This window comes from Rhodomicrobium vannielii ATCC 17100 (genome assembly GCF_000166055.1).
Taxonomy (GTDB): Bacteria; Pseudomonadota; Alphaproteobacteria; order Rhizobiales; family Rhodomicrobiaceae; genus Rhodomicrobium; species Rhodomicrobium vannielii.
In genome coordinates, this window is sequence record NC_014664.1 from 2188243 (window position 1) to 2302468 (window position 114226).

Consider the following 114226-nt stretch of genomic DNA (forward strand, 5'->3'; position numbering starts at 1 on the left):
GCTCGCAACTCCGATTACACCTCGTCGTCCTACACCGACGCGGGTTATGCCGACCTCAAGATTGGTGGCAGCGTGCGGTTTGGCTTCGCGCTCATCGACAGCCTCTGGCTCAACACGAACTACACGCTCATGTCGGATGAAGTTTACGATGTGGCTGAAGGTTCGTCGCTCGCCGTGAAGCAGATCGAGGGCACGTCCGTTATTTCGTCGGTCGGCTACTCGCTGATCTACGATACCCGCAACAACCGCAAGAATCCGTCGCGAGGCTTCTACTTCTCCTTCGCGCAGGATGTGGCCGGTGTCGGCGGCGACGTGAACTACATCCGCTCCATCGCAGAAGGTCGTGGCTATTATCCGATCACGAAGCAGATCACCTTCGTCGGTCGCGCCATCGGCGGCAACATCAGCGGCTGGGACGATCAGAACGTCCGTATCGTCGACAGCTTCTTCAAGGGTGGCGAGACGGTCCGCGGCTTCGCGACGGCTGGCTTGGGACCGCGCGACAAGTATACCGACGACCCGGTCGGCGGTAAGAACTTCTGGGCAGCCACGGCTGAAGTCCGCTTCCCGCTGCCCTTCATTCCGGACGATCTCGGCTTCGGCGGTGCTGTGTTCGCGGATGTGGGCTCTGTCTGGGGGTCGGATGCTTCAAAGTACGCTCATCAGTACTGCACGAATGCAGGCAGCAGCACCGGACAATGCGCTCCGGGCAATATAGGAACGTTCGACTCCAACGACATCCGGGCATCGGTCGGCGCCTCGATCCTTTGGAACTCGCCGGTCGGTCCGCTCCGCGCAGACTTTGCCTACGCCTTGGCCAAAGCAAGCTACGACGAAACGCAGGTCTTCCGTTTCGGTGCGGCAACCAAGTTCTGATCGCGTCTTTCGGCCTCGCGCCTTGGAGTTTACGATCGCCTTCAACGATGCTAAGCGGGCACATGCTCGCTTAGCATTTTAATTTTTGGGCCAGCGTCACATGGATCATCCCGGCTTCTGGGCTCCCGCGGGGCCTCACACTCTCTTCGACCTCGTCGCTCATGCGGATGCGACGATTCCGGAAGCGTTCCTGTCTCTCGGCGGGCGTAAGATGGTGGCGATCAGAACGCTCGACGAAGCTGGCCCCGACGACGTTTCCTTCTTCGACAATCGCAAATATCTCGCGGCGCTCAAGGTCACCAGGGCAGGGGCGGTTTTCGTCTCCCAGGCATCGGCCACCCAACTGCCGGAGACATCAGTGCCGCTCGTCGCGCGCGATCCGTATCGCGCGTTCGCCCGCGCGCTGGAACTGTTCTTCCCCGATGCCGGCACCCCGAAAGTCGCTCCCGGCACTTCGCCTGTCGATGAAACCGCCCAAATCGAAGATGGCGTGATCATCGAGCCGGGCGCAGTGATCGGTGCGGGCGCATCCATCGGGCGGGGCACGCGCATCGCGGCCGGCGCGGTGATTGGTTACCGTGTCGCCATTGGCCGCGACGGCTTCATCGGTCCCGGTGCTTCAATCACGCACGCGCTCATCGGTAATCGCGTCATCATCCACGCGGGCGCTCGCGTCGGGCAGGACGGGTTCGGCTTTGCAATGGGCCCCGGCGGCCACTACAAGGTGCGGCAAGTTGGCCGCGTCATCATCCAGGACGATGTCGAGATTGGCGCGAATAGCACCATCGACCGCGGCGCGCTGAAGGATACGATAATCGGCGAGGGGACGAAGATCGACAATCTCGTTCAGATCGCCCATAACGTCGTTATCGGAAGGCATTGCGTTATTGCAGCACTGACAGGTATCTCGGGCAGTACCGTCCTGGAAGATTACGTGGCGATGGGCGGCCAGTGCGGAACCGTCGGGCACATCAGAATCGGAGCCGGTGCTCAAATCGGCGCGCAGAGCGGCGTTTCGTCCAGTATACCTCGCGGCGAACGATGGGGAGGCACTCCGGCCAAGCCCATGGCGGCATGGGCGCGTGAAGTGGCGCTATTGAAGCGTCTCGCTAAGCGCAAAGCCGCAGACAATCCGGGCGACACCAACGATTAGAAGTCATGAGCATGTCCAACACATCCGAGCCTCAACTGGAAAGCGAAACGCGGCAAGAGCGCAGGGAACTCGGCACGGCTGATATCACCCGCATTCTCAAGCTTTTGCCCCACCGCTACCCGTTCCTCCTTGTCGATCGGATTATCGAGATGGATGGCGACAGCTCCGCGATCGGCATCAAGAACGTGACGATCAACGAGCCGTTCTTTCAGGGGCACTTCCCGAATTTTCCGGTCATGCCGGGCGTCCTTCTCATTGAGGGCATGGCGCAAACGGCTGGCGCGCTTTGCATGGCGAGCCTTTCGAATTTCGAGCCTCAGCTCGTTTACTTCATGTCGATCGACCGCGCCCGTTTCCGTCGGCCCGTGCTGCCGGGCGATCAGGTGCACTTCCATATGACCAAGAAGCGGAATCGCGGGCGCGTCTGGCGGTTCGACGGCAAAGCCAGGGTGAACGGTCAGCTTGTGGCGGAAGCAGAGATCAGCGCCATGATCGTCGATGCGAACGACAACAAGGGCGCTTAGAGCGCGTAGGTCTGTCATGACACAGATGCTGGTGCATTCTTCGGCGGCGATCGATCCGCGCGCAACGCTCGAAGAGGGCGTCGAAATCGGACCGTTCGCGGTAATCGGGCCGAATGTCACGTTGCGCAAGAACGTCAAGGTCCATGCGCACGTCGTCATCACCGGCGCGACGGAAATCGGTGAAGGGTGCGAAATTCATCCCTTCGCGGTGCTTGGCGGTCCCCCGCAGGACGTGAAATACCAGGGCGAACGTAGCGAACTTTTCGTAGGCGCACACACGGTCGTTCGCGAGCATGTCACCATGAACGGCGGCACGGCCGGCGGCGGGCATGTGACGCGCGTTGGAAGCCATTGCCTCTTTCTCACCGGTAGCCACGTTGCGCACGATTGCCAGATTGGCGATCATGTCTTCCTCATCAACAACGCGACACTCGCTGGCCACGTCACGGTCGAAGACTACGCCATCCTCGGCGGGCTCTCGGCGGTTCACCAATGGGTTCGGGTCGGTGCCCACGGCTTTGTCGGCGGCATGTCGGGTGTGGAAGCGGACGTCATCCCGTTCGGCATAGTGCTAGGAAATCGCGCCGCACTAGCCGGGCTCAACATTGTCGGCTTGAAACGGCACGGCTTCGAGCGCGATCAGATCCACTCGCTGCGCAAGGCGTATCGGCTGCTCTTTTCGGCGGAAGGCACGCTGTCCGAGCGCCTCGACGATGTCGAGAAAATGTTTGCGGACGATCCCGCTGTGCAGCGCATCGTCTCGTTCATGCGGGCCAAGACGGATCGCTCGTTCTGCGTGCCACGCGCTCAGGCATGAACGTTCCTGCCGTGGCCGGGGAACCGGGAGCGAAGACCGGCGCGGCAGCAGGAGCTTCGCGCATCGGCATCGTCGCTGGAGGTGGCACCCTGCCGCTCGCCGTTGCCGAAGCGGCGGCCGCGCGTGGCGAGCGCCCCTACATCGTCGGCCTTCAGGGCAACGCATCCTCCACCATCGAAAGCTTTCCGCATAGCTATGCCGGAATCGGCCAGATCGGTCGCATTCTCGGTGCGCTCCGCCGCGAGGGGTGCGAGCGCGTCGTCTTCGTCGGCAGTTTGCGTCGTCCCAATCTCTTGCGCGTGAGGATCGACACCGGTTTCGTGCGTCATATGCCGGAGCTTCTGCGCATTCTTCGTGGCGGCGACGACTCCGTGTTGCGCGCGGTGGCGCGGTTTTTCGAGGCGCGCGGTTTCGAAGTTCTGGCGGCGCACGAGGTCGCGCCGCGCCTGCTTGCCCCCGCCGGTGTGTTCTCGGGAGCCGCGCCAGACGCCGAAGCGCTTGCCGATATCCGGCTCGCCTTCAATGTTGCCCGTGCGCTAGGCGAGTACGATATCGGGCAGGGCGCGGTCGTCGCGCGGGGGTATGTGCTTGCGGTGGAGGCGGCGGAGGGGACGGACGCCATGCTCTCGCGATGCCGCGATCTCAACCGCTGGGGCTTCAAGAACCGGCAAGGCGTGCTGGTGAAGATGCCCAAGCCAGGCCAGGATCTCCGCCTCGATATGCCTGCCATCGGGCCGCGCACGGTCGAACTTGCTGCCGAGGCCGGGCTCGCGGGGATCGCGGTCGCGGCCGGAGGCGTACTGCTGGCTGAGCAACAGGCCATCGTGGAAAAGGCCGATGCGCTCGGCCTGTTTCTTTATGGCGTCGATGGGGAAGAGTTGCGCGCGTGGCAGTAAAGCCCTGATGGGCGCCCATCAAACGAAATTCCCGATCGGTTGTTGACTCCGATCGGCCCCGCTCTAATCGGGATTTACGACAAACTCGCACTTGTATGGCTGCGCCTTCTGGATGCGATGTCGGTCGGCGGCGTTTGCGATTGTCGTTGAGCGCGCCCGCAAACGGCCAGCAGCCGAGCTTGCGGAGCATCCATCCCGTTCCGCGTCTGTTAATCGCTTCCGTCGATTGACCGTGACGACAGCGGCGCGTTGGCGTAGGACGTGGCCGTATAAGGGCGCATCGGCACGCCTGATGCCAGGGCCATCGGCTTTGCTCCGGTTCAATGCGCCCAGCGGCGGAATCCTGTCGCACAGGGCACGGCGATTTTGTTTCGGCCGGAGGTATGCACCCGCCGGCGGGTTTCGGGGGACAAACATGGGACGTTTCTGGATATTCATTGCGGCAGTTCTCGGAGCACTTTCGGTCGCCGCCGGAGCCATCGGCGCGCATGAGGTGACGGCCGATGCGTCGCGTCAGCCGTTCGCCACGGCCTCGCTCTATCACACGATGCATTCGCTCGCGCTGCTCGGCGTCGGCGTCGTTCTATTCATCTCGCAAGGCTGGCGCACGCATGTCGGCACGATTTTCCTGAACCTGGCCGCGCTCCTGTTCGTCGCCGGTATCATCCTCTTCTCGGGCGGCATTTATGCGCGTCATGCGGAGATTTTCGCGACGCCGTTTGGCGTGGTTCCCGCTGGCGGCGTAGCGCTCATCGGCGGCTGGCTGGCTCTCGCTATCGGCGCTCTCGGCCTGCGCCGCTAACATCGGCGGCACTGTCACGCGACACAAAGAAGCCGGTGCTCGGGCGACGACGAATCTCGTCGACGCCTGCTACCGGCTTGTTGCACGAAACCTTCCGCCGTCCGTGGTGCGCGGGGGCGCGCTCCCCTGCTCCTCGGCGCCTGCGGAAAACACTGGACGCTGTGTCACGCGGTGTTCACTCCATTCCGTTACGCAGCACTCGTTCTGAAATTGCGGCTCGACTGCGGCTGGAAGCGGCTGTCTGGAGCCTCTGATGACCCTGCCTTAGTGGGCGGTCATGCCGTTGGCGGCGGTCTTGCGGCGGCGGCCCCGCGCTTTCGGTGCGGCGGCGGCGAGGACGGCGGAGAGTTCGAGGGCGGCGGCCGGGATTTCGATGGGCGCACCCGAAACTTCGATCGCTTCAGCGACCGTGACCTCGATTTCAGCCGGAACCGCGATCACTTCAGCGGCGGTGACTTCGACGATGGCCGGAACTTCGACGGCGGCGACTGCGGCGACGGCTTCGACCTTCGCCTTCGGCTTGCGGCCACGACGTGCGGGCTGCTTCGGCTCGACGACAGTAGCGGCGGCGGCGGCGGCTGCGGCGGCGCGCTTCGCGGTGGCGGCGGCCTTCCGGGCGGCCTTGCGAACGCGGGCGATTTCAGCGTTGGCGAGACGGATCAGGGCGCGCAGTTCCTCGGAAATCGCGGCGTCGAGCGCGGCGACCGCGTCGGCGGCGTTGGCGAGATTGTGCGCGATGGTGTTGATCGCGACCGTGTTGGGAGAGAGAGAGGCCATGGTTTGTTGCTTTCGGTTTTGAACCGGCCCCCGCGGCCGGCTTCCCCTTTAGCAATCTATGGTTGTGTTTAATTTTACGTAAAAAAAGCGCGCATTAAATCAATGGGCTGGCATATATTTGCTCATTATACGGATCAGTTTGTGATCTAACCAACTGAATAACAAGAGAAAATATCACATGTCGCCGGCCTCATTAGGGTGCGGGCAAGCCATTGTCTAATAGGCGCTTTTTTCATTCGCCGATTCCGAATCACTTCAATTTGCGCGTTCTGCGTGTGATTTCGGGCGCAAAAAAAGCACCACGCAAATGCGTCGCGCTTGTCGATATCCCGTAATTTTGCCTCCTCGCCGCGCGAACAATTTGCGCACATCACGCGGCGGGCGCTTTCCGCGTTAAAGCCGCTTGAGAATTTCGGCCTTTTTCGCGGCGAATTCTTCCTCGGAGATGTAGCCCTTGTCGCGCAAGCTGCCGAGCTGTTCGAGAAGGGCAAGGCCCGCGCTCCGAAGCTCATTGGCCGAGGGCACCCCGGACGTCGTGACCGCAGCCGGTGACGCATGCTCGCCGCCGTGTGCCGACGCAGCGGGCGCATGCTGTCCGGTCGGGCCACCGACGCGCGGCAGGGTGTCGATCCGCACCGTGCCGTTCTGGCTCGAAAACGTCATGCTCTCGCCGCCGCCCTGCTGTTGGCCGAAGCCGTAAACCGAATAGCCCGTGGTGTCGTAAATCTCGACGCGGCCATTGCCGTAATCGATAGCGAGGCGATTGGAGTCTGGAAAATAGGCGTAGCGCGTCGTGTTCTGGCCGCCTGTGGAGGACGGATTGCCAAGCTCCGATGGCCACCAGCCGCCGGACGACGATTGGCCGAATCCGCCGCCGCCCTGATATTGCGACTGCCCGTAGCCGCCCGACTGTTGCTGCTGCTGGTTCGAATAGTTCTGGTTGGCGTAGGGCTGCTGCTGCGGCTGGGGCGCGAAAACGCCCGGCTGCGACATCAGGTTCGACAGGTCGTTGCAGAGGTTGTCGACCGTGATCTTCGCCGAGTTGTTGAACATGTCGCCTACCATGGTCATGCCGCCGCGCATCCACTGGCCGCCGCCGCCGAACTCGGAGAGGTTGAACTGTGCCATGCTTCCGCCGCCGCGAATGACAGCGTCAAACATGATCTTCACGGAGTCTATGGCGATCCGATAGCGGTCGGCGATGGCGGCGACGAGGCGCTCGCCCTCGGGCGTAAGGTTTGTCATTGCGGCGTCTCCCTTTAGCGCGTCCGCGCACGCATGTTATTTTAGCCCTGGATTATACAAGACTTGATCACGCTCTTCCCGCGCAAACGCTACAAAATGAACTTCGAAAGGTCCGCGTTCTTCGCGAGATCGCCCACCTGCGTCTTAACATACGTCGCGTCGATAACGAACTTCGTACGCGCCTTGTCGGCGGCCTCGAAGCTGATTTCATCCAGCACACGTTCCATGACAGTGGAAAGACGGCGCGCGCCGATATTTTCGACGTTCGCGTTCACTTCCACCGCCACATCGGCGATGGCGTCGATGGCGTCTTCGCTGAACTCAAGTTCCACGCCCTCGGTTGCCATCAGCGCGACAGATTGCTTGATGAGGCTCGATTTCGGCTCGCGCAGGATGCGGCGGAAATCGTCGCCCGTCAGCGCCTGAAGCTCGACGCGGATCGGCAGACGGCCCTGAAGCTCGGGCAGCATGTCCGACGGCTTCGCCACGTGGAACGCGCCCGACGCGATGAACAGGATGTGGTCGGTTTTCACCGGGCCGTATTTCGTGCTGACGGTCGTTCCCTCGATCAGCGGCAACAGGTCGCGCTGCACGCCTTCGCGGCTGACATCGGCGCCGAGCCGCTCCGAGCGCGCGGTGATCTTGTCGATCTCGTCGAGAAAGACGATGCCGTTTTCCTCAACCGCCGTGATCGCGTCCTGAACCACCGCCTCGTTGTCGAGCAGCTTGTCGCTCTCGTCGTTGATCAGCACCTCGTATGAATCGCGCACGGATAGACGGCGCGTCTTCGTGCGCTGGCCGAACGCTTTGCCGAGCACGTCGTTGAGGTTCATCATGCTGACGGACGAGCCGGGCATGCCGGGGATCTCGAAGCCACCCACCCCGCCGCCGGTATCGGCCACCTGAACCTCGATCTCCTTTTCGTCGAGTTCGCCGTCGCGCAGTTTCTTGCGAAACGCATCCTTCGTGGCGGGGCTGGCGTGCTGCCCGACGAGCGCCATCAAAACGCGTTCCTCCGCCAGAAGATGCGCCTTCGCGCGCACTTCCTTGCGTTTCGTCTCGCGGACGAGGCCGATCGCGCTTTCCACGAGGTCGCGGATGATCTGGTCGACGTCACGGCCGACATAGCCGACTTCGGTGAACTTCGTGGCCTCGACCTTCAGGAACGGCGCGTTGGCGAGCTTGGCGAGGCGGCGCGAAATCTCCGTCTTGCCGACGCCTGTCGGGCCGATCATGAGGATGTTCTTCGGCAGCACCTCTTCGCGCATGTCGTCCTTGAGCTGCTGTCGGCGCCAGCGATTGCGCAGCGCGATGGCTACGGCGCGTTTCGCGGCGTGCTGGCCGACGATGTGGCGGTCGAGTTCAGAGACGATTTCACGCGGGGAGAAATTGGCGTCAGTCATTGGACGGCAGGCTTTCGACGATGATGTTGTTGTTCGTGTAAACGCAGATGTCGGCGGCGATGGCCATGGCCTTGCGCGCGATGTCCTCCGCCGAAAGGTCGGTATCGAGGAGCGCGCGCGCGGCGGAGAGCGCATAATTGCCGCCGGAGCCGATGCCCATGATGGCGTGCTCGGGTTCGAGCACGTCGCCCGTGCCGGTAAGAACCAGCGTCGCGTTCTTGTCGGCGACGATCATCATCGCTTCGAGGCGGCGCAGATAGCGGTCGGTGCGCCAGTCCTTGGCGAGATCGACGCAGGCGCGAACGAGCTGGTCGGGATACATTTCGAGCTTGGATTCGAGGCGCTCGAACAGCGTGAAAGCGTCGGCGGTCGCGCCCGCGAAGCCGGAGATCACGTTGCCCTTGCCGAGCGTGCGGACCTTTTTCGCGTTGGCCTTGATAACGGTCTGGCCGAGAGACACCTGTCCGTCACCGGCGATGACCACCCGGCCGCCCTTGCGAACGGTAAGAATTGTGGTGCCGTGCCAGCCTGTGGGATCGTGAGGGGATTGCGCAAAATGCGTCATTTGTCGTACCTGCTTTATCGAGCGGATATGGCGCGCGGGTTTAAACCGTCAAGAAGCGGCTTCGCTTGCGCAGCCTGTAGAGGATCGAGACTGTGAGAAAAGCGCGGATCGAACGGAAGACGAAGGAAACCGGGATCGCTGTCGAGGTGAATCTGGACGGAACCGGCGCTTTTTCAATAGCGACGGGCGTCGGCTTCTTCGACCATATGCTGGAGCAGCTTTCAAAGCACTCCCGCATCGACATCGCGCTTTCGGCCGAGGGCGACCTCCACGTCGACCAGCACCACACGGTGGAAGATGTCGGCATTGCGCTCGGTCAGGCGATTGCTCAGGCGCTGGGCGACAAGCGCGGCATCGGCCGCTACGCACACGCCTATCTGCCGATGGACGAGACGCTGACGCGCGTCGCGCTTGATATCTCCGGCCGCCCTTATCTGATCTGGCGCGTGAAATTCCCGACCGAGAAGATCGGGCAAATGGACACGGAGCTTTTCCGCGAATTCTTTCAGGCGCTGGCGCAAAATGCCGGGATCACGCTTCACATCGAGACGCTCCACGGCGAGAATGCGCATCACATCGCCGAAAGCTGCTTCAAGGGCTTGGCGCGGGCGCTGCGTGAGGCCATCATGATCGACGAGGCCGCGCGCGGCGAAATTCCATCGACGAAAGGGCAGCTCGGCGGGTGACGCTTGGCTGGAACCGCCCATGATCATCTACACCGTGCACGAGCCGCCGCACGCCACCGGCAATGTCGAGGAGCGCTCCGAACGCATCGCCTTCGTGCGGGAGGGCTTCACGTTCTGGGGCTTCCTGTTCGGCCCGTTCTGGCTCCTCTGGAACCGCCTCTGGCTGGAAGCCATCGCCGTGGTGGCGCTGGCCGCCGGGCTTTACGCGGTTCTGATGCAGCTCGGCGTCGGCGAGCAGTCGGCCGGGGTCGTCAATCTGCTTGTGGCGCTCATCATCGGCTTCGAGGGCAACGACCTCATCCGCTGGCGGCTTCAGCGCAAGGGCTACACCTTCATTTCCTCCGTGGCCGGGCGCGACCGCGAGGAGTGCGAGCACCGCTTCTTCGCCGCGTGGATGCCGCCTGTCATGGCGGTCGGCGGCGGGAGAGCTTCTGGCGCCATGAGGGGCGACTGGCGAACGCCGCATTCCGTTGGCACCTGGCCGGAGGCGACAGCCTGACATGAGCGTCGCAATCGTAGACTACCAATCGGGAAACCTGCACTCAGCGGCCAAGGCGTTTGAACGCGCGGCGCGCGAAGGCGGCTTCGACACCGAAATCCGTGTGACATCCGATCCCGAGGCGGTTCGCCGCGCCGACCGCGTGGTGCTGCCCGGCGTCGGCGCGTTCGGCGACTGTTATCGCGGGCTGTCGGAAACGCCCGGCATGATCGAGTCGTTGAGAGAGGCCGTGTTCGAGCGCGGGCGGCCGTTCTTCGGCATCTGCGTCGGCATGCAGATGCTGGCGGATCGCGGGCTGGAACATGGCGAGCACCGGGGGCTTGGCTGGATCGGCGGCGAGGTGGATCTCATCGCGCCATCGGACCCGCGCCTCAAGATCCCGCATATGGGGTGGAACACGCTCGACATCGCGCGCCTGCATCCGCTGCTGGAAGGCATTCCCGGCGGCGATGAGGGCTGGCACGCCTATTTCGTCCACTCCTATCACTTCAAGCCGACGGACGCCGCGGACGTCGTGGCGCGCACGGATTACAGCGGGCCGATCACGGCGCTTGTTGCGCGCGACAACATCGCGGGCAGCCAGTTCCACCCGGAGAAAAGCCAGAAGCTCGGCCTCAGGCTGATTTCAAATTTCTTGCGGTGGCGGCCTTGAGGTGACGCGACGTCTTCCCGTTGCGGCTGAAGATGGCAGTGAGGATCTGGCTTTTCGACCGCGCGTCGGCGATCTGCGAGACCTTCTCGCCGCTGGCTTCGCTCGTGTTGAACGCGGCCTCTTCCTCGCCTGCCTCGCAGACAAGCACGCGATCCCGAAACGTCAGCTCCTGCATCAGCGCCGCGCGAATTTCCGACGCCGTCGCATCGGTGCGGATGAACCAGACGCCCGTCATCGGGTGTTCCCAATCCGTTGCGAGCCTTCGGATGCAGTCGGCCGCCTTGATGGCGCGCCTCTCCCGGTGAAACTCGCAGCAGATGAGATAACGGCGCATCGCACTCTCTTCGAATAACTCGGTTTGAACGGTGCCTCTCGGGCTGATACTAAAGGAAAGCCGAAGCGTCCGGTCAAAGAAAACAGCCTGCGCACGTGGTATTGTTCCACGTGTGTTTAATCCTGGGGACAACTTGAATGATTCTCTATCCCGCCATCGATCTCAAAGACGGGCAATGCGTACGCTTGAAACAGGGTCTGATGGATCAGGCCACGGTGTTCAACGACGACCCGGCGGATCAGGCGCGGCAGTTCCAGACGCAGGGCTTTTCCGCGTTGCATGTGGTGGACCTGAACGGCGCGTTTGAAGGCCGCTCGGTCAATGCCGACGCCGTGACGCACATTCTGGCGGCGGTCACGATCCCGGTGCAACTCGGCGGCGGCATCCGCACGCTCGAAGGTGTGGCGCACTGGATCGACCGGGGCGTGTCCCGCGTGATCCTCGGCACGGCGGCGGTGCGCGATCCCCATCTCGTGAAGGAGGCATGCGCGCGCTTTCCGGGAAAGATCGCGGTCGGCATCGATGCGAAGAATGGCCATGTGGCGGTGCAAGGCTGGGCGGAGACGTCCGATCTTTCAGCCGTGGATCTTGCCCGGCGCCTTGCCGATGTGGGCGTCGCCGCGATCATCTACACCGACATCGCGCGCGACGGTATGCTGACGGGCCTCAACCTTGATGCGACGGCCGAACTCGCCCGCGCCGTGCACATTCCGGTGATCGCGTCGGGCGGTCTGGCTGGCATAGCCGACATCGAAAAGCTGCTGTCCCCGGCCCACGCCATCATCGCGGGCGCTATCGCCGGGCGCGCGCTCTATGACGGGCGGCTGGACCCCAAGGCGGCGCTTGCCCTTATCGGCCGACAATCATGATGCCGATTGAGACGCAAGCTTCGCCTCATCTCGCGGGGTTATCTATCGTGGTGTCGGGTGCTTCTTATGCCCCGCTCCACCCTTGTTTTCGGCCACGCCAAGCCTTCTGCAACACATAATTGACGAAATCCGCCACTACCGGCAAAGGGAGTGGCAAGTTGATGCCTGCGAAAGGAAGAGCCTCCTTAATGGCAAAGCGACCGTTGCTTAGCAGCGATTGGGCGAGTCCCGCTGCCGTTGTCTTCCTTTTGCTTCTGTTTTTCGCCTTTGTTTCCATAGCCAGGGCGCGCGCGGAGGAGACGCCGCAAGGCAGCGTTGCCGCGTCCGACGCTCCGTCCGAGAAAAAAGCCGAAGAGAAAAAGCCTGAGGCTCATCAGCCTTCTGAGAAGGCCGAAACTCCTCAGTCCTCGGAAAAAAAAGCCGAAGCCACGCTTTCGCCGGAAAAAAAGGCCGAGGCCTCGTCCGACGCCAAGCCCGAGGCCGAAAAGCCGCAGCCGAAGGCGGCAGATGTCCCCGAAGCGAAGCGGCCTCCGCAGCCAAAGGCGGCCGATGCCCCCGAACCGAAGCGGCCGCCCCAGGCGAGCGCTTCCGGCAACGGCAAGACCGGTGATGCCAGAGAAACGCGTCCATCCGAAAAGGCCGTCGACAAGGCTCCCGCCGACCGTGCTCCAGAGAAGGCCGCCGATCAGCCGAAAGACCTGACGCCAAAGATCGATGGCGGCAATGGCGGACTCGCCGTGCGCGGCTCGACCATCAACGCGCTCTACCGCATCCATTGGATCGGCGCGCATATCGGCGATTTTCGCATTCGCTCATCGATCACGAACCGCCAGTATTCCTTGCAGGCCGACGCCAACATCAGCGTTTTCTTCGGCAGCGTGAGCTGGCAGGGCGTGACATCGAGTAGCGGCCTCATGACGGCCAACGGCCCCGTCCCGCAAAGCTACATGTTCCGCTACCAGACGGGCAATCGCGGCGAGACGGTGGAATTGCGCTTCCAGCAGAAGATGGTGCGCGACATTCTGATTAACCCGCCCGCGCGGCCGGGCGCTCGCAATGCACCGATCACGGCGGCTCATTTGCAGAATGTCGTCGATCCGCTGAGCGCGCTTGTGCTTCTTTCGCAGGCGCGGCTTGCGAAAAACGCGGGCGAAGGCGCCTGCAACAAGCGCCTGCCGATCTTCGACGGCAAGATCCGTTACGACCTCGTGCTGTCGCCGAAGGGGACGCGATCCGTCTCCGGGGCTGGCAAACTCAGTGGCACGGCCTATGTCTGCAACGTGCGCTATGTCCCGATCGCGGGCTATAAGCTGGGCAAAGCCGGGGGAAGCGATTATGCAACCGGAAATACGGGTATAGAAGTTTGGCTTGTACCGTTGCCGGAAGCAGGTTTAATAGTACCCTACTACGTGCATGTGCCGACCCCCGCAGGCACCGCTTCCCTGGTAACAGCGACATTCAACGTGGAAACGGCCGGGGGGCGTCACGCACTCGCCGAGTGAAGAGGGGACAAACACGGGCTACCATTCGCGACGATAGGCTGAGCTGCCAACGAAATCAGGGCCGGCTCGCTTTATTGCCGCAGGCGCACCTCTTCGCACACGCCTTGCGCCGAAGCCTGATACATAATCACCAACAGCGTGCGGTTTATCAGAAAGTCCGCTCATGAGCGCATCAACGCAGACGGCTTCCATCAAGCCATCCCAGTCCCGTCATGTTACGGCGGTGCTAGGTCCGACGAATACCGGCAAGACGCACCTCGCCATCGAGCGCATGCTCGGTCACGAGAGCGGATTGATTGGCCTGCCGCTCAGGCTTCTCGCGCGTGAAGTCTATGACAAGATCGTCGCGCAGATCGGTCCGCGAGACGTTGCGCTCATCACGGGCGAAGAGAAGATCAAGCCCGAACGCCCGCGCTATTACGTCTGCACTGTCGAAGCGATGCCGCGCGATGTGGAGGTGGACTTCCTCGCCGTCGACGAAATCCAGCTTGCTGCCGACCCAGACCGTGGCCACGTCTTCACCGACCGCCTGTTCCACTCGCGCGGGACGAGCGAGACGCTGCTGCTCGGCGCCGCGACGATGACGGACGCGATCCGCGAACTCATCCCCGGCGCGAACTTCATCGCACGACCGCGCCTGTCGAAGCTGACCTACTCCGGCCAGAAGAAGATCACGCGGCTGCAAAGCCGCTCCGCCATCGTGGCGTTTTCCGCGAACGACGTCTACGCCATCGCCGAGTTGATCCGCCGCCAACGCGGCGGCGCGGCCGTGGTGCTCGGCGCGCTCTCGCCCCGTACGCGCAACGCGCAGGTCGCGCTGTATCAGAATGGCGACGTGGATTTCATCGTCGCGACTGACGCCATCGGAATGGGCCTCAATCTCGACGTGGATCATGTCGCCTTTGCGGGCACCCGCAAGTTCGACGGGCGGAACCACCGGGACCTCACTCCCGCCGAGATCGCCCAGATCGCTGGTCGCGCCGGTCGCCACCTGAACGACGGCACCTTCGGCGTCACCGCCGATGTCGAGCCCTTCGATCAGGAAGTCGTCAACAAGCTCGAAAACCACGATTTCGAGCCGGCAAAGCTGCTCCAGTGGCGCAACACCCGCCTCGATTTCGACAGCGTGGACCGGCTGAAGGACAGCCTGCGCCAGTTGCCCGACCATCCACGCCTCACGCGCGTGCGCACCGCCGATGACGTCGAGGCTCTCGACCTCGCTGCAAGCGATCCGCGCATCGCCGAACTCGCGTCCGGTATCGGCTCGGTGAAGCGGCTTTGGGACGTTTGCCAGATACCGGATTACCGCAAGGTAGGCCCGAGCCAGCATGGCGAACTCGTCGCCACCCTCTACAAGCACATCATGACGGGCGAAGGCCACATCCCGGAAGATTGGTTCGCCCAGCAGGTCGAACAGGCCGACCGCACGGACGGCGACATCGATACGCTGTCGAACCGCATCGCGCATATCCGCACGTGGACGTTCGTCTCGAACCGCTCCGAGTGGCTCAATGATCCTGAGCAGTGGCAGGGCAAGACGCGCGAGATCGAGGATCGGCTCTCCGACGCCCTGCACGAGCAACTGACGCAACGCTTCGTCGACAAGCGCACGAGCGTGCTCATGAAGAGCATGCGCGACAAGGACAGCCTCTTCGCCGAGATCGAGAAGGATGGCCGCGTCGTCGTCGAGAAGCACTATGTTGGCAAGCTCGAAGGCTTCTGCTTCACGCCCGACCTCGAAGCCACATCTGGAATCAACGGCAAGGCCGCGCGCAACGCCGCCGCCAAGGTGCTGGTGCACGAACTCGCCGCCCGCGCGGACCGTCTCGCCGCCGCCCCGGATACCGGCTTCACGCTGACGCGCGAGGGGCGGATCGTCTGGGAAAATCAGGAGATCGGCAAGCTCGCCGCGAGCGACGATCCGCTGAAGCCGACTTTCGCGCTGAATTCGGACGAGCATCTCGCTGCCATCGACAAGGAAAATATCGGCAAGCGCGTCGAGACGTGGCTTCAGCACTATATCGAGGTGCGCCTCAAGCCGCTGGTCGAGATCGCGAAAGCCGAGGAAATCACCGGGCTTGCGCGAGGCATTGCGTTCCGGCTGCGCGAGAATTTCGGCATCCTGAAGCGCGACACCGTGGCCGAGGAGATAAAGACGCTCGACCAGGACGGCCGCGCCCAGCTTCGCAAATATGGCGTTCGCTTCGGCGCGCATCACATCTACTTCCCGCTGCTGCTGAAACCGGCGGCCGCCGACCTTCTGCTGCTGTTCTGGCTCCTGAAGAGCGGCGCTGAGCATAATCTCACGCCGGGTTCCATCGGGGATGCGCCGCGCCAGGGGTTGACCTCGGTGCCGAAGACAGCCGAGGTGCCGGAGGCGTTCTATCGCGCGGCCGGTTTCCAGGTGTGCGGACCTCGCGCCGTGCGCATCGACATGCTGGAGCGGCTCGCCGATATCGTCCGTCCGCTCACGACGTGGAAGCCAACCGACACCAACGCTGAGCCACCGGCTGGCGCGGCGGGCGGCGGAGCATTCCGTATCCGGCCCGAGATGATGTCCATCATGGGCTGTTCCGCCGAAGAGCTGGGCGCGATCCTCGAGTCGCTCGGCTTCCGCCGCGAAAGACGCCCGATCAAAAAGGCTCCGGCCGCCGAGATCGCGCAGACATCGACAGGCGTGGCTTCGCCGGACGAAGTTGCGACGGGCGCATCGAGCACTGTCGTGACGGAAGCCGCCGCAGAGGCGCCGGTTATCGAGACGGAAGGCGAAATCACGCCCGAAAGCGCGCCGCAGGCTTTCTCGCAGGCCGAGCATGAAGACGCCGCACCCGTCGAGCCGGCGCAGGAAGAAGCCGTTGAAGCGGCCGCCACTGAGGCGCAGGACGTGGCAGTATCGAACGCAGATGCTCCCGCATCTGTCTCCGCCGAGCCCGCCGCCGCTGACGATGCGGTGCCTGCCGAGCCGGAGTTTGAGGAAGTCTGGCGTTTCCGTCGGCCGAAGCCGAAATTCGAGCGTGGCGAAGGGCAGGGCGACCGCCGTTCGCAGCATCGCCGCCACGGCGCCGCTGGTCAGGGCGCCGCAGGTCAGGGCGAGCGCGGTGGTCAGCGACAGCCGGGAGAACGCGGGCCGCGTCCGCGCTCCGACAACGCGCCGCAACCGGCAATCGCCGTCGGCACGGACGCACCCGCCGGACAGCCCGAGGGCGCAGCCGCGAGCGGCGATCACGCGCCGCGTCGCGATTTCTCGCGGGACCGGAGCGGGCCGCGCGATCAGAACCGCGAACGGGGCGACCGCAATCGCCAGCCGCGTTCCGATGGCAACCGTGACCGCCCGCAAGGCGCGCGTCCGGGCGAGGCGCCTCGCGCCGACAATGCTGAACGCCGCACGGGTGGCGGCCAGCCGAACAGGCCACAACATCAACGGTCCGATCGGCCGAACGACCGCAATCGCGACTCGCTGCCCCCGCGTCCGCAGGGCAGACAGCAGATCGCGGCAAGCGCCGCGCCGAAGCGAGCGTCTGGCGGAGTCGATCCGGATTCACCCTTCGCCGCGCTGAGCAAGCTCAAGGAGCGCCTCGAAAAGCAGACTGAGGATCAGACCGCTTGACGGCATCGGATGAGCAGCGCCTCGACAAGTGGCTCTGGCACGCGCGGTTCGTGAAATCGCGCAGCCTTGCCGCGAAGCTGATCGAGGAAGGCTGCATCCGGGTCAACCGCCAGCGTGTCGTGAAAGCCGCGACCTGCATCAAGTGCGGCGACGTGCTGACGGCAAGCTTGTTCGGAGACGTGCGCGTCATCGAGATACGCGGAATCGGCGAGCGGCGTGGGCCTCCCGACGAAGCCGCCGCGCTCTATTGCGAGCGACTGGGCTCACCGCCATCAACTTCTCGGAACGGCGAAGGCGGCGAGTCGGACGCTTGAGCCTGAGCCTTTGGGGGCGAAGCAAATACCGGTTCCTTGTGGAGAGAACTGCAAGCGCCGCCGCGAAGGTTCCGCCCGACACTTCTCGACACATCCTGAAGCAAGGTAGAGCGTTGTCGCGTTTGCTGGAGTTCAAAGCGGCTCCGGGCTTTTGCTTGATGGCGTGTCGGCGACCTCTGCGGGTTGCATCATATTCGACAGACGTAGCATTGCGCCGCCTCAAATTCCGGCGTCGTCCGTAAGTCGGCGCTTAGCGATCTACTGGAACAACCATCATCACCTGCTCTATATCGTGTCGAAGGTAGATGGCGCGGCGCTCTGGGCCAACATGCACCTCCTGTTCTGGCTGTCGCTGATCCCCTTCGCGACCGCATGGATGGGCGAGAACCACTTCGAGAAACTTCCCACAGCCCTCTACGGCATCGCGCTGCTCATGCCCTCCATCGCCTATCATCCTCGAACGCGTGATTTTGCGGCTCGAAAAGAAGGATTCGACGCTGGCGCGCGCTCTCGGCCGCGACGTGAAAGGCAAGGCGTCCATGGCCGCCTCCGCTGCGGCGGTCGGAGTTGCGTTCCTTAGCCCGATGGTCGCTGGAGCGATCTACGTTACGATGGCGGTGCTCTGGCTCATCCCCGACCGACGTATCGTGCGCGCGCTTAGGGGAGGGCGGCGAGTGAGGCGGCGATGAACCGCCACGCGCTATCTCCCGCCCCGCCGCGCGACCTCGCGGCGCACCTCCGCCCATGCGCGCAGCCGCTCCTCGATCCGCACCTCGTAGCCGCGCCCGCCGGGGTGGTAGAATTCGGCGCGGTCGAGCCCGTCCGGGAAGTAGTTTTGCCCCGACACGCCCTCTTCCGTCGCGTGGTCGTAGACATAGCCCGCGCCGTAACCCTCGCTTTTCATGAGCTTCGTCGGCGCGTTGAGGATGTGCTTCGGCGGCGGCAGCGACCCGCTTTCCTTCGCGTAGCGCATCGCTGCGCCATAGGCCTTGTATGCCGCATTCGATTTCGGCGCGGTCGCGAGATAGACGACGCATTGCGCGAGCGCGAGTTCGCCCTCGGGGCTGCCGAGGAAGTCGTAGGCGTCCTTCGCGGCGTTCGCCTGCACGAGCGCGTTCGGATCGGCAAGCCCGATGTCCTCCACCGCCATGCGCACCATGCGTCGCGCGAGATAAAGCGGAGCCTCGCCGCCGTCGATCATGCGGCAGAACCAGTAGAGCGCCGCGTCCGGGTCGGAGCCGCGTACCGCCTTGTGCAGCGCGCTGATGAGGTCGTAATGGCCGTCGCGGTTCTTGTCGTAGAGCGGCGCGCGGCGCTGGACGATCTCGGTGAGTTCGGCGGTGTCGATGGGATGCGATGGATCGCGCCCGGTGGCGAATACGTCTTCCGTGAGGTTGAGCGCAGTGCGCCCGTCGCCGTCCGCCATGCCGATCAGCGCGCCGCGCGCGTCCGGCGTCAGCGGCAGCGTCTTGCCCAGCACGCTTTCCGCGCGTGCGAGAAGCTGTTCGATGTTGTCGTCCGTCAGCCGCCTGAAGACGAGCACCTTCGCGCGGGAGAGAAGCGCGCCGTTGAGTTCGAAGGACGGGTTCTCGGTCGTCGCGCCGATCAGGATGATGGTGCCGTCCTCGACGAAGGGCAGAAATGAATCCTGCTGCGAGCGGTTGAAGCGGTGGATTTCGTCCACGAACAGGATCGTGCCCTGACCGAAGCGCTGGCGATCCTTCGCGGCGTCGAACACCTTGCGCAGGTCGGCCACGCCCGAAAAGATCGCCGAAATCTGCTCGAAATGCGCGCCCGCGCCCTTTGCCATGAGCCGCGCGACGGTGGTCTTGCCGGTGCCGGGCGGTCCCCAGAAGATCATCGAGCGCGGAGCCTCGCCGTCCGCGATGCGCCGCAGCGGCCCGCCTTCGCCGAGGAGATGCTCCTGCCCGATCACGTCGCCGAGCGAGGCCGGCCGCAGCCGGTCGGGGAGCGGACGCGAGGCCAGCACGGCGGGCGACGGCGGCACGCTTTCGAACAGCGTCGCGCCTTCGGTCGGTGCGGATGAGGAGGAACGCGGTTTGGCCATGTCTGTCACCGGGTGGGAGTTCGGCTGAACTCGGTTCGCTCTGCGGGGTTCGCGTGCGCTTTTCTGAAGATGGCATTGGAACGCGGAGTTTGGAACGGCGCGTCTCTCGCGATCATCATCGCCGCGCGACGGTAGCCGCGTCAATGCGCGCCCGAAGTTTGACGCGCCAGCGCGGGCTGGAACGCCGTCTCTCATGCTGGCTCACGCATTCGGGGGCCATCGCCTGGCGACGGCCCCCGATCTCTGTGCCGGACGCGCTTTCATCACGCGAACCGGCATCCACTTCACTCGAAAAGCGCTCCTGTCGCTGGCGCGCAAACGTCCTCCCGCAGGCACGGCGCAAGACCGGCCTTTCGAGAGGCCACCAGCGAAAAGGCTGCCGCCGCATCCCAGTCGCGGGGATGCTCCCCGCTAAGCGGCAGTAGGAGGCTTTCGCATTCGGGAACGGCACTGTCGCACGGTTGCAAAGTGCCTTGTGCTTGTTGTTCAACCCGAACTGGAACCCATCTTGTGGCATCACCGCGAGCTTAACAAGACACCTGGTCGCCGCTGTCTACAAGCTGGGGAAAGGTGTCCGGCAATTGCTGCAACCTGTCCACAAGCGGGATGGTAGCGTCTCGCTTACGCTCTTATAGCGCCCTGTTATTACGAGGAATTTTAGACCGCCATGGGTCGCGTTTCGGGTTGCAGGAACGAGCGGCGAACGATGTGGAAAAATCAGCGCAAGCGCCTGGATGGCTTCGTCCGCCCACGAAGGGCCAAGAGGTACACGGAGAGATTGCAACCCGCGCCGTCGATGGGATGCGGCGCGGGACGCATAGCCGCTTACTTCGCGGCGGACGGCTTGAAATCGAGCGCGACGCCGTTCATGCAGTAACGCAGCCCCGCAGGACGCGGCCCGTCCGGGAAGACATGGCCGAGATGCGCGTCGCATCGCGCGCAACGCACTTCGGTGCGGTTCATCATGAAGGAATGATCCTGATGCGTCGTGATCGCTTCCTTTTCCACAGGCGCGGTGAAGCTCGGCCAGCCGGACCCGGAATCATACTTCGCGTCCGAGGCGAAAAGGGGCGCGCCGCAGCACACGCAGGCGAACACGCCCTCGCGCTTTTCGTCATTCAACGGGCTCGACGCCGCCCGCTCGGTGCCGTGTTGCCGCGTAACCTTGTATTGCTCGGGCGTCAGTTTTGCGCGCCACTCCGCATCGCTCTTTGTCATGCGCTCGGCCATTGATCCGACCTCCTCTCGCATTTTTCTTGAATGTGTTATGTGGAGGCCGCTAGCCTTTTTGAAGAGGGCGACCTTTCGAGGGGCCGCTCTTCCCTTTCACAACGCTGTCATTCCTGACCCGCCGAGATAATTCCCCAATGAAGATTTCCTCCAAGCCCCGCCTCCGTAGCATCGCGGCCGTGGCCGTGCTCGCAGGCCCGACGCCAGCCATGGGCGCCGGACCATCGCTCGATGGCGCGGGCCTGAGCCTCTTGTGGTGTCTGCCTTTCGCGGGCGTGCTCCTTTCGCTCGCGATCCTGCCCATGGTCGCATCGCACTTCTGGCATCGGCGGCAGGGACTGGTCGCGCTTGCGTGGGCTCTTCTTTTCCTCGTGCCATTCGCGAGTGTCTATGGTTCGTCCGCGTCGCTTCATCAGTTGCTCGATGTAGCGCTTCTTGAATACATTCCGTTCATCGTGCTGATCGGCTCGCTCTATACGATCGCGGGCGGCATCTGGCTTGGAGGCAGCCTCAGCGGTTCGCCCGGCCAGAACACGGCCATCATGGCCGCGGGAACCGGCCTCGCGAGCCTCGTCGGCACCACGGGCGCGGCGATGATCTTCATCCGCCCGTTGATGCGCGCAAATCGCAGCCGCACCCATCAGGCGCATCTCGTGATCTTCTTCATCTTCCTCGTCTGCAATGTCGGCGGGGCGCTGACGCCGCTCGGCGATCCGCCGCTGTTCCTCGGCTATCTGAAGGGCGTACCGTTTTCCTGGCCGTTCCTGCATTTGTGGCCGCATACGCTCTTGCTCGCGACCGTTCTTCTCGCCTGGTTCTACGTGCTCGACCGGCGCTATTACAAAACCGAGACGCCGCGGGAGCACAGGCTCGGCGGCGAGGGCCTGAAAATCTGGGGCATCGTGAACCTGCCGCTGATTGCGGGCGTGGTGTTTGCGGTTGCGGCAAGCGGCACGACCTTTATCGGCCCCGTCGATATCGCGGGTGTCGAAGTGCGCGGCGAAAGCCTCGTCCGCGATGCGGTGCTCGTCGTGCTTGCTGTGCTGTCCCTGGCGCTCACGCCGCTCAAGGCGCGTCGGCAGAACGAATTCAACTGGGCGCCCGTGCTCGAAGTGGCGAAGCTGTTCGCCGCGATCTTCGTAACCATCGTGCCCGCCATCGCCATCCTGAAAGCGGGCGAGCACGGCGCGGCCGCGCCACTGTTCGCGGCTCTCGGCAGCGCGGATGCACCGAATCACATCGCCTATTTCTGGCTGACCGGCCTGCTTTCGAGCTTCCTCGACAACGCGCCCTCCTATCTCGTCTTCTTCAACGCGGCGGGCGGCGACCCGGTGGCGCTCGCCGGTCCGCTCGCCTCGACGCTTGCCGCGATATCGGCGGGCGCGGTGTTCATGGGCGCGCTCACCTATATCGGCAACGCGCCGAACTTCATGGTGCGCGCCATCGCCGAGCATCAGGGAATCAAGATGCCGAGCTTCTTCGGCTTCATGCTGTGGTCGGGAGCCTTCATGATTCCGCCGCTCCTCTTGATAACGGCGGTATTCTTCGCCGGATAGTCGGCAGGCGGGGCGGGATGCGAGCGGCGCAGCATCGTTTTTCCTGCGGCCCCGCCCCCCCTCAAATCCGCTGGAACTGGCAATCCAGGCGCAATCGCGTCGAATTGCCTGAATTGATCGCTCATGAGGTCTTGCGCCTTGGCGGCGGCTGTGGCAGGTTCCCGCGCATCGCTGCAGTAGCTCAGTGGTAGAGCACTCCCTTGGTAAGGGAGAGGTCGAGAGTTCAATCCTCTCTTGCAGCACCATCCATCCCCCTGACATCACAGAGAAAAGCGCTTCTCCTAACGGGGAGTGTTTGTTCTCGGAGTGGAACGAACGGCACCAATTCCCCCAAAAATCCCCAATGAGTGGGGGAAATTGGGGGGAACGTGGGAATCGATTTACGGCTCGTTGTCGCCATCCGCCGGAGGGAACAGGCTTACGCCGCCCTCCAAGTCGCCAACCAAAATGCGCTGCGGCGGAAAATGAGCAAGGAATGCGTTTCCAGTCAGGAACGTTGCCCTGTCTGATGCCGCTTTCTCTCAATGACCCGACAAAGTGCCAAATCCCGGCAACTTTGGCTTTCGGCCTTGAGTTTCCTCTCGACCGTTCGAGAACGTGAACGTAGTCCACTCGACCGCGTTAAAATTGCCTCGTTCCGATGTTTCAGCCGATGGTGCGGCTTCGCGATTTGGAGCGCGATGGTTCTGCGCAGGGCCAAGGGACCTATGATTTCCACAGCGCAAGACCCAAGCTGCCGCCAGCCGCGCGGCTCGATCTTCTGGCCGAAATCGACGCCCGTATTCGCAGCCGTTTCCCGCGCGTGATCAACGCCGACATTATCGTCAACGAATTTGCGAGCGAAAGGGCGCTCGTTACTTCAGAAGGCGCCGTAACTTACAGCTTCAGCCCCCGCGGCGCTTGTCATCGCTCTCTCGGCGGAAGGCCCCGATGGGGCAGTTCAGCTTCACTCGGCGCTGGGCGGCTTCGGCGAGACGCGTCACAGTTCACGGCAGATGATCGCTCGCGCGGTCTCATAATTCTGGCCCGTCTATGCGATGAACGTCGAGATGGGTCGAGTGCGGCAAGACTCAGGTTAGCACATGTGGGCGGCTAAACCTCCACAACCGGACTTACAAACGGGGCGTAAACTTCGCCGAGATGCAGGGGCCGTTTGAGTCGATTAGTGGATGCAAGGCTCCATCTGACCCCTTCAGGACTGGGGATCAACAGAATCCCTTGGCATGACCGCTCTCCCAGACCGCGGACGGCCCGGATCGGCGGCGATGCTATTGCGCCGTGGCGGACCCCTTTTTAACGCCGATGTCAGCGAGTTGTCAGACAGCAAGGTGTATCAGATGAGGCGCGCTCAGCTCAGCGCTGTTGAGCGCATCCGCGATCCGGCGCAGACAGCAGCCGCATGTCGATCCGAGGGGGAGAGATGAGCCGCCTTCATACGCACACGGAAAACCACCTCGTCGAACGCATCGGCTGGCTAAGAGCGGCGGTTCTCGGGGCCAATGATGGGATCATCGCGACGGCAAGCTTGATCGTCGGCGTCGCCGCAGCGGCTGCGACCCAGCACGACGTCCTGATCGCGGGGGTCGCAGGACTGGTGGCTGGAGCCATGTCGATGGCCGCTGGCGAATATGTGTCCGTTAGCTCACAGGCTGACACTGAGCGGGCCGATCTGGCGCGCGAAGCCGCGGAATTGGGGGAGAACCCGGAGTCCGAACTCAAGGAGTTGTAAGAGATCTACGTCAAGCGCGGCGTCGATCAGGCGCTCGCCAGGCAGGTCGCGCAGCAATTGATGGCGAAGGATGCCCTGACCGCCCATGCGCGGGACGAGCTTGGAATTTCGGAGATCACCACCGCGCGGCCCGTGCAAGCCGCTCTCACTTCGGCGGCGATGTTTACAGTCGGCGCGGCGATGCCGTTGCTGATGGTGGTTCTATCTCCAGCCGATTTGCTTGTTCCCGTCGTGTCCGCCGCGTCACTCGGCTTTCTCGCTCTTTTGGGGGCGATGGGCGCGAAGGCCGGGGGCGCCGACATCTTGCGCGCCACGGCCCGCGTAACCTTTTGGGGCGCTTTGGCCTTGGCTTTGACCGCCGGGATCGGAAAGCTTTTCGGCACTGTCGTTTAAAAGCCGGTACACGTGATGTATTCGTCGTGTGCGGTTATTATATTTTCGGTAATGCGTAGTTTCCGAGTCTTGGCAGCGCATCGCATGTCTGCCAAAAATACTGAGAAACCAACGGGAGCAAGGCCATGATGACTGTTTCCAGCGTCGCAAAGATCAAAGTTTGGGATCCGCTTGTGCGGTTCGGCCATTGGGCGCTCGTCATCGCTTTCGCTATCGCCTATCTGAGCGGAGAGGGACATCACGACCCGGACGCTTTGCATGTGTGGGCGGGATATGCGATTGGAGCCATCGTCATTGTTCGCGTTTTGTGGGGCTTCATCGGCACGGAGCATGCCCGTTTCAGTGACTTTGTGACGTCACCGGTCAGCGCTCTGCGCTATCTGTTCGATGAAATTGGCGGCCGGGCGCGCCGGTACTTGGGCCATAGCCCCGCGGGCGGCGTGATGATTGTCGCTTTGCTACTCTCCCTCGGCTCGACCGTTTTGACCGGACTGCTTGATTATGGCGATCGCGGCAAGGGACCGTTTGCGCGGGGAGGAGTGGCCGCGATCACGCAAGCCTACGCCGACGAGCACAGGACCAAGCATAACGGCGAAGGCCACAAAGGTGAGAAGAAGGAGAGCGCGTTCAGCGAAGTGCACGAAACGCTCGCAAACATCACGCTGGCGCTTATCATTCTCCACATTCTTGGAGTTGCCTTTTCCAGCTATACCCAACGCGAGAATCTCGTAAGGGCGATGGTCACCGGCGAGAAGCGCGCGGACGGCTCATCGGTGTGACCGCGCGTCGCGCGCTGTAGCCGCTACAAAATCGCCCCATCTTTTGAAGGCGATGGAGTCAATCAGGTCGTTTTGCCGCCCAATCACACGATTGGACGGTTTTTTTCATGCGTCTCTCAAAGCAACCTTTCGATCAACACTATAAATCAGCGGCCGTTTCTTCGGCCTTCCTGTCAGCTGCCTGTCAGGCTTTAGCGGCTATGCTTGTGTCGCAAACGGACGTCAGCAAAGGAGGGATGTAGAATGACCGATTACAACGACGAGACCAAGGGCATGCTGTCACGCCGCCGCCTTCTTCAAGGCGGCGTCTACACCGCTGCGGCTGCTCTCGTAGTCAATGCTACTGCGGCCTTCGGGCAAAATTCGCCACCGATCCCCAAGAAGTCATCGCAAGTGCAGGCGGGCTATCAGTCGGCCGTGGACGTACACAAGTGTGCCACCTGTCAGCACTTCCAGGCGCCAAATGCGTGTGAAGTTGTGGAAGGCCCGATCGGCGAGGATGGGCGCTGCAAGCTTTATTACGGCCTGACGCCCGCTCTGCGAGACTCGTATCGAGACCGCGCATGGAGTTCTACAATACAAATATAGGTTGGATGGCGTCCGCGCCCAAGGGCAGCAGGCGATTGATCAAGTCGGCATCGCCTGCTCATAGATGTCCTCCTCCTGCGCATTGTGCAGCCTCACCAGCGCCTCGATGGACTCGATGATGCGCTGGGCATCGCGAACCAGATAGCGGTCGGCGTCCTCAGCGCGAAGCCCGGTCGAAAGGCGCAAGAGAAGGCGAGCGAGGTGGTCGATTTCGCGGTGGGCACGGCTCATGGCGGCAAGCGCCGAAGGATCGGTCAGTTGGGCCGAAAGCCTCGGATAGACGGAGGCTTCGTCCCTGCGTTCGTGCACGACGACGGATCGCTGTACGAGGGCGTTGGCTTCCGTGATGAGCGAGATCGCGCGCTCACCGCTCGCGTCGTCCAAAGCGTCGGTGATCTCACGCAGGCGATTAAGGCCCTGATCCAACGTATCGTGTTCTTCCCGCAGGGCCTCCGGCGATATGGCGAGACTTCGCGGCGAGGTTCGCTCGCCGGAAAAAAGCGCCCTGAGTGCGTTCAGAATGACCAGAACGTCAATGCCCTCTTGCGTGATTGCCGCCGCGACAGGGGTCAACGCACCGAATGCGGCCGCGACCATGGCGACGCCGGACAGCGCCATGCCCGCAACGATGCTCTGGCGTGCGATGCTCCGCGTGCGCCGAGCGATTTTCACGGCGTCCGCGACTCGGTCGAGGCGATCGACCAGGATCACGACCTCGGCGGCTTCCGAGGAAGCCGTAGCGCCGCGCGCGCCCATCGCTACGCCGACGCCCGCCGCCGCAAGCGCAGGCGCATCGTTGATGCCGTCGCCGACCATCATGGCCGGGTGCTGGCGCTGCTCGTTCGCTACGGCCTCGACCTTCTCCGAGGGCGAGCGCTCCGACAGAACCGCATCGAGATCCAGGGCGGCGGCCATCGTCTCGGCGGCTTCCGCGCGGTCGCCTGTGACCATGACCATGCGCGAAACGCCCGCGGCGCGAAGCGCCTGAAGCGCGCGCGGTGTCTCTCTGCGCAGCTCGTCCGCCAGCAGGAGCGCGCCGATTACGCGATCGTCTTTCGAGACAAACACGCAGAGCGCCGCACGCCAGGAGGCACGCCGTGAAACTCTGGTCGCCCATTCTTCCTGCCGCCGATTGCCATAAACGAGGGTGGCCGATCCAGCTCTGACCGTCTTGTCGCCTATCGTGCCTTCGACGCCGGAACCGAGGGTTTCCCGAACGGATTGCGGGATTTCCAGACCCAGGCCTCGTGCACGGGCCGCGGAGACAATCGCCGCCGCCACGGTATGCTGGGACGCTTGTTCCAGAGACGCCGCAAGCCGCAGAACCTCATCCGCCGTCTCGCCGGGCGCTGTCTCCACCGCGACGAGCCGGGCACCGCCCACCGTAAGCGTTCCCGTCTTGTCGAACAGCACGGTATGGACCCGCGCGAGCGCCTCGATCGGACCGCCGCCCTTCATGAGAATGCCCTGTTTCGCGGCGCGGGAGACACCGGCGATGAACGCAACAGGGGCCGCCAGGATAAGCGGACACGGCGTCGATGCGACAAGTACGGCGAGCCCGCGAAGCGCATCCCCGGAAACGAGCCAAGCGCCCCCCGCGAGCACGAGCGTGACGGGCAGGAGAAGCAGCGCGTATCTGTCCGCCATGCGGATAAAGGGTGCCTTGGCCGTTTGCGCCGCCGTGACAAGCCGCACAATCCCGGCATAGGTGCTTTCGACTGCGGTGGCGGTGGTCCGCATCTCGAAAGTCTCGCCTGCATTCACTGCGCCGCTTCGCACGCCTTCGCCGGCGCTTCGGATTACGGGGATCGGCTCGCCCGTGAGCGCCGATTCATCGAGGGATGCGACGGGGGATAGAAGAATGCCGTCAACGGGGACTATCTCTCCCGCCTTGACGAGCACGACATCATCCTGCCGGATATCCTCGGCCAGAATTTCCTCGACTGTCTGATCTCGCCTCCGGTGCGCAATGCGCGGAGCGCGGCCTACCAAGGCTTTCAACTCGCGCTCGGCCCGCGCCACCGCGAAATCTTCCAGCACAGTGCCACCGGCATACATCACCGCGACCACGACCGCGACAAGGTTTGCGCCAAGGACCAGCGCCGCAGCCATGGAAATGAGCGCCACCGCGTCGACGCCCATGCGACCGGCAAGGAGGTCGCGGGCGATGGAGACGCCAAGCGCCGCGATCACGGGCGCGGCACCGACGCCCCAGATCCAGTTCGCGGCGAAATCGGCGCCTTTTAACGACGCGACAATACCCGCCGCCAGCGCGGCAATAGCCCACAAGATAAGCGCGCGTCGAAGAAATCGTTCGCTCATCATCATGCGGCTGCCTCCTTGCGGCTTTCGCGTTTCCTTCCGATCAGTCGGCTGTCATGGTGTCAAAGGACACTTCCACCATGAGCCTTTCGGCGAAATAAGTCATAACCATCAAACCGGGCTCGCAGCCGCGCCGCTGCGGTCCAACAAGGAGAGAGGGTAGTCATTTCTAATCGTCATCTTCGCCCTCCCTTCCGCTTCGGTGACAGCGGACACAGTTTTCGAAGTCTCGGATGCCTTCGTGCAAATGCTTTGCCCGCATGTCGTCCGGCCGATGCTCGTGGCACCCGTAGCAGGTATAGCGCTTGTAATCATTTTTGGCGTGACAGGTCACGCATGCAGGATTGTGATTGCCGTGGCGCTCGGCAAAATCGAGCAGGTTGGTGTCCTGACCGTCCCAAACCACCGTTCGACCGGAGCGATGAAAGTTCACCTCGAACGGCCCAGATCGTCTGGGGACGGCTTCCTTTGCTGCACCGTGGTTGGAACGCACATAATCCGGCCCGAAAGCCTCGTGGTGGATGTCTTCTCCCGGAACGCCCCAATCACTCAAGGATGTGAGCAGGCGCGCCATGCCCAGGATCGCCCTTGGCCGTCGACGTCGCGCGATCGATGAAGAGATCGGCATCGTGCTGGTCCTCGCGGATGAAGGCGGCGACCCGCAGAAGCTCATCGTCCCGGATCATATCGGGGGAGTAGCCATGCGGCTCCGCGCGCAGCAGCTTCATAATCGCGTCGACGCTCATTTCGCGCGCGTTGCGGACGCCTGTGAGCGCGCTCGCTCTCGCGCGGTGCTCGCGGCAAGGCCGCGTAAAACAAAGCGCGCCTACCGAGGCAGAATGCCTTTTGTGAACAGCGCGATGCAGGCGCGCAGATGGCGCTTGCGGTCTCCGCTGTCGGGCCAGTCCGGGGCACCGAGCGGAGGCAGGGCGACGGCGCGGAACATCAGGTCCATGAGCGCCAGAGCGGCGTCGTCCGCATTGTCGAAGGCAACCCGTCCTTTTTCTTTCTGCTTCTCTAGCCACGCGGCAAGTTCCCGCCGAGACCAGTTTCCGCCACGCTCGCATAGGAGGTTCCCAAGCTCGGGATAGTGCTGCGCTTCTACCAGAACGAAGCGGATCAGCGCTTTTCTCTCGCGGTCCGCTTCCTCGTCGATATCCACGAGAAAAATGCGAGCGAGCGCCTCCTCGATAGGCAGGTCGTCATAGTCGCCCGGAAGGGCGAGCATCTCCTGCCGGTGATCGTCGATGATCGTGGCGAACACGTCGATCTTGGCTGGAAACAGCCGGTAGAGCGTAGTTTTTGAGATGCGGCAGCGGGCGACGATGTCCTCCATCGTCGTGCGGCCATAACCCTTTTCGTAAAAGATTTCGCGGGCCTGTCGCGCGATGAACAACGCCTGCTCGGCGTCGGACATGCGCTTCGGCCGCCCCCGTCCTCGCTGTTGCGCGGATGCCCCGCATACAAACCTTTCGCGACCCTTAACGGTTGACATCAAAGCTCTCATAAAAATATAGGTACGACATCGTATCGTAATAATAGAACGAGTCAGCCTCGTGACCAATCGCTTCCTGTCCTACATCGACGCATCCCTTTTTCATCCTCGCCGGGACCGTATCCGCCGCCTGAAGCTCGCGACAGGGCTCATCGTCGCGGGCCTGCTGTCCGCATGTAATAACCAGGAGGGCGGAGGAGGCGGATGGCCGCCAAAGGGCCCGATGGTCAAACCGCAGGTCAGCGTGGTGACCCTGCGCCCGCAGTCGGTGTCCATCACGGCCGAGCTTCCGGGACGCACGGCGGCTTCCCTCGTCGCCGAGGTGCGCCCACAGGTCGGCGGCATCATTCAGAAGCGCCTGTTCCAGGAAGGGAGCGAGGTCAATGAGGGCGATGCCCTCTATCAGATCGATCCCGCACCCTATCAGGCGACCCATGACAGCGCCGTCGCCGCCTTGCAGAAGGCCGAGGCGGCTGTGCCGAGCGCACAGGCGAAGGTCGACCGATATAAAAACCTCGTCACGCAGAACGCCGTCAGCAAGCAGGATTACGACGACGCCATCGCCACGGTTGCTCAGGCGAAGGCCGAAGTGGCGTCCGCGAAGGCGTCGCTCGACACCGCGAAGATCAATCTTGCTTACACGACGATCCGCGCACCGATCAGCGGCCGCACCAACAAGTCGTCGCTGACGCCGGGCGCTCTCGTCACCGCGAGCCAGACGACGGTCCTTACCACCATCCGCAAGCTCGACCCGGTTTATGTCGATGTCACGCAGTCGAGCACAAACCTGCTCAATCTCCGGCAAGCCATCGACGCAGGCCGCATCAAGATCGCCGGCACGAATGTGAATGTGCGCCTGAAGCTCGAAAACGGCACGATCTACCCGCTCAACGGAAAGCTGGCATTCGCGGAATCCGCCGTGAGCGAAACCACGGGCACGTTCACGGTGCGGGCCGAGTTCCCCAATCCCGACCGCATTCTCATGCCGGGCATGTATGTGCGCGCGCTCGTCGAGGAAGGCGTCGCGCCGAACAGCTTTCTGGTGCCGCAGCGGGCCGTGTCCCGCAATACGAAGGGCGAACCGACTGCGCTGTTCGTCAATCGCGAGGCCAAGGTCGACGAACGCGTACTGACGATTGGGCAGAGCGTCGGCAACAACTGGCTTGCCACCTCGGGCGTTTCGGACGGCGACCGCATCCTCGTCGAAGGCTCGCAGCTCGTGCGGCTCGGGCAGGACGTGGATGCTGCCGAAGTCGTCATCGACGAGACGACGGGCGAGGTGCGGGAAAGAAAGCAGGGGGCCTTGCCGGGAGAGCAGAAGTTCGCCCGCGCCGATGAGATCGGCGAGTCTATCTCCTCCGTGAAGAACTGAGGCGATCATGTCCGGCTTTTTCATCAACCGCCCCAATTTCGCGTGGGTCATCGCAATCGTCATCAGCCTTGGCGGCCTTTTGGCGCTGAACTCGCTTCCGATTTCCCAATATCCCCAAATCGCGCCGACATCGGTCAGGATCACCGCCAACTATCCCGGCGCGGACGCCCAGACCGTCGAGAATTCGGTCACCAAGGTGATCGAACAGGGCATGACAGGGATCGATAATCTCGACTACATGACCGCGACGTCAACTTCGAGCGGCTCGGCTTCCATAGCGCTGACCTTTACTGCCGCGGCCGATCCCGACGTGGCGCAGATGCAGGTGCAGAACAAGCTGCAACTCGTCACATCGAAGCTGCCGCAGATCGTGCAGAACACCGGTATTGCCGTCACGAAGTCGTCCGACGCCTTCCTTATGGTCATCGGCTTCGTTTCGACTGACGGCAAGATGAACGCCACAGATCTGGCGGACTTCGTCTACAGCACGCTGAACGACACGCTGAAACGTGTTCCGGGCGTCGGCGCGACGCAATTGTTCGGCTCGAACTACGCCATGCGCATCTGGCTCGACCCGGACAAGCTCGCCAAATATGCGCTGATGCCGGGCGACATCGCCGCAGCTATCGAGGCGCAGAACGCGCAGGTTTCGGCGGGGCAGCTCGGCGCGATCCCGGCGCGTACGGGCCAGCAGCTCAACGCCACCGTCACGATGCGGAGCCGCCTGCAAACGCCCGAGCAGTTCCGCAACATCATCCTGAAAAGCGATTCGTCGGGATCGCTTGTGCGGCTTAACGATGTCGCCCATGTCGAACTTGGCGCGGAAAGCTACACGACGAGTTCGCGCTACAACGGCATGCCCGCGGCTGGGCTCGCGGTCAACCTCGCAACGGGAGCAAACGCCATCAGCACGGCGGAAGCCGTCGAGCAGAGCATCGAACGGCTGTCCCCCTCGTTTCCGCAAGGCGTGAAGGTCGTGTATCCTTACGACACCACCCCGTTCGTACGGATCTCGATCCAGGAAGTCGTCAAGACGCTGGCCGAAGCGATCGTTCTCGTCTTTGTCGTCATGCTGGTGTTCCTTCAGAACATCCGCGCGACGCTGATCCCGACGCTCGCCGTGCCGGTGGTTCTACTCGGCACGTTCGGGGTTCTCGGCGTCTTCGGCTATTCGATCAACACGCTGACCATGTTCGCCATGGTGCTCGCCATCGGCCTTCTCGTGGACGACGCCATCGTCGTCGTGGAGAATGTCGAGCGCGTGATGCGAGAGGAAGGGTTGCCGCCGAAGGAGGCGACCCGGAAATCCATGCAGGAAATCACGGGCGCGCTGATCGGCATCGCAACCGTTTTGTCCGCCGTGTTCGTGCCGATGGCGTTCTTCGGCGGGTCGGTCGGCGTGATCTACCGGCAGTTCGCGGTGACCATCGTTTCGGCGATGATCCTGTCCGTTCTGGTGGCGCTGATCCTCACTCCGGCTCTTTGTGCCACAATCCTCCGACCGACGACCGGCGCCCAGACGTCACGCGGTCCGTTCGGATGGTTCAACATCGCCTTCAACAGGAGCGCGACCGCTTACCGGAGCGGAGCGGCTGGCGTAGTCCGGCGAGGACGGCGTTTTCTGTTCGTTTTCGGAGCCATGATCCTCGTCATGGGCTTCCTGTTCACGCGGCTGCCGGGCTCGTTCCTACCGATGGAGGATCAGGGCATCCTCCTCACCAGCGTGCAACTCCCGGTCGGCGCGACGCAGGATCGGACGGAACGCGTCCTGAAAGATGTCACCGACCACTACCTCAACGCGGAAAAGGACGCCGTAGAAGGTGTGATGAGCGTCGTCGGCTTCGGTTTCGGCGGCGAGGGGCAAAATGTCGGCATCGCCTTCGTCCGGCTCAAGGATTTCGAGAAGCGCAAAACGAAAGAGCTTTCGGCCGCCGCCGTCGCAGGCCGGGCGATGATGGTGTTCTCACGGATCAAGGACGCGCGCGTGTTCGCGCTCGCCCCGCCCGCCATTCAGGGCATGGGCATGACGAACGGCTTCGATTTTTATCTCAAGGACGTTTCGGGCGCGGGGCGCGCCAAGTTGATCGAGGCGCGCAACAAGCTTCTAGCCGCCGCCGCGCAGAACCCGACGCTTGCGAACACCCGGCCCAACGGTCAGGAGGATACGCCGCAGTTCTCCATCGACATCGATCAGGAAAAGGCGAGCGCGCAGGGCGTGGGTCTCGGCGACATCAACACCACGCTTTCGACCGCCTGGGGCAGCAACTACGTCAACGATTTCATCGACCGCGACCGCGTCAAGCGCGTCTATCTCCAGTCCGATGCGGCCTTCCGCATGCAGCCGGAGGACCTTTGGAAATGGCAGGTGCGTAATTCCGCAGGGACGATGGTGCCGTTCTCGTCCTTCTCGTCGAGCCACTGGACCTACGGCTCACCGCGCCTCGAACGCTACAACGGTTCATCGGCGGTCGAAATTCAGGGGCAGGCCGCGCCCGGCACAAGCTCCGGCACCGCCATGGAAACGGTCGACGCGCTCATGGCGCAACTGCCTTCCGGCTTCGAGCATGAATGGACGGGCCTTTCGTATCAGGAGCGGCTTTCCGGCAATCAGGCGACGGCGCTCTATGCCATTTCCGTGCTGGTCGTCTTCCTGTGCCTCGTCGCGCTTTACGAAAGTTGGTCGACGCCGCTTGCCGTCATGCTGTCGGTGCCGATCGGCGTGCTCGGCGCGGTGCTGGCGGCGCTTCTCTTCGGGCAGACGAACGACGTGTATTTCAAGGTCGGGCTGCTCACGACCATCGGCCTTGCCGCGAAAAACGCGATTCTCATTGTCGAGTTCGCCATCGAGCGGCAGACGGCGGGCAAGGGGCTCGTTGAGGCAACGCTCGAAGCCGCGGGGCAAAGGCTGCGTCCGATCCTGATGACGTCCTTAGCCTTCATTCTGGGCGTCGCGCCGCTGGCTGTCGCAAGCGGAGCCGGCTCCGGCGCGCAGAACGCCATCGGCGTCGGCGTGATGGGCGGCATGATCGCGGCCACCCTTCTCGGCATTTTTTTCGTGCCGCTCCTCTTCATAACCGTTCGCCGCATCTTCGGGGAAAAGGCGCCGAACAGCGCCGAAGGCAACGCCCCGACCGCGCCGATAGTCAGGGAGACGACTTGATCATGAGGCTTACGGGGCACGCCTCCTTCGCATCGATCCGCGCGGCAAGGGCAGCCGCGCGACGTTCCGGCAAAAAGCGGCGCGGCATCGGAACAGGCGCGGTCTTGCTGCTCGTATCGACGTTGGGAGCCTGTGCGGTCGGGCCGGACTACCAGTTTTCGGCACCGCTGACGCCATCTCACTGGGCGAACGCCAGCGACCGGAAGGCTCCGCGGCTTTCCCGCTGGTGGACGCGATTTAACGATAGAATACTCGACGCGCTTATGGAGGAAGCGGTGGCGGGGAACCTCGATGTCGCGACGGCGAAAGCCAAGATCCGTGAGGCGCGAGCGACCTACCGTCAGACGTTCGGCTCGCTGTTTCCGACACTCACGAATTCGGAATCGGCAACCCGGTCCCAGACGTCGGTCGCTTCCAGCGGAACGTCGTCGCCCGCCGTGGGCTCGCTCTATCAGGCCGGGTTCGACGCCAGTTGGGAACTCGACTTGTTCGGAGCCAACCGCCGCGCCGTCGAGGCGGCGGCCTACGGTGTCGATGCGGCTGAAGAAAACCTGCAAGCCACGCTTCTGACGCTGGTCGGGGATGTGGCGTCCTACTACGTCCAGGCGCGCGGCTATCAGGCACGCATCGCACTTGCCCGCCGGACCGCCACCTCGCAGGAAGAAACCGCGCAGATCACGCGCAACAAATTCGCGGCGGGCTCGACATCCGCCGTCGATGTTGCGAATGCGACCGGGCAGGCCGCGAGCACGCGGGCGACCATCCCGACGTTTGAGACGTCCTATGCCGAAGTGGTTCACAGCCTTTCGATCCTGCTCGGCAAGCCGCCCGCGGCCCTCAACGAACGACTCGCTGTTGTCCGCCCGATCCCTGCGCCACGGCTTACCGTCCCGGCTGGCATCCCGGCGGACGTGCTGCTCAACCGCCCCGATGTCCGGCTTGCGGAACGACAATATGCGCAGTACACGGCCAAGGTCGGGCAGGCCGAGGCGGCCCGCTATCCGAGCGCCTCACTGACGGGCAGCATCTCGACATCCGCCGCGAAAACCGGCGATCTCGGGAAAAGTTCTTCCATCGGCTGGTCGTTCGGGCCGACGCTCACGGTGCCGATCTTCAACGCCGGACAACTGGAAGCGGCGGTTGCCGTCGCCGAGGCCCAGCGGGACCAGTACTTCATCGCCTATAAATCGGCCGTGCTCAACGCCCTCGGAGACGTGGAAAACGCGCTCGTTTCGCTGGCGAAGGAGAAGCGGCGGACGCAATCGCTCGACCTCTCTGCGTCTTCCTACCGGCAGGCGTCATCGCTCTCGCGGTCGCTTTATCAGTCCGGCGCGGCGGGCTTCCTGGACGTGCTCACGGCCGAGCGGTCGGCCTTTTCGGCGGAGGACGCGCTCATCCAGAGCCGCGTTTTGATCGCGACCGATTACATCGCTTTGAACAAGGCGCTCGGCGGTGGATGGAATGGGGCGGTCGACGCGTCGAAACCGGAGGTCGTTGATGCCAACACCGGTCCGCATCTCGCTTCCTCCGGAAGCCGGTAAAGGCGTCATGCCGCGTGCCCTTGATACACGATCGGCGCCTTCATTTGGCTCGGGCGATTCCCGCATAATGCAGCCTGTTCGATGCAGCTTTCGACCGAGCCGGAATGCGGCGCGCGGGATGGCGATCCGCGTGGGCTGCCTCGGGCATCGCCGCTGCAATCGTGGCGGCTAGCTATGGAATATCGCATGGTAAAAGAGGAGATTGAGCCGTAAACCGATGTCCGGCTTCAGTTCCGGACGTTGGAAGCAACGAAACGAAGTCACGATGGCGCTCGTGTGTCCGGAAGCGTGCGCAGACGCATGCCGAATGGGAGCGTTACAAGCGCCCGGCTGGTGCAGGGCATGAACGACAGCTTATTCCCAAAAAGCGGCACTCCGCAAAATGGGCGCGATGGTCTGCTGTCGGCCTTCGTCTCGCTCGCTCCCTGTATGGATCTATCGCTCGCGTCTACCCGGGTATGGGCGCGCGGGTGGTGGTGGCTCGCGTCCCGAGTTTATGGGGCTGGACCCTGAGTCCATTTGGGATTCTGATTCCTGAGGGGAGCGCGGCGTTGAGGCAGATCGTGAACTTCCCCTGATGCGGAGGATGCGATGGCGCAGTCGACGAGCGAAGAGAAGTCTCCGAGGTTCAAGCCGTTTTACACGGTGGATGAACTGGCGGCGCGCTGGGGCATGTCGGCCCGGCATGTGAGGCGCGAGATCGAGGTTGGTGACCTTCAGGCGCATCGCTTCGGCAAGTCGATCCGCATCGCGGCCGAGAGCGTGGCGATCTACGAGGCGACACGCCGGACGTGAGACGCGGCCTGTCTGTCCAGCCATTTTTGCCTCCGCTCGCCAAGTAGTGACAGGGCGCCCCCAAATAACAGATCGGAAATTATGGTGTATATCTCACAATCAGGGAGTCCATTCTCACCGGGTCTTCACCAGTCATAATCGGTCAACACCGGAGGGTCACCATGACCATTGTCCGCCATCAGATCCTGAACCTCGATCAGCTTCGTGCTGTCATGATGGGGAGGGACGATCTTCCGGTCCAGACGCGACGAGAACTTGCGTCGGCCATCAAGCGTTTCTGCCAGATCGCGGGCGTCGAGCCGGGGCAGGTGGCGGCCGATCCGATGGCGATCCGCTGCCTTCGGGCGCGTGCCTCATGGCAACTCGCCGGGATCAGCGAAGAGACGTGGCGGAACATCCTGAGCCGGGTGACGCGGTCCTTTCAGCTTGCCGGGATCGATGTTGCCAGACGCCATCGCCGCAGCGGGCTCATCCCCGAATGGCAGAGCTTTCTGAGCGCGCTTCCGACCGAGGACGCCGTGAAGCGGCTGAGGCGGTTTGCGGGCTGGTGCTCGTCGCAAGCGATCGCGCCTGGCACAGTCAGCGTGGAGACCTTCGCAGCATTCCTCGTCTATCTCGAAACCCAGAGCATCCAGCGCAATGTCCGCGAGCGCTGGCACGAGGCGCGGTGCTGCTGGAACAAGGTCGTGGCAAGACCGGGGTCGGCTTTTCCGAAGATGGCCAACACCGCCCCGCCTCGCTGGGCGAGCCGCTCGCTTGCCGAGTTTCCGCAAGCGCTACAGGACGACATTGCAGGCTGGCTGTCCGCGCTTGCCCATCCTCATTTCGACGATGAGCGCGATGCGCTTCGACCGGCGACGCTTCGGAACTATGAGGGTGCGGTTCGCCGCTATCTGTCACGGCTGATCGAGGCAGGCTTCGCGCCGGAAGACTTCCCGAACCTCGAGGCGCTGTTCACGCCCGATCGCATCCGCCGCGCGGTCGATCAGGTTCGGGAGGGGCGGCCCGCCGAAGAGGCGCACCCGACGCTGCACGCCATGGCGCAGGCGTTGCTGAGCGCGTTTCGTCATATCGAGGTCGCCCCCGATCATCCGCGCTTTACCGCGCAGCAGGCGGCGCTCGCCATCCTTCGCAAGCTCGCAAACAAGGTGCGCAATAGGCAGTCCTCAATGGTGAAGAAGAACCGCACGCGGCTTGCCGCGCTCAGCACGCCAGCAGCGGGCAGGCGGTTCAGGACGCTTCATCTCGAGGTGGCGCGACGCTACGCCAAGGTCGCAAACCCGACAGTGGGACAGGCGCTCGAGATGCAGATGGCGGCGATGCACATGCTGCTGCTCCATGTGCCGCTGCGCATCGCGAACCTTTCGACCATGGACCTCGACCGGCACATCACGCGCCCGGCGGGCGGCAAGCCCGGTCTATGGCGCATCGCCTTTGAGCCCTCCGAGATGAAGAACGGCAGGCCCTACGATGCGCTCCTCAGCGAGGAGGCCAGCGCCTTCCTTGTCGATTATCTCGCGCGCTTCCATCCGCTGATCGCGAAGGGCAGAGGTGCCACCGTGTTCCCGAGCAGCCGCACCGGCAAGCCCAAGAGCAGGTGAGCCTGTCGAAACAGTATTCCGGCTTTCTGGCCCGCGAACTCGGCCTTCAGGTGAACCCGCATCTTCTTCGCCATTACGCAGGCATGGCGTGGCTCGACGCCATGCCGGGCGAGTATCAGGGACTCGCCAAGCTTCTCGGGCATGCCTCCACGCGAACGACGGAAGCCTTTTATACCGGCGCGGAAGCAAAGACCGCGCAGACCCGCTGGCAGCATCTCCTGGAAGGGATGATCGAAGAGGACAAGGCGGCCATGACGAAGACGAGGAGGGCGGCGTGATGTCGGGGTAATCTCCGAGTGGCCTTCTCCTCGCTGAAGGTGCACGACTGGCCGCAGCGCGATCGCACGCTGTGGCAGAATGCGCGCCAACGCCACGCCCGAGGCGCGCGCGACCCCGGAGACCATTCGCGCCTTCATCGAGGCCTATTCGCAGGGCCACGCAACGTCATCCGTTGCGGGCGTGGTCCAGCTCGTCGCCGACATGGTGCGCGTCACCACGCCGACAGCCGATGTGCAGTGGATTTACGAAGCGTCGCGACGGTTGAAGCGCAAGGCGACACCCGTCAAGCCTTTGAGCCATCGCATGTGCCCGACCACCGATCTTGCCACCGTCGCCGAAGCGCTCATGGAGCGAGGGTCCCCCCTGCTGGAGGAGGATGATCTTGTCAAGGCAGCGCTTTTCTTCCGCGACGGGCTGATGATCCTGGCCGAGACCAGCCTGCCGCTCCGCCGGAAGAACTGCGCCGGACTTCGGCTCGGCCACACGCTGGTGCGCGATGAGGATCGCTATCGCATCGCGCTTGCGCCCGAAGCCATGAAGAATGGCCAGCCCTTCGAAGGCTGGTATCCGGCCTGGCTCACACCGCGGCTCGACTTCTATTGCGAAAAGGTTCGGCCGATCCTCCTCGGCAGCGTGGAAGACCAGGGCTGGCTGTGGCTCGGGCGGCGCGGCGAACCGCTTCAGGGCGCGACCATATCAAGCCGGCTGCGCGAGGTGTTTCGCCAGACGCTCGGCGTGCCGCTGTCGCTCCATGCCTTCCGCCACAGCGCGACAACCGACATCGCCATCCATGCGCCCGCCGAAGTCGGCATCGTCAAGTCGGTGCTGGGGCACGCCTCGCCGCTGTCGGCGCGTTTCTATGATCTGTCGTCCAACATGGAAGCATCCGCGCGCTATCAGAAGGTGATGGAGAGCATGATCCGGGAAGATACCCCGACCGATCTCGGCGTGCCTGCCTTGCGCGAGAGGCATCATGGCGACACGATCGTCATTGCCGATATGCCGAACGCTTGCGCGACGAAAGAAGAGATCGGGCTCTTGCGCGCCTTTCTCCAGTCCGAGATCAATGCCATCCTGAATGACGACGACGGGGAGTGATCGATGAGTGGCAGGGCCGCAATCTACGCACGCGTTTCGACGGTCCGGCAGGCCGAAGCTGACCTCTCCATCCCCGACCAGATTCATCGATGCGAGGCCTGGTGCAAACAGAAGGGCTATGAGGTCGTCGAGGTGTTCTGTGAACCCGGTGCATCGGCGCTCGACGATGACCGTCCCGTGTTTCAGGAGCTGATCTACAAGGCGAAGCGCTCGGATCATCCCTTCGACCTCGTCATCGTGCACTCGCTCTCCCGCTTCAGTCGGGATTCCATGCATTCGGAATTCTACTTCCGCGCGCTTCGCAAGGCAGGCGTCGATCTCGTCTCCATCACCCAGGATATGGGCCGAGGCGGCAATGCCGAGGTCGCGCGCAAGATGCTGAACATCTTCGACGAGTATCAGTCGGGGAGACCGCCAAGCATGTGCATCGCGCCATGCTGGAGAACGCACGCCAGGGCTTCTGGAACGGATCGAAGCCGCCCTTCGGCTACAGTGTGGTCGCGAAGGAGGTTCGAGGCACGCGCGAGAAGAAGGTTCTCGTCATCAACGAAGCCTAGGCGCACACCGTGCGCGAGATCTTCGGTCTTGCGCTCGGCGAACGCGGTCACCCCATGGGCGTGAAGGCCATCGCGACGCGGCTCAACGAGCGCGGCAACACGCGGCGCGGCCAGCGCTTCTCGACAGGCAGCATCTACGACATCCTGACCAATACAACCTATCGCGGCCAGTACTTCTTCAATCGCTTCGACAGCCGGGGCGGCAAGGCGCGCCCGCCGTCCGAATGGATCGAGCTTGCCGCGCCCGTCATCATCGAGGAGGCGACCTTCAACGCCGCGCAGGGGCTCCTGAAAAGCCGCAACCCGCGATACACGCCGCCCCGCGTGGTGAACGGTCCGACGCTTCTCGCTGGCGTCGCGCGCTGTGGCTATTGCGGCGCCGCCATGATCCTCAACACAGGCAAGAACGGGGCCTATCGCTATTCCTGCTGCTCACGGAAGACAAAGGAAGGGCCGCTCTCCTGCCGGGGTATCCGCATCCCCATGGACCGGCTCGACGACATGGTCATCGGTGAGGTTCTGGAGCAGGTGCTCGATCCGGCCCGACTTCGTCACCTCCTCGATACCTGGCTCAGAAGCGCGAGCGAACGCGCCGAGAAGGAAAAGAAAGACATCACGAAGCTCCGGCAGAAGCATGCCGATGCGAAGGCCGCCCTTACGCGCCTCCTGCAACTTGTCGAGACCGGCACGATGGAAGCCGAAGACCCGGCGCTGAAGGAGCGCCTTCTTGGCCTCAAGCTTCAGCGCGACGAATGCGCCGCCGAGATCGCCGACCTTCAGCACCGCATGACCACAGGCGAACCCGCCGTGACACCGGCGAAGATCAACCGCCTCGCAAAGCTCCTGAAGGAGAAGCTCACGAGCGGCTCGCCCGAGTTCCGCCAGGCCTATGCACGGCTTCTCATGCGCGAAGTGCTTGTAAAGGATAAGGAAATCCGCATCACCGGCTCAAAGGCGATCCTCGCCAGAGCCGCATCGGGTGAGCCTGGACAAACTCCGCCCGCAGTTCTCTCTTTTGTTCGGGAATGGCGCACCGGGGAAGATTCGAACTCCCGACCCCCAGATTCGTAGTCTGATAAAATAGCGTTACACATGGCTTCTTGCGTTTCGCTGTTGATTGCCGATTATCCCTATATATCAAGCTATTGCTCCGCAACTGCGCATCATGTTATGTCAAAGTCAACCGCGCCGCGCCATTCGTTTTGATTACCCCTGTGATTACCCCAGAAGCGGGCGAGCAAGCTGGAGCACCATGGCAATCAAGCTCTCCTCTCTCTCAGTCACTGCGCTCAAGCCGAAGGAAAAGCGCTACGAAGTGAGCGACATGGAAACGGGCCTCGGCGTCGTCGTGCAACCATCCGGCGCAAAATCGTTCGTGGTACGCTATCGGCTCGGAAAGCGCCTCGGCAAGGTGACGCTTGGTTCCGCGTCCGACATCACGCTGGCTGCGGCTCGCGAGCAGGCGCGACAGACGATGGCGCTCGTCCGCCAAGGGATCGACCCGGCCGAGCACAGGAAGACCGAGAAGGCCGCTCGGATCGCGGCGGAAGAGGAACGGAAAGACAGCCTGTTTGAGATCGTCGCCGAAGACTATATCCGCCGGCACGTCAGCACGCTCAAGGGCGGCCACGAGGTCGAGCGGCTGCTGCGCAAGCACGTGATCCCCGCCTGGAAGGGACGCCGCATCGAGACGATCACGAAGCGCGACATTCTCAAGGTCACCGACCCGATCATCGAGCAAGGCCATGGGCGAACTGCGAACCACGTCTTTGCATGGATGCGCGCGCTGTTCTCCTGGGCGCTCGAACGCGACCTGCCTGGTTTGGAGCATTCACCCTTCGACAAGCTCAAGGCGCCAGCGCCAAAATCGTCGCGCGACCGCGTGCTGAGTGAGGCGGAGCTTCGGCTCGTGTTGCGCGGCTCGCAGACCCTTGAAACACCGTGGCGCGAGTTCGTGCGGCTCCTGGTCTATACCGCGACGCGCCGCAACGAGGTGGCATGCGCACCATGGGCGGAATTCACCGGGCTTAACACGGCCGATCCACGTTGGGAGATACCTGGCGCGCGCACGAAGAACGGCCGCCCGCTGCTTCTTCCCCTGCCTTTAGATGCAGCACGAATGCTGGCCGAGATGCCGCGCATTGGCGAGAAGGGCCTCGCCTTCACAGTCACCGGAGAGACGCCGGTCATGGGCTTCTCGGACGCCAAGGAGCGGCTCGACGCGGCGATGCTCGCCATAGCGCGCAAGGAAGCCGCCGAACGCGGTGAAGACCCCGAGAAGGTGCTGCCGCTTCCCCGTTGGACCTGGCACGACCTGCGTCGCACGACTGCCACCGGCATGGCGGGCCTCGGCGTGCAGCCTCACGTCATCGAAGCGGTGCTGAACCATGTGTCGGGCGCGAAAGCCGGTGTGGCGGGGATCTACAATCGCCACGCCTACTTGGCGGAGAAGAAGGCCGCGCTCGCCATATGGGCGAAGCATGTTGCAACGCTAAATTTTTTCACAGAGGAGAAGACCGCCTAGACGACACTGACGCATAGCGAAGCATTTCAAATCAACTCTTTCATGTATTCGGTAGGTCAATAAATATCAACGTCGCTCACGCCTAGTCATTGCTCTTGCGATAACATGTAATCGCCCGATGTGATTTGCTGCCAATGTTTCCCCGTAACCGAACGCATGGGGATTCGCATGACTGCAAAATCTAAGAAGTTTCTCACCTCGCGAGATGTCAAAGATCGCCTCGGGATATCCGACATGACGCTTCATCGCTGGTTGCGCTCCAGCGAGCTTAAATTTCCTCGACCGGTTGTTATCGGTCGGCGCCGCTTTTGGGATGAGTCCGAGTTCGAGCGTTTCATCAATGCCCGCCGCACCAGCGTCTGAGCGCAGGCGAGGCGACGGTGAACGAAGCGGACATCAAGGAAGCGTTCCTCGCCGCGATGCGCGCGAGCGGCGTGCACATGGACTGCGCCTCGGCCCGCGGTGGCCATCCGATCGCTGACGGGAAGCTGAAGCGGGCCGATTCGACGGGCAAAGGAAGGCGCAGGAAATATGACATCTGGTATATCCTGCATGCAGACGAGCGCCCGGTCGGAGAATTCGGCGACTACAAACACGACATCCGCGATAGGTGGATCGCGGGGAAAGACCTCAAACAGCTTTCTGATGCCGAGAAGGCCGCGTATCAGCAGCGAATTGCCGAGATAAGGCGCGAGCGCGAAACCTATCAGGCCATGCTGAGCGCGAATGCGGCCAAGGCGGCGGCCCTTCTACTGTCGGGGAGCTGCAGCGCCGGCTTCAAAGTTGCCGCGGGGCACCCCTATCTCGCGAAGAAAAAGCTGCCTGCTTTCCCTGGCGCGCGCGTGCTGACGAAGGATGTGCGTTACGTGATCGACCCTGAGATTGGCGAGCAGACGGTGAGCGCAGGCACGCTGATCGTGCCGATGTTCCACACGACCGAGGGCAACGCGACGCTCGTCAGCGTCCAAAGGATCTTCGCAAACGGCGACAAGCGATTCCTGAAAGGCACCCCCAAAAAAGGGGCTTTCCATCCGGTCGGGCTTCACACCGCGCCCGACGCTCCGATCTACATCGCCGAAGGCTACGCGACCGCCGCGCGCATCCATGAAGCGACAGGTGAGCGTGCTGTGGCGGCATTCGACGCGGGCAATATGACGCCGGTCGCCATCGCCTTGAAGGCCAAGTACCCCGAGGCCCGTTTTATCATCATGGCGGACAACGACAGGTTCACGAAAGGCAACCCAGGCGTTCGCCATGCCCGCGAAGCCGCCGACGCTATCGGCGCACCACTCGTGATCCCGCAGTTCGAGCAGGGCGAAGACGACGCTACGGACTTTGATGATCTCCACCAGAAGCGCGGCGCGGGTTGCGTGCGGGCAGCCATAGATGCCGTTCTCAATCCGCCGGTTGAGGATGCTCAGCAGTCGGAAACGGACGATATGCCTTTCGATGGCGACAACCTCTCAATGTCCTTTGGGGAAGAGCGAAAGCCGAAACCGCTCGTTCAAGTACGACGCGGCGCCATTCACGAGGCAGTTGACGCTGCCAATCAGGTGCTGGCCGATCCGGCCATCGGCATCTTTTCCAGATCAGGTAGGCTAGTGCGCGCTGTCGTCTACGAAGGAGCGCAGCGCACGCTGACCAGCCGCCCGCGTGGCGAGGGAAATCTTGATCGTCCAGACGGGGCGATTGTGGTGCGAGAACTCGGCGAGGCTGCTCTATGCGAAACGCTCACTCGTTACGCAAACTTCGAAAAATACGACGGGCGGGCGAAGGACTGGGTATCCATCGACTGCCCCACCGAAATTGCGCGCATGCTTTTAGGGAGGCAGGGATATGGCTGGGCGGCCCCAAACCTCCGCGCTGTGGTGCGCGCTCCAACGCTGAGGCCGGATTTCTCCGTGCTGAGCGAGCCCGGATATGATGTGGCCTCGGGCCTTCTATTTCTGAGCGACCGCATATGGCATCACGTCGATTCAAACCCGACGCGTAAAGATGCCGCCGCTGCGCTCGACGTCTTGCTCGAGCCCATTGAGCACCTTCCCTTTGTCGATGACGTTGACCGGTCGGCGGCGCTCGCGCTGCTTCTTACGGCCGTTATCCGTCCTATGTTGCGTAATGCCCCTATGTTCGCAGTTACGGCGCCAGCAGCCGGTACGGGAAAGAGCGTTACCGTCGACGTTGCGTCGGTCCTTTCCACTGGAAAAGTCGCGTCGGTCATAACGCCAACGCGTGACGATATCGAGATGGAGAAGCGCCTCGGCGCGGCCGCCATTGAGGGCGATGCGGTCATCGCTATCGATAACATTTCTCATCCGCTCGCGAGCGATCAGCTCTGCCAACTGCTCACGCAAGGCGAGGTTCAGGTTCGCATTCTGGGGCGCTCGGAGAACGTAAAGGTGCCGTCGACGGCGCTTATCTGCGCTACAGGAAACAACCTCACAATCGTTGGCGACCTCGTGCGACGCACGATCAGGATCCGTCTCGACGCGAAGCGCGAGGCGCCAGACGAGCGGCTTTTTCCTTTCAACCCTATAGACCGTGCCCTCGAGAGGCGCGCGGAGATGGTCGCTGCGGCACTCACCGTGCTGCGGGCCTATCATATGGCCGGTATGCCGAACCGGGCGCCACCAATGGGTTCGTTTGAGGATTGGTCGGACATCGTTCGCAGCGCGCTTATCTGGACCAACATGCCGGATCCGCGTGGAAATGTTGAAGAGATGCGCGCCGAAGACCCGGAGAAGGTCACGCTTCGCGAGATCATGGACGCGCTTCCATCAACTCCGTTCACGGTGAAAGAGGTGAAGCGCCTCGTCCACACGGATGACGATTTGCGCACCGCTCTGGCCGGTTACCTCGACCGCAATGGCTCCCTGAACACTGTTCGATTTGCGGGCTTTCTGCGTCGGCATAGGGACAGCGTTGCTTTTGGTCGCGCAATCAGACTCGCCCACTCAGACGAGCGGCACGGCTCCGTCTGGTCAATCACGCAGATAGACCCCTGTGAAGGGGGGTTTGGGGGGTAATGGGGGTTTCTTCAACTGCACGCGAGAAATTGTCAGAATTATATGGATAGATATATGAAGCTGACATTTCCTAGAGAGCGACCAGATTTACCCCCCTTACCCCTCAAACCCCCCAAGGTAGCAATCCCGCTTCGATGAGGTGGACGAAATGCAGAACACGCCGACACCGCCGGTCTCCATTGCCGATGTGGACGCAACCCGCGCTTTGCTTCGCCATCGGATCGCGCCGCATTTTATGGGACATCCTGAAGAGCGCGTGCTGGCTTTGGCTGACAAGCTTCTGGCGGAATGGGCGACGTCACTTCCCCAAAGCAGCGCTGAGAAGATCCGCGAGAGGCGATATCTGGTGACCTGGCTGCGTCAGAGACACTACCGGGAAGGATCCATTCGCGAAGCAGTAAGGAGGATGATCGCTGACGCCTGCCGCATGCGTTACCACCCGGCTCATCCGCCCGCGACGGAACCACGCGCTACCCTGCACCGCATGATGTTCATTTCTGGCGGCGAGTTCCCCTCCGACCGCACGCTCCGCGACGACCTAAAAGGCTCTGGGCAGAGCTAGTTAAGACTTTGCCCACCCGCCTCGGCATGCTGTTCCCATGAGAGGAACACCGATGCGAATAGACCAGAACCGCCTACGTGAAGTCATCTCGCAAGCCAAGGCCGACAGCGCCGCTTGCCAGGCTGCCATGCAAGAGATCCGCCGCAAGCGGCAGGCCCTCAACTCGCTCCGCGCGCGGCTCAACCCCGGCCCGTGTCCGATTGGCCCGGACGGCAAGCCCGACGTCAATGCATCCGAAAAAATCCAAGCCGAGATTAACGCACTCATCGCGGAGATCGCGGCAGACGATGAGCGCTATGACGACCTAAGGGAGCGGAGCACGTTGTCCGGCACTCTAGCCAACAAGGCGCGCGATCATGCTCGCCAGCATGACCAGTTGCCGCCCGAGTTGGAGGACTGATCATGGCGCTTCCTAAATTCTTCGCGGCCACGCTAGCCCGCACGAAATCGGCAGCCGCCGGGATTCGTGAAGACGTGTCGAAGCTGCGTTCGGAAATCCGTGGTGCACAAGTCCGCCGCGCTGAAATCGAGGCGGCACCCGTCGATGTTGCCGAGGTGGAACGCCGCGTCGACGGTCTGCTGAGTTCGGCCGAAGCATCCTTCCTTTTCGGCGGCTGGAGTTCGTCCTGGCTTTCCGCTCCCGGTTTCGACAGCGAGCGGCTCTTGAAGTCGCTGCAGTTCGGGTTCTCGAGGCAACCCCTGGGCGCCCTCTCGTATCTCGGTGGGCGCGAGATGCTGAAGGCGGCACTCATGGCCGAGGCAGCGACAGGCATGCCGTTGGAAGCCAAGCCACTGACCGCCGAGCAGCGTGCAAAGGCCCTCGCCGACGCAGACGCCGAGATCGAACGGCTTGAGATGCTGGAGGAAGCCGTCATTCGCGAAGCCGCGTCTGCTGGCATCGAAATCTCTCGGCGAGAGGACGCGAGCGCGGCGGTGTTCCTCCTTCCTGATGCGGATATGCCCCGATGAAAGCACCTCGGCGCTTCGGCCACTCTGGCCTGACTCTCACAGCCGCGAAGGCTGCCATCAGGGCGGGGACGTTCCGCGATCTGGAAAAGAAGGCAGCAGGAAAGGTCAAGGCGGCCATGCGAAAGCCTCCGGCGGACGAGGAAGAGTTCGACTTCGACCAAGCCTCGCCGGGAACGCCAGCGGCGGAACTGGATGCATGCATTCGCGCGATGTCATCCACCGAGATGGACGAGCTTCTCGAAGCAATGGCGGAGGCGGCGGACGCGCAACAGCAGGGCAGCAAGACAAGCCGTACCGCGCACCAAACGGCGCGCGGCGTGGACATTTGGCGAAAAGCTTTGAAGGGGAAGCAATGACGAAGACGACCAAAGCCCTCGGTATGTGGAAGAAGGCGTTGCGCACCGGCCCGGCCGAGGAAAAAGACACCAATGAGGAGCTTGCGAAGGCGAAGAAGGCCGAAGCCAGAGCTACGAAGAAGAAGCTCTCGGCCGAGCAAGTCGCGGCCATCTGGCGGCGTGCCATCCGTGGCGAGGTGTAACGTGCGCGATTTGCCTTTCCTCGTTTCCAAGCTATTTGGGACGCCGCACCTGATTCGGCAGTCAAAGCTTGATCAAATCCTCACCGGCCTCGCACCCGTCATAAGCGGGGCCGCACCCAAGAGGACTCGGCTTGCAGATGACGACATCGAAGCGCTCGGCCTGATCACACAGAGCGGTCCACGGCTCGAGGGCAATATTGCGGTGCTGCCTATCATGGGCACGCTCGTGCGCCGCCTGTCATGGATAGAAGCGGAATCCGGCCTCACGTCTTACAAGACAATCACGGACGACATCACTCAGTTGATGCTCGATCCATACATTCGCGGCGTCATCCTCGAAATCGACAGCTACGGGGGCGAAGCCGGCGGCGTGTTCGACCTGGCCGACTTCATCCGTAAAATCCAACGTCAGACCGGCAAGCCGATCTACGCGCATGCGAACGAGAATGCCGCGAGCGCAGCTTATGCCATCGCATGCGCTGCCGAGAAGGTTTGGGTTGCTCGCACCGGCGAGGTCGGCAGCATCGGAGTGATTTGCGCGCACCTCGACCAATCGCAAGCGGACGAAAAGGCGGGATTGCGCTGGACGTTCATTTCTGCGGGCGAACGAAAAACGTGGGGCAACCCGCACGAGCCGCTCGGCGACGAGGCCAGGGCACGCGTTCAGGCCGATGTTGACTGGCTTTACGATGAGTTCGTGAAGACCGTTGCACGCTACCGCGGGATGCGGCCGGCCGACATACGCGCCACGAAGGCCGATGTGTTCCGTGGTGAAGACGCGGTGGGTGTCGGGCTCGCTGACGCCTCTGGGACACTGGACGAATGCTTTGACGTGCTCAGTAGAAGGCTGCGCGGTTGAATGAATTCCGTTGGCTGACCGTCAGCGGTGTCCAAGGCGGGCGAGAGTAGGCTCACACTCTCGTCCGTCGCTTCGCCACCAAACTCTAGGTTCTTCCCGACGGGTACCGGCTTGCGGGGACCATGGCGGCGCGGGCCTTCGCTAGCGACAATAAATCGAAAAACGCTTCACACTTAACGGGGGAGGTGATCACGATGTCATCAACCGAAACGGAAACCAAGGCCGCGTTCGCGCGTCGCCTCGGATGTTCAAAGGCGTGGGTCTCGCAGTTGATCAAGAAGGGTTTGCCTCTCACGTCCGATGGCAAGCTCGTGCCGATAGCCGAGGCGCTCGCGTGGGTGCAGGGCAATGTGTCCAGCGGCGGCACCGATAACGACGCGCCCAATCTGAACGGAGCGAAGATCCGCCTCGTGCTGGCGAACGCGAAGCGCGCTGAGTTCGCTCTCGAGCGCGAGCGCGGCACTTACGTCTCGCGCGATGAAGTCCGCCGTGCTGCCCAGGCTTTCGGCCGAGGACACCGCGACCAGATGCTGAACTTCGCGAACCGCTTCGGGCCTGGGATCGCAGCCGCCGCCGGATGCGATGCGGCCACGCTGATCGGCCTGATCGACGCTCGCATGCGCGAAGCGCTCCTTGAGTCTGTTGGCATTTCGGTGCCCTTCCAAGGTGATCGCGATGCCTGAGACCACCGACTGCTTTACGGAGATGGTCCTGACAGATCACCGCCCAGCAATGGCCGCGCTCTTCGAGGCGCGTCGCCGGATAGGCATCCGGAACGCCGAGCTGCGGTAAGCATCCGGTGAGGGCCGCAGCGTGAGCGCTTGCGGTTGATGACTACGCCGCCAGTTGCAAGCCGGGCTGCTTCCATTCCCAGGGCAGCAGCTCATGGAGTCGGCTTTGCGGCTGGCCTGCGATGCGGGCGAGCACATCGGCCAGCCAAGCCATCGGATCGATGCCGTTGAGTTTGGCCGTCATGATCATCGTCATCATAAAGGCGGCCCGGTCGGCGCCGCGATCTGAACCGGCGAAGAGCCACGACTTTCTTCCGAGCGCAAAACCTCTCAGCGCTCGTTCGGCCGAGTTGTTGCTCAGGCAGATGCGGCCGTCGCCAAGGAAAGCGGCGAACCGATCCCAGCGCTTGAGCAGATAATCGATGGGCCTGGCGACGGAAGCCGAGCGCGACAATCGCGAGCGCTCCTCGCCAAGCGAGGTTTTCAGATCGGCCAGAAGCGGCGCGCTTTGCTTCTGGCGCACGCGCAGGCGCTCGCTGGCGGGAAGGCCGTTGATGGAGCGCTCGATGTCGAACAGCGCGTCGATGCGCTTGACCGCTTCCAGCGCAATCGGGGAGATGGCCGGCGCCTGTTTGCCGCGCTTCGCGTTGGCGGCGATGTCAGCCAGTTCGAAGAACTGGCGCCTGGCGTGCGCCCAGCACAGCGCCGAGACGATGGCGCCTTTTTCGCGCGCCGGATCGTAAAGCCCGTTATAGCCGCTATAGGCGTCGGCCTGCAAAATGCCGGCGAAGTCTCGAAGATGGCTCTCGGGATGCTCCTGCCTTCGGTCTCGCGAAGCGTAGTAAAGCGCGGCCGGCGGCGCGGTCCCGCCAAAAGGGCGATCGTCTCTGACATAGGTCCAGATGCGGCCGGTGACTGTCTTGCCTTTCGCCAGGATCGGCACCGTCGTGTCGTCGCCAAACAACCGTTCGGCCGAAAGAACATGGGCCTCGATCAGCGCCTGGAGCGGTTGCAGCGCCGCCATGCAGGACCCAACCTGATCGGCCAGCGTCGAGACGGAAAGTTCGACGCCTTCGCGCGCATACCGCTCGCTTTGCCGGTTGAGAGGCTGGTGCTGGCCGAACTTCTCGAACAAGATCATGGCCAAAAGGCCCGGCCCGGCAAAACCGCGCGGCGTTGCATGAAAGGGCGCCGGCGGTTGCGCGATCGCCTCGCAGCACCGGCAGGAGAACTTCTCGCGCACCGTTTGGATGACTTTCCAGCGGCGCGGAACAACCTCGAGCGTCTCGGTGACGTCCTCGCCGAGCTTCGACAGCTTCGTCGAGCCGCAAGACGGACAACATGTCGGCGCCGGGAGCACCACGCGCTCGCGCGGCAGATGCGCCGGGAAAGGCTTGCGCGATGGATGCTTGCGCGTAGAGGATGGCGTGCCTTGCGTCCGGGCTGTGGCTGTCTCGGCGAGAAGCTCGTCCTCGGCCGCGGCTGTCTCCAGCTCTTCGAGCTGAAGCTCCATCTGCTCCAGGAGCCGCGCCTTGTGCTCCGAGCGGCTACCGTAAAGCACCCGCCGCAGCTTCTCGATCTCGAGCCTCAGATGAGCGATCAGCGCGTCCGTGCTGGATGTCGCCGCGCGAGCGCGAGCCGCAACGGCCTCGGCGGAAAGGCGGGCGGCGCGCTCGGCGAGGATCATCGCATGCGCGGCGGCAAGGTCGGAAGGAAGAGCGTCAAGCGGCGTGGTCACCCGACAAGAGAATCATGGTTCGCCAACGTTTTCAAAGGCAAACCGTCAGCCAACCGAAGTCGGTCTCCAGGTTTTTTGCGGATTGCGCCAATCGATCCCGGAGAGCAGATAGCCAAGCTGCGCGGGCGAAATCGAGATCGCGCCGTCAGCCGGGCTCGGCCACAAGAACCGGCCTTTCTCCAGACGCTTCGTAAAAAGGCAGGCGCCCTGGCCGTCATGCCAGATCACCTTCAGAAGATCGCCCCGGCGGCCGCGAAAGCAAAACAGATGGCCGCTCAAAGGATCGCGCTGCAAAACCTCCTGGACCTGCAAGGACAGCGACGGGAAGCCCCTGCGCATATCGGTGTGACCCGTCGCCAGCCACACCCGCACGCCGGTCGGAACCGGGATCATGGTCTCCTCCCGTCGGCAATATCGAGAATGCGCTTCAACGCGCCCATGTCGGCGCCGGGGCCAACCCGCACGCGCCGCCCGTTCAAAAGCTCGATCTCGATGCGATTATCGGCGGCGGGCGCGTCACTGGCGCTGTGATCGTAGATCGTGTCGCGGCTCTTCCCTGGCGCCGTCAGAGAGACCGGCAGGAATGCCGGTGCGGGCTCTGGCTTCTCGTCGTTCTTGGCCAGCTTCCGCCAACGAAACAGAAGGCTTGGCTTGATCCCATGCCTGCGGGCGACCGCTGACACATTCACGCCGGGCTGCAAAGCCTCGGCGATGATCGCCTGCTTCTCGTCCTCGCTCCAGCGGCGCCGGGTATCAGCAACTACGGAATACCGGCGGGCAAAAGTATCTCCAGACATAGGCACGGGCATAGCTCCTGTCGCGACAAGCGTCACAGACAAGACCTGTCTCTTACACGCCCCGCAAGGCGGCCCTCAGCGGAGGCTTACGAGCTGCGCGCACGGTCGGGCGTTGCAATCAACTCGGCGCAATACTGGCTGGCGGGAAGGGCGACACCCACCATGGGCAAGCTGTTCTCGTTCGCCAATGCCCTCGGCTTCGACATCGTGCTGCGCCGCCAACGCCCACGCTCAGCGGAGGCATCACGGGAAGTCAGCATCGGCGACCATCGCGCCGTCATGCGTGCCCTGTTCTTCGAGCGACGCCTCAAAACTATGAGCGTTTTCGATGCGGAGTTCCGGAGCGGGGTGAGCGTCAGCGCCTCCTACGCTTGGAAAGATGGCGCCTATCCGCAGTTCGCGAACTTCGTCGCCTTCGTCGGCGCCCTTGGCTTCGAGGTGGTGCTGAAAAAACTCAAGCAGGACGGCGCCATAATGGAATGAACGCCGCGCGATCATCGTCCTTCGCCGTGCCCCCAGCGAACCATTCGTAATTCACGGCTTTCGCAACATCAAGTGGCGGCTCTTTGTTCTCGATAACTATTACTTGGATATCTCTGTTTATCGACTTTAGCGAGTTCCAGAACGCTTCTTCGACGCATGAATCTACGGGGTCCATTCTTCCTTTTACTTGTGATCCCTTCTTTTTATAGCTCGTTAGCGGTGAATCAATCATGATAAAACCTGGATGCGGACGACCTTCGCGCTGACAGTAGCGCAATAATGCCACCACAAATGCCGAGTGGAGCACAGCTCTAACGCCTTTGCCATGCGACTGGCGGGCTTGACCATCGACAATGATATCGAATGCTGTGTCGTCGAACTCTACTTGACCCGGACCGACCCAGCGCCATTCCTTTAGCACAGCTTCAATTTCGTCGCAGAAGGCCCGAAGGGCTTTTCTGGGAAGAGGCTCCCACTGTCTCGCTGTGCCACCTGCCATGTAAGCGACACGTTCAATTTCCGCTTTCATCGCGCGAAGACTATCTAATTGATCCCGATCCGCCTTTTTTGTTTCCAGATCTACGCGCCTTGCGATCAGCGCCTGAAGCTGTATCGTGTCGGCTCTCAAGGCAGGTTGCAAGACTTGGTCGAGCCGTCTTTCCGTTCGCTCCAATGTTTCTTTAGCTGCATTCCATTGGCGCTCCCGTTCTTCGCGACGCACATTGAGGCTCTCGATAGCTTGATAGAGGTCCTTTTGTTGGGCTAGGATTTTTGAAGCTTCGGCGCGCGCCGACTCGTAAATTTCTGCACTACTCGATGCGGCGAGATGAGCGTGATGAGGTGTCATCAATTGATCGCAGAGGGGGCATTTTACCTCCTGCAGCGCTTCGAAATAGTGCGCGCCCTCAGCTATGAAATCGAGCCGTGAGAGATCAGAACTGTAACGCTCCTCCAACAAACGATACCGTGTTAGCAATTCGTCGATGGCACGCATTTGCGCTTCTGCGTAGTGTGTGTCAGCGATTGCTTCTTTTCTCTTCTCCTCCAAACGTTGACTGGATTTTTCGTAAGAAAATATACGATTATAAATATCATTAATACTGATATCTACTCTATCTATTATTTCGTTTGGTATTATCTCATAAATAGAACTAACTTTATCTTCGAGTGGCGCTATTAATTCTGCGATAACACCTAGTTTTGCGCTTGCCTTTGCCTTTGTTATTTCTTGCTTCTCATTCGCAACTATACCTTCATCGTCTTTTCCGGAAAGGATGAATGCGAACATCCTCTTGCGTGCAGTTGAATCGTAACCACCAGGCCCAAGGACGGGGGACTGTTTTTCGATTACCGAGACTTCGTCGACCATGATTAAAGGAATAAATGTGCGGATAGTCAGTCTCTGTGTCTTTCCATCACTGTTTGATCGCAGCATAGCGTCGGGTATCCCGGCAAACGGAAATAGTACGGATGTCACGTCCTTAGCGGCGCTCTTTCCGTGCCGGCGCGGGATTACCCTCGCGCCAGTGTTTAAGGAAATGTCGCTAATTCGACACGGGTAGGCCGCCATGTCGCCCGTTTTCAGACTTCGCTCCAACGTGAGAATCTCGCCGCTCGAATTCTGAAACTCCACATAGAGCTGCAGATATGGGGCATCCTCTGGTATGCGGTTGCTGAGCTCGTCAGCACCAAAAATATAATCCACACAGCGGAGTAGGTAGCTTTTGCCGGTCTCGGATTCGCCCGCGACTATGTTTCCCCCCGAGGTGAAGCCGACGCTCGCATCACTAACACCCGAGCCGCGAATAAGGATTTTGCGAAGTTGTAACAACTCACAGCTCCAGTGCATTGATGGCGGTTAGGTTGTCGAATTCCGCACCCCAGTTGGGGATATTCTTGGACATATAGGCTTGTAGATCGCTATCGTCATAGTGATGAAATTCTGAAATCAGCCATGAGGATCTTACGCGTAACCCATCCGCGTAAGCTGTCTGCATCAGCATGAGAAAAGCGGAAGTTAATTTTGTCGAATGATAGTTAATTCCACGTGCGTCTAAGGTCTTTTGTATAAGCTCCCGTGCGAACATCTCATTCAGGCCGAGCTGCACCAAGTCGCGTCTTATGAGCAGCTCAGTACTGCGGTGTGGGACTGGTGGATGGAGACTTACCGGCCCGCCTGGAACGTCCCCAGAGTGTACGAGTAAGTAGTCATAAAAAATAAGACGCTGGAGATCGAGCGAAGTACCTTCAGCCGCAGCTAACACAAACAGAAGCCTCAATCCGCATTCCAGCGGAGAATTAAAGGGGCGTGCTAGCCGAGCATGATCGATCATTACTCGCACCATCGGACTAGGCCCTCGTTTGCGAGTTGGTGGCACATTCCCTCCCGATCATTGGCGAGGACATGTTGGGCAAGGAGGTGGGTACCGAGCTGAAGTTGCTGCGCGCCTTTTACTGTCCTAGTAAGCCGCTGAAAGCCGGTTGCGGTGCTGTCGCTATACCAGTGAAAAAGCCCATCACAGAATTCGGTCAGAAGTGTATCGAAGAATTTGACATCTGCCATTTGATCTCGCGCAAGCTCTTTAAGACCCTCTGCACAATAAAACGTAATTCTCGAACGATCAAAGAGTGAGCGAAAATTTTGGAATTGGACGAAGTCCGCTGTTCCAGATACTGGCGCTCCTATTTCGTTAGAAATTACTTTAAATAATTGATGGACATATACGGTTTCTCTGGGAGCCACCTCTGATGGAGGTTGTGGTGGTCTTGCCCTCTGTATGAGAGGCAATCCAAATACGGTGAGGTGATATCGCGTTTGGCTATGCTCCTCAATGAGCTCATGGGGCTGTTTGGCTCGAAAAATGCTGAAGTCGAATTGCTTGATGTGCGCTCTTAGATCATCGGAAAGAGCTATGGGCTCATCCCGGATTTGCTTACGGCAATATTTGTCCCAGTTTTGGATGATATAGGCTTTGAGTTCGTTCGGCTTATCGAGAAGATCTTGAAAGGGTGAGGTGACGCCTTTATGGGTTACGAAATAGTACTGCTCTGGTGGCGAGTAGTCACCTCGCATCGTGTAATACATCACCTTTGCTATTTCTGCCGCCGCCACGCCCGCGCCTAGTGCCCCGCCATAGTGTTTGCATTGATATAAGCGCCAACGGCGTTGGCGTGCTGTGGAGGGGTCTAGCCAAGCGATGACATCGCGCCCCTTGTCGCCCGAGCCGCCGCGCTGTTGAACCTCGACGATCTCGGGGACCTTAATTGCGATATATCCCGATACCCATTCGAGGGTAAAACGCTCGAACTCGGCGGGGCTGAACTGAGCGACGCGGTCGAGCGGCTTTACGGGCAACCCGCATCCGAGGCCGAGTAGACGCGCGTTTGCGTCCGGCCACGGAGTCGGTGGCGCGAGCGTCTCGGCCGCGGCAGAAAGATGTGAGTGCAGGGACTTCGACACGCCGCCACCCAAGAAAAACGGGGAAGGACTGCCTTATATTATCTCTGAATGCAAGTTCTACATATATGTATATGCCCGCTTCAATCCGCCGCGACGCAGATTTCCAAGATATTAGGATAGCGCCATAAGGGGCGGCCGTGTCATCCCATGCTTTGATGACCTTGGTGGGGGAGGCAAGCCTCTTTTGGTTTCTCTAAAGCGGACTTCATATCGCTGACAGCGCGTTCAAGCGCGGCAACAGCGCATTCTACGGTGGCCCATCGATCTTCGTTGGGTGCGCGGCTTTCGATCGCTGTGAGAAGCAGACTGCATGCCTGCGCGGCCACGTCGATGTGTTCGCTGAATTCAGCGGCGCTATGACCAGTGTCGGGTAGGTCAAACGCAGGAACAAGTGAGAACGCCATTTGAGAACTCCAGTGAGTTGTTCAGCCTCTCACCCTGTTCAAGGGGCGAGACCGGGTGTTTGAACACGGTCACTGGTCCCGCCTACGGCCTTCCCCTTTCGGGTATTGTATAGCCGCAGACACCCGGCCATAGGCGAACGCCTTCCGCATGGAAGGTGTTGCAATACCCATGGGCATAAAAAATCCGCGTTGGTCTTCGAGCGCGGATTTGCCAGTGATGGTGTGTTCAGCACCTGCCAAAACATAGGCTCCGATCCGCGCATTCGTCAACCGTGCGAGGGCCGAACATTTCTGGCTGGAAGTGCTGCTGTTGCCTGACCGTAATGCGTCTTCAAGGTAGGTGCGATGGTGGCGGGTTGCCCTTCCAGCTGTCGGTGAGGCGCAAGCGTTCTCAAGCCTCATCGACGTAAGAACCAGTCCGGGGCTTAGCGGATCGACGTATGATCTTGCGCATCAACCGCCGCCTTTGGATGTGAAGGAAGCGCATATGGCTCGTCATGATCTCTTCGGCCTAGCGCTCGACGCTGACGCAGCACGCCGGGCCGCGGAGGCGCTTTTCGAAACGGTTAAGCGCGAACTTGATTCGGTCCTTCCGACCTGTGCCGAGGCCTTGCACATTGGCGCAACCTCCATCCCTGGCTGCCTCACGAAGGGTGATCTAGACATCGTGGTGCGCGTCGAACGAGCCGACTTCTCGGGTGTGAAGCGGTGCTTCTCCACGCTCTTTTCTCCCAACGTAGGCTCGACTTGCACCGATGATTTTGCGGCGTTCGAGGACGACCGTCGGACGCCTCATCTAGGCATTCAACTGACAGCTAAGGTGGCCGCGAAGGACGTCTTTGTGGGAAGGATATTGCGGGCAAGGCCGTCATCCGTGCGCCCGTCCAAATAGGTAAGCCGGAAAGCTAAGCCCCTCCGATAGCGGTTTCCTTAGCGGCGAGTTCGAGCGCTAGCGTGGCCATAAATAAAGCCGGCTTTCTACACGTAGAATGCTTCGCAGCGACCAAGACTTGAGAAAGCCGCGGGACGTATCCTTGGCAAAGGCGTAATGCGGTTGCAAGCGGGCTCGCGATCTACCGTTTCCTGGCATCTCTGGTGTTTACCCAACAGATTACCCCGGGGCGAAAAACCGAATTTTTAGGGTATGATTTAGGGGCTAAGCCCTTGAAATTAATGGCGCACCGGGGAAGATTCGAACTCCCGACCCCCAGATTCGTAGTCTGGTGCTCTATCCAGCTGAGCTACCGGTGCGGAGCAGAGTCGCTCGAAGCGATCTGCGAAGGCCCATATCTCTAGCGGGTTAAACGCCGGTGTGCAAGCGTTCCGTCGCGAAATTTCGGACCTTTTTCGGCCGCGTCGCCGACGTTTCGAAACGGCGCTTTTCCGATGTACCCGTTCATAGGTAGAGCCCGTTCTGGCTTTGCCCTTTGTTGGGCGGGTAGCAAACTCGGAGGCTCGCATGCGGGCGTCCCGTGCTGTAGCTGCCAGGCTCGATGATCCGGCGCGCGTGCTCGGGCTCCAGAACAGGTGCTCATTCAGGTGGCGTCGCTGATGCAGTACTTCCGGCAAATAGCAGTCGTTGGCAGCCCCGCCTGATGCTCTTTCAAAATCCCGATAATCTGCTCTTCAGAAAAGCGGCTCCGCTTCATTTCCGTCTCCCCCTCGGAAAGCGGACCATAACCTGAAAGCAGGGGCATTCCGGGGTAGGTCAATATGGCCCCTGATTTGAAGCGAAAGAAACAACGATGGCCGGGTCTCCCCGGCCATCGACATTTTCTACGCGTCTAGAATGGCGCGCCGGTCAAATCATCCGGCAATGCCAGGCTATCGCCTACTGGTGAGCAAGCACCGCGAGGATCAGGAGCGCCACGATATTGGTGATCTTGATCATCGGGTTTACGGCCGGACCGGCGGTGTCCTTGTAGGGATCGCCCACCGTGTCGCCGGTCACAGATGCCTTGTGAGCATCCGAGCCCTTCATGTGGCGGACGCCATCCTTGTCGACGAAGCCGTCTTCGAAAGACTTCTTGGCGTTATCCCACGCGCCGCCGCCGGAGGTCATCGAGATGGCGACGAACAGTCCCGTGATGATCACGCCGAGGAGCATCGCACCAAGCGCGGAGAACGCGGCCGATTTGCCCGCGATCGCGTTGATGATCACGAAGATCACGACAGGCGACAGCACAGGCAGCAGCGACGGGATCACCATTTCCTTGATGGCGGCCTTGGTCAGCATGTCCACCGCGCGACCGTAGTCCGGCTTTTCGGTGCCTTTCATGATGCCCGGCTTCTCGCGGAACTGACGGCGGACTTCCTCGACGATGGAACTCGCCGCGCGCCCGACCGCAGTCATGCCCATCGCCGCGAAGAGATAGGGCAGCATACCGCCGAACAGCAAGCCGACCACGACATACGGGTTCGAGAGCGAGAAATCGACGGTCACGTTCTTGAAGTACTGGAAGTGATCCGGGTTCGTCGCCGCCTGACCGATGAAGTAGCGCAGGTCCTCCGTATAAGCCGCGAACAGCACGAGTGCGCCGAGGCCCGCAGAACCGATGGCATAGCCCTTCGTCACGGCCTTTGTCGTGTTACCGACCGCGTCGAGCGCGTCGGTGGTCTTGCGAACGCTTGAAGGTAGATCCGCCATCTCGGCGATGCCGCCCGCATTGTCCGTCACCGGGCCGAAAGCGTCGAGAGCAACGACCATGCCGGCGAGGGCGAGCATCGTCGTTACGGCGATGGCAATGCCGTAAAGACCGGCGAGGTTATAGGTGGACAGGATGCCTGCGATGATGACGATTGCCGGAAGGGCCGTGGATTCAAGCGAGACGGCGAGGCCCTGAATGACGTTCGTACCATGGCCGGTCACAGACGACTGCGCGATCGACCTCACCGGGCGATAGTCCGTACCGGTGTAGTATTCGGTGATCACGACGATGGCGGTTGTCACGGCGAGACCGACCACGCCGCACCAGAACAAGTCCATACCCGTGAACGTCGCTTCGTTGGCTTTCAGCGTCGTGCCGAGGCCGACGAGGTAGTCGGTAAGCGGATAGAGGGCGATCAGAGAGAGCAAGCCGGTGGCGATGAAGCCCTTGTAGAGCGCGCCCATGATCGAGTTGTTCGAGCCAAGGCGGACGAAGAACGTGCCGATAATGGAGGTCACGACGCAGGCCGCGCCGATGGCGAGCGGGAAGACCATCATCCGGGACAGAAGGTCCGGATCGTAGGCGAAGTAGATGGAGGAAAGCACCATGGTCGCAACGACGGTCACGGCGTAGGTCTCGAAAAGGTCGGCCGCCATGCCAGCGCAGTCGCCGACGTTGTCGCCCACGTTGTCGGCGATGGTCGCCGGGTTGCGCGGGTCGTCCTCGGGGATACCGGCTTCAACCTTGCCGACGAGATCGCCGCCGACGTCAGCGCCTTTCGTGAAGATGCCGCCGCCAAGACGTGCAAAGATCGAAATCAGCGAGGCGCCGAAGCCAAGAGCCACGAGCGCATCGATCACGCGGCGGTCATTCGGCGCATAGCCGAGATACTGCGTCAGCACGCCGTAATAGAAGGTGACGCCGAGCAGCGCGAGACCGGCCACGAGAAGCCCGGTCACAGCGCCCGCCTTGAAGGCCATGGAAAGGCCCTGAGCGAGGCTTTCGGAAGAGGCCTGCGTCGTCCGCACATTCGCGCGAACAGACACGAGCATGCCGATGAAGCCCGCCGCGCCCGACAGAAGCGCGCCGATCAGAAAGCCGACGCCAACCGTCAAGGACAGGAGATAGGTGAGGATGACGAAGATGACCGCGCCGACGATCGCGATCGTGGTGTACTGCCGCGTCAAATAGGCTGACGCGCCTTCCTGAATCGCCGCGGCGATTTCCTGCATGCGCGCGTTGCCGGGGCTGGCCGCCAACAGCGAGCGCGTGGTCAGCGCGCCATACAGGATGGAGAGCGCGCCCCCAGCAATAATGATCCAAAGTACTTGGTTCATGGATGAGATCCTGGAACGAGAGGGTTGGGCGAAAGAAGCCCACGGCCGGACGAGTGGAAATATCGTTTAGCTTCCGGCACAGCGCCGCGACCTTAGAAAACTTGGCCGCACAAGGCAACACGGGAGTGTCAACACATTTTCCGGAACCGCATGGCTGGTATCATTGTCAAATCGCGGAAGACTCGAGCATGTTTTTTCAGCAGCGCTGTTATGAGGATGAGTTGGCCGGGACGGCTTATAGTCGCAGTTTTGCTTCCGCCGTCGAAATCCAACGAACCGCACCCTGCCTCGCGCGCAAAACTCGACATGCGTTTTCGGCGTTCACCCGAACCCGTAGTCCGCGCCAAGCTTAGCCTTTCTGCCCCCGTCACCCGTCTGCTGTCACCGAAGCGCGAATCGCCTGCGCCGTTGTGCGCGGTTCCGGCTTCGACAGGCCGACACCCTTCACCAGAGCATAGATCGCCGGGATGACGACCAAGGTCAGGACCGTCGATGAAACCATGCCGCCGATCATGGGCACGGCAATGCGTTGCATCACTTCGGAGCCGGTCCCCGTGCTCCAAAGGATGGGCAATAGCCCCGCCATGATCGCCACGACGGTCATCATCTTGGGTCGGACGCGCTCCACCGCGCCACGCATGATGGCTCTGTGAAGATCGGCCTTTGTGAACGGCTCGCCTTGGGCTTCGCGCTCAGCCTTCACCTCCCGTAGCGCCTGATCGAGATAGATCAGCATGACGACGCCCGTTTCGGCCGCGACGCCCGCAAGCGCGATGAAGCCGACCGCGACGGCCACCGACATATTGAAGCCGAGCCACCACATCAGCCATAAGCCGCCGACGAGCGCAAACGGCAGCGATAACATCACGATGAGCGTTTCGGTCAGCGTGCCGAAATTGAGATAGAGCAGCAGGAAGATAATGGCGAGCGTGAGCGGCACCACGATCTTCAGCTTCGCGATGGCGCGTTGCATGTATTCGAATTGGCCGCTCCACTGGACATAAGTCCCGGTCGGGAATTTTACATTGTCGACCACCGCTTTCCGAGCGTCGGCAACATAGCTCCCAAGGTCGCGGCCTTGCATGTCGACATAAATATAGACGGCGAGTTGCCCGTTTTCCGTGCGGATCGCATTCGGCCCGCGCGTCTGTTGCACCGTGGCGACCTCCCCGAGTGGCACCGCGCCACCGCTCGCCAACGGCACGAGCACCTCGCGAGCGATCGCTTCGGGATTGTCGCGGAAATCGCGCGGGTATCGGACGTTGACCGTGTAGCGCTCGCGGCCCTCGACGGTCGTTGTCACGGCTTGGCCGCCGAGCGCCATGGCGATGGTGTCCTGAAGGTTGCCGATCAGGAGGCCATAGCGGGCGAGTGCATCGCGATCCGGGACGATGTCGAGGTAATAGCCGCCGATCACGCGCTCGGCGTAGGCGCTGGTGGTGCCGGGCACATTTCGGACGACAGTCTCGATCTGCTTTGCAACCTGATCCAGTTCGGTCAGATCCCTGCCGAGCACCTTGATGCCGACGGGCGTGCGAATGCCCGTCGCGAGCATATCGATGCGCGCCTTGATCGGCATCGTCCATGCATTGGAAACGCCCGGAAATTGCAGCGCCTTGTCCATCTCGGCGGTCAGGCTTTCAATGGTGACGCCAGGCCGCCATTCCTCCTTCGGCTTCAGGTTGATGACGGTCTCGAACATCTCGGTCGGGGCCGGGTCGGTCGAAGTCTCCGCGCGCCCTGCCTTGCCGTACACGGAGGCGACCTCCGGAAAGGTCTTGATGATGCGGTCCTGTGTTTGCAGGAGATCCGCAGCCTTTGTGATGGAGATGCCCGGCAAAGTCGTCGGCATGTAAAGCAGCGTGCCCTCGTCGAGTGTCGGCATGAACTCGGAGCCGAGCTGCGAAGCGGGCCAGACGCTTGCGCCGAGGACGGCAAGCGCCACGACAATCGTCAGCGTTCTCGCTTTCAACACCCCCTTGATGATGGGCCGGTACAGCCAGATGAGCACCCGGTTGATCGGGTTCTTGTGCTCGGGGATGATTTTCCCACGCACGAACAGGATCATCAGCACCGGCACGAGCGTCACGGACAGAATCGCCGCCGCCGCCATCGAGAAGGTCTTGGTGAAAGCGAGCGGACCGAACATCCGCCCTTCCTGCGATTCCAGCGTGAAGATCGGCATGAAGGAAACGGTGATGATGAGCAGGCTGAAAAACAGCGCCGGGCCGACTTGTTTCGCCGCCTCAATGAGGATTTCAGAGCGCGGTTTGCCTGGCTCGGCGCGTTCAAGATGCTTGTGCGCATTCTCGATCATGACAATCGCGCCATCGATCATGGCGCCGATGGCAATCGCGATGCCGCCGAGGCTCATGATGTTTGCGCCGAGGCCGAGCCAGCGCATGGCGGCGAAGGCCAGCAGGATGCCGACCGGCAGCATGAGAATGGCGACCAGCGCGCTGCGAATGTGCAGCAGGAAGACGATGCAGACCAACGCAACGATGGCGCTCTCTTCCAGGAGCGTGCTTTTCAGCGTGTCGATCGCGGCATAGATGAGGTTCGAGCGATCGTAGACCGGAACGATATCCGTGCCCGCGGGCAAGCTTGGCGCGAGTTCCGCCATACGCTTTTTCACGTTGTCGATAACGTCGAGCGCATTCAGGCCAAACCGCTGAAGCGCGATGCCGCTCGCGACCTCGCCCTCGCCGTTGAGTTCGGTAATGCCGCGCCGCTCGTCGGGTCCAAGTTCGATCCGGGATACATCGCGCAACAAGACCGGCGTTCCATTATCCACCTTCACGACGATCTTGCGCAGATCTTCGACGCCGCGGAGATAGCCCTTGCCGCGAACGACATACTCAAATTCGGAAAGCTCCAGCGTGCGGCCGCCGACATCGGCATTACTGGCGCGAATGGCGTCCCGGATCTTGTCGAGCGATATACCGAGATCGCGCAGCCGCTGCGGATCGACGATCACATTATACTGCTTCACGAAACCGCCGGCGCTGGCAACTTCCGCGACGCCTTCGGCCTTGGCGAGGCCATAGCGCAGCGTGAAATCCTGAAGCGAGCGCGTCTCCGCGAGGTTCAGCGTCTTTGAGTGGATGGCGTACTGATACACCCAGCCGACGCTTGTCGCATCTGGGCCGAGCACCGGCGTAATGCCCGTGGGCAGGCGCGCCTGCGCGGCGTTCAAATATTCAAGAACGCGGCTTCGCGCCCAGTAGATGTCGGTGCCGTCCTCGAAAATGATGTAGACAAACGAGACGCCAAAAAACGAAAACGCGCGAACGACTTTCGATTTCGGCACCGTCAGCATCGCGGTTGCCAGAGGATAGGTAACTTGATCCTCGACCACTTGCGGCGCCTGGCCCGGATAGTTCGTGTAGACGATGACTTGCGTGTCGGACAGATCGGGGATGGCATCGAGCGGCAGATGACGCAGCGCATAGATGCCGCCCGCGATGGCGAGGAGGGTTGCGATCAGCACGACCATGATGTTGCGCGCCGACCATTCGATGATGCGGGCAATCATTTCGCTTCTCCACCGGTAGTGAGCCCCTGAAGCGCGGCTTTGAGATTGCTTTCCGCGTCGATGAGAAAGTTGGCGGCGGTGACGACCTTGTCCTTGTCGGAAACGCCCTCCCTGATTTCGACGAACCCATCGCCGCGACTTCCGGTTTTGACTTCGCGCGGCTCGAAACGGCCTTCGCCCTTGTCCACGATGACGGTTTTGCGAATACCGCTGTCGATGATCGCGCTTTCCGGAACAGCGACCACAGGCTTATTGCTGCCGCTGTCGATGGCCACATCGGCGTACATGTTTGGCCTGAGGATCGTCTCGGGATTGGCGAGTTCGATGCGCACGCGCGCCGTTCGCGTTTCCTTGTTCAGGACGGGGTAGATGAGGCTGATCGTTCCGGTGAAGGTCTTGCCGGGATAGCCACGCGGCGTAACGGTTGCCTTTTGGCCCGGCGCGATCATCGCGAGATCCCGCTCGGCCACGTCGGCCAGCACCCAAATCACGGAGAGATCGGCGATGCGAAACAGGACATCGCCCGTCTTCGCCTGCATGCCTTCGACGACGTTGTGTTCGACGACAAAGCCATCTCGCGGCGCCGGCCAGACAACCGTCAGCGAACCTTGCTTGCTGCGCTCGATGTCCTTGATGATCGCATCCGGCACGCCGAGATTTTCAAGGCGTTGCCTTGCGCCCCTGTTGGTGGAGAGTCCTCCGGTATCGCGGATTCCCAGATCGGTGATGTATTGAGCCGCCGCCGCCGACAAGACGGAGCTGTATACGCGCATCAGAGGCTCGCCTTTGCGGACCTTGCTGCCCGTCGTGATGTGCTCCAACCCGTTGAGGAAGGCATCGAAGCGAAGCACAACGACCGACTGGCGATGCTCGTCGGCCTGAACCACGCCGGGAGCACGGATCGAGGTCACGATCGCGCGCCTGGTCACCGGCTCGGATCGCACTCCGGTCCGCTGGAGTTTTCCGGGGGAGATTTTGACCGTGGAGCCGTCTTGCTCGTCGCCCTCGTAGACGGGGATGTAGTCCATCCCCATCGAGTCCTTTTTGGGCGCGGTGGAGACGTCGGGCAGCCCCATGGGATTGCGGTAGTAGAGGATTTTGCGACCGCCTTGCGGCTTTGCCGGTTTCGCGCCCTGGAAGCTTGCCTCCTGATCCTCGTACACCGGCACGTAGGCGCGGCCATCGGGCGTCTTCTTCGGCTCGGGCGAGAAATCGCTTTTCCCGTCCGGGTCTTGCCAGTAAAGAACCTCGCGCCCGGCCGCGCCGGACTCCGCCGCCATGCTTTTCGCAACGACGCGCACGCTTGGCCATGTGCCGGGCTCCGATCGGTAGCCGACAACGGCGCTCGCGAAGACCGCCATGACGGCGGTCCCCGCTAAAAGCTTGCTGTTCATGACTAGTCTTTGGCCTGGATCAGGACCGTACCTTCGACAGTCTCGCTCTCGCCGGGCACCTTGGCCATGAGCTTGAGCGCCCAGCTTCCAGCCATGGTGAGATCGGCCTTGAAGCGGTAAAGCCCTGGCTCGCTCGATGCGTCCGCCGCAAGCTTGCCCGTCATATCGCCCATGCCATCGGGGGACATGTCGAGGCGGGAGCGGAACAGCACGGCACCCGTCACGGGCTTGCCCGTTGGCTTGTGTATCAGCCGAACCGCGACGTCTCGGCCAGAACCGGCCTTGAAATCGTTGGAGACAGCCTGGAATTCGTAGTCGTTCGCTCCGGCAAATGCCTGAGAATCGAGGAATACCACCGCGAGCCCGAGGGCAGCGGCGCTGAAATGCAATTTCATCGCGTCAATCCTGTTCGAAGAGTTTCTGTCGCGCGCGCAGCCGCGTGCAACCGCAGAACGTGCTGGGACTCGGTTCGAATGGGATCAGACTTGTGGAGGCGGTGCCGGAGGTTGGCGCATGCTGTCGGGCGGCCTATTGGCCCGATGAAGAGTGTGGCGCGTGGGGATGGTCATAGCGGCAAGGGCAACCGGCCGCACATCGACCATCGCGCTGAAGCATTTCAAGCATAAGCAGGAATCGTGCGTGCATTTCGCCTTGGAGCCGCAGCCGTTGCACGCGTCGGCAGGAGCCTTCGACGGAGCTTTATGGCAACCACCCATGCCGCCCTTGTGCTCGGGCATCATGGACTGTGCGGACGCGTGATGGCTGGAAGCGTCACTTTCGAGGGCAGGGCCCTTCATGGAGACGGAATGCGTAGCCATGGCTGAACTAGTGCTTATGCTAAGCACAAGGCCAATCGAGATAATAATGGCCAACAAGGTGCGCAAGATCGCCACGCTTTCGGTTCGTCATCCTGACACAGAACCCTACGGCAGATCGGTTTGAACTCCAAGCTCCACTTTGCCCACATCAAAGAACGGGAAAATCATTCGAACGGTAAAGGTCGCGATCCAATGGGCTTGCCGGGTGTGGGGCCGATGGCTGAGCTTCAACAAGCGCGTTCGAAAGACGCGGAATAAAGCGCTGCCTTGGCTTGCGGCGAATCGTTCAAAGAGTGCGCGTGGCGTCCCTCGCACAGTTCGCTGCATTTAATGGGCTGTTTCAAACTCGATTGCTCAAACGGCAGACTTCACGCATATACTTCTGTTTGTATTTGCGTCAAATACACAACCTTTGATTGCACAGTTTAGTGCTGTATTAGCAACAACCGCCCATTTTATTGAATCATAAATTTTAATCAACCCAAACGGGCGGAGCCGAACCGCCTCATTATTGTCTAGACATGTAGGTGGGCAACGCGTTGATTTCGCGAATTGGGTGGGCACCCTGATGAAAATTCATTCTCTTATTCTTTGCGTATTTTTTGCTGGCACAGCCAGTGCTGCGGAGCTTGGTTATACGCCAGTCAATCCTTCGTTCGGCGGCAGCCCCTTGAATGGCTCCACACTTCTGTCTGAAGCATCAGCTCAGAAGCCGAACGCTCCGACATCCAAAACGGCCTCGTCGACGACAAGCGCGTCGCAGCAGTTCCTCCAGATGCTGCAATCACAGCTTTATGCGAGCCTTGCAAGCTCGGTCGCTCAGGCGGTTACCGGAGCGACCACGGGCGGCACTATCGTCCTCGACAATCTGACGGTGACCTGGGCCATCGCATCGACAGGCAAGGTCATCACGATGACCGACGCCAGCACTGGCCAGGTGACAAAAATAACGGTGCCGATCGTCACCACGTCCAACTAGCGGCACGGACGCGCCGGGACAGGTTGAGGTTAGGCATTTTTTATCCGTATACGGATTGAAGAGGTATTTCATGCGCATCGCGCTTTCATTGTTGGCTTCGGCTTCTATCGCGCTCTCCGCGGGCGGCTGTGCGGATTACTCATATCTGAAGGATCAGATCGGCGAGACAGTCGCAGCACCGAACACCGGTCTACTTCCGCCAACCGTCAACCCGATCAACTCCACGAATTCCAAGCTTCGTGAGTTGCCGCCGCCGAAAGCTCCAGTTGCCGTCGCGGTCTATGGCTATGGCGATCAGACAGGCCAGTTCAAGCCGGTGGCCGAAGGCGCGAACGTGCAGTCGCTTTCACGCGCGGTAACGCAGGGCGCCACATCCATCCTTATGAAGGCCTTGCAAGACGCGGGCAACGGTCGCTGGTTCACCGTGGTCGAACGCGAGCGCCTCGATAATCTTCTGAAGGAGCGGCGCATCATCGCGGACATGCGCCAGCGCTATCTCGGCGAGCAGGTCGTCGATCCGGCCGCGCTTCCGCCTTTGCTCTTCGCAGGCGTTCTCATCGATGGCGGCATCATCGGCTACGACAGCAACACCAAGACCGGGGGCGCCGGCGCGAAGTATTTCGGTATCGGCGGGGACGTCAAATACAGCGAGGATACGGTCACGGTCTATCTTCGCGCCACGAGCGTCAAGACCGGGCAGGTCTTGCTCTCCGTCGTCGCAAACAAGACGATCCTCTCCTATGGCGTGCAGGGCAGCGCTTTCCGTTTCGTCACCTACAACCGCCTGTTTGAGGCGGAAGGCGGGTTGACGATGAACGAACCCGGCTCGCTCGCCGTCGAGCAGGCCATCGAGAAGGCCGTGCTCACATTCATCGTGGAGGGCTCGGCGCGTGGCCTTTGGTCGTTCCAGGACAAGACTTTTCAGAGCCGGATCATTCAGGATTACGAGCTGAACTATCTCCAGACGGCGCAGGCGAACGCGGGCGTGCCGCAGAGCGCTTCGAGCGGCAATGGCGGTGCCGCGAAGACAGCGGTCGCGGCCAATGGCGCGCCGAAAGCTGGGATCAAGCCCGCATCCGCGCCGAAACCGGCGACCGCGCAGGTGCGATCCGCAGCTGCCACGGCAAGCCAGGCGAAACCGGTGCAATGGGCGGCTCTGCAAGCGCCCGCAACGCAAGGCGCTGGTCAGCCGCTGTTGCCTCCGGCGCCGTTCGTCATACGGCCGCGGACGCTCGAAGACGAGGCACCGATCGCCCCGCGCTAGGGGCAAGGAATTCCGTCCCGAAAGGGGTGGATATGCGGGGCGTAAGCGCTGCATCGCAGGGGAGGGGCCGAGGCGGCAATTGGGCCGCGCGGCGCACGGTGGGGCGATGGCCCTTTGATATGTAACTTTGGAGAAATGACATGAAAAAAGTACTTTTGATTTCCGTTTCGGTTCTGGCGATGTCGGCCGGTGCGGCTTTTGCTGGCAACGTTTCTGACGTTGATCAGATCGGTTCAAGCAACACGGTCGTTACCGATCAGACGGCTGGCGGGGGCACGTCCAACTATTCCGGGATCATTCAGAACGCTTCCAACTCATCTGCTACTGTAACGCAGATTGGCCTCGCGTATGGCTCCGATCTGGACTCGAGAATAAACCAGGCGGGGCAGTGGCAAAAAGCGGAAGTCAAGCAGGATGCTCATAACGGACTGAATGACGAAAGGCAGAAGTCAGTCATTAATCAGTCGAATTGGAATAACCAAGCCACGGTTTCTCAAAACGGCAAAAACGACAACTCAACGATCAAACAGAGTGGCGCGAACAGCAACACCACAACAAACAAATATGTCACCGGCTATGGTTGGGTTAACGGCGGCGTTAATGTCACGCAGAAGGGCGTTGCCGAAAATAAATCTGACGTGGACCAGAGCAGCAACTACAGTGGCGTTTACGTGTCCCAGGATAGCACTCTGGGTGGGGTGAACCACTCGGAGGTCCAGCAGTGGGGCGGCACCGACAATTACGCGGCGGTTCAGCAGTCCGGCTCCCAGCCCAACACCTCGTGGGTAACGCAAAAGGGCGGCTCGTACAACACGGTCAGCATCAACCAGCACTAATCCGGCAGGAGGAGGCTTCTCGGAGCCTCCTCCTTTCCGTCGCGCTCGCAACCGATTCGGCGGCCGATTACGCGAGTGGCGCCCTCGCATCGCGCATCGGTCGGAGCGCGCGGGCTCTATACCGAAGTTCAAACAACTGACATCGCAGCTTACAGCTGGATCAGGAGAGAACAATGACACCAGATGCTACCATGCAACAGAGGCTTCGGCTTCGCGGGGTTGTCGCGGCGGCGCTTCTGCTGTCGTCGGCCTCTCCCCTTCTCGCCGACGAATATGATGCGATCCTCGGAGCGACAACCGTAGTCGCCGCAGTTCCGCAGGGGCCGGGAAACGTTTCCGTCATCGGGCAGCGCGGCACATCCAACACAGCCAGCGTCGAGCAGCAGGCGATCCTCGGGCGGAGCGCCAACGTGGCTTCGATCGGGCAGGCCGGTAGCAGCAACGGCGTGACACTCACCCAGACCGGCGGTGGCAACAATGCAGCAGTCGGTCAGGTAGGGGACGGCAACTCCACCACGTTGAGCCAGCCGGGCAACGCTACGGCCGCCGTGGCGCAAGTCGGAACCAACCTCGGGGTAAACATCAATCAGTCCGCCAACAGCAGCATCGGCGTGGTGCAGTTCGGCGCTGGTATCCCCGGCACCGCAATAACGATCACGACGGCCAGATAAGAGCATTCGGGCGTGAGAGCGCTCTTCCGCGAAGGATTGAGCACATGGGTATTTTGGGCGGGCGTGCGTTAATCGCGCTCACTATGGTGTGCGGCGCGGTCGAGGCTCCGGCCGAGCCGAAGGATGCGTCGGCGGTCTATTGGCCGGAACAGCGCACAACGCTCCGAGCGGAGCAGTCGGTCTATTTTGGCGGCACCCGGCGTAACGTGGCGAGCGCGAATGACGTTCACACCGGGCAGATCCGCGCGCGGGCGAGGCGCGTCTCCGATGGCGTCACGTTCGCGGACTGGTATTTCCGCAACGTCTGCAAGCCGGATGCACTGCCCACGGCATTCTGCCGCCGCAAGCTGAAGCTACCGCCGCGCGCGGATTTCTCGGACTCGCTTATTCTCGCGCCCGATGCGGCAACGACGCAGACGCTTGATGAGGTTGCCTTTCCCGTGCTCGACGGCGTTCCACCGGTCGCATATCTCAAGAACTTTCGGCGGCGCTATTGGCTCGGTTCCCATTTGGAGCCAACGCCTGGCGTCGCACCGGCACGCGCCTGCAGCGGCGCATGTTCGCAGTTTGCGGGCATCTGGCAGGCAAGCCGAAACGGCGGTGTCGATGTAGCAAGCATCGTGCAATCCGGGCCTAACGTAGCCGTCATCGGCCAGCACGCCGAAGGCTGGCAATGGAATATTGCGTCAGTCGGCCAATGGGGCGCGTGCAACAAAGCGCTCGTTCTTCAAGGCGTCAGCCCAGCTAACAACAGCGCATCGGTGTTTCAGGCCGGCTACGGCAACAGCGCGACCGTATTTCAGCACTGATGACATGAAGCCAGTTGTCCGGTTCGCCGCGCGAAGTGCGCTATTTTGACGATTTATGCTCTCAAGGTGACCGATGGTTGTGAAGATGTGTCCCGCGATGTCGAAATGTATCGGATCGCTGTTTGCGGCTGCGCTGGTATTCTCCACGCTTCTTCCCGGCGGGGCCAACGCATATAAGCACGAGCGGCGCACATCCATTGTTGGCGCTTCGGTCGCTTATTGGGGCGTTGAGCGTCACGCGCTCGCAGATCGTAAGAGCAAGGTTCGTTCACGTTTCAGCCCGGGAGCTGCGAGTGTGGATCAACTCGACCGGCGGCTCAGGCGGCGGGGGGATGGCGATCTCGCGGAAGCACTTGTCAACGAGCCAACGCCCGAAACCGAACGTCTGCTCAAGCGATACGACATTCCCGTGGTTAAAGGTGTGCCACCGATTACTTATCTGAACAGCGGGAAACGCGGCCCTCGTAATCACTTTCGGGGCCGGCGGTGACATTCGAAAATCGGTGTAAAAGGCTTGGGAGGCTTCCGTGGATCGTACAAAGGCACCGCATCGTCGAGCGCGAATTAATGCAGCGCGCGGGTTTCTTTTTGCGTCGCTTGCTACACTCATGACGACAAGCGTTGCTCACTCCCAATCGGCCTACGGGTGGATCGAACTCAAGCCCGTGCCCGGCCGCAATCTCCTTGAAATCACTGGCCGTGTCTTGTCTCCGATCCCTGTTAATGGCGCGGCCTTCACGCTCAACATTCGCCGCACGAATGGCGGAAATGTTTCGACCACGAAACAGGCCGGGGGTTTCGACCTTTCTCCCAACGAAGATAGGGCTCTTTCTTCCACATCCCTTAACGTCGAAGCCGGTGATGAACTCACAATCGAACTGAAAATTTCGGCCAACGGGAAAGAGGTTTCGAGGGCGCTTCTGTCAATCAAGGGTGATGACCGCAGCCAGAAAATATGACTGGTTGTTGCTTGCTGACTTGCACGAGCGCGATCCAGATTCGGCTCGCCATGATCGCCTACCTTCGAAACCCCAAGTGCCACACTTCCTAAGGGCGCCGTCCGCAAGATCGGACGCCGGCTTTTGTTAAGATCTAAACCGTGGACTCATAATTGTGTGCACCAAAGGCGCGTCGCGATGAGTTTGACGGCGGTGAGGAAGTTGGCGGGATCCTTGTCGTAGCGGGTGGCGATGCCGCGGAGCTGTTTGATCTTGTTGAAGAACCGTTCGACGATGTGGCGTTGCCGGTACAGCCAGCCGGAAAAGACGAACCGTCCCTTTCGGTTGCGGCGCGGCGGAATGTTGGCAAACATCTTTTCCGTCGTGCTGGACAATCGCACACTCGCCCAATTCGCGGGGTTGAAATCGACCAGACGTCGCGTCGACACGACGCGAGCATCGGTCGCGGCCTGACAGGCGCGACGCGGGCTCACACCTCCCTGAGGATTTTCGCTCCGATAGAAGCGACCGCCGGATCGTAGCTGCGCCTCGGGCGCGGGAGGTCGATTTCGAGGTCGAGCGCGATGTGCCCGTCGCGCAGAACCAGAACGCGGTCGGCCAACGTGGCCGCCTCGGCGACGTCGTGCGTGATAAGCAAGGTGGTGAAGCCGTGCTCCTGCCAGATGCGCTCGGTCAGTTGATGCATCTCCGCGCGCGTCAGCGCGTCGAGTGCACCGAACGGCTCGTCCAGCAGCAGGATGCCGGGCCTCGATACGAGCGCGCGGGCGAGCGACACGCGCTGTCGCTGCCCGCCTGAAAGCACAGCGGGCCAGTCCTTCTCGCGCCCCGAAAGGCCGACATCGGCGAGCGCGTCGGCGGCATCTTCACGCCAGCCCTGCTCGCGGCTTATGCCGACATTTCCGATCACGGTTTCCCACGGCAGAAGCCGCGCATCCTGAAACAGGAGGCGCACGCTTTTCTGAAGCCCGCTCGTCGGCTTGCCATCAATGACGACCTCGCCCGACGTCGGCGCGTCGAGGCCGGTGATGAGGCGCATGAGTGTGGTCTTGCCGCCGCCCGAGCGACCGACGATGGCGACGAACTGCCCGGCCGGGATTTCGAGATCGATATCCTTCAGAACCTGCCGGTCGCCGAACGACTTGCGGACCGCGCGGAAGGCGAGCGACAGCCCCTCCCCCCCCGGCGCCACGCGCGCGTTGGCCGCTGCGGACGCGCCGCTTTCCTTTTCGGAAGCAATGACCGTCCGTTCGGAGACGGACCGGCTGTTTGCGAGACGACCGAACGCGCCTTCGGCAAGGGTCATGCGATCACCTTTTGATAGGATGGATGCCACGCGAGGGCCCGCTGTTCGAGCGCGCGCGTCAGCGAGTCGGCCAGTTTGCCGAGCACCGCGTAGATGATGATGCCGAGGAGCACGACATCGGTCTGAAGAAATTCGCGGGCGTTCATGGTCATGTAGCCGATGCCCTCCGATGAAGCGATGGTCTCCGCCACGATGAGCGTCAGCCACATGATGCCGAGCGCATAGCGAAGCCCGACCAGCACGGACGGCAGCGCGCCCGGCAAGATCACGCGCCGGAACAGCGCGAACTGCGACAGGCCGTAGACGCGTGCCATTTCGATCAGGCCCTTGTCGACGGTGCGGATGCCGTGGAACGTGTTGAGATAGATCGGGAAGAATACGCCGATGGCCACGAGGAACAGCTTCGCCTCCTCGCCGATGCCGAACCACAGGATCACGAGCGGGATGATCGCGAGGTGTGGCACATTGCGGATCATCTGCAGGAGCGAATCGAGCAACGTCTCGGCGCTTTTCGAAAGGCCGTTCAGCACGCCGAGGAAGAAACCGATCGAGCCACCGACGAGAAGGCCCCCGAGCGCGCGCTCCGTGCTGATCGCCGCATGATGGAACAGCGCGCCGGTCTTTGCTGTCGCCCAGAAGGCGATTGCAACGTCGCTTGGCGCGGGCAGGACGCGCGCGGGTATGAAGCCTGCGCGGCACCCTGCTTCCCATATCGCGATAAGGAGAATGGGAAGCGCCCAGGGAGCCAGCGCTGCACCGAGGCGCGAGACGAATGTCGGCCCGCGCCTCTTCGCAGTCGAAGACGACGCGGTTCCGGAAGCGCGCGACACCGTTGCCGTCGCGCCTTTTTCGATGGTTTCCCTATCCGCGTGAATATTCACTGGCTGGCTCGCTTTCCCGGCTGCGCGGCAACGCCGCTTCCCGCGATCTCCCCGTAGGGACTGGGTTTCAGGTTCACTGCACAGTGTTGATGTCAATGTGCGAGGGGAAGCAGCGGACGGAAGCTGCGCCCGCTCACGAGCCCACCTTCCAGACGGCCTCGGACACGGTGATCGGCTTCGGCAGAAGGCCCAGCGCGAGGAAGGTGTCGGCGATATTCTGCTGTGCCCTCACCACGTCGTCGCTGATTGGCACGATGCCGTAACCCTGACGGTCAAGCGCGAGTTCAAGGATCGGAGCGGGAACGCCCGTGGACGCGCTCAGTTGCGCCGCCGCCGCTTTCGGATCGGCCTTGACCCAGGCGTCAACGCTGCGCAATTCCTCGATCACGGCCTTGACCGCGTCGGGATGTTCAGCCGCGAGCTTCTTCGACGCGAAGTAGAACTGATAGTTGTCGACAATGCCCTTGCCGTCAGCCAGTTGCCGCGCTCCAAGCGTGACTTCGGCGGCCGCCTGGAACGGATCCCAGATCACCCATGCGTCGACCGCGCCCTTTTCGAAGGCGGCGCGCGCGTCGGCGGGCGTGAGGAACACGGGCGTGATGTCCGAATAGGCCACACCGGCCTTTTCAAGCGCCTTCACGAGCAGGTAATGCACGTTCGAGCCCTTGTTCAGCGCAACCTTCTTGCCTTTCAGTTCGGCGACCGATTTGAGCGGGCTGTCCTTCGGAACGAGAATGGCCTCGCCGCGCTCGGCTGGCGGCTCATGCGCGATGTAGAGGAGCGGCGCGCCGGCAGCCTGCGCGAAGATCGGCGGCGCTTCGCCCGTGTTGGTGACGTCGATCGCGCCCACGTTCAGCGCTTCGAGAAGCTGCGGTCCCGCCGGAAACTCGGTCCACGTGACCTTGTATCCGAGATCGCCGAGCTTCTTTTCGAGCGTGCCTTTGCTCTTCAGAAGAATGAGCTTGCCGTATTTCTGAAAGCCGACGCGCACGGTCTTGTCCTGCGCGTCAGCTGTGCCAGCCGCAAAAACGGACGTCAGCGCGAAGGCGGAAGCGAGAAACGCCTTGCGGAGCGATAAGCGCATGAAAATCCCCAAGTTGACCCACGGAATGATGAGGGGCCGATAATGAGGAAAAACGGACGGGCATGTCAAAAACAATGTTGGTATATTTTACTGAGATAGTCATCATTATGACTCGCCGCGTAGGATATTTTTGCCGCGCGCTCTTGCGGGGAGCTACTGCGTTTTGCGAGCGCATGTGGACACGTCACCGCTCTCTCGCCTCGAGCGATGGGCTGAGAACGTCTTTCTTTTTTGCCGGGGCTTGAAACGCCGGCAACGTAGCGAACGCAAAAAACCGGAGCTTGTGGGCTCCGGTTTTCATCAGTTTCGTTCTGCCGAGGCAGGTATTTCCACCGGGATCGGATTTACCCTACGAAAGAATTTTGCCCGGACTGGATGCGCTTCAGCGCGGTGACGAGCGCGTCGATATCGCTGAAGGTATTGTAGAGCGCGAAGGACGGACGAACCGTTGCTTCAAGGCCGAAGCGGCGAAGGATCGGCTGCGCGCAGTGATGTCCTGAGCGCACCGCGATCCCGTGCTGGTTCAGCGCCGCGCCCACGGCCTCGCTTTTCTGTCCGGCGAGGACGAAGGAAACGACGCCCGCCTTCTCCGGCGCGGTGCCTATGATGCGAAGCCCCGGAACGTCCGGCAGAACCTTCGTGGCGTAGGCGATCAAATTGTGCTCGTGCGCGGCGATGGCGTCCATGCCGATGCCGCTCAGGTAGTCGATGGCAGCGCCGAGCCCCACCGCGTCCGCGATGCTGCCTGTGCCCGCCTCGAACCGTGTCGGCGCGGAGTGGTATTCCGTCCGCTCGAAGGTCACGTCCTTGATCATGTTGCCGCCGCCCTGCCAGGGCTGCGTCGCGTCGAGCAGGTCTTTCTTGCCGTAGACCACGCCGATGCCCATCGGTGCGAACACTTTGTGGCCCGACAGCACGAACCAGTCCACATCAAGCGCACGCACGTTGACGGGCATATGCGAGACGGACTGCGCGCCGTCGAGCAGCACGCGAGCGCCATAGCGATGCGCCATGTCGATCATCGTCTTGGCGGGCGTGACCGTGCCGAGCGCGTTCGATACCTGCGTGAAGGCGACGAGCTTGGTGCGCGACCCGAGCAGTTTCTCATAGGCATCTAGGAGCACTTGCCCGTGATCGTCGACCGGCACGACCTTCAGCTTCGCGCCCGTCTCCGTGCACAATTGCTGCCATGGCACGATGTTGGCGTGATGCTCAAGCCATGTGACGATGATCTCATCGCCCTCGCCGATGTTCTGGCGGCCCCAGCTTTTAGCCACGAGGTTGATGCCTTCGGTTGCGCCGCGCACGAAGATGATTTCCTCGGGCGAGTTTGCGCCGATGAAGCCCGCCACCTTCTGGCGCGCGTGCTCGTAGGCATCGGTCGAGCGCGCGGCGAGTTCATGCGCCCCGCGATGCACGTTCGAGTTTTCCCGTGCGTAGTAATGCACGAGGCGATCGATGACGGCCTGCGGCTTCTGCGTCGTGGCGGCGTTATCGAGCCATACGAGCGGCCGCCCGTTCACCTGCTGGTGCAGGATGGGGAAGTCACGGCGCACGGCCAGCACATCGTAACCGGTCTGCGGACCCTGCGAGACTGGGCCGCCCTTCGCATTGGTCGTGTGCGACAGGTTGCTCTCGTCCAGGAAGTAGAACTGCGAGCCGGGCCGCCCGTTGTTCGGCGCATTGTTTGACGCCGTGCGGGAGGCGGGAACCTGACCGGCAGGCTTTCCGGGCGAAGTTACGCCCGTGAGGCCGGGGATGTCGGGGAAACCGCGAGCGATTTCCTCAAGGACGGGATAGGTCGAAGCCGGTTTTGACGCCGTTTCGGCATGGCCCGGTCCGCCGGTGATCTGCCCCGGAGCGGAAGGCCCCGACAGCGGAAGACCATGCGCGCCACCGAAATACGGCGGGACCGAGGATGTCGGCTGTGGAACCGTCGCCTGTGGGACGTGCGGACTCGCGGCCGCTTTCGCATGGGCCTCGCCGGGCAGGGGAGCCGCAGAGGGCGAGGACGCAGGGTTGAGCGGGTCGGACAGTGGCGCGCCGTGCGCCTGCGGACTGAAGCTAGAGCTGCGCCCTGGAGCACCCGCGAGCGGGACGTCCGCCAAATGGGTTGCTTCGCTGGGGGCGGGGCTCGCGCTGGCGAGCGGTGCGACCAAGGACGGCAGGCTTCCGCCGGGCGGTGTCGCGAACATTTCGTTCGCGAGCCGCGTCAGCGTGTCTGCGCTCGGCCAACCCGCCGGAGGCGGCAAGCCGCCCAGCGCTTCCGCGATGCCGCTTCCGATGCCGGCCAACGGTGCCGCTTCGGAGCCGGGTGCATCAGCCATGGTAGGTGTCAGAATAGGCATGATACTTGTCCACCTCAACGTCATCGAGGACCGCGATTGCATCGTCGGTCAGAACCGAGAGCGAGCAGTAAAGCGAGATGAGATACTGCGCGATGGCTTTCGGATTGATGCCCATGAAGCGGACCGACAGGCCCATGCTCTGCTCGCCGGGAAGGCCCGGCTGATAGAGGCCGACGACGCCCTGGCGCGATTCGCCCGTGCGGAGGAGGATGATCTTCGACTTGTTGCCTTCGATGGGCAGCTTGTCGCTCGGGATGATCGGAATGCCGCGCCACGTTAGGAACGGCGAGCCGAACATGGTAATGGTCGCCGGCGGCACGCCGCGACGCGTGCATTCGCGGCCGAAAGCGGCGATGGCGAGCGGGTGAGCGAGGAAGAAGCCCGGCTCTTTCCAGACCTTGGTGATGAGTTGGTCGAGATCGTCCGGCGTCGGCGCGCCCGTGCGGGTGCTGAGACGCTGAGACGGGATCGCGTTGGCGAGCAGGCCGTATTCCTGATTATTGATGAGTTCGCTTTCCTGCCGCTCCTTCACGATTTCAATCGTGAGGCGAAGCTGTTCGGCGATCTGGTTATGCGGAACACTGTAGAGATCCGAGACGCGCGTGTGAACTTCAAGCACTGTATTGACGGCGCTCAGAAAGTATTCGCGCGGATGTTCTTCGTAATCGACGAAGGTCTGCGGCAGGATGCGTTCGTCGCGCTGCGAGCAGTCGACCGCTACGGCGCTCGAATCCTTCACTCGGTTGCGCCGATAGATACCAGCTTCCACGGGCACCCATTGCAGGCAATGAACAAGCCAGCGCGGCGTGATGCGGGCTAGTTGAGGTGATGTCTTGGTAGCATTGGCAAGTTGCCTTGCGGCAACATCGCTGAGCGCAGTATTGACGGGCGTATCGGCCATGGTGGCGTCTCTTTGTCGTCGGAATTATGAAGAGTTGACGTGAATCGTCGCACCCAATTGCTTGGGATAACCGCAATTTTCTCTTGCGACCTCTGATAGATCGATAGGATTGATTGTGGCGTCAGCTTGGCACCAATCGCGCGGCTCTTCAATGACAACCAAAAGGACGTTTTAGTATTTGCCAATATTTTCCAGGAGTACCGCCCCCGATGGGGTAATCTTCTACTTTCGTCGGGATATGAAGGACCAGCGTATCGCGATTTCCAACTTTTTAGTGCCGCGCAATTAATTGCGCGGCACTGTCGGTCACGCGTTATGCCGCCGCCAGACGGCGCGTCGCAAAATGCTCGTTGATCTCGCCATACAGCTCCTTCAGCCGAGCGGGCGGGATCGCGCAGATGCCGTCATAAGCTTCGGTGAAATGCACGCGGGTGTGTTCGAGAGCGAACGGCTTGATCCGCCCCTCCGCGATCAGTTCGTCGTAAAGCGGTGAGCCGGGCAGCGGCGAATAGATGCTCCAGCTCCAGCGGTCCAGTTCGAGCGACTTCGCAAGATCGAACGTCTGGCGGACATCGTCCTCATCCTCACCCGGAATGCCGATCATGAAGAAGCCGAACACGCGTAGGTGCCGCTTCGCGAGTGCGACCTTCTCCTTGATCTGATCCACGGTGATCTTCTTGTTGAGCCGCACGAGGCTTTTCGGCGAGCCCGATTCGATGCCGAGGTCGATCTGCGTAAGACCCGCCGCCTTCATCATGATGAGTTCGTCTTCATCGAGCAGGTTGATGCGCGTCAGCGCCTGCCACTCGATGCCCGCCTTCCGCTCGATCATCAGTCGGCAGAATTCCTTCGTCCATGCGGGCTTGAGGTTGAAGATGCTGTCCTTGAACCACACGCCTTCGATGCCGTGGTCGTCGCGAAGGCGGATCACCTCGTCCACCACCTTCGCGGGCGATTTGAAGCGCCACTTGCGGCCCATGGTCTGCTGCACGGCGCAGAAGCTGCAATTATAGGGGCAGCCGCGCGAGACGATCATCGAGATGCCGCGCACGGTGCGGAGCAGCGAATTGTGCTCGATGTAGCGCTCGACGGGGAACGCGCCGTAATCCGCACCGGGGATGCTGTCGAGGTTCTCGGCAAGCTGCGCCTTCTCTGAAATGTGGATGCCGCCCCCCGTGCGAAAGCACAGGCCCTGGACCTGGCCCAGACCTTCGCCGCCGCTCTGAAGCGCGCGCAGAAGCTGCGAGAAGGCCTCCTCGCCCTCGCCGCGAATGACGAAATCGACCGACGGGTGGGCGATGACGGTCTCGGGGTCGAGCGTCGGATGCACGCCGCCGAGCACGATGGTCGAGGCGGGCACCTGCGCGCGGGCAATGTCCGCCGCGCGGAGCGCCGCCGGTAGCGTCGGCGTCATTGCGGTGATGCCAATTACGTCGGGCTTTTCGGACTTGAGGCGTCGAGCCAGTTCTTCCGAGTCCATCATGAGCGCCTGCATGTCGAGCAGCGTCACGTCATGGCCGAGCCGCTTCACATAGGCCGTGAGGTACGCAAGGCCGAGCGGCGGCTCGAACGGCGCGACGTAGAGATTGCCGCCCCGGATCCAGTTCACATAGTCGGCGTAGCGGTTCTTGAAGGCGTCGCCATCGAAGAAGGTTGGATTGATGAAAAGGATCTTCATGAAAGGCTCCTGAGCCTCGAAAGTGAATGGACGAGGCGCGCAAGCCGGGGTCGCTTCCGCCGGAGCGGAAACGGCCCTTCGATTGCGCGGGGGTCGGTCGGCGTCTAAACGGCGATGCGGTCGAGGTGGATGAAATCCGGGTGCGCCGCATCCTCGCGAGCGCGGACTTTCTCGAAGCGCTCGTCGATCACCTCGTCGGGCTCGATGACCCAGACGCCCGCGAGATCCACGTCGCCGAGCGTCTCGCGGGAGCGCACATAATGGCTCTGGAACAGCGGGCCGGTGATATGCAGCTTCACCGGGCGCCCCTTGATCTGCACGCGGTGGCCGTCCGCCCCGTGCAGCGCGACGGAAACCGAGCCGCCGTACCAGATGGTATGCGTCAGGTTGCGGTTGGCCGCCGAGGTTTCGAGGAATTCGAGCACATGGATCGTGCCGTCGCCACCGTGATGCAGCGACGGTTTCTCCACGGCATCGGGCGCGCCGTTCGCATCGACGGTGGCGAGCACCTTGATCGTTGCGGCGCTGTCGAGCAGCGCGATCACGTCGGGGGAAAGTGTTGCGGGCATGGTGGCGTCCTACTGAAGGCGTGCGAGGTCGGAATCGGGGTGGTTGCCGCAGCGGCGATAGTCGTCGAAATCGACCTTCAGTCCGTGGCTCGCGCGGATGTCCTGAAGCCCTTGCGCGAGGCGGATGAAGTAATCGAGCGAGGGCGCTTTCTGGTCGCGGAAGGCCGAACCGGGGCGCGGCACCCAGACGATGTAGACGGTCGTCACGCCGCGCGCCGCGAGCCAGTCAGCCTCGGACAGCGTCGATTGCAGCGCGTCATGTTCGCTCTTGAAGCCGGAGGGCTGCGCGGTCTCGACGCCGCCGACGATCCCGGTGCCGACATTGCCGCGCCCGAAGATGTCGACCGCGTTCACGAGCCGCTGTTTCCAGCCCTGATAGCCTACCTGCCGCGCCTTGCCGGGGCAGATCCAGCCGAACAGCTCTTCGTTCAGCACTTCGAGGTCGGTCGTGTAGCTCGTCAGACCAGTCTCATTATAGAGTCGCGCGAGCTGCTTCTCGTTGAAGGCCGACGCGATCAGCTGGCTCGGGAATTTCTTCGTACGGAAGTTCTCGCCGATGGCTTGAAGCAGTTCGATGTAAAACTCGACTTCAAGGTCGAAGATTTCCTTTCCCTTGGTCACCGAACCGGCGGTGAGGCAGAGATTGGTGAAGCGGCCCGGCTCCTTCAGCGCTTCGGCGATGGTTTCCTTGACGTCCTCGGGGCGAAGCCTGTTCGGAACGCCGATTTCCTCGCGTTGCTGCTTCGTGTGCGTGACGATATCGCAGAACTGGCAGCCTTCCTTGTCGGCCCAGAAATAGCAGAAGCTCGACTGGAACACGTTCAGCCGCTGCGGGCGCGCGCTCACGATGTGGCTCATCGGCAGGCCGGATGTGGTGAGCTTGTCGTAATAGACGGGCTTCGGCCACAGATCGACCTCTTCGAGCTGTTCGCCGCCGTCCACCAGCACGAAGCGCCCGTCGCGGTAATCGACGACATACGGGTTCTGGTCCAGCGGGGTCGGATCGACGAGAATGGTCGTGCCATCGCGCAGCAGCAGCGACTCCGGCAGCGGTTTGATCTCGCCGTCGCGTGAGCCGAAGATGTAGGGACTGCGCAACTGGTGCACGGCTGGATCGACGGCCTTTTCAGCAGCTTCCGTGTAGTGCACGCCACGGCGTTGCACGTCGATCTTTCGCGCGATCAGGCGCGGGAAGCGGGGATGTTTCGCCAGCACTTCGTCGAAGGATGGCTCGGCGCGATAGATTTCCTTGAGCAGGGCGACCACATCAATCTCCAATTTTTAACGTCTACAAAATTGATGGAAACTGAGCTATAAGCCAGCAACTAATTGCCCTTTAGCGCGCCGAAGAGCTGCTCATATGGAAAAATATTCTATTTTTGCCGGTTGGTTGAGTGCGGGCATACCGCCGGGCGCCGACTTCTCGCTGCATCTTCGCGCCTTGGAAGAGGAGGGAGGAGCAAACCCGAACTTTTTTCACGGCCTCGATGAAGATGACATCGCGGCGTTGTTCGCCGTGTCGTGCGTCAAGGCGTTTGCACCGGGCGAGGCGGTCTTCCGACAGGGTGAAGCGCACGAGGGCATTTTCGTAATCCTGTGCGGGAAAATCCGCGTCTATTATCTCGGACCATCCGGGCGCGAACTGACACTTGCCTACTGGTCGGCGGGTAACTTTGTCGGCGGCCCGCACATTTTCGGCGAATGCCAGCATATGTGGTCGGGGCAGGCGGAAGAGGCCGCAGAGGTTCTGGTTGTTCCAGGCACCGGAATGCGCGCTCTGATCGAGCAGCGGCCGCGCCTCGCCGTCGCGCTCGTCGAAGCCATGGCGCACAAGGGCAAGTGTTTCTCAAGCCTCATTCAAATGTTGGGTACGCGTTCCGCCGCCGAACGTCTCGCGCAATTGCTGCTGCTGATGGCCGAGATGGGCGGCCAGCGCATCGGCGACCGCATAATCATAAACCGCACGCTGACGCAGGACGAGCTCGCACGACTGGTCGGTGCGACCCGCCAGTGGATTTCCGCGACGCTCGAACGGTTTCGCGAGAAGGGCCTGATCGAGGTTGCCCCGGACCGGATCGTGATCCTCGACGAGGCGCGCTTGCGATGCTCGCGCTGAGTTTTGCGAGATCCCCGAGCTAAGCGAAAACCCCACCCCTGGCTCAAAATAGGACAAATTCCTAGAAATGGCGTATGCGGGGCCATAAATATTTCAATATGCCGAAAATATTAGCGGCGATTTAGAATTTTGTTGTTAAACGTCGATAACTTCTATAATCGTTTGGCATTAACCTGGGCGGAGCAGTGCGCATGTCCATCGCGTTGCCATGGAGGGAAGTGAGCGGCTTTGCCGGTTTCGCCCTCTTTTTGCCCGCCGTTGCCGGAGCAGCAGACCCGTGTAGTCGGGCGGTGGCGTAGCGCTACCGCCGGCCAGACCCCTTGGCCTTCCCCCGCACAATCTGTCTGCCGTCAACGGAGCATGGAATCATGTCTACGGACTCCCGCGCGCCTCGCGGGTCGCTTAAACGCGATCATTTGTCGTTTCTCGATGTCGTCGCTCAGGCCATCGGCATCATTGCGCCATCTGGCACACCCGCCTTCGTCTTTCTCGGCGTCTTCGCGACCGCCGGTAACGCGCTTTGGCTTGCGTATCTGTTCGCAACGCTCGCGCTGTTGCTTCTCTCTTTCAACATCACCGCGTTTTCCCGCCGCTCGGCATCGCCCGGCGCGCTCTACACCTTCGCGGGGCAGGGCCTCGGCGCATTCTGGGGCAGCATCACCGGCTGGTCGCTCGTGATCGCCTATCTCTTCACGGCGGGCGCGGTCGTAGCGGGCGCGGTGAATTATGCGCTCGTCGTGCTGCATGCCGTTTTCGGGCCATTCGCGGATGTGGCGGCATCGGTTGCAATCGCCGCCCTGTTGGTCTTCATCGCGTTCTACGTGGCGTGGCGAAGCATCAAGCTTTCCACGCGCCTGACGCTCACGCTCGAAGCCGTTACGGTCATCGCTATCCTAACGATTGCCGTACTGTGGCTCCTCCGCGCGCCGAACCCCGTCGATAGCGCCCAGCTTCGTCTCGATGGCGTGACCGCGGATCAAGTGCGGCTCGGCCTCGTGCTCGCCTTCTTCAGCTTCGTCGGCTTCGAGGGCGCAACCGTGCTCGGTCACGAGGCGAGGAACCCGCTGCGCGTCATTCCCCGCGCTGTGATTGTGACGGTGCTCTCCGTCGGTCTCTTCTTCGTCTTCACAGGTTACGTGCTCGTCGCCGCCTTTCAGGGCGCCGCAACCGGTCTCGACAAGGTGGACGCGCCGCTTTCCGTTCTCGCGACGAGCGTCGGCCTGGAACCGCTCGGCCTTCTGATCGCGGCGGGCGTTGCGGCAAGCTTCTTCGCGTCGGCGCTCGGCAGCATCAACGCGGGTGCGCGCATCATCTACTCGCTGTCGCGGCATGGCATCATCTTCGGCCGCGCGGGCGATGCGCATGAAACGCACGCGACGCCGCATGTGGCCGTGGCCATCTCCGCCGCCATCGCCGCGCTGCTCGCCCTGCCGCTGATCGGCGCGGGCATCGGCCTGCTCGATGTCTTCGCCTATCTCGGAACCATCGCGACGCTCGGCTTCCTCACAACCTACATCCTCGTCGCCATCGCCGCGCCGGTGTTCCTCAGGTCGCGCGGCGAACTGCGCATCCATCACGTGTTGGTCTCGGTGCTGTCGATCCTGCTCCTGACGTTGCCAGTCATCGGCGTGCTCTATCCGGTCCCGGATTATCCGCTCAACATCCTGCCCTATGTCTTCCTTGGGCTCCTGCTGATCGGCGGGCTTCAATTCGTCATCCTTCGCTGGAGGTCGCCCAAAGTGCTGGACGTCATCCAGAAGGATCTGAACGAATCCGCTACTCCGGCTGCCGTCGCCGCCGAGTAGCCGCTGCAATGTCTGACATCAAGAGGCCGACGACAGCGGCCGCGTGGGTGGAGGCTGACCGCCTCCACCTTCTGCATCCCCAGCATCATCCATCGGAACAGCAAAACCCCATCATCTGGAGCCGGGGGGAAGGAGCGACACTCTACGATACGGAAGGCCGCGCTTATCTCGACGGTCTGTCCGGCATGTGGAACGTCCATCTTGGGCATGGGCGCTGGGAGCTTGTGGAGGCGGCCTCGCGCCAGCTTTCCACGCTCGCCTTCGCCACGGCCTATGCGGGCGCGACACACGAACCGGCGATCCGGCTTGCCGAGCGGCTCAAGAAGATTGCGCCTGCGGGGATTGAGTCTTTCTTCTTCACCACGAGCGGCAGCGAGGCGACGGATACCTCGATCCGCACGGCGCGCTGGTTCTGGCGAGCGCAAGGCAAACCGGCGAAGACGAAGATCATCGCGCGCGAGTGGTCCTATCACGGCTCGACGATCGGGGCGGCGAGCGCAACCGGAGTCGATGAGTTCAGCGAGGGCTTCGGCCCGCGCCTGCCAGGGTTCCTGCATATCCCGTCGCCCTATCCATACCGCTTCGACGGCGATGGTGAGGCGGCGGCGGATCTGCTGGAAGCTGCCATCCTTCGCGAAGGGCCGGAAACGGTTGCCGCATTCATCGCGGAGCCGGTTCAAGGCGGCGGAGGTGGCGTCATCGTGCCGCCGGACGGCTACTTCGAGCGCATCCGCGAAATCTGCGACAGCCACGACGTGCTGTTCATCGCGGATGAGGTGATTACCGGGTTCGGGCGCACGGGCAAATGGTTCGCCCTCGAGCATTGGGGCATCGCGCCCGACATCGTGCAGTTTGCCAAGGGCATCACCAGCGGCTACGTCCCGCTCGGCGGCATAGGCATCAGTGCGCGCATCAAGGATGTGCTCGACGGCGCAGAGTCAGACCGGCGTTGGTGGCACGGCTTCACGGCCTCGGCGCATCCGGTAGCCTGCGCCGTTGCGCTGGAGACCTTGCGTATTATCGACGAGGAACGCCTCGTCGAGCGGGCGGCCGGGCAAGGGGGGGCTCTGCTCGGCCGTCTGCGCGAGGCTCTCGGCTGGCACCCCCATGTCGGCGAGGTGCGCGGCCTTGGCCTGCTCGCGGGCGTGGAACTTGTCGCCGACCGGCGCACACGCGCGCGCTTCGCTCCTGAGTTCCGCATCGCATCGAAGCTGCGTGCCGAACTTCTGGCGCGCGGCCTCTACACCCGCATCGTGAACGACACGATCTGCCTCGCCCCGCCGCTCACCACCACCGACACGGACCTGTCCCGCATCGCCGACATCGTCATCGATGCGGTGGAGACGGTCTGTCGCCCCACAAAATCATAGGAAAACGCCATGTCCCGCATCCCGCCCGTCGATCTCGAAACCGCGCCGCCCGACATCCGGCGACGGCACGACGCCCTCATCAAGACGCACGCACTCACCAACATGAAGGCGGTGCTGCTGCATTCGCCCGTGGCGCTCGACGCCGTGCTCGAATGGTACAAGCTGTTCGACCGCGTGAAGCCATTCCTCGGAGAGCGCGAGGCAGTGCTGTTCTGCTTCGCCATCTCGCGCGCGAATGCCTGCGAGCTTTGCACCACCTTCATGCGCCGCGCGATCATCGGCTGGGGCGAAGACCCTGAAAACCTGAACCTCGCCCCCCGCGAGCAGGCGATCTGGGATTACGGCTGGCAGCTTGCGAAAGACCCGAACCGCATCGGCGACGCGCTTTACGCCCGCCTCGCGGCGCATTTTTCGCCGGCCGAAATCGTGGACCTCACCGTGTTCGGCGCGCTGATGATCGTGAACAACGTCTTCAACAGCGCGCTTCGCATCGACGCGGACGAGAGCCTCGATCCCTACCGCATCGACCCCGAAACCTATTTCTCCTGAGAGGACATCATGAGCGAGCGCAAATACGGCTTTGCCACGCAGCAGCTTCACGCTGGCCAGACGCCCGATCCCGTGACTGGCGCGCGGGCGGTGCCCATCTATCAGACCACGTCCTTCGTGTTCAAGGATTTCGCGTCGGCCAAGGCCATCAGTTCGGTCGAGGAATTCGGCTTCGACTATACGCGCATCACCAACCCGACGAACGAGGTGCTCGAAAACCGCATCGCGGCGCTGGAAGGCGGGACAGGCGCGCTTTCGGTCGCGTCTGGTTCGGCGGCGACGGCCTATTCCATCCTGAACATCACGCATGCGGGCCACGAGATCGTCGCGGCGAAGACCCTTTACGGCGGCTCGTTCAACCTGTTCCAGAACACGCTGCCGAAGCACGGCGTCAGGACGACGCTCGTCGATCCTGCCGACACCGACAATTTCGAGCGCGCCATCAATGAGCGGACGCGCGCGCTCTTCGTCGAAACCATCGGCAACCCCGACATCAACGTCATCGACTTCGAAGCCGTGGCGCGCATCGCCGAGCGGAACGGCATCCCGCTCATCGTCGATAACACCTTCGCCACACCCTACCTGTTCCGCCCGTTCGACTACGGCGCGAATATCTCGGTGCATTCGGCAACGAAGTTTATCGGCGGCCACGGCACGAGCATCGGCGGCCTGATCGTGGACGGCGGCAATTTCAACTGGGCGAACGGCAAGTTCCCCGACTTCACGACGCCCGACCCGGCCTATAGCGGCTTCGTCCATTGGGACAAATGGGGCAACTATCCGGGCGTGGGCAACATCGCCTACATCATCAAGGCGCGATTGCATTATTTGCGCGACCTCGGCGCGAGCCTGAGCCCGTTCAACGCATTCCTCTTCTTGCAGGGACTTGAGACGCTGTCCTTCCGGCTGGAGCGCCAGATCGCGAATGCGCAGGCCATCGCCGAATGGCTTGAGGCAAACCCGGAAGTGGAGTGGGTGAACTATCCTGGCCTTGCGAGCAGCCCCCACCACGAGCTTGCGCGGAAATATCTGCCGAAGGGGCCGGGGTCCATTCTGACTTTCGGCGTGAAGGGCGGCTTCGAGCGCGCAAAGAAGCTCATCGAAAGCGTGAAGCTGTTCTCCTTCCTCGCCAATGTGGGGGACTCGAAATCGCTGATCGTGCATCCGGCGACCGTCACGCACGGCCAACTTACCGAAGCGGAACAACTGCTCGCGGGCGTGAAGCCGAACCAGATCCGACTGTCCGTCGGCACGGAGGACGTGGACGACCTCATCTGGGATCTGGAGCAGGCTCTCGCTGCGTGACACAGACCTCGGCCGCGCGGTGCGTCTCGCTGCCGAAGCGTCTGTAGCGCATGAATGGCGTCACCGCTGGCCAGGCCTGTGGTGCATCAGCGCCGAGACGCTGGACAGAAAATCTCCCGGACCGGCGCTATCGCGGCACGATCCGGGAGCTGTGTTTTACTTCTTCTTGTCGCTTTTGCCCTCTTTCTTCTCGGCCGCAGCATAATAGGGCGAGGAAATCTCGCGGCTCGCATCGGCCACCACGTCGCCGTCGAACAGCTTGACCGAAAGGGTTCCGCCGAGTTGCTTCGCCGCGGCCGCGAGATAACCTTCCGCGTAGGCCCTCGCGTTTTCAACGCTGTCGAATTCGTAGAAGCCGCCAATGGAATGGGTGTTGATGCCGGCGAGCCAGGTTTTGCTCTTCAGCCCCTTCTCCTTCTTCATCGCGACGTTGATGGACGGCCAGTCGATGTCGTTGAAGGGGATGGCAACCTGTATTTCCGCGTAGAGATATACTTTCTTGATGCTCATAGGGTTTCTCCTCGGGTTAAAATGTTTCCTTGAATGGACGCAGATCGAGTTCATGCGTCCAGGCGCTTTTGTGCTGACGATGCAGCGTCCAATAGGCGTCCGCAATTGCGTCAGGCTCCAGGAGGCCATCCTTGCCCTTTGACTCGACGTAGGCGGCGAATTGTCCGCGCGCATAGTCGCCGTCGATCACACCGTCGATGATCACGTGGGCCACATGGATGCCCTCAGGGCCGAATTCTCGCGCGAGCCCTTGGGCGACCGCACGCAAGGCGGCCTTTGCGGAGGCGAACGCCGCAAACGGTGGCCGCGCCCGAAGCGACGCTGTTGCGCCAGTGAAGATCAGGGTTCCCTTGTTGCGCGACACCAGCCGCTGCATGGCCTCGCGCCCAAAAAGAAAGCCGCCGAATGCATTCTGCTTCCACAAAGATTCGAAGATGTCGGGAGGCGTTTCGAGCAGCGGCAGCGCGACGTTGTTCCCGACATTATAGACCGCGAGTTCGAGCGTGTTCTTCTTGTCCGCGAGGTCGAAAAGGCGGCGCACATCGGCGTCGAGCGTGACATCGGCTGCGACTGGCGTGGCGACACCGCCAGCATCGCGGATGGTGGCGGCGACTGCTTCAAGCCGTTCGAGCGTTCGTCCGGCAATGATAACGTGAAGACCCTCAGACGCAAAACGGCGTGCCAGCGCCGCCCCGAGCCCGTTCGGTGTGCCGACGCCCGCAACGACGGCGACGCCCTGCTTCGACCGTCTTTTAGAAACCTGTTTCGCCATGAAAGACCTTTCCTGGGCGCGGCTGCGTGCCTGCGCCCAGGATGTGGGGTCGATTGCGGCTGCTGCCATTCAAGGCAACCGCCTCTGTTTCAAGATGATGCCCGCTCTATTCCCGACCGAAAACGAGGATGAAGTTGTTGGCGGGGAGATCGAGGCGCTGCTTCAGAACGATCCCGTGCTTGCTCGCCGCCTTTTCGAGATCGCGCACATCTTTCAGGCCCCACTCGGGCACTTTCGCTGCGAGGATTTCCTTGTCGAACTCTTCGTTCGAGGCCGTCGTGTAGGCACCGTCGATCTTGAACGGTCCGTAGATCGCAACGAAGCCACCCGGCTTGAGTGCGTGCGCGGCAAGGGCCGCAATACCGTCCGCGATGGAGACGGGCGCGACCTGAAAAATGTTGATGACGAAGATGACGTCGTAGAGTGGGTTATTGGCTTCGGGCCACGTCGATGGATCGGTGAGATCGATCTTCACCGGGTCGAGGACATTCGTGTTGCCAACTTCATCCCTGTTCCTGCGGATCGCGGGGAAGACATCGGTATCGTAATCCGACGGCTGGAACCGAAGCCCCGGAAATTCCGGCGCGAAGAAATTGATGTGCTGGCCGCTACCGGTTGCAAGCTCCAGCACGTCGCCGGAAGCGGGAAACAGCGTCTTGAAGGCATCAAGGATCGGACCGCGATTGCGCTTGCCCGCCCACGCCACATAGGGGCTCAACGGATACGGATCGATCGGAGGGCGGTCTTCCGGAATTGTCATGGCAGGCCTTTCTTGCACTGGGGGAGGGTTGCTTACGCTTGCGCGAGAAGCTCTTTCAGGTAGCCGTCGACCGTTTCGCGATACGCGGCTTCGGTCGCGAAAAGAGCGAGATGGCCCCAGTCGGACGAAACCAGCTTCAGTTCGCTGTCCGGGATCAGTTCCTGCTCGGCGGCGACATCCTTGAGCGGGAAGAACGCGTCGTTTTCGATGGCGATGACGAAAGTCTTCGCCGTGATCCGGGCGAAGGCTTCCTTGAGGCTGCCGCCAGCGTTGCGGCCGACATCGTGATCGCGCCATTTTCGGGCGAGCAGGATCAGGTTGTTCGGATCTTGCGGGAGGAAGTGACCTTCGAGGAAGCCGCGCAGGAAGTCCTCAGCGGAAGAGAAGCCCAGATCAAGCCAGCCCTCGTTCGTGTATAGCGCGGGCGAGAACCCGGAAGCCGCGAACAGGCGAGCGTGGCGACGAAGGCCCCGCTGCACGGCGGCCTTGTCCGCATACCACCCGCCATCGAAGGCCGGATCGCTCGCGATGGCTTCGATGAATGTCTCAACGAGCAGCTTGGTGTAAGGCGTCCCGCGCCCCAGTCCGGCGATGGGCGCCGCGCGCTGGACCGCGTCGGGGAAGCGGATCGCCCATTCGTAGGTTTGCTGTGCGCCCATCGAGCCGCCGAGTACGAGGGCGAGCTTTTCGATGCCGAATTTTTCCGTCACGAGCTTGTGCTGAGCCCGCACGTCGTCGCCGATCGTGACGCTCGGGAAAGCGGCCGCGTTGAAGGGGATCGGCGTATTGCTGGGCGAGGCCGAAAGGCCGTTGCCGATCTGGTTCACGAGTATGATGAAATAGCGCGAGGGATCGAGCGCGCGCCCTTCGCCGATGTAAGCCAGTTCGAGGATCTTGTTCGTGCCCGAGTACCAAGTCGGGAAGAGGATCGCGTTGTCCTTCTTCTCAGAGAGCGTTCCAAAGGTCGCGTAGGCCAAGTTGAGATTTCTAAGCTTCCCGCCGCTTTCGAGTTCGAAATCGCCGATGTCTACCGTCTGAAACGGCCCGTGAATGTCCTGCGAGTAATAGTTATCAGCCACCGCTCTCTGCCCCGAATAGCAGTCCGACACGGCGCTCCCGAGAGGAAGCCATGTGGCTGCGAGGTAGTATGTCGATCATCATTATGAACAAACGGTCGCGCATCACAAGGCCGCAGGCGATAAAAGCAAAGCCGCTGCGCAGGAATCGTCTTGAGCGCAACCGCAGTCGCGTGGACGCCGATGATCGGAGCAAACTTCTGTGGCGAAGCAGGGGCTTTGCAGAAACCTATTATGTGCTGAGCGGTACGGCGCGCTGGACGGCGGAGGGCGTGACACACGAGCGCGCGCCGGGCTCGTTCATTCTCATCCGTCGAACATCGTGCATGTGATGGAAACGGGCGACGAGCCGCTCATTGCCGCCTACACTTGGACGGGCGACGTAGAGACGCTTTCGAGCTTTACCAACCCGGCAGTGCGCTGACCCATTGCGGTTTAGGCTACGACAACATTAAACAACAATGCTTGGGCGCGTCGAGTGCTCGAAGGATCGCTGCGCCTCGTATCACGGTGCAGTCGCCGCTTCGGTGGAGCGATTCGCAACATCGAGCGGCAACGAACCGAGCGCGTCGACCCTTACGAGAAGATGCTGAGCGTGCGCCGTTCATCGTCAGAAACCAATTCGGCAACGACCGAGCCAGCTGTGTACGGCACATACGTCGCGGCGGCCTCTTTCGGATTATGGTGCGCATAGTTTGCGCCTTCCACAAGCGCACGAACGATGGCCGCAGCTGTGGATTTGTACCGCTTCGACAGCCGGGGCGGCAACGCGCGGGATCAGCGGCTCAATGAGCGCCCATTTCTCATCGGTCAAGTCGCTCGGATAGCGAAGCCGGATGCGCTCGGATAAACTGCGGCTCTCGTTCGTACACATCGACCGGTTCCAATGCCTGCGACATGTTTTCAGACGGACACCAAGGAACAGCGCGCCGAGGACGGTACTATTATAATAGTTATAATATATTGATATTGCGTAACAAATTTTCTTGCGATATTCACGCAATAATCGTTTTTGTGCGTTTGGCCACCTTCCTTATCATGACCATCGATCATTTCGGTATCGCCGCTCTATACTCGAACGAGCAAGCTAGGCTGAAGCGCAAATTGCAACGGCGAGGATTATCGGCGTCTTCCGCAGACGACGCTGTGCAGGATGCGTTCGTTCGCCTGAATGAAAGCCGTCTCGCCTCCTTCAAACGTTGATCTCGACGCAATTCAGGCCTGGCGGCGCGATCGATACGCCGCTCGAAGCCGCGCTGGCGGATTTGCGCCGCTATCGTCTCGGACGCATTGACCTCCTGAGCGCCGTGGCCGGCCAGAAGAGGATCACCGCAGTTTTCGAGAAAAATCGCATCGACGATGCGCTCGACACCATAGCGGAAAGCCTCGATCTTCGCGTGATCCGCGCAACGAGCCTGTTCACCGCGCTCGTGGCCAACTAGTGGAGCGAATTTGACATTTGAGTCCCGGTTGCAGCGAGCTCTCGTTCAAATGTAAAATTCAAAAGCTCCAATAAAATTATCACGTTGCTAGTGGTCCTTATGATTCCGACATTTGTTCACGAGGTGCTGCGTACGGATGCAAATGTCGGAATCGGACCACTAGCACCGCCCCCAAAAAAAGGACCGTAGCCGCTAATTACTCCGCCCGCGCCTGGTGTCTCCGTAAATGGAGGCGCTGGGCCGCCTCCTCGAAACTGGGCAAGGGGTTGGGGCATGAGTAAGGCACGCGTGCGCGTAAAGCGCGCGCCGAGAGCCATCGCGGCTTGCGTCGCGGGGGTCGTTTTCTTCTTTTGAACGTCGTTCGATAGTGTTTTGGCGCAGTCTGCGCAGCAAAGCGCCGGCAGACAGATCAGCATCCCGGCGCAGTCACTGGCTTCAGCGCTCGTCGCTTTCTCGTTGTTCCTACACTTTTACCTCCGCGACCTCAGCGAAGGTTGTCGCTGGAGGAGCAGTCACCCCGCTTAACGGAAGTGAGACGTTGGACGAGATCGTGGTGGAGGATGGCGCCGGTCAGCAATTCTTCGGCACGACGCCAGCGGACACCGGGACAACCGACATGTCCGGAGACCTTCTGCAGGTCAGAAAGGATGGAACCGGCGATGCCAACGCCATCCTGAAAAATCTTCCAAACATCTCACGAGGGCGCGCGCCACCGACTGAAAAAGACCCGGTTTCGTGAACCTCGGACTTCGCCTCACGCTCCGAACGCAGGACGGCCGCACCATATGAAAATCGGCGCCAAGATCGCTCCCGCGCCGACATCGCATGTCCGATTGTAGGGTGAGCCCGGCTAAATCCGCTTCTGTACGACCGGGGCTTCGGGCTCCATGCCTTTATCTTCGATCGCGACGCGATAGACCCAGCGACCCCACGCGAAGCTTACCACATTGCCGGTTGCGGCTTCCGTTATCGCCATAAGCTTGGCGTTGTCGGGGATGACCTGATCGGTGATCTGCTCGCGGCTGACGATCAGAAGCGCCAGACGGCGGTGATCGTTCGTCACGAATTCGGTGTAAAGTCCTGGCCGGAGATGTGCCGACGGCGCATCGGCGAATGCCTTGAGCGCGTCGCTCGACGACAGCACCGGCGTGACCGGCATTTCGTCCGACTTCCGTTCGGCGCTTACGCCCGTGAAGCGGGTGACCGCCGGGCGCGACCGCCAAGACTGCGTGTCCGCTTGCGACGGCGCGACAGACTGGACTTCCGCCATCTGCATCGCATAAAAACCAGCGCCGGACACCTGAGCCGGGCGCGTCATCTCGAAAAACGAGACGAGGCCGCACAGCGGCAGGGCCATCAGCGCCCCGTACAAGGAGGCGCGTGCCAACGATCCAAGGGCCGAGAAACTCGTTTTCGTGGTGCTTTGCGCGTTGCTCATGGCCTTCACAATAATAGAGAGCACTTGTCCCGTCTACATCCCGGAGGGTCGTTTCGGATCAAGGCTAATTGATGATAGCGTTCGCTGAAAGGGCGGCCGAACCAACAAATTTATGTGACAGGGAGCTTTACAAAAAGTAACAGAAGCGCCTGACGTACGCTAAACTTTAATCGTCAGGCGTTCTGTTCCATCCAGCGTGGCATTTGAAACCACGTGGTGGAACCCGTGCAGCATACTCGCTGCTTGTCTTTATAAAAGGTCATTCCCGCCGCCTTGTCATTATAAAAGCGGCGAGGTTACGAAATCCTCTGTGTGAAACCTGTGGGAGAAATTTGACAAGCGCCAAAAGCGCGAGTCGAGAAAGCGACTCAGCCTTCGCGCGAACCGTCGAACAGGGGCATTTGCTGGTCGCGAATGGCCTGCGGCGCGGCCAGGCCGAGATGCCGGAACGCCTTCAATGTGAGCACGCGCCCGCGAGGCGTCCGCCCGATGAACCCCTGCTGCAACAGATAGGGCTCGATCACCTCCTCGATGGCATCCTTGCCCTCGGAAAGCGCCGCGGCGATCGTCTCGATGCCGACCGGGCCGCCGCCGTAGTTCACGCCGATGCACCGGAGATAGCGATGGTCCATGGCGTCGAGGCCGAGGCTGTCCACTTCGAGCTTGCCGAGCGCGGCGTCGGCAACCGCGCGGTCCACCTCGTCCACTCCACCGACCGCCGCGAAGTCGCGCACCCGGCGCAACAGACGGCCCGCAACGCGCGGCGTGCCCCGGCTGCGGCGTGCCACCTCGCGCGCTCCATCCGCCGTCATCGTCATGTGAAGAACACGCGCGCCGCGCCGCACGATCTCTTCGAGTTCGTCATCCGTGTAGAAGTTGAGCCGGATCGGGATGCCGAAACGGTCGCGCAGCGGCGTGGTGAGCAACCCCGTCCGCGTCGTCGCGCCGACGAGCGTGAACTTCGCGAGGTCGATGCGCACGGAGCGCGCCGCCGGACCCTCGCCGATGATGAGGTCGAGCTGGAAATCCTCCATCGCCGGGTACAGGATTTCCTCCACCGCCGGGTTGAGCCGGTGGATTTCGTCGATGAAAAGCACGTCGCGATCTTCGAGATTTGTGAGCAGCGCCGCGAGGTCGCCCGCTTTGGCGATAACCGGACCGGACGTCATCTTGAAATTCACGCCGAGTTCGCGCGCCACGATCTGCGCGAGCGTCGTCTTGCCGAGGCCGGGGGGGCCCGCGAACAGCACATGGTCCAGCGCCTCGCCGCGCGCGCGCGCCGCATCGATGAACACCTTCATGTTCGCGCGCGCCTGCGCCTGCCCGATGAACTCGGCCAGACGTTGCGGACGCAGCGAAAGCTCGCCCGCGTCTTCGTCCTGTCTTTCGCGGTCGAGAAGCCGTGCGGTCATGGGCCGACGCTAGCGGATTCTGCCGGGCATGCGCAAAACAAAACCGTGGTGCTCATTCCGCCTCCTCGTCTTCGTAGCCGAGTAACGACAGCGCGCGCGCCCGAAGCCCGAGCTTCCGACAGTAATGGACGAGCGCCTCCTCGCGGCCATGCGTGACCCAGATTTCTTCCGCACCCGTCTCTCGAATGGTGTCGATCAGCTCCGGCCAGTCGCAATGGTCGGAGATGATGAGCGGCAGTTCCACGCGTTGCTGTTTGGCGCGCGCGCGGATCTGCATCCAGCCGGACGCGGCGGCGGGAATGACATCGGGGAGCGAGCGCGACCACCGGTCGGCGAGCGCCAACGGCGGGCAGAGCACGATCTCGCCCGCGAGGGCCTTGCGGTTGGCGGGCGTCACCGGCTCATAAGGGCCGAGCGCCACGCCGCGTGCCTCGTAAAGCTCGGTCAGCTTCATCAGGGCCCCGTGAAGATAAATGGGGCGGTCATAACCCGCGCGGCGCAGTTCCGCGATGAGCCGCTGCGTCTTGCCGAGCGCGTAGCAGCCGATGGCGTGGCAGCTTTGCGGGAAGATCGCGAGCGAGTTCAGCAGCTTCTCTACTTCGCGCTGCGGGTCTGGGTGGCAGAAAACCGGCAAGCCGAAGGTTGCCTCCGTTACGAAGACGTCGCACGGCACAAGCTCGAACGGCCGCGCGGTTGGATCGGCCGTGCGCTTGTAATCGCCGGAGACGACAAGCCGCGCGCCGCCATGTTCGATCAGCACCTGCGCCGCGCCGAGGATATGCCCCGCCGGGTAGAGTGTGACGCGCGCCTCGCCCCAGTGAATCGGCTGGCGATATGGAAGATCGACGCGCTGGCACGCGAAGCCCTCGCCGTAGCGGCACGCCATGATGGCGAGCGTGTCCGGCGTGGCGGCGACCTTCGCGTGGCCGCTGCGCGCGTGGTCCGAGTGTCCATGCGTGACGATGGCAGCATCGACCGGCCGAACGGGATCTATGAAGAAGCCGCCCGCCTTGCAATAAAGACCCTCGGAGCGCACCTCCATCCACTCGCGCGGGTGGATCATTGCCCCGAAAAGCCCACTCCCCGAAATTTCCTGCCGTCAAATCTCATGGCCTTCGTCCCATCCCGCACGTTTAACCTCATTTTTTGCCCTGCCCGATCCCATGGTCCGCGAGGATGGACAACGCTTCCGCCACCGACAATTCGCGCCAGTCGTCAGCCGGCGTCCCCTCGCGGCGGATCAGTGACGCCGCCTGCCGAAGCCCCGCGCGCATCTGGTCTTCGCGCACGCCAGCCGCCGCAGCCGCGCCTTGCAGGCTTTCGGCGGCGGCGAGCTTCTCAAGGAGATCGAGAATGCGTACCGTCCCCTCATGACCTTTGTCATTCTCTCCGAACAGGTCGGGGACGGATCTGGCTGCGTCTGTCATCACCCTCACTCACGCATTTGATTGCAAGCCGCTTGATCTTATCGAGAACTCTGGTACAAAACAAGAACGATGTGCGTTGTGCGGCCATGGATTAACCCGGATCGGTAGAGTTTTCCCCATGGCGAAACGACGAACATCCGAGAATTTGCAAGAGGCTAACCCGCGAGACGGCGCTTCGGGCGACGACGGCGAACATGTGCTTCCGTCTTATGTCGAGGCGTGGTTCGCGGCGCGCGGCTGGACGGCGCGGCCATGGCAGCGCGCGATGGTCGAGGCGTTCCGCGAGCGCCGCTCCACGCTGCTCATCGCGCCGACCGGCGGCGGCAAGACGCTGTCCGGCTTCCTGCCGAGCCTCATCGACATCCACGAGACGCGTAGCCAAGGCATCCACACACTCTACATCTCGCCGCTGAAGGCGCTGACGAACGACATTGAGCGCAACCTCATGCGTCCCATCGCCGAGATGGACCTCGCCGTGAGCGTCGAAAGCCGCACGGGCGACACCCCGCAATCGAAGCGCGCCCGCCAGCGTCGCGCGCCGCCGAACCTGTTCCTCACCACGCCCGAAAGCCTGATGCTGATGCTCTCGTCACCCGACGCGGAACGCCTGTTCGCCGGGCTTCGCGCGGTGATCGTGGACGAGGTGCACAGTTTTGCGGCGACGAAGCGGGGCGATTTCACGGCGCTCGCCCTGTCGCGCCTCGCCGCGCTCGCGCCGCAGGCGGTACGCTTCGGCCTCTCGGCAACGGTGGCGGACCCTGCCGCGCTCGCGGCGTGGCTCGGCCCGGTCGGCGTGCCTGCCGCGCTTTTGCAATCCGGGCTGCCGATGGACCCGGATATTCGCCTGCTGGTGCCGGAAGAGACGCGCATGCCATACGGCGGCTTCATGGCGCGCTACGCCGTGCCCGAAATCTACGACGCGATCCGCCGCGCTGGCACCTCCATCGTCTTCGTGAACACGCGCGCGCAGGCGGAACTCATGCTGCAAATGCTTTGGGACGCGAACGAGGAAAACCTGCCGATCGCGGTCTATCACGGCTCGCTCAGTCGCGAGCAGCGCCGCAAGGCCGAGGCGATGATGGCGGCGGGCAAGATCCGCAGCGTGGTGGCGACAGCGGCGCTGGAGCTTGGCATCGACTGGGGCGACGTCGATCTCGTGATCCAGGTGGCCGCGCCGAAGGGCGTCAGTCGCCTGCTTCAGCGCGTCGGCCGCTCGAACCACCGGCTCGATGAGCCGAGCCGCGCGTTTCTCGTGCCCGCGAACCGCTTCGAGGCGCTGGAATGCCGCGCCGCGCTCACGGCAATCGAGAAGGGCCAACTCGACGGCGAGGCGCCCGGCCCCGGCTCGCTCGACGTGGTGGCGCAGCATATCCTCAGTTGCGCGTGCAGCGGCCCCATCGACCCGGCCGCGCTGTTCCACGAAGTTCGCACCGCGCTCCCCTACGCCGATCTCCCGCGCGAGACGTTCGACCGGCTGTTCCAGTTCGCCATCGACGGCGGCTATGTGCTGCGGGCCTACGACCGCTACAAGCGCCTCACCGCGTTGCCCAACGGCCGCTTCCGCATCGCTAACCCGCATGTTGCGCGGCGGCATCGGCAGAATATCGGCGTGATCGTGGAGGCGGCGCGGCTCAGGGTGATGCGGCTGTCCGGCAAGGGGCGCGGCGGGCGCGTACTCGGCGAAGTGGAAGAATATTTCGCGCAAGGGCTGACGCCGGGCGACACGTTTTTCTTCGCGGGCGAACTGCTGGCCTTCGTCGGCGTCCGCGACATGACGCTTGAAGCGCGCCCCGCGGCGGGCGGCGAGCCGAAGGTGCCGGCCTATTCCGGCGGGCAGATGCCGCTGTCCACGTTCCTCGCGGATGGCGTGCGCGATCTGCTTGCCGATCCGGCGCAGTGGAGCACGCTTCCGCCTGACGTGCGCGAATGGCTCGACCTTCAGGCGCGCTTCTCGGCGATCCCGCGCGCCGACCGGCTCCTCGTGGAGCACTTCCTCGAAGGGCGCTTCTACCGCACGGTGTTCTACACCTTCGCGGGCCGTCGCGCGAACCAGACGCTCGGCATGCTCATCACGCGGCGGATGGAGCATCTCGGGCTGAAGCCGATCAGCTTCCAGATCACCGATTACGGCCTCGTCGTCTCGCATATCGCCCCGGCGACGAGCGATCACGTTGCGCAGTTTCTGGCACCCGACATCCTCGGCGACGAACTGGAGGAATGGATCCTCGAAAGCCCGATGCTGAAGCGATCCTTCCGCCATGTCGCGACCGTGACCGGCCTCGTCGAGCAGCAGAACAACGCGGCGCGCAAGTCCATGCGGCAGATGACGATCTCGACCGACCTCATCTACGACGTGCTGCGCCGTCACGAGCCGGACCACATCCTGCTCAAGGTGACGCGGCGCGATGCCGAACGCGAATTGCTCGACCTCAAGCGCCTGTCCGAGCTTTTGACGCGCTATCGCGACCGCTTCCTCTTCATCGAACTCTCGCGCGCCTCGCCCTTTTCGATCCCGGTGCTGACGGACGTGCGCACGGAGCAGGTGCGCGGCTCCGGCGTGGAGCATCTGCTTGCGCAGGCCGCGATCATGCATGACGCGGAGGACATGATGGAGGAGGTCCGCGCGGCGGTCGCCGGGCGCGTGCTTCACTGACGGGCGCATCTCCTGACTACAAAAACGGCAAACGCCTTTCCCGATGTATTTTTACCACTAGCGGTTGCGCGTCTACGTCTACGCTCTCTTTCAGGTTGTTAGCGAATCGCGACTCTTCCTATGGTTGAGCAAGTTTGCGTCCGATCATTCTGCCGCGCCCGGCGGCCAATCGAGAGACCGACATGAGCAAACCGCTTTTGCTTGCCGCCCTTTCCCTGTTTCTCGCTGGAAACGTGATGGCGGCGGAAGACGATTCAGCCAGCACCGAAAAAACGGAAAGCTCGGCAAAGCCCGCGAAAGCCGCGAAAAAGAGTGCGGACGCCAAGGAAGAAAAGGCCGAGGACAAGAAGGCCGAGCCGACCTATCCCGATTGGGATGTCGCTTTCGGCGCGGGCGCCGCAACAGATTACGTGTTCCGCGGCATCAGCCAGTCGAACCGCAATCCTTCGTGGAATTCCTATGTCGAATTCCGCTACACGCCGCAGAAGGATGTGCAGTTCTACGCCGGCACGAGCATTTACCAGATCGACTTTCCGAACGATGCCTTCGCCGAAGTTGACTTCTACGGCGGCGTGCGCCCAACCTTCGACAAGGTCGTGTTCGACTTCGGGTTCTGGTATTACTGGTATCCCGGCGGCCGCACCTATAACGGTCTTGAGCCTGCGTATCTCAACTGCACGAACGGCTTTTACACGCCGACCGGCGGCTGCAATACGCTGGAAGCGCGGCTCGACTTCTACGAAGTCTACGGCAAGGCCACCTACACGCCCGACGACAAGCTCACGCTCGGTGTCGCGGCCTATTATTCGCCCTCATGGCTGAATACGGGCGCGCCCGGCACATACGCCTCCTGGACCGCAAAATATGTGCTGCCCGACAAGAACTTGCTGCCCGATGGTCTCGGCTGGTACATCTCGGGCGAATGGGGCAACTATTTCTTCGGTGACACGAAAGACTTCTACGGCAACATTCCGCTGCCGGACTATGCGACGTGGAATGCGGGCCTCGCCTTCACCTATGACGTGATGACGCTCGACCTTCGCTACTACGACACAGACCTGTCGGAAGCGCAGTGCAACGTGCTGACGGGCGACGACACGGCAACCTTCCGCACGAAGAACATCACGGACATCAATGCGAGCGGGCTTGGCTCGAAGTGGTGTGGCGCGGCCTTTGTCGGCAAGCTGTCGTTCGACATGACGGCGAAGACCAACCTCCTCAAGTGATTTCCTCTTTCGGGCGCGTTTCCGGCATCAGCGTGAGCGTTACGATGAAGCCGAGCGCGCCCGTAGCGGCAAGCCACCAGAAGGCGGAAGGGCGTCCGAGAGTGTCCGCGATATAGCCCGCGGCTGGCAGGCTGATCGCCGCCGCCAAGCCGATGGACATGCCGACGACGCCCTGCGCCAGATTGAAATGTCCCGTACCGAAAGTAATGTCGGCAATCACAAGCGGGATCAGCACCGCGAGCACCGCCGCCGAAACGCCATCAAGCATCTGGATCGCGACCAGCGGCACCGCGCCGTCCAGTACCGCGAACAGCGCCGCGCGTATCGGCAGCACGCCGAGCGCCGCGAGCAGCAGCGGCCGCCGCCCGATCCGCTTCGCAAGCCGCCCCACCATCGGAGAAAACAACGCAACGATGATCTGCGGCAGCACGATCGCGGCGGCGATCAGCGCGACGGCCCATTGGCTGGCGCGCGTGGTCAATTCCGAGCCGACGAGCGGCAGAAGCGGCGCGTTCGCCATCTGAAAAAGCGCGATGATGGCGATGAACACAAGAAACGCGCGCTTTCGAAGGAGCATCGAAAGCCCGGCGGGGACGCTCGAAGCCTCCGGTTCGCTGCTTCCGCCGTGTGCCGTCGCGACATCCACCTCAGCCTCGCGGATATACCAAAGCGCGGTAATCGCGGGGATTGCGAAGAACGCGGTCACGAAAAACACCGCCTGCGCCGACCAGAAATAGCCGCAAGCGCCGAGCAGGAGCGCGGCGGTTCCGTTACCTGCGGCGGCGTAGCGCGCATTGCGTCCGAGGCGGGGGGAAAGCCCCTCGCGCCCCACGAGCCCGAGGCTGATCGCTGCGACCGCTGGAGCGACAACCGCCGTTCCGGCCGCATGAAGCACGCGCGCGAACGCCACGGCTGCGAACACCGGCAACGCGGCGATGATGAACGCGCTGGCTCCGATGGCCGCCACGGCCCCGCCCGCCGCGCGCCGCTCGGACCGCACGTTGTCGATCAGCGCGCCGCCCGGCACCTGAAACACCAGCGCGGCAATGGACCCGACCGACAGCACGAGGCCGATATCCGTCTGTGTCCACTTCTCGGACGTGAGATAGACGGCGAGAAACGGCCCGAAGCCGGTCTGGATGTCGCCGAGGAAAAAGGCGAACCAGTCGAGGCCGCGCAGGCTTTCACGCGAGGGAGACTTGCGTTTCGTGTCTGCCGTGGGCACCGGGTCCGGCTGCTCCGGTGCATCCTGCGTGGCGCTAATTCGTTCCTTCAGCGCCTCGGCCTTTCGCGGAATTCGCACCGATGGCGACAACCGGCTTGCCCGTTTTCACCTCGGGGGCTTCGCTGAGACGTTCGCGCGGAAGTTCCACCACCAGCACGTCGCGCCCGTCGGAGGCGAAATGCAGGTCCGGCCAGGCGATGGCGATGCGGCGGCTGCCGACGCCGAGAAATCCGCCAACTTCGACGACGGCCGCCTGCACCGCGCCCGAGCCGTCCGCGAGGACGTCGACGACCCGCCCTGCGCGCTCGCCCGCGCGCGTCATGACGTTTTTGCCCATCACGCTTTCGGCCCGCCAAAGCACGGTTCGCTCCGGCGGAGACTGATCGGCCTTCATCTGCTCCTGCGGCGGTTCGCCCGAGCGCGCTTCGCTGCCGGATGACCGTGCCGAGTGTGACGCCGCGTTCGTCGCGATGACAACAAAAAGGACAAGGCAGAAACTTCGCATGCAAACTTCTCCTGCCGTTTGTCGCCTAACAGCGAAGATCGTTCACCGTTCCCAGATCAGTCCGGCACAACGGATATCACCCCTCAAATTTACTCTTATCTAATCATCAAATTCCGCCGGCGCGCGGGCAACTTCTTTCCGAAGACCGCATTGACCCAATTGATATGTGCAAACAAATCAGAGGAAATCGAAAAAATGGCAGATACGACTTACGACACATCGCGCATCCACGAAGGGGAGGATTGGCGCGCGGTATCATGGAGCGCCATTCTCTTCGGCTCTCTCGTCGGGCTCTCAGTGGCAGCGATGCTCCACGTGCTCGGGCTGGCCGTCACCGCCAGTTCGGTTCCCGATCAGGCGGGGCCGACCGACGCTCTCATGACCATCGGTGGCGTCGCCGGGATCTGGTATATCGCCTCCACCGCCGTGAGCCTGTTCATTGGAGGATTCGTGGCGAGCACCCTGGCCTGGACATTCACCGGCAAGCGCGCCGCGATTTACGCGCTCGGCGTTTGGGCGATCACCACGCTGGTGGTGGCGCTTGCGTTCGTTCCTCCCATCATCCGCGCGGCGACCGGCGCCGTGTCCGCAGTCGGCAACGTCGCTGACCGAGCGATCACCACGGCCGCCGGAGCAGGTGAAGCAGTTGGGAGCGCAGCGGCTAATGTCCCGACCGGGCTCGTGGACAATGTTCGGCAGAGGCTTGGCATTCCGTCGGGTGCGCAGGTCGATCAAGGCGCAATCCGGGACATCACGCGGCTTGTCGGTCAACGGCTTACTCAGGATCAGTGGACACCTCAGCAGCGCGATCAGCTCGTTGCTGCCCTCGGGCGCGCGGCCAACGTTCCACCTGATGAGGCCCGCCGTCGTCTTGGCGAAGCCGAATCCGCGTTGAACACGACAATCCAGGAGGCGAGAGACACGGTGCAAAAAGCGGTCGAAGGGACGCGGCAAGCCATCGCTGGCGTGGCCTACTGGACGTTCGCCGCAATATTGGCCGGGCTTATCGCAGCCTATCTCGGCGCCCGCTTTGGCGAACGCGACGAAGATCAATTGCCGACGTTTGCTCGCATCCGCATGCATCGGACGTCGAACTAAACTAGTTGGGCTGACAACGTCGCGAATAAAAAGAGCCCCGGCCCTGCGGTCGGGGCTCCATTTGATGCAAGCAGATAGTTGATTTTACCAGCCGCCGCCGAAGCCGACGCTCACGCCAAGACCGGAACCGCCCCAGCCGCCGCCATAGCCGCCGCCCCAGCCGCCGCCGAAGCCGACGCCGGATGCACCCCAGCCGCCGCCGCAACCGCTATAGACCGGACGAGCAATCACCACCGGCCTCGCGCAACCGCCAACACCCGAGTACACGACCGGACGACGCCAGCCGCCACCATACCAACCGGAGCTGTAGACAACCGGGCGATAGATCACCGGCGCGCGATAGCCCCAGCCGCCGCCATACACGACGGGACGACGCCAGCCCCAGCCACCGCCATACACGATGGGACGACGCCAGCCCCAGCCACCGCCATACACGATGGGACGACGCCAGCCGCCATAATACGCAACCGGGCGACGCCAGCCGCCGTACCAGCCGCCGCGGAAGGCTACCGGCCTACGCCAGCCGCCGTAATAGCCGCCGCGGAAGGCCGCCGGCCTACGCCAGCCGCCACCGTAGTAGCCCCCACGGAACCCGATAGGCCGCGCAAAGCCACGATTGAAACCACGGTTGAAGCCGGGACCGAAGCCCGCGCGCTGGAACCCGCCGCGATAGCCAAATCGCGAACCGATGGGACTGGCGCCTCTGAAGCCGCCACCGCCACGGAATGCGGCACCACCTCCGAACCCGCCGCCGCCTCTGAAGCCAGCGCCGCCGCCGAAGCCGCCACGTCCGCCATTGCGGACGAGCATCACGGAACTCTGCGCACCGCTTGCGGTCATCTTTTCGCTGCTCGCTCCCAACGGAGACGGCGCAGCACCCGCCGTAGACGCGAGGCCGAATGCCGATAATCCCAGCGCTGCCACCGCCGGGACTAGAAGTCGTTTCGTTCGCATGTGAGACCCACTTCCTCTGTACTAGGGTTGTGTTTGCCGCTGCCGCGTCGTCGCTCACGACCCCGCTGCAACTGCGCACGCACCCGGTCACACGCCACTGACCGCGCTCGAACGCCAGCTCATTGGACCACCCTGCGAGTTAACGAAAGGTAGAAAGATACTCGAGCTTTAGCGCCGCGAAATAGGAAAGAAGAATTGAAGGTCAAATCTTGTCTAATCGGTCTCGACCAATTTACGCAAAAGCGCAATATCGATAAAAGTACAACTATTAGCGTTGCCAGACAAAAGCTTGAAGGGGACGTCCGGTTCGCCGAGATGATCGAGCAGAAGCATCGCTCCTTCGAAATCGTTCGACGCGGTATAGTCGTTCAACGCCACGATGACTTGCAACCCAGCACCGCGTGCTGCGTGTGTTCCGGGCGCAGAATCCTCGATGGCGAGGCAGTCAGCGGGCGGCAGGCGAAGCGCGGCCAGCACGTGGAGGTAGATGTCCGGCGCGGGTTTCTTGCACGGCACGGCGTCGCCTGCGCCGATCACCTCGAACCAACCGAGCGCTTCCGGCATCGTCGCGTCGAACAGCGCCGTTACATTCTCCGGCGAGGTCGTCGTCGCGATGGCGAGCCGCACGCCCGCATCTTTCGCCTCGCGTAGAAGGCGCGCAACGCCGGGCCGAAGCGGAATGCCGCCGCCCGCGAGAAGAGCCGCGTAGTGTTTCGTCTTGGCGGCGTGCAGCGCGGCGATGAACTCGGGAAGCGGCTGCCCAGTCGGCGGCGTAAAGTCTGGCCGGTGCCGCGCGATGTAGTGCGCGATGCGTTCCTTACCGCCCGTCACCGCGAGAAGTTCGGTATAGAGCGCGGGCGGCCAGTCCCAGTCGAGGCCCGCATCGGCGAAGGCGCGGTTGAAGGCGAGGCGGTGCCCCTCTTCCGTCTCGGCCAGCGTTCCGTCAACGTCGAAAATCAGCGCCTTGAGTTCGGCCATGCGAGCCCCCTTGATTTCGGATCAGCTTAGATCAGCCTGCGTTAAATAGGACCCGATTTGACGCGGAGAAGCTGATCGACAACCGAACATCGGAGGGCCGTACTTGTTCGCTTGAGCCATCGAAAGACGGGATGAGAGGCGAACGGCGGTAAAACCGTTCGAGGGCTCCCCTCATCCCGCCTCCCTCCATCAGGAGAGACTCTGTGGCGGTTATGCGGAGGAGATCATCTCCAGCCACTCGTCCTCGGTCATAACTTTCACCCCGAGGTCTTCCGCCTTTTTCAGTTTCGAGCCCGCGCCCGGACCCGCGACGAGGTAAGTCGTCGCCTTTGACACCGACCCCGCCACCTTCGCGCCGAACCGCTCGGCCTGCGCCTTGGCCTCATCGCGCGTGAAGCGTTCGAGCTTGCCGGTGAAAACAACAGTCGCGCCCGCCAGCAGCGACGAAACCTGATCCGGCTTGTACGCCTCGATGGTGAGTTCGCGCCGCAGCGCATCCACCGCCTCGCGGTTATGGGGCTCGTCGAAGAAATCCACGATGGACTGCGCGACGACGTCGCCGATCCCGTCGATCTCATTCAGTTTCGCCAGAATGATGGCTCTGTGCAGCGATCTTTTGTCCTCGCCGGACGCGCTTTCAAGCAGAAGCTCATCTCCCGGCCGAAGTTCGGCCGCGTCCGGCTCGGCCATGGCGGCGCGCAGCGCGTCGAGCGAGCCGAAAGTCTTCGCGAGCAGCTTCGCCGTCGTCTCGCCCACGTGGCGGATGCCGAGCGCGAAGATGAAGCGTTCGAGCGAAATCGTGCGCCGCGCCTCTATAGCCGCGAACAGGTTTGCCGCCGATTGCGCGCCCCAGCCTTCCTTTTCGCTGAGCTTCGGCAGGTCCACGCCGTCGCGCGCGGCCATGGTGAAGATGTCGGCTGGCGCCTTGATGCGCCCCTCGTCGAAAAACGCCTGGATGTTCTTCTCGCCCAGCCCTTCGATGTCGAAGGCATGGCGCGACACGAAATGCCGGAGCCGCTCCACGGCCTGCGCGGCGCAGATGAGGCCGCCCGTACAGCGGCGCACCGCGTCGACCTTGCCGGTCTTAGGGTGTGTCTCGCGGACCGCGTGGCTGCCGCAGACGGGGCAAAGCGTCGGGAAGACGAACTCCACGGCGTCGGCGGGGCGCTGCTCCAGCACCGGGCCGAGGATCTGCGGGATCACGTCGCCCGCGCGCTGCACGATCACCGTGTCGCCGATGCGCACATCCTTGCGGCGGATCTCGTCCTCGTTGTGAAGCGTGGCATTCTGCACGACGACGCCGCCGACAGTCACGGGCGCGAGCTTCGCCACGGGGGTCAGCGCGCCAGTGCGGCCCACCTGAATGTCGATGCCGTTCAGCACCGTCGTCGCCTTCTCGGCGGAGAATTTATGCGCAGTCGCCCAGCGCGGCGTGCGGCTGATGAAGCCGAGGCGCTCCTGAAGGTCGAGCCGGTTCACCTTGTACACCACGCCGTCGATGTCGTAGCCGAGCGAGGCGCGCTTCATCTCGATGGCGCGATAGACCGCGAGCATCTCCTCGACCGAGCGGCAGATTTCGACCGGCGGCAGCGGGAAACCCCAGCCGTGGATGGCCTGAAGCACACCGAAGTTCGTGTCGGCAGGCAGCGCGCTTGCCTCACCCCAGCCCCGAACCTCCCCCCACCCCCAAGCGAAGAAGCGTAGCGGCCGCGCGGCGGTGATCGCCGGATCGAGCTGGCGGAGCGATCCGGCCGCCGCGTTTCTCGGGTTCGCGAACATGCGCCCGCCCTTGCCGACCTGCCGCTCGTTCAGCGCCTGAAAATCGGCGTGGCTCATGTAAACTTCGCCGCGCACCTCGAACACGGCGGGCACGTCGTTCGCGCGGATCACCTGCGGGATGTCGGCGATGGTGCGAACGTTTGCGGTCACGTCCTCGCCCTCGGAGCCATCGCCGCGCGTGGCCGCCACCGCGAGCCGCCCATTTTCGTAGCGGAGCGACACCGAAAGGCCGTCGATCTTCATTTCGGCGGTGACATCGAGCGCCTCGTCCGGCGCGAACTTCAGGAAGCGGCGCACGCGGCCCGCGAAATCGGCGACATCCTCATCGGAGAAGACGTTGCCGAGCGACAGCATGCGCACCGTATGGCGCACCTTCGCGAACTTCTCGGACGGTGTCGCGCCGACGGTCTGCGACGGGCTTTCCGGCGTTATCAGCGACGGGAACGCCGCTTCCAGCGCGTTGAGACGCAGGCGCAGGCGGTCATATTCGGCATCGGAGATTTCCGGCGCGGCATCCTGATACAGAAGGTCGTGGCGCGCGATCTCGGCCGCGAGTGCGTCGTGCTCGTCCTTCGCATCTTCCGCCGACAGGTGTTCGGCGTGCTTCAGCGCCTCGTCGCGGAAGGCGGCTTCATCCTGCGTGGGCGGCGCTGCAATCTCCGCGTCCGGCGCGGGAGCGAGCAAAGGCTGCTCGGCGTTCGCCCCCTCGGTCTTGCGGGAGCGGCGCGTCTTCGCGGGCTTCGCACCCGCCGCCTTAGGCGACATGATGCGCTCCGACGTGGCGCGCGCCGATGAGGCTCTCGGCGGCGGCGCGGGCTTCGGCCGTCACCTCCTTGCCGGCGAGCATGCGCGCGATTTCCTCGCGGCGGCCTTCCATGCTCAGCACCTCGGCGCTGGTTGTGACGACGATGGCATCGCCTTCGCCGCGCGCGGCCTTGTGCAGCCGGATGTGCTGATCGGCATTCGCGGCCACCTGCGGCGAGTGCGTCACCGCCAAAACCTGCGCGCGAGTGCCTAGCCGCGCCTGCCGCTCGCCGATGGCCGCCGCCGTCGCACCGCCGACGCCCGTATCGATTTCGTCGAACACCAGAACGGGCGCGGTCGCCTTCTCGGCGAGCACCACCTTCAGCGCCAGCAGGAACCGGGCAAGCTCGCCGCCCGACGCCACCTTCATCAGCGGCCCCGGCTTCGCGCCCGGATTGGTCTGCACGTAGAACATCGCCTGCTCGCGCCCGAAGGGACCGCCGCGGAGACCGCTGCGGTCCTCCGGCATGGGCTCGATTTCGGTGACGAAGCGGGCTTTGTCGAGCTTGAGCGGCGCAAGTTCGGCCTGAACGGCGGCGTCGAGCAGCGTGGCCGTCGCGCGACGCTTTTCGCTCAGCGCGTCGGCGGCGCGGGCGTAAACCTCGCCGAATTCGGCGGCGGCCTTGCTCGCGCCGGCGAGATCTTCCTCGCCGGTTTCGATGCGGCCGAGATCTTCCCGGAAGCGGGCATGAACCGCAGGCAGGTCGTTCACCGTCACGCGATATTTGCGGGCGACCGCACGCAGCCGGAAAAGCCGCTCCTCGATCGCTTCGACATTGTCGCCGCTTTCGCCGCGAAGCTGCGCTTCCACGAGTTCGCGCGCTTCCTCCGCCTCGATCAACACGCGTTCCAGCGCCGACTGGATCGGCTTCAACGCGTCGGGGATGTTCGGTGTGCGCTCCAGACGGCGGAGCGCGGCGCTGAGTTTGGCGGCGGGAAATTGCGGCGCGTTCAGTGCGTCCGCGATGTCTTCGAGGTCGGCGCGAGCCTTTTGTGCGGCGACGATTGACGCGCGTCGTGTCGCGAGGTCGTCTTCCTCGCCCGGCTGCGGCGCGAGCTGGTTCAGCTCTTCGCAGGCCGCCGTGAGATAATCCTTCTCGCGCTCCGCCACCGCCAGCGCCTTCTCAAGTTCATCGACGGCTTTGTTCTTCTCGCGCCACGCCTCCCATAGCCGCGACACCTCCTGCACCTCACCGATGAGCCCGCCGAACTGATCGAGCAGATGACGATGCGTGGCCGAATCGAGCAGTGCGCGGTCGTCGTGCTGGCCGTGGATTTCGACCAACATCTTGCCGAGTTGCTTCAGTAGGCCGGTCGAAACCGGGCGGTCGTTGATGAAAGCCTTGGTGCGGCCGTCCTCGCCCTGGACGCGGCGGAGGATCAGCGTGTCCTCGCTGTCGAAACCCTGCTCTGCCAAAAGCGCCATCGCGGGGTGCGCGTCGTTGAGATCGAAGGACGCCGTGACGCTCGCGCTGGTCGCCCCGCGCCGCACGAGACCGCCATCGCCGCGCGCACCGAGCGCGAGACTCAAGCTGTCGAGGATGATGGATTTGCCCGCGCCGGTCTCACCCGTGAATACGGTAAAGCCCTTCTCGAAACCGAGATCGAGCTTATCGATAAGAACGATGTCGCGGATCGACAGGGCCACAAGCATACCGCTTCCTTACGCGATTCTCGACGCGTGGGCACCCGTGTCCTTCTGCGCGCGCGTCAGCCGATATGCTCGATGAGGATCGTAGCGCCGATGACGCAGAGCGCAAGCCCCGCCACCACTTCGGTCATGCGCCCGAATCGTTCGCCGATCATGCGCCCCAGCATCATGCCCGCCGACGACATGAGGAAAGTCGCGAGGCCGATTGCGATGGCAATGACGGTGATATCCACATCGAGGATCGCGAGCGATACGCCCACGGCCATGGCGTCGATGCTGGTGCCGATTGCGGCGGCGACAATCAGCAGAAAGGACTGCGCGACAGCGGGCCGTTCTTCTTCGTGCGCGAACAAGGCGAGCCAGAGCATGCGAAGACCGACCCCCGCCAGCAGCGTGAACGCGATCCAGTGGTCCCACGCCTGCACGTAGCTGCTGGCTGCCATGCCCGCCGCCCAGCCGATGACCGGCGTCAGCGCTTCCACGCTGCCGAAGATGAAGCCGGTGCGGAGCGCTTCGCGAAGGCGCGGCTTCTTGCTGGCGGCTCCGCGCGCGAGCGAAACCGCAAAGGCGTCGACGGACATTGTGAAGGCAAGCACGGTGATGGCAGTCGGGGTCACGATGGCTTCCAAAAAGAAATGCGCCGCAGCGCGCTGAAGCGCAAACGGCGCGAATCGGGTTGGTGCGTTTCCGCTGAATGGCGCGATGCGCCGATTTTCTTCGCCGTGCCGACGCAAAAAGGCATCGTGCCACCGAAGACGGCTTACCCTTAAGCCGCCCCGATGGCAGATGTCAAAACTTAGGCAGTGCTATAAAATTGAGCTTAGCCTGCAACGCTGCCGACTGTGCGCTTCCACGCGTGGCTGATCCACGACCCGGAGTCTTCGCGCGGCGCGGTGCCGCCGGACTGTAGAAGCGCGTACGCGTCCTTGTACCACGGGCTGTCGGGGAAGTTATGCCCCAGCACCGCCGCCGCCGTCTGCGCCTCGTTCACGATGCCGAGCGCCATGTAGCATTCAGTAAGACGCATCAGCGCCTCTTCCACATGCGTCGTCTGCTGGTATTCCGTGACGACCGTCTTGAAGCGGTTCACCGCGCCGAGATAGTTGCCCTTCTTCTGCCAGTAGCGGCCGACATTCATTTCAGATGCGGCGAGCGTATCGCGGGCAAGCTTGATGCGTCGTTTCGCGTCCTCAGAGTAGCGGCTATCCGGATAGCGGCTGATGAGCGTTTCAAGCTCGGCGATTGCCTTCTTCGTTTCGCCCTGATCGCGCGTCGGCCCGGAGATGCGCTCGAAATACGAACTGGCGATGATTTCCTGCGCCAGCGCCGCTTCCTTGGAGCCGGGATGGAGCGAGAGGAAGCGACGAGCGGCGGCCACTGCTTCCGGGCCTTTGCCAGCCTTTTGATAGGCGTATGCCGCCATCAGCGTCGATTTCTTGGCTTCTTCCGAATAGGGGTAAAGCTGGTCGATGCGCTCGAACAACTCGGCGGCCTTGTTGTTCTTGCCCTGGCCGAGAAGGTCATCGGCCTCTTTATAGATCTGGTCCGGCGGGCGCTGATCGAGCTGCGTCGACTCTGAACTCGAAAACATCGATCCCATCGACCCGCAGCCACCAAGTGAACTGCTCAGCGTCGTCGCGAGAATCACCGCTGCGAGAGTTTGCCCGATCGATCGCAATCCCATCGTCCTTGCTCCAGGCCCCGTATTTCGAGTTCGAGCAGCACTGCGCGACTCGGTTTCCCTTATCGTTACGTTCATGTACGGCCAAAAGCCGCAAAATGATGGTGAAATGCGGAGTTTTTCAGTCAAAGCTTTTGCGCTGGGGAAAGTTGTCGGCGCCGCGTGTATAATTAACACCGCAGCATGAGATAAAAACGCCTGCCTCAAAACGCAAAATGGCCGGGGCGAGCCCGGCCATTCGCCAAGATGGAACCGATCAGGCGTTTTCAGGCGCAAAGTTCGGTGTCGCGAAGGCAATGCCGAAATCGGCGCGCGGCGAAACATAATGACGGCGCGTCTTGTCGGCGGCTTCGACGACGGTCCATGCGTCGCGGTTCTCGTAAAGCGCATGCAGCATCAACGAGTTGAGCTTGTGGCTCGGGCGCTTCGAGCGATACAGGCCGAGGATCGCGGCGCCTGCGAGAGCGAAATCGCCAACGGCGTCGAGCGTCTTGTGGCGAACGAATTCGTCCGGGTAGCGCAGCCCTTCCGGGTTCAGAATGCGATCCTCACCGATGGCGACGGTGTTTTCGAGCGACGATCCAAGCGCGCGCCCGGCGGCCCAAAGCTGCTTCACGTCCTTCATGAAACCGAAGGTGCGCGCGCGGCTCAGGTGCTTCTTGAAAGAGGCCGGAGTCACGTCGAGGTCGATGCGCTGACGGCCGATCAGCGGCGTGGGGAAATCGATTTCGATATCGAGGCGGAAGCCGTCATAGGGGAAGATTTCGCCGATGGAGCCGCCATCCGTGACCGCGACGGGGCGGAGAATCTTGATGTAGCGGCGCGCTTCGTCGAGTTCGCGAACGCCTGCTTCTTCGATGGCCGCCACGAACGGTTCCGCGCTGCCGTCGAGGATCGGCAGTTCGTTGCCGTCAACCTCGATATCCGCATTGTCGATGCCCATGCCGCGCAGCGCCGAGAGCAGATGCTCCACGGTGGCGACGGAGGCGCCGCCGGCGCCGCTGATCACGGTGCAGAGGGTCAGATTGGTCACGGAGCGGAAATCGCCGGGGATGTGGCCCGCGTTCTTTCCGCCGGAAACGTAGAAATTATAGCCCGAGTTGGCCTCGGCCGGGTGGAGGATCAGCGATACTTCCGCGCCACTGTGCACGCCCGCCCCTTTCAGGACGATATCGCGCTCAAGAGTGGTCTGTCTGTTCGAATAGCTTCGAAAGCTCATAAGAGTGCGCCGTTCTTTTGTGCCACGGTGCCTTCCTTTGCCGAAGGAAAGCACCCCCCATCGTGTGCCGGACGATGCCCAATGGCTTCTATGCGAGCATCGGTAGCTACACGCTACTCTTGGGCCGGCGGTCTGCCGGTACGCACGCGAAAGCTCAATTACATCCGACTGCGCCGACGTTAGCCGGGCGACTCGGGGCGCTTCAAATCACGCTTTTTAACAGTCTGTTACGGGTAGGGCCTTTGGCTCGACACAACCAAAAACGGCGCTTGAGCGAGTGCCAAAGCGCCGTACGCGGAGGTTGTGAAGGACTGCCTGCGATCAGGAGGCCGGTTTCCTGAAAAACTTAGGAATATCAATGGCTTCGTCGCCATTCTGACGAGCAGCGCCAGGGTCGCTTTCCATGTCGTCGCCAGCATCGTCATGGCTTGCGCCATTCCGATGCCCTTGTTCCGCCACAGTTTTTTCATGATTGGAGCGTGGCTGAAGAGCAACAGATTTAGCCTGCGTGGCAGGGGCTGGCTTCGAAGCGTTACGATCCCGGCCCGCCATCCAGTCGAAGAAGCCGCGAGGCTTGCCGGAACTTCGATTCGAGGCCCCGTTGTTGCCCGCGCCGTCAGACTGTCCGAGTTCCGGGAAATCCGAAAAAGTGAGTGGACGACGCGGCGCGCGCGCAGTCTTCGCGGGAGGCACCGGCTCGAAACGCTGACCATTATCCGTTTGAGCGGGCGGCGCGACGTCATCGCCGCTGCGTCTACCTTTCGGTTCGAGCACGACGCGACGATCCTGCGCCTGACGTGCGGGCTGCTCGCGCAATCCGCCGAACGGCGCACGGCGCGGCGCTTCCTGCTGGGCGGACTGCATGCGCTCGGCAAGCCCTCCGTCCTTTTCCACGGGCGGCGGCGGCGCAATATGATGGGGGGCGACGCCGGAGTGAATGCCGGTCGCGACCACGGACACCCGCAGCCTGTTCTGAAGCGACTGGTCGAACGTTGCGCCGACGATGATGTTCACGTCCGGGTTTTCCTCGGGATCGACCTCGCGGCGGATGCGGGACGCAGCCTCTTCCACCTCGTACAGCGTCATGTCGAAACTGCCGGTGATGCTGACGAGCAGCCCCTTGGCGCCGCGCATCGACACTTCGCCGAGCAGCGGATTGGAAATCGCGGCTTCCGCCGCCTGAAGCGCGCGCTTCTCGCCTTCGGCCTCGCCCGTGCCCATGAGCGCGGTGCCCATGTTCTGCATGACGGTGCGCACGTCGGCGAAGTCGAGGTTGATCAACCCTTCCTTAACCATAAGATCGGTGATGCAGGACACCCCCGAGCGCAGCACATCGTCGGCGCGCGAGAAGGCGTCCGCGAAGGTGGTGCGCTCGCTCGCGACGAGGAACAGGTTCTGGTTCGGGATGACGATCAGCGTATCGACATGTTGCGCGAGGCCCGCGATACCGGCATCCGCCGTGCGCATGCGGCGCTGGCCTTCGAATTCGAACGGCTTCGTCACCACCGCGACCGTGAGCACGCCCAGTTCCTTCGCCGTGCGCGCGATGATCGGAGCAGCGCCCGTGCCCGTGCCGCCGCCCATGCCCGCCGTGATGAACAGGAGATGCACGCCGTCGAGATGGGAGCGGATTTCCTCGATGGCTTCTTCGGCCGCAGCCGCGCCGATCTCCGGCCGCGAGCCCGCGCCGAGGCCCTCGGTGATGCCGATGCCCATCTGAATGGTGGTGTAAGCGCCGGACGACGCGAGCGCCTGCGCGTCCGTGTTCGCGGCGATGAATTCCACGCCTTCGAGCCCGGCTTCGACCATGTTGTTCACAGCGTTGCCGCCAGCGCCGCCCACGCCAATGACCGTGATGCGCGGCCGCAACTCCGTCAGGCCAGGAAGTTGCAGGTTAATTCCCATGGCAGCCTCGTCAGCTTCCCCTTCGGACGTCGCGAAATGCTCGCCCGCTTATATGCGACGACCAATTGCGCGGATAACTTTCACAAAAAGCTTGTCCGCAGCCATTGGCCGATTCGCGACGCGTAGCTACTGTCTTGAGACGGCAACTCAGGCGCATAAGGCATTTCGCCCGCGGACTGGTGCCGGCTTGCATACAGACATCCCCCCACGAGCGCACTCAACACGTTCCCCGCGTTGAGACCGTTCAAGGTCATGGGCCTCGCGGTTCTGACCTCCGCCGCGAACAGATGCGAAGCAAGCTCGCGGATGCCCGGTAGCAGGCTGCCGCCGCCCGTCAGCACAGCGCCCCCATTCGGAACAGAGTATCCTGCACCTTT

Annotated in this window: 104 protein-coding genes, 2 tRNA genes and 4 pseudogenes (2 of these 110 running past the window's edge); 57 read left to right on the forward strand and 53 right to left on the reverse strand. The window is 62.3% G+C overall.

Annotation, left to right across the window (positions count from 1 at the left end; translation table 11 throughout):
- The 6 genes from bamA to RVAN_RS20495 all read left to right on the forward strand — a co-directional run.
- A protein-coding gene (bamA, locus tag RVAN_RS10060; RefSeq protein WP_013419624.1) for an outer membrane protein assembly factor BamA crosses the window boundary here: on the forward strand, positions 1–876 show its final stretch. 1479 nt of this gene lie to the left of the window's left edge; 876 of the gene's 2355 nt are visible here — the last part of the coding sequence; the start codon falls outside the window, past its left edge; it ends in the stop codon at positions 874–876.
- 100 nt (positions 877–976) lie between these two features.
- Positions 977–2029 (forward strand): UDP-3-O-(3-hydroxymyristoyl)glucosamine N-acyltransferase, encoded by a 1053-nt coding sequence (gene lpxD / locus RVAN_RS10065; protein ID WP_013419625.1) that lies wholly within the window; start codon positions 977–979, stop codon positions 2027–2029.
- A gap of 11 nt (positions 2030–2040) precedes the next feature.
- On the forward strand, positions 2041–2553 hold the full coding sequence (fabZ, locus tag RVAN_RS10070; RefSeq protein WP_013419626.1) for a 3-hydroxyacyl-ACP dehydratase FabZ: 513 nt from the start codon (positions 2041–2043) through the stop codon (positions 2551–2553).
- Positions 2554–2569: 16 nt separating this feature from the next.
- Positions 2570–3370, forward strand: coding sequence for an acyl-ACP--UDP-N-acetylglucosamine O-acyltransferase (gene lpxA / locus RVAN_RS10075; RefSeq protein WP_013419627.1), 801 nt, complete (start codon positions 2570–2572; stop codon positions 3368–3370).
- Positions 3367–4266, forward strand: coding sequence for an LpxI family protein (locus RVAN_RS10080; protein WP_013419628.1), 900 nt, complete (start codon positions 3367–3369; stop codon positions 4264–4266). Before lpxA ends, RVAN_RS10080 begins: the two co-directional genes overlap by 4 nt.
- A gap of 415 nt (positions 4267–4681) precedes the next feature.
- Positions 4682–5068: a DUF423 domain-containing protein gene (locus RVAN_RS20495; protein ID WP_013419629.1), complete on the forward strand. Its 387-nt coding sequence runs from the start codon at positions 4682–4684 to the stop codon at positions 5066–5068.
- Positions 5069–5332: 264 nt separating this feature from the next.
- On the opposite strand, the gene RVAN_RS10090 is transcribed toward RVAN_RS20495, so the two are convergent.
- The 4 genes from RVAN_RS10090 to hslV all read right to left on the reverse strand — a co-directional run bounded on the left by RVAN_RS10090 (position 5333) and on the right by hslV (position 9058).
- Positions 5333–5845, reverse strand: a complete 513-nt coding sequence (locus tag RVAN_RS10090) for a hypothetical protein (protein ID WP_013419630.1) — start codon at positions 5843–5845, stop codon at positions 5333–5335.
- A gap of 393 nt (positions 5846–6238) precedes the next feature.
- Positions 6239–7090 carry an SHOCT domain-containing protein gene (locus tag RVAN_RS10095; RefSeq protein ID WP_013419631.1) on the reverse strand — a complete coding sequence of 284 codons (852 nt, stop codon included), beginning with the start codon at positions 7088–7090 and terminating at the stop codon, positions 6239–6241.
- Between the two features lie 89 nt (positions 7091–7179).
- Positions 7180–8493: an ATP-dependent protease ATPase subunit HslU gene (gene hslU / locus RVAN_RS10100; protein WP_013419632.1), complete on the reverse strand. Its 1314-nt coding sequence runs from the start codon at positions 8491–8493 to the stop codon at positions 7180–7182.
- The gene (gene hslV / locus RVAN_RS10105) at positions 8486–9058 is read right to left on the reverse strand and encodes an ATP-dependent protease subunit HslV (protein ID WP_013419633.1); all 573 of its coding nucleotides are present in this window, start codon (positions 9056–9058) and stop codon (positions 8486–8488) included. The genes hslU and hslV overlap by 8 nt, the downstream gene beginning before the upstream one ends.
- Before the next feature lie 92 nt (positions 9059–9150).
- Between hslV and hisB the strand changes: the two genes are divergently transcribed.
- From hisB to hisH, 3 genes are read left to right on the forward strand one after another with little or no spacing between them, the layout of a single operon-like run.
- Positions 9151–9744 carry an imidazoleglycerol-phosphate dehydratase HisB gene (gene hisB, locus RVAN_RS10110; protein WP_013419634.1) on the forward strand — a complete coding sequence of 198 codons (594 nt, stop codon included), beginning with the start codon at positions 9151–9153 and terminating at the stop codon, positions 9742–9744.
- A gap of 19 nt (positions 9745–9763) precedes the next feature.
- Entirely contained in the window at positions 9764–10243 is a 480-nt protein-coding gene (locus tag RVAN_RS10115; protein ID WP_013419635.1) for a DUF2628 domain-containing protein, read from the forward strand.
- 1 nt (position 10244) lies between these two features.
- Entirely contained in the window at positions 10245–10895 is a 651-nt protein-coding gene (gene hisH, locus RVAN_RS10120) for an imidazole glycerol phosphate synthase subunit HisH (RefSeq protein WP_013419636.1), read from the forward strand.
- Here hisH and RVAN_RS10125 read toward each other — a convergent pair.
- The gene (locus RVAN_RS10125) at positions 10858–11229 is read right to left on the reverse strand and encodes a hypothetical protein (RefSeq protein ID WP_013419637.1); all 372 of its coding nucleotides are present in this window, start codon (positions 11227–11229) and stop codon (positions 10858–10860) included. The two genes, hisH and RVAN_RS10125, sit on opposite strands and share 38 nt — an antisense overlap.
- 137 nt (positions 11230–11366) lie before the next feature.
- Here RVAN_RS10125 and hisA point away from each other — a divergent pair, with 137 nt between their 5' ends.
- The 5 genes from hisA (at position 11367) to RVAN_RS19660 (ending at position 18101) form a co-directional block, all read left to right on the forward strand.
- Positions 11367–12098, forward strand: coding sequence for a 1-(5-phosphoribosyl)-5-[(5-phosphoribosylamino)methylideneamino]imidazole-4-carboxamide isomerase (hisA, locus tag RVAN_RS10130; protein WP_013419638.1), 732 nt, complete (start codon positions 11367–11369; stop codon positions 12096–12098).
- A 188-nt stretch (positions 12099–12286) separates the two neighbouring features.
- Positions 12287–13600: a DUF3108 domain-containing protein gene (locus RVAN_RS18995; protein WP_049779341.1), complete on the forward strand. Its 1314-nt coding sequence runs from the start codon at positions 12287–12289 to the stop codon at positions 13598–13600.
- Positions 13601–13763: 163 nt separating this feature from the next.
- Positions 13764–17207 (forward strand): helicase-related protein, encoded by a 3444-nt coding sequence (locus RVAN_RS10140; protein ID WP_013419640.1) that lies wholly within the window; start codon positions 13764–13766, stop codon positions 17205–17207.
- Positions 17204–17521, forward strand: coding sequence for an RNA-binding S4 domain-containing protein (locus tag RVAN_RS10145; RefSeq protein WP_013419641.1), 318 nt, complete (start codon positions 17204–17206; stop codon positions 17519–17521). The genes RVAN_RS10140 and RVAN_RS10145 overlap by 4 nt, the downstream gene beginning before the upstream one ends.
- A 292-nt stretch (positions 17522–17813) precedes the next feature.
- A complete protein-coding gene (locus RVAN_RS19660) occupies positions 17814–18101 on the forward strand; it encodes a hypothetical protein (protein ID WP_245257973.1) in 288 nt (95 codons plus the stop codon).
- 120 nt (positions 18102–18221) lie between these two features.
- Here the strand turns inward: RVAN_RS19660 and RVAN_RS10155 are convergent, their stop codons facing one another.
- Positions 18222–19589, reverse strand: coding sequence for a replication-associated recombination protein A (locus RVAN_RS10155; protein WP_013419643.1), 1368 nt, complete (start codon positions 19587–19589; stop codon positions 18222–18224).
- An 825-nt stretch (positions 19590–20414) separates the two neighbouring features.
- The gene (gene msrB, locus RVAN_RS10160; protein WP_013419644.1) at positions 20415–20819 is read right to left on the reverse strand and encodes a peptide-methionine (R)-S-oxide reductase MsrB; all 405 of its coding nucleotides are present in this window, start codon (positions 20817–20819) and stop codon (positions 20415–20417) included.
- Positions 20820–20956: 137 nt separating this feature from the next.
- Here msrB and RVAN_RS10165 point away from each other — a divergent pair, with 137 nt between their 5' ends.
- The 5 genes and pseudogenes from RVAN_RS10165 to RVAN_RS10185 all read left to right on the forward strand — a co-directional run bounded on the left by RVAN_RS10165 (position 20957) and on the right by RVAN_RS10185 (position 25864).
- Positions 20957–22375, forward strand: a complete 1419-nt coding sequence (locus RVAN_RS10165) for a sodium:proton antiporter (RefSeq protein WP_013419645.1) — start codon at positions 20957–20959, stop codon at positions 22373–22375.
- Between the two features lie 170 nt (positions 22376–22545).
- Positions 22546–22620: transfer RNA gene (locus tag RVAN_RS10170), tRNA-Thr, on the forward strand.
- 1175 nt (positions 22621–23795) lie between these two features.
- Positions 23796–24497 (forward strand): annotated as a pseudogene (locus tag RVAN_RS10175) (VIT1/CCC1 transporter family protein).
- 125 nt (positions 24498–24622) lie between these two features.
- Positions 24623–25276 (forward strand): cytochrome b/b6 domain-containing protein, encoded by a 654-nt coding sequence (locus RVAN_RS10180; RefSeq protein ID WP_013419647.1) that lies wholly within the window; start codon positions 24623–24625, stop codon positions 25274–25276.
- A gap of 243 nt (positions 25277–25519) precedes the next feature.
- Positions 25520–25864 carry a hypothetical protein gene (locus RVAN_RS10185; RefSeq protein ID WP_013419648.1) on the forward strand — a complete coding sequence of 115 codons (345 nt, stop codon included), beginning with the start codon at positions 25520–25522 and terminating at the stop codon, positions 25862–25864.
- Positions 25865–25903: 39 nt separating this feature from the next.
- On the opposite strand, the gene RVAN_RS10190 is transcribed toward RVAN_RS10185, so the two are convergent.
- The 4 genes from RVAN_RS10190 to RVAN_RS10205 all read right to left on the reverse strand — a co-directional run bounded on the left by RVAN_RS10190 (position 25904) and on the right by RVAN_RS10205 (position 29603).
- Positions 25904–28186, reverse strand: a complete 2283-nt coding sequence (locus RVAN_RS10190; RefSeq protein ID WP_041788902.1) for a heavy metal translocating P-type ATPase — start codon at positions 28184–28186, stop codon at positions 25904–25906.
- A gap of 169 nt (positions 28187–28355) precedes the next feature.
- On the reverse strand, positions 28356–28760 hold the full coding sequence (locus RVAN_RS20195; RefSeq protein ID WP_155942417.1) for a hypothetical protein: 405 nt from the start codon (positions 28758–28760) through the stop codon (positions 28356–28358).
- Positions 28732–28932, reverse strand: a complete 201-nt coding sequence (locus RVAN_RS10200; RefSeq protein ID WP_041787456.1) for a hypothetical protein — start codon at positions 28930–28932, stop codon at positions 28732–28734. The genes RVAN_RS20195 and RVAN_RS10200 overlap by 29 nt, the downstream gene beginning before the upstream one ends.
- 80 nt (positions 28933–29012) lie before the next feature.
- On the reverse strand, positions 29013–29603 hold the full coding sequence (locus RVAN_RS10205; protein WP_245257974.1) for a TetR/AcrR family transcriptional regulator: 591 nt from the start codon (positions 29601–29603) through the stop codon (positions 29013–29015).
- A 139-nt stretch (positions 29604–29742) separates the two neighbouring features.
- Between RVAN_RS10205 and RVAN_RS10210 the strand changes: the two genes are divergently transcribed.
- The 19 genes from RVAN_RS10210 to RVAN_RS19005 all read left to right on the forward strand — a co-directional run bounded on the left by RVAN_RS10210 (position 29743) and on the right by RVAN_RS19005 (position 49245).
- A complete protein-coding gene (locus RVAN_RS10210; RefSeq protein WP_013419650.1) occupies positions 29743–31053 on the forward strand; it encodes an efflux RND transporter periplasmic adaptor subunit in 1311 nt (436 codons plus the stop codon).
- Between the two features lie 7 nt (positions 31054–31060).
- On the forward strand, positions 31061–34213 hold the full coding sequence (locus RVAN_RS10215) for an efflux RND transporter permease subunit (RefSeq protein ID WP_013419651.1): 3153 nt from the start codon (positions 31061–31063) through the stop codon (positions 34211–34213).
- A 2-nt stretch (positions 34214–34215) separates the two neighbouring features.
- Positions 34216–35754, forward strand: a complete 1539-nt coding sequence (locus RVAN_RS10220) for an efflux transporter outer membrane subunit (RefSeq protein WP_013419652.1) — start codon at positions 34216–34218, stop codon at positions 35752–35754.
- Positions 35755–36345: 591 nt separating this feature from the next.
- Positions 36346–36549, forward strand: coding sequence for a helix-turn-helix domain-containing protein (locus RVAN_RS10225; RefSeq protein ID WP_013419653.1), 204 nt, complete (start codon positions 36346–36348; stop codon positions 36547–36549).
- A 161-nt stretch (positions 36550–36710) separates the two neighbouring features.
- A complete protein-coding gene (locus tag RVAN_RS10230; RefSeq protein WP_041787457.1) occupies positions 36711–38150 on the forward strand; it encodes a hypothetical protein in 1440 nt (479 codons plus the stop codon).
- Positions 38147–38428, forward strand: coding sequence for a site-specific integrase (locus tag RVAN_RS10235; protein ID WP_041787458.1), 282 nt, complete (start codon positions 38147–38149; stop codon positions 38426–38428). The genes RVAN_RS10230 and RVAN_RS10235 overlap by 4 nt, the downstream gene beginning before the upstream one ends.
- Positions 38429–38507: 79 nt before the next feature.
- Positions 38508–39527, forward strand: a complete 1020-nt coding sequence (locus RVAN_RS10240; protein ID WP_041787459.1) for a tyrosine-type recombinase/integrase — start codon at positions 38508–38510, stop codon at positions 39525–39527.
- 3 nt (positions 39528–39530) lie between these two features.
- On the forward strand, positions 39531–40148 hold the full coding sequence (locus tag RVAN_RS19665; RefSeq protein WP_041787768.1) for a recombinase family protein: 618 nt from the start codon (positions 39531–39533) through the stop codon (positions 40146–40148).
- Entirely contained in the window at positions 40094–41155 is a 1062-nt protein-coding gene (locus tag RVAN_RS10245) for a recombinase family protein (RefSeq protein ID WP_049779347.1), read from the forward strand. Before RVAN_RS19665 ends, RVAN_RS10245 begins: the two co-directional genes overlap by 55 nt.
- 181 nt (positions 41156–41336) lie before the next feature.
- Positions 41337–42608 (forward strand): tyrosine-type recombinase/integrase, encoded by a 1272-nt coding sequence (locus RVAN_RS10250; RefSeq protein ID WP_013419654.1) that lies wholly within the window; start codon positions 41337–41339, stop codon positions 42606–42608.
- 168 nt (positions 42609–42776) lie between these two features.
- Entirely contained in the window at positions 42777–42971 is a 195-nt protein-coding gene (locus RVAN_RS10255) for a helix-turn-helix transcriptional regulator (protein ID WP_155942418.1), read from the forward strand.
- Between the two features lie 17 nt (positions 42972–42988).
- Entirely contained in the window at positions 42989–45634 is a 2646-nt protein-coding gene (locus tag RVAN_RS19000; RefSeq protein WP_013419656.1) for a toprim domain-containing protein, read from the forward strand.
- Between the two features lie 148 nt (positions 45635–45782).
- Positions 45783–46196: a hypothetical protein gene (locus RVAN_RS10265; RefSeq protein WP_013419657.1), complete on the forward strand. Its 414-nt coding sequence runs from the start codon at positions 45783–45785 to the stop codon at positions 46194–46196.
- Positions 46197–46233: 37 nt separating this feature from the next.
- Positions 46234–46596, forward strand: coding sequence for a hypothetical protein (locus tag RVAN_RS10270; protein ID WP_041787460.1), 363 nt, complete (start codon positions 46234–46236; stop codon positions 46594–46596).
- Positions 46597–46598: 2 nt separating this feature from the next.
- The gene (locus RVAN_RS10275; protein WP_013419659.1) at positions 46599–47165 is read left to right on the forward strand and encodes a hypothetical protein; all 567 of its coding nucleotides are present in this window, start codon (positions 46599–46601) and stop codon (positions 47163–47165) included.
- Positions 47162–47521 (forward strand): hypothetical protein, encoded by a 360-nt coding sequence (locus RVAN_RS10280; RefSeq protein WP_013419660.1) that lies wholly within the window; start codon positions 47162–47164, stop codon positions 47519–47521. Before RVAN_RS10275 ends, RVAN_RS10280 begins: the two co-directional genes overlap by 4 nt.
- Positions 47518–47703 (forward strand): hypothetical protein, encoded by a 186-nt coding sequence (locus RVAN_RS20500; RefSeq protein WP_013419661.1) that lies wholly within the window; start codon positions 47518–47520, stop codon positions 47701–47703. The genes RVAN_RS10280 and RVAN_RS20500 overlap by 4 nt, the downstream gene beginning before the upstream one ends.
- 1 nt (position 47704) lies before the next feature.
- Complete coding sequence (locus tag RVAN_RS10290; protein WP_013419662.1) at positions 47705–48562, forward strand: S49 family peptidase; 858 nt, start codon at positions 47705–47707, stop codon at positions 48560–48562.
- A 194-nt stretch (positions 48563–48756) separates the two neighbouring features.
- Positions 48757–49245: a hypothetical protein gene (locus RVAN_RS19005; protein WP_013419663.1), complete on the forward strand. Its 489-nt coding sequence runs from the start codon at positions 48757–48759 to the stop codon at positions 49243–49245.
- A gap of 151 nt (positions 49246–49396) precedes the next feature.
- On the opposite strand, the gene tnpC is transcribed toward RVAN_RS19005, so the two are convergent.
- From tnpC to tnpA, 3 genes are all read right to left on the reverse strand, one after another.
- Positions 49397–50980, reverse strand: coding sequence for an IS66 family transposase (gene tnpC / locus RVAN_RS10300; RefSeq protein ID WP_013418084.1), 1584 nt, complete (start codon positions 50978–50980; stop codon positions 49397–49399).
- Between the two features lie 96 nt (positions 50981–51076).
- Positions 51077–51424: an IS66 family insertion sequence element accessory protein TnpB gene (gene tnpB / locus RVAN_RS10305; protein WP_013419097.1), complete on the reverse strand. Its 348-nt coding sequence runs from the start codon at positions 51422–51424 to the stop codon at positions 51077–51079.
- On the reverse strand, positions 51421–51828 hold the full coding sequence (gene tnpA, locus RVAN_RS21015) for an IS66-like element accessory protein TnpA (protein ID WP_041787200.1): 408 nt from the start codon (positions 51826–51828) through the stop codon (positions 51421–51423). Before tnpA ends, tnpB begins: the two co-directional genes overlap by 4 nt.
- A gap of 162 nt (positions 51829–51990) precedes the next feature.
- On the opposite strand from tnpA, the gene RVAN_RS10315 reads away from it, so the two are divergent.
- The gene (locus RVAN_RS10315) at positions 51991–52311 is read left to right on the forward strand and encodes a hypothetical protein (protein ID WP_013419664.1); all 321 of its coding nucleotides are present in this window, start codon (positions 51991–51993) and stop codon (positions 52309–52311) included.
- On the opposite strand, the gene RVAN_RS10320 is transcribed toward RVAN_RS10315, so the two are convergent.
- From RVAN_RS10320 to RVAN_RS10335, 4 genes are all read right to left on the reverse strand, one after another.
- Positions 52283–54142 (reverse strand): hypothetical protein, encoded by a 1860-nt coding sequence (locus tag RVAN_RS10320; protein WP_013419665.1) that lies wholly within the window; start codon positions 54140–54142, stop codon positions 52283–52285. The two genes, RVAN_RS10315 and RVAN_RS10320, sit on opposite strands and share 29 nt — an antisense overlap.
- 1 nt (position 54143) lies before the next feature.
- Positions 54144–54644: an ABC-three component system middle component 2 gene (locus RVAN_RS10325; protein ID WP_041787462.1), complete on the reverse strand. Its 501-nt coding sequence runs from the start codon at positions 54642–54644 to the stop codon at positions 54144–54146.
- Positions 54644–55666 carry an ABC-three component system protein gene (locus tag RVAN_RS10330; RefSeq protein ID WP_210160433.1) on the reverse strand — a complete coding sequence of 341 codons (1023 nt, stop codon included), beginning with the start codon at positions 55664–55666 and terminating at the stop codon, positions 54644–54646. The genes RVAN_RS10325 and RVAN_RS10330 overlap by 1 nt, the downstream gene beginning before the upstream one ends.
- Before the next feature lie 245 nt (positions 55667–55911).
- Positions 55912–56175 carry a hypothetical protein gene (locus RVAN_RS10335; protein WP_013419668.1) on the reverse strand — a complete coding sequence of 88 codons (264 nt, stop codon included), beginning with the start codon at positions 56173–56175 and terminating at the stop codon, positions 55912–55914.
- A 487-nt stretch (positions 56176–56662) separates the two neighbouring features.
- Here RVAN_RS10335 and RVAN_RS10340 point away from each other — a divergent pair, with 487 nt between their 5' ends.
- On the forward strand, positions 56663–57067 hold the full coding sequence (locus tag RVAN_RS10340; protein ID WP_013419669.1) for a GrpB family protein: 405 nt from the start codon (positions 56663–56665) through the stop codon (positions 57065–57067).
- Positions 57068–57349: 282 nt separating this feature from the next.
- Here RVAN_RS10340 and RVAN_RS10345 read toward each other — a convergent pair.
- From RVAN_RS10345 to RVAN_RS10370, 6 genes and pseudogenes are all read right to left on the reverse strand, one after another.
- Positions 57350–57426, reverse strand: a tRNA-Arg gene (locus RVAN_RS10345).
- 287 nt (positions 57427–57713) lie between these two features.
- Positions 57714–57824, reverse strand: a pseudogene (locus tag RVAN_RS20200) (transposase); the annotation flags it as partial.
- 182 nt (positions 57825–58006) lie between these two features.
- Positions 58007–60160 (reverse strand): sodium-translocating pyrophosphatase, encoded by a 2154-nt coding sequence (locus RVAN_RS10355; protein ID WP_013419670.1) that lies wholly within the window; start codon positions 60158–60160, stop codon positions 58007–58009.
- A 367-nt stretch (positions 60161–60527) separates the two neighbouring features.
- A complete protein-coding gene (locus RVAN_RS10360; protein WP_013419671.1) occupies positions 60528–63695 on the reverse strand; it encodes an efflux RND transporter permease subunit in 3168 nt (1055 codons plus the stop codon).
- Entirely contained in the window at positions 63692–65089 is a 1398-nt protein-coding gene (locus RVAN_RS10365) for an efflux RND transporter periplasmic adaptor subunit (RefSeq protein WP_013419672.1), read from the reverse strand. Before RVAN_RS10365 ends, RVAN_RS10360 begins: the two co-directional genes overlap by 4 nt.
- A 2-nt stretch (positions 65090–65091) precedes the next feature.
- Positions 65092–65484 carry a FixH family protein gene (locus RVAN_RS10370; protein ID WP_013419673.1) on the reverse strand — a complete coding sequence of 131 codons (393 nt, stop codon included), beginning with the start codon at positions 65482–65484 and terminating at the stop codon, positions 65092–65094.
- Between the two features lie 991 nt (positions 65485–66475).
- On the opposite strand from RVAN_RS10370, the gene RVAN_RS10375 reads away from it, so the two are divergent.
- From RVAN_RS10375 to csgH, 7 genes are all read left to right on the forward strand, one after another.
- On the forward strand, positions 66476–66886 hold the full coding sequence (locus RVAN_RS10375) for a curli assembly protein CsgF (protein ID WP_013419675.1): 411 nt from the start codon (positions 66476–66478) through the stop codon (positions 66884–66886).
- A gap of 70 nt (positions 66887–66956) precedes the next feature.
- Positions 66957–68150, forward strand: coding sequence for a CsgG/HfaB family protein (locus RVAN_RS19010; RefSeq protein ID WP_013419676.1), 1194 nt, complete (start codon positions 66957–66959; stop codon positions 68148–68150).
- Between the two features lie 140 nt (positions 68151–68290).
- Positions 68291–68986: a hypothetical protein gene (locus RVAN_RS10385; protein WP_013419677.1), complete on the forward strand. Its 696-nt coding sequence runs from the start codon at positions 68291–68293 to the stop codon at positions 68984–68986.
- Between the two features lie 191 nt (positions 68987–69177).
- Entirely contained in the window at positions 69178–69657 is a 480-nt protein-coding gene (locus tag RVAN_RS19015) for a hypothetical protein (RefSeq protein WP_169309537.1), read from the forward strand.
- A gap of 44 nt (positions 69658–69701) precedes the next feature.
- Positions 69702–70466, forward strand: coding sequence for a hypothetical protein (locus RVAN_RS10395; protein ID WP_013419679.1), 765 nt, complete (start codon positions 69702–69704; stop codon positions 70464–70466).
- Positions 70467–70539: 73 nt separating this feature from the next.
- A complete protein-coding gene (locus tag RVAN_RS20205; protein WP_013419680.1) occupies positions 70540–70956 on the forward strand; it encodes a hypothetical protein in 417 nt (138 codons plus the stop codon).
- A 37-nt stretch (positions 70957–70993) separates the two neighbouring features.
- Positions 70994–71425, forward strand: a complete 432-nt coding sequence (gene csgH / locus RVAN_RS10405) for a curli-like amyloid fiber formation chaperone CsgH (RefSeq protein ID WP_013419681.1) — start codon at positions 70994–70996, stop codon at positions 71423–71425.
- A 146-nt stretch (positions 71426–71571) separates the two neighbouring features.
- Here csgH and RVAN_RS20210 read toward each other — a convergent pair.
- From RVAN_RS20210 to RVAN_RS10450, 9 genes and pseudogenes are all read right to left on the reverse strand, one after another.
- Positions 71572–71781: pseudogene (locus RVAN_RS20210) on the reverse strand (IS5/IS1182 family transposase); the annotation flags it as partial.
- A 113-nt stretch (positions 71782–71894) separates the two neighbouring features.
- Complete coding sequence (locus RVAN_RS10415) at positions 71895–72728, reverse strand: ATP-binding cassette domain-containing protein (protein WP_013419683.1); 834 nt, start codon at positions 72726–72728, stop codon at positions 71895–71897.
- Positions 72725–73609, reverse strand: coding sequence for an aliphatic sulfonate ABC transporter permease SsuC (gene ssuC / locus RVAN_RS10420; protein WP_013419684.1), 885 nt, complete (start codon positions 73607–73609; stop codon positions 72725–72727). Before ssuC ends, RVAN_RS10415 begins: the two co-directional genes overlap by 4 nt.
- A gap of 133 nt (positions 73610–73742) precedes the next feature.
- Positions 73743–74693 (reverse strand): sulfonate ABC transporter substrate-binding protein, encoded by a 951-nt coding sequence (locus RVAN_RS10425; RefSeq protein ID WP_013419685.1) that lies wholly within the window; start codon positions 74691–74693, stop codon positions 73743–73745.
- Positions 74694–75037: 344 nt separating this feature from the next.
- Positions 75038–77041, reverse strand: a complete 2004-nt coding sequence (locus tag RVAN_RS10430) for a family 2A encapsulin nanocompartment cargo protein cysteine desulfurase (protein WP_013419686.1) — start codon at positions 77039–77041, stop codon at positions 75038–75040.
- A complete protein-coding gene (locus RVAN_RS10435; protein ID WP_013419687.1) occupies positions 77013–77942 on the reverse strand; it encodes a family 2A encapsulin nanocompartment shell protein in 930 nt (309 codons plus the stop codon). Before RVAN_RS10435 ends, RVAN_RS10430 begins: the two co-directional genes overlap by 29 nt.
- Before the next feature lie 313 nt (positions 77943–78255).
- Positions 78256–79620: a B12-binding domain-containing radical SAM protein gene (locus RVAN_RS10440; protein WP_013419688.1), complete on the reverse strand. Its 1365-nt coding sequence runs from the start codon at positions 79618–79620 to the stop codon at positions 78256–78258.
- Between the two features lie 104 nt (positions 79621–79724).
- Positions 79725–80189: a hypothetical protein gene (locus RVAN_RS10445; RefSeq protein ID WP_013419689.1), complete on the reverse strand. Its 465-nt coding sequence runs from the start codon at positions 80187–80189 to the stop codon at positions 79725–79727.
- A gap of 9 nt (positions 80190–80198) precedes the next feature.
- Complete coding sequence (locus tag RVAN_RS10450) at positions 80199–81455, reverse strand: radical SAM protein (protein WP_013419690.1); 1257 nt, start codon at positions 81453–81455, stop codon at positions 80199–80201.
- 94 nt (positions 81456–81549) lie between these two features.
- Here RVAN_RS10450 and RVAN_RS10455 point away from each other — a divergent pair, with 94 nt between their 5' ends.
- The 5 genes from RVAN_RS10455 (at position 81550) to RVAN_RS10475 (ending at position 87334) form a co-directional block, all read left to right on the forward strand.
- Positions 81550–82305, forward strand: coding sequence for a Crp/Fnr family transcriptional regulator (locus RVAN_RS10455; RefSeq protein ID WP_013419691.1), 756 nt, complete (start codon positions 81550–81552; stop codon positions 82303–82305).
- A 368-nt stretch (positions 82306–82673) separates the two neighbouring features.
- Positions 82674–84110 (forward strand): APC family permease, encoded by a 1437-nt coding sequence (locus RVAN_RS10460; protein WP_013419692.1) that lies wholly within the window; start codon positions 82674–82676, stop codon positions 84108–84110.
- Between the two features lie 8 nt (positions 84111–84118).
- On the forward strand, positions 84119–85480 hold the full coding sequence (locus tag RVAN_RS10465; protein WP_013419693.1) for an aspartate aminotransferase family protein: 1362 nt from the start codon (positions 84119–84121) through the stop codon (positions 85478–85480).
- Positions 85481–85489: 9 nt separating this feature from the next.
- Positions 85490–86029, forward strand: a complete 540-nt coding sequence (locus tag RVAN_RS10470; protein ID WP_013419694.1) for a carboxymuconolactone decarboxylase family protein — start codon at positions 85490–85492, stop codon at positions 86027–86029.
- A 9-nt stretch (positions 86030–86038) separates the two neighbouring features.
- Positions 86039–87334: an O-acetylhomoserine aminocarboxypropyltransferase/cysteine synthase family protein gene (locus RVAN_RS10475; protein ID WP_013419695.1), complete on the forward strand. Its 1296-nt coding sequence runs from the start codon at positions 86039–86041 to the stop codon at positions 87332–87334.
- Positions 87335–87490: 156 nt separating this feature from the next.
- On the opposite strand, the gene RVAN_RS10480 is transcribed toward RVAN_RS10475, so the two are convergent.
- The 5 genes and pseudogenes from RVAN_RS10480 to RVAN_RS20215 all read right to left on the reverse strand — a co-directional run.
- Positions 87491–87844, reverse strand: coding sequence for a YdhR family protein (locus RVAN_RS10480; protein WP_013419696.1), 354 nt, complete (start codon positions 87842–87844; stop codon positions 87491–87493).
- A 16-nt stretch (positions 87845–87860) separates the two neighbouring features.
- Positions 87861–88685 carry an SDR family oxidoreductase gene (locus RVAN_RS10485; RefSeq protein WP_013419697.1) on the reverse strand — a complete coding sequence of 275 codons (825 nt, stop codon included), beginning with the start codon at positions 88683–88685 and terminating at the stop codon, positions 87861–87863.
- Positions 88686–88722: 37 nt separating this feature from the next.
- Entirely contained in the window at positions 88723–89376 is a 654-nt protein-coding gene (locus tag RVAN_RS10490; RefSeq protein WP_013419698.1) for a DUF938 domain-containing protein, read from the reverse strand.
- A gap of 32 nt (positions 89377–89408) precedes the next feature.
- Positions 89409–90455, reverse strand: a complete 1047-nt coding sequence (locus RVAN_RS10495) for an alpha/beta fold hydrolase (protein WP_041788955.1) — start codon at positions 90453–90455, stop codon at positions 89409–89411.
- Between the two features lie 769 nt (positions 90456–91224).
- Positions 91225–91326, reverse strand: a pseudogene (locus RVAN_RS20215) (transposase); the annotation flags it as partial.
- A 325-nt stretch (positions 91327–91651) separates the two neighbouring features.
- Here RVAN_RS20215 and RVAN_RS10515 point away from each other — a divergent pair.
- Together RVAN_RS10515 and RVAN_RS10520 are read left to right on the forward strand one after the other, a co-directional pair.
- Complete coding sequence (locus RVAN_RS10515; protein ID WP_041787474.1) at positions 91652–91894, forward strand: hypothetical protein; 243 nt, start codon at positions 91652–91654, stop codon at positions 91892–91894.
- Between the two features lie 538 nt (positions 91895–92432).
- Entirely contained in the window at positions 92433–92633 is a 201-nt protein-coding gene (locus tag RVAN_RS10520; RefSeq protein ID WP_041787476.1) for a hypothetical protein, read from the forward strand.
- Between the two features lie 111 nt (positions 92634–92744).
- Here the strand turns inward: RVAN_RS10520 and RVAN_RS10525 are convergent, their stop codons facing one another.
- From RVAN_RS10525 to RVAN_RS10540, 4 genes are all read right to left on the reverse strand, one after another.
- On the reverse strand, positions 92745–93251 hold the full coding sequence (locus tag RVAN_RS10525; protein WP_155942420.1) for a hypothetical protein: 507 nt from the start codon (positions 93249–93251) through the stop codon (positions 92745–92747).
- 449 nt (positions 93252–93700) lie between these two features.
- Positions 93701–94744, reverse strand: coding sequence for a Holliday junction branch migration DNA helicase RuvB (gene ruvB, locus RVAN_RS10530; protein ID WP_013419703.1), 1044 nt, complete (start codon positions 94742–94744; stop codon positions 93701–93703).
- Between the two features lie 52 nt (positions 94745–94796).
- Positions 94797–95807, reverse strand: a complete 1011-nt coding sequence (locus RVAN_RS10535; protein ID WP_013419704.1) for a ligase-associated DNA damage response exonuclease — start codon at positions 95805–95807, stop codon at positions 94797–94799.
- A gap of 76 nt (positions 95808–95883) precedes the next feature.
- Positions 95884–96171: a hypothetical protein gene (locus tag RVAN_RS10540; protein WP_013419705.1), complete on the reverse strand. Its 288-nt coding sequence runs from the start codon at positions 96169–96171 to the stop codon at positions 95884–95886.
- A gap of 118 nt (positions 96172–96289) precedes the next feature.
- Between RVAN_RS10540 and RVAN_RS10545 the strand changes: the two genes are divergently transcribed.
- Positions 96290–98824, forward strand: coding sequence for a ligase-associated DNA damage response DEXH box helicase (locus RVAN_RS10545; protein WP_013419706.1), 2535 nt, complete (start codon positions 96290–96292; stop codon positions 98822–98824).
- Positions 98825–99006: 182 nt separating this feature from the next.
- Positions 99007–100050 carry a TorF family putative porin gene (locus tag RVAN_RS10550; RefSeq protein ID WP_013419707.1) on the forward strand — a complete coding sequence of 348 codons (1044 nt, stop codon included), beginning with the start codon at positions 99007–99009 and terminating at the stop codon, positions 100048–100050.
- On the opposite strand, the gene RVAN_RS10555 is transcribed toward RVAN_RS10550, so the two are convergent.
- Positions 100043–101353, reverse strand: a complete 1311-nt coding sequence (locus tag RVAN_RS10555; protein WP_013419708.1) for an MFS transporter — start codon at positions 101351–101353, stop codon at positions 100043–100045. The genes RVAN_RS10550 and RVAN_RS10555 overlap by 8 nt on opposite strands.
- Positions 101310–101780 carry a PRC-barrel domain-containing protein gene (locus RVAN_RS10560; protein ID WP_013419709.1) on the reverse strand — a complete coding sequence of 157 codons (471 nt, stop codon included), beginning with the start codon at positions 101778–101780 and terminating at the stop codon, positions 101310–101312. Before RVAN_RS10560 ends, RVAN_RS10555 begins: the two co-directional genes overlap by 44 nt.
- Before the next feature lie 195 nt (positions 101781–101975).
- On the opposite strand from RVAN_RS10560, the gene RVAN_RS10565 reads away from it, so the two are divergent.
- Positions 101976–102878 (forward strand): hypothetical protein, encoded by a 903-nt coding sequence (locus RVAN_RS10565; protein ID WP_013419710.1) that lies wholly within the window; start codon positions 101976–101978, stop codon positions 102876–102878.
- Between the two features lie 84 nt (positions 102879–102962).
- On the opposite strand, the gene RVAN_RS20840 is transcribed toward RVAN_RS10565, so the two are convergent.
- The 9 genes from RVAN_RS20840 to RVAN_RS10610 form a co-directional block, all read right to left on the reverse strand.
- Positions 102963–103718 carry a hypothetical protein gene (locus RVAN_RS20840; RefSeq protein ID WP_174261949.1) on the reverse strand — a complete coding sequence of 252 codons (756 nt, stop codon included), beginning with the start codon at positions 103716–103718 and terminating at the stop codon, positions 102963–102965.
- 327 nt (positions 103719–104045) lie between these two features.
- Positions 104046–104810: an HAD family hydrolase gene (locus tag RVAN_RS10575; RefSeq protein WP_013419712.1), complete on the reverse strand. Its 765-nt coding sequence runs from the start codon at positions 104808–104810 to the stop codon at positions 104046–104048.
- A 210-nt stretch (positions 104811–105020) separates the two neighbouring features.
- Entirely contained in the window at positions 105021–107354 is a 2334-nt protein-coding gene (ligA, locus tag RVAN_RS10580) for an NAD-dependent DNA ligase LigA (RefSeq protein WP_013419713.1), read from the reverse strand.
- Entirely contained in the window at positions 107344–109047 is a 1704-nt protein-coding gene (gene recN / locus RVAN_RS10585) for a DNA repair protein RecN (RefSeq protein WP_013419714.1), read from the reverse strand. Before recN ends, ligA begins: the two co-directional genes overlap by 11 nt.
- Before the next feature lie 56 nt (positions 109048–109103).
- Positions 109104–109661: a manganese efflux pump MntP family protein gene (locus RVAN_RS10590; protein ID WP_013419715.1), complete on the reverse strand. Its 558-nt coding sequence runs from the start codon at positions 109659–109661 to the stop codon at positions 109104–109106.
- 203 nt (positions 109662–109864) lie between these two features.
- A complete protein-coding gene (locus RVAN_RS10595) occupies positions 109865–110728 on the reverse strand; it encodes an outer membrane protein assembly factor BamD (protein WP_013419716.1) in 864 nt (287 codons plus the stop codon).
- 253 nt (positions 110729–110981) lie between these two features.
- On the reverse strand, positions 110982–111944 hold the full coding sequence (gene lpxC / locus RVAN_RS10600; RefSeq protein ID WP_013419717.1) for a UDP-3-O-acyl-N-acetylglucosamine deacetylase: 963 nt from the start codon (positions 111942–111944) through the stop codon (positions 110982–110984).
- Positions 111945–112265: 321 nt separating this feature from the next.
- Positions 112266–113849, reverse strand: a complete 1584-nt coding sequence (gene ftsZ / locus RVAN_RS10605; protein WP_013419718.1) for a cell division protein FtsZ — start codon at positions 113847–113849, stop codon at positions 112266–112268.
- Between the two features lie 80 nt (positions 113850–113929).
- A protein-coding gene (locus RVAN_RS10610; RefSeq protein ID WP_013419719.1) for a cell division protein FtsA crosses the window boundary here: on the reverse strand, positions 113930–114226 show its end. It continues 978 nt past the right edge of the window; only the last 297 of its 1275 coding nucleotides appear in the window; the start codon falls outside the window, past its right edge; the stop codon is at positions 113930–113932.

Bases quoted from the DNA above. Each gene is read 5' to 3' on its own strand.
- RVAN_RS10270 (WP_041787460.1), top strand. From the start codon at position 46,234: ATGAGAGGAACACCGATGCGAATAGACCAGAACCGCCTACGTGAAGTC.
- RVAN_RS10460 (WP_013419692.1), top strand. From the start codon at position 82,674: ATGTCTACGGACTCCCGCGCGCCTCGCGGGTCGCTTAAACGCGATCAT.
- RVAN_RS10385 (WP_013419677.1), top strand. From the start codon at position 68,291: ATGAAAAAAGTACTTTTGATTTCCGTTTCGGTTCTGGCGATGTCGGCC.
- RVAN_RS10430 (WP_013419686.1), bottom strand. From the start codon at position 77,041: ATGCCTATTCTGACACCTACCATGGCTGATGCACCCGGCTCCGAAGCG.
- RVAN_RS10225 (WP_013419653.1), top strand. From the start codon at position 36,346: ATGGCGCAGTCGACGAGCGAAGAGAAGTCTCCGAGGTTCAAGCCGTTT.
- RVAN_RS10265 (WP_013419657.1), top strand. From the start codon at position 45,783: ATGCAGAACACGCCGACACCGCCGGTCTCCATTGCCGATGTGGACGCA.
- tnpA (WP_041787200.1), bottom strand. From the start codon at position 51,828: ATGTCTGGAGATACTTTTGCCCGCCGGTATTCCGTAGTTGCTGATACC.
- RVAN_RS10440 (WP_013419688.1), bottom strand. From the start codon at position 79,620: ATGAAGATCCTTTTCATCAATCCAACCTTCTTCGATGGCGACGCCTTC.
- hisA (WP_013419638.1), top strand. From the start codon at position 11,367: ATGATTCTCTATCCCGCCATCGATCTCAAAGACGGGCAATGCGTACGC.
- RVAN_RS10395 (WP_013419679.1), top strand. From the start codon at position 69,702: ATGGGTATTTTGGGCGGGCGTGCGTTAATCGCGCTCACTATGGTGTGC.
- RVAN_RS10080 (WP_013419628.1), top strand. From the start codon at position 3,367: ATGAACGTTCCTGCCGTGGCCGGGGAACCGGGAGCGAAGACCGGCGCG.
- hslV (WP_013419633.1), bottom strand. From the start codon at position 9,058: ATGACGCATTTTGCGCAATCCCCTCACGATCCCACAGGCTGGCACGGC.
- RVAN_RS10335 (WP_013419668.1), bottom strand. From the start codon at position 56,175: ATGGCGTTCTCACTTGTTCCTGCGTTTGACCTACCCGACACTGGTCAT.
- RVAN_RS20195 (WP_155942417.1), bottom strand. From the start codon at position 28,760: ATGGCGCGCCTGCTCACATCCTTGAGTGATTGGGGCGTTCCGGGAGAA.
- RVAN_RS10445 (WP_013419689.1), bottom strand. From the start codon at position 80,189: ATGCCCGCAACACTTTCCCCCGACGTGATCGCGCTGCTCGACAGCGCC.
- lpxC (WP_013419717.1), bottom strand. From the start codon at position 111,944: ATGAGCTTTCGAAGCTATTCGAACAGACAGACCACTCTTGAGCGCGAT.
- RVAN_RS10560 (WP_013419709.1), bottom strand. From the start codon at position 101,780: ATGCGAAGTTTCTGCCTTGTCCTTTTTGTTGTCATCGCGACGAACGCG.
- RVAN_RS10415 (WP_013419683.1), bottom strand. From the start codon at position 72,728: ATGACCCTTGCCGAAGGCGCGTTCGGTCGTCTCGCAAACAGCCGGTCC.
- RVAN_RS10575 (WP_013419712.1), bottom strand. From the start codon at position 104,810: ATGGCCGAACTCAAGGCGCTGATTTTCGACGTTGACGGAACGCTGGCC.
- RVAN_RS10205 (WP_245257974.1), bottom strand. From the start codon at position 29,603: ATGTCCGACGCCGAGCAGGCGTTGTTCATCGCGCGACAGGCCCGCGAA.
- RVAN_RS20840 (WP_174261949.1), bottom strand. From the start codon at position 103,718: ATGACCGCAAGCGGTGCGCAGAGTTCCGTGATGCTCGTCCGCAATGGC.
- RVAN_RS19015 (WP_169309537.1), top strand. From the start codon at position 69,178: ATGCAACAGAGGCTTCGGCTTCGCGGGGTTGTCGCGGCGGCGCTTCTG.
- RVAN_RS20495 (WP_013419629.1), top strand. From the start codon at position 4,682: ATGGGACGTTTCTGGATATTCATTGCGGCAGTTCTCGGAGCACTTTCG.
- RVAN_RS10185 (WP_013419648.1), top strand. From the start codon at position 25,520: ATGACCGATTACAACGACGAGACCAAGGGCATGCTGTCACGCCGCCGC.
- RVAN_RS10180 (WP_013419647.1), top strand. From the start codon at position 24,623: ATGATGACTGTTTCCAGCGTCGCAAAGATCAAAGTTTGGGATCCGCTT.
- RVAN_RS10525 (WP_155942420.1), bottom strand. From the start codon at position 93,251: ATGGCCCTGCCGCTGTGCGGCCTCGTCTCGTTTTTCGAGATGACGCGC.
- RVAN_RS10425 (WP_013419685.1), bottom strand. From the start codon at position 74,693: ATGCGCTTATCGCTCCGCAAGGCGTTTCTCGCTTCCGCCTTCGCGCTG.
- tnpC (WP_013418084.1), bottom strand. From the start codon at position 50,980: ATGATCCTCGCCGAGCGCGCCGCCCGCCTTTCCGCCGAGGCCGTTGCG.
- RVAN_RS19665 (WP_041787768.1), top strand. From the start codon at position 39,531: ATGAGTGGCAGGGCCGCAATCTACGCACGCGTTTCGACGGTCCGGCAG.
- RVAN_RS20205 (WP_013419680.1), top strand. From the start codon at position 70,540: ATGGTTGTGAAGATGTGTCCCGCGATGTCGAAATGTATCGGATCGCTG.
- lpxD (WP_013419625.1), top strand. From the start codon at position 977: ATGGATCATCCCGGCTTCTGGGCTCCCGCGGGGCCTCACACTCTCTTC.
- RVAN_RS10365 (WP_013419672.1), bottom strand. From the start codon at position 65,089: ATGAACAGCAAGCTTTTAGCGGGGACCGCCGTCATGGCGGTCTTCGCG.
- tnpB (WP_013419097.1), bottom strand. From the start codon at position 51,424: ATGATCCCGGTTCCGACCGGCGTGCGGGTGTGGCTGGCGACGGGTCAC.
- RVAN_RS10190 (WP_041788902.1), bottom strand. From the start codon at position 28,186: ATGAGCGAACGATTTCTTCGACGCGCGCTTATCTTGTGGGCTATTGCC.
- RVAN_RS10115 (WP_013419635.1), top strand. From the start codon at position 9,764: ATGATCATCTACACCGTGCACGAGCCGCCGCACGCCACCGGCAATGTC.
- RVAN_RS10275 (WP_013419659.1), top strand. From the start codon at position 46,599: ATGGCGCTTCCTAAATTCTTCGCGGCCACGCTAGCCCGCACGAAATCG.
- RVAN_RS10280 (WP_013419660.1), top strand. From the start codon at position 47,162: ATGAAAGCACCTCGGCGCTTCGGCCACTCTGGCCTGACTCTCACAGCC.
- RVAN_RS10470 (WP_013419694.1), top strand. From the start codon at position 85,490: ATGTCCCGCATCCCGCCCGTCGATCTCGAAACCGCGCCGCCCGACATC.
- RVAN_RS10200 (WP_041787456.1), bottom strand. From the start codon at position 28,932: ATGAGCGTCGACGCGATTATGAAGCTGCTGCGCGCGGAGCCGCATGGC.
- RVAN_RS10455 (WP_013419691.1), top strand. From the start codon at position 81,550: ATGGAAAAATATTCTATTTTTGCCGGTTGGTTGAGTGCGGGCATACCG.
- RVAN_RS10315 (WP_013419664.1), top strand. From the start codon at position 51,991: ATGGGCAAGCTGTTCTCGTTCGCCAATGCCCTCGGCTTCGACATCGTG.
- lpxA (WP_013419627.1), top strand. From the start codon at position 2,570: ATGACACAGATGCTGGTGCATTCTTCGGCGGCGATCGATCCGCGCGCA.
- RVAN_RS10545 (WP_013419706.1), top strand. From the start codon at position 96,290: ATGGCGAAACGACGAACATCCGAGAATTTGCAAGAGGCTAACCCGCGA.
- hisH (WP_013419636.1), top strand. From the start codon at position 10,245: ATGAGCGTCGCAATCGTAGACTACCAATCGGGAAACCTGCACTCAGCG.
- RVAN_RS10140 (WP_013419640.1), top strand. From the start codon at position 13,764: ATGAGCGCATCAACGCAGACGGCTTCCATCAAGCCATCCCAGTCCCGT.
- RVAN_RS10230 (WP_041787457.1), top strand. From the start codon at position 36,711: ATGACCATTGTCCGCCATCAGATCCTGAACCTCGATCAGCTTCGTGCT.
- RVAN_RS10240 (WP_041787459.1), top strand. From the start codon at position 38,508: ATGCGCGCCAACGCCACGCCCGAGGCGCGCGCGACCCCGGAGACCATT.
- RVAN_RS10355 (WP_013419670.1), bottom strand. From the start codon at position 60,160: ATGAACCAAGTACTTTGGATCATTATTGCTGGGGGCGCGCTCTCCATC.
- RVAN_RS10535 (WP_013419704.1), bottom strand. From the start codon at position 95,807: ATGATCCACCCGCGCGAGTGGATGGAGGTGCGCTCCGAGGGTCTTTAT.
- RVAN_RS10095 (WP_013419631.1), bottom strand. From the start codon at position 7,090: ATGACAAACCTTACGCCCGAGGGCGAGCGCCTCGTCGCCGCCATCGCC.
- RVAN_RS10165 (WP_013419645.1), top strand. From the start codon at position 20,957: ATGAAGATTTCCTCCAAGCCCCGCCTCCGTAGCATCGCGGCCGTGGCC.
- RVAN_RS10595 (WP_013419716.1), bottom strand. From the start codon at position 110,728: ATGGGATTGCGATCGATCGGGCAAACTCTCGCAGCGGTGATTCTCGCG.
- RVAN_RS10250 (WP_013419654.1), top strand. From the start codon at position 41,337: ATGGCAATCAAGCTCTCCTCTCTCTCAGTCACTGCGCTCAAGCCGAAG.
- RVAN_RS20500 (WP_013419661.1), top strand. From the start codon at position 47,518: ATGACGAAGACGACCAAAGCCCTCGGTATGTGGAAGAAGGCGTTGCGC.
- RVAN_RS10565 (WP_013419710.1), top strand. From the start codon at position 101,976: ATGGCAGATACGACTTACGACACATCGCGCATCCACGAAGGGGAGGAT.
- RVAN_RS10550 (WP_013419707.1), top strand. From the start codon at position 99,007: ATGAGCAAACCGCTTTTGCTTGCCGCCCTTTCCCTGTTTCTCGCTGGA.
- RVAN_RS10465 (WP_013419693.1), top strand. From the start codon at position 84,119: ATGTCTGACATCAAGAGGCCGACGACAGCGGCCGCGTGGGTGGAGGCT.
- RVAN_RS10480 (WP_013419696.1), bottom strand. From the start codon at position 87,844: ATGAGCATCAAGAAAGTATATCTCTACGCGGAAATACAGGTTGCCATC.
- RVAN_RS10155 (WP_013419643.1), bottom strand. From the start codon at position 19,589: ATGGCCAAACCGCGTTCCTCCTCATCCGCACCGACCGAAGGCGCGACG.
- RVAN_RS10215 (WP_013419651.1), top strand. From the start codon at position 31,061: ATGTCCGGCTTTTTCATCAACCGCCCCAATTTCGCGTGGGTCATCGCA.
- RVAN_RS10375 (WP_013419675.1), top strand. From the start codon at position 66,476: ATGAAAATTCATTCTCTTATTCTTTGCGTATTTTTTGCTGGCACAGCC.
- RVAN_RS10370 (WP_013419673.1), bottom strand. From the start codon at position 65,484: ATGAAATTGCATTTCAGCGCCGCTGCCCTCGGGCTCGCGGTGGTATTC.
- RVAN_RS10340 (WP_013419669.1), top strand. From the start codon at position 56,663: ATGGCTCGTCATGATCTCTTCGGCCTAGCGCTCGACGCTGACGCAGCA.
- RVAN_RS10485 (WP_013419697.1), bottom strand. From the start codon at position 88,685: ATGGCAGCAGCCGCAATCGACCCCACATCCTGGGCGCAGGCACGCAGC.
- ftsZ (WP_013419718.1), bottom strand. From the start codon at position 113,849: ATGGGAATTAACCTGCAACTTCCTGGCCTGACGGAGTTGCGGCCGCGC.
- RVAN_RS10255 (WP_155942418.1), top strand. From the start codon at position 42,777: ATGACTGCAAAATCTAAGAAGTTTCTCACCTCGCGAGATGTCAAAGAT.
- hslU (WP_013419632.1), bottom strand. From the start codon at position 8,493: ATGACTGACGCCAATTTCTCCCCGCGTGAAATCGTCTCTGAACTCGAC.
- RVAN_RS10220 (WP_013419652.1), top strand. From the start codon at position 34,216: ATGAGGCTTACGGGGCACGCCTCCTTCGCATCGATCCGCGCGGCAAGG.
- RVAN_RS10475 (WP_013419695.1), top strand. From the start codon at position 86,039: ATGAGCGAGCGCAAATACGGCTTTGCCACGCAGCAGCTTCACGCTGGC.
- RVAN_RS10435 (WP_013419687.1), bottom strand. From the start codon at position 77,942: ATGGCCGATACGCCCGTCAATACTGCGCTCAGCGATGTTGCCGCAAGG.
- RVAN_RS10490 (WP_013419698.1), bottom strand. From the start codon at position 89,376: ATGACAATTCCGGAAGACCGCCCTCCGATCGATCCGTATCCGTTGAGC.
- RVAN_RS18995 (WP_049779341.1), top strand. From the start codon at position 12,287: ATGGCAAAGCGACCGTTGCTTAGCAGCGATTGGGCGAGTCCCGCTGCC.
- msrB (WP_013419644.1), bottom strand. From the start codon at position 20,819: ATGGCCGAGCGCATGACAAAGAGCGATGCGGAGTGGCGCGCAAAACTG.
- RVAN_RS10325 (WP_041787462.1), bottom strand. From the start codon at position 54,644: ATGATCGATCATGCTCGGCTAGCACGCCCCTTTAATTCTCCGCTGGAA.
- RVAN_RS10360 (WP_013419671.1), bottom strand. From the start codon at position 63,695: ATGATTGCCCGCATCATCGAATGGTCGGCGCGCAACATCATGGTCGTG.
- RVAN_RS10540 (WP_013419705.1), bottom strand. From the start codon at position 96,171: ATGACAGACGCAGCCAGATCCGTCCCCGACCTGTTCGGAGAGAATGAC.
- RVAN_RS10090 (WP_013419630.1), bottom strand. From the start codon at position 5,845: ATGGCCTCTCTCTCTCCCAACACGGTCGCGATCAACACCATCGCGCAC.
- fabZ (WP_013419626.1), top strand. From the start codon at position 2,041: ATGTCCAACACATCCGAGCCTCAACTGGAAAGCGAAACGCGGCAAGAG.
- RVAN_RS19005 (WP_013419663.1), top strand. From the start codon at position 48,757: ATGTCATCAACCGAAACGGAAACCAAGGCCGCGTTCGCGCGTCGCCTC.
- recN (WP_013419714.1), bottom strand. From the start codon at position 109,047: ATGCTTGTGGCCCTGTCGATCCGCGACATCGTTCTTATCGATAAGCTC.
- RVAN_RS10125 (WP_013419637.1), bottom strand. From the start codon at position 11,229: ATGCGCCGTTATCTCATCTGCTGCGAGTTTCACCGGGAGAGGCGCGCC.
- ligA (WP_013419713.1), bottom strand. From the start codon at position 107,354: ATGTCGCCTAAGGCGGCGGGTGCGAAGCCCGCGAAGACGCGCCGCTCC.
- RVAN_RS19010 (WP_013419676.1), top strand. From the start codon at position 66,957: ATGCGCATCGCGCTTTCATTGTTGGCTTCGGCTTCTATCGCGCTCTCC.
- ruvB (WP_013419703.1), bottom strand. From the start codon at position 94,744: ATGACCGCACGGCTTCTCGACCGCGAAAGACAGGACGAAGACGCGGGC.